Raw genomic sequence first — 114,300 nt, 5'->3', positions numbered from 1 at the left:
CGGTTTGATGGGGTGTCAACGGACACCCGGGCGGTTGTGTCGGGGCAGTTGTTTGTGGCACTTCGAGGCGAGCGTTTTGATGGTCACGAATTTGTCCGGCAGGCCATGGAGCAGGGGGCAGTTGCCGCGGTTGTGGATACCGCCGACGACTCACTGGCGATCCCGCAGCTGGTGGTCGTCGATACCGTGGATGCGCTGGCGCGGCTCGCGGCCGGTAATCGCGCTGAAAGCGGTGCTCGTTTGTTGGCGGTGACCGGTAGCAGTGGCAAAACTACGGTCCGGGAAATGACGTCGGCAATCCTTGCGGGCATGGGGCCGACGTTAACCACAGAAGGTAACCTGAATAATCACATTGGGGTGCCGCTGACGCTGTTCCGTCTGGCGCCAGAGCACCGGTTCGGAGCCATTGAACTGGGTGCCAGTGGCTTGGGAGAAATTGCCCACACGGTGGCGGTGGTCCGTCCCGAAGTGGCGATCCTGACCAACGCCGGCCAGGCACATCTGGAAGGCTTCGGGAGTTACCAGAACATTGTGCTGGCCAAAGGTGAAATTATTGATGGCGTACCCGCTGATGGCGTGGTTGTGCTGAATCGCGACGACCCCGCCTTTGAGCAATGGCGGGAGCGGGCTGGCCAGCGCAGGGTACTGAGCGTTTCCCGCCTGGGCGCTGAGGGTGCGGACTATCAGGCAATGGCCAGCACCCCGATGGCGGAGGGATTTGAAACCGAAGTAAGTGGCCCCGATGGCTGGCGCTGCAAGGTGCGCATTCCGTTAGCCGGGGAGCACAACATTACCAATGGTTTGCTGGCCCTGGCGGCGTGTCGCGCGTTGGGTGCTACAGATCAACAGGTCATGGATGGGCTGGCTGGAGTGCAAGCGGTGAAAGGACGTTTGCAGGTTCTGAACCCTGCGGCCGATCTGACCGTGATTGATGACAGCTACAACGCCAATCCGGCGTCCATGATGGCTGCCCTGGATGTATTGGCGGGTTACCCCGGTGTTCGGGTGGCGGTGCTGGGCGCCATGGCGGAGCTGGGGGCGGAGGCTGCCGAGCTACACCGGCAGGTGGGTGCCCATGCTCAGGCTAAAGGCATTGACCGCCTGTTGGTGGTAGGCCAGGGCGCAGAGGCGTACGAAGCCGGTTTTGGTGCCGGCACTGAAATTTTCCAGAGTCATGAGCAGGCTGTGGCGGCTATCGTGGACGGCCGTCAAGGCGCTACAACAGTTCTGGTGAAAGGTTCTCGCAGTTCTGCCATGGATCGCGTGGTGGAGGGAATTCAGAAAAAGGTGAAAAACACATGCTGCTCTGGCTGACAGAGATTCTATCGCAATACTTCTCCGCGCTGACGGTGTTTCAGTACCTGACTCTGCGCGCCATTCTGGGAGTGCTCACGGCGCTTTTGATATCGCTGCTGATCGGGCCGGTGATGATTCGCAAGCTGAGCCAGTACCAGATTGGCCAGGCGGTTCGTGATGATGGCCCGCAGACCCATCTGAGCAAAGCCGGAACACCAACCATGGGCGGTGCGCTGATTCTGGTCGCGATTGCGATTTCCACCCTGTTGTGGGCTGATCTGAGCAACCGCTACGTCTGGGTGGTGCTGTCGGTCACCCTGCTGTTTGGTGCGATTGGCTGGGTTGATGATTATCGGAAAGTGGTTGAGCGTAATCCCCGCGGATTGCCCGGTCGCTGGAAGTATTTCTGGCAATCGGTTATCGGTGCCGCAGCGGCGATTATCCTTTATACAACCGCATCGCTGCCCCAGGAAACCTCGCTGTATTTGCCGTTCCTGAAAAACGTATCGCTCACACTGGGCCCGGTGATGTTCATTTTGCTGACCTACTTCGTGATTGTCGGCAGCAGTAACGCGGTGAACCTGACCGACGGTCTGGATGGCCTGGCCATTATGCCGACGGTGATGGTGGCGAGTGCGCTGGCGATCTTTGCCTATGTGTCTGGTCACGCCCAGTTCGCCAACTATCTGCTGATTCCACACCTGCCCGGTGCCGGTGAGTTGATCATATTCTGCTGTGCGCTGGTCGGGGCGGGGCTGGGTTTCTTGTGGTTTAACACCTATCCGGCCCAGGTGTTCATGGGGGATGTCGGTGCGCTTGCACTGGGGGCGGCCCTTGGCGTGGTGGCGGTGATTGTTCGCCAGGAGATCGTGCTGTTCATCATGGGCGGTGTGTTTGTGATGGAAACCATCTCGGTGATCCTTCAGGTGGCTTCGTTCCGGTTGACCGGTCGCCGCATTTTCCGCATGGCGCCGTTGCACCATCATTTTGAATTGAAAGGCTGGCCCGAACCGCGCGTTATTGTGCGTTTCTGGGTTGTGACTGTGGTTCTGGTACTGATTGGCCTCGCCAGTCTGAAAATCCGATAGGTAGTGGTTACGGCTATGAGTGTCATTGTTTCGGATCGTCGCACATTGGTAGTAGGGCTCGGTAAAACCGGGCTCTCCTGCGTGCGTTATCTGTCCGGAGCGGGCCGCGACATTGCCGTGGCTGATAGCCGCGAGAATCCGCCGGGGCTGGAAGAGCTTCGTGCGGGCTGGCCGGATGTGCCGGTTTACCTCGGGGCGTTTGATCCCTCGTTGTTTGCCGGTTTTAACGAACTGGTAGTCAGCCCGGGTATTGCCATTGCGGAGCCGGCCATTGCCGCTGCCGCCAAGAATGGTGCTCGAATTCGCGGCGATATTGATGTGTTTGCCGAAGCGGCAGATGCGCCCATCATTGCGATCACGGGTTCCAACGGCAAGACAACAGTCACCACCCTGGTTGGCGAAATGGCCCGGGCGGCGGGGCGGAACGTCAAGGTGGGCGGCAATATCGGTACACCCGCCCTGGATCTCCTTGGTCAGGGCGCAGATCTGTACGTACTGGAACTCTCGAGTTTCCAACTGGAGACCACCGAGGAGCTGAACGCCGAGGCCGCCACGGTACTCAATGTCAGCGACGATCACATGGACCGTTATCCGGACAAAATGGCGTATTTTCAGGCAAAACAGCGGATATACCGGGGCTGTAAGAACGCCATAGTGAATCTCGACGACGCCCTGAGCACTCCCATGGCCCGGGATAACCTGCGGTTTATCTGTTTTGGTTTTAATCGGGTGAACCCGGAGACTTTCAGCACGCGGGACGACGATCAGGGTACCTGGATAACCTTCGGGTTCGACAACCTGTTGCTGGCCAGTGAGCTCAGGCTGATGGGGCGGCACAACATCAGCAATGTGATGGCCGCATTGGCCCTCGGCCAGGCAGCGGGCCTGCCAATGGAGGTCATGCTTGGGGTGGCACGTGAGTTCACCGGCTTGCCCCATCGCTGTGAATTTATCCGGCAACTGGACGGCGTTGATTACATCAACGATTCCAAAGGCACCAACGTGGGTGCCACCGTTGCCGCGATAGAAAGCCTGGCGCCGCAAGACGGCCAGGTAATCCTGATTGCCGGTGGCGACGGGAAAGGCGCTGATTTCTCGCCCCTGGCGGAGCCTGTGGCCCGTCATTGTCGTTCGGTGGTGTTGATAGGCCGTGATGCCGACACCATTGCCGGGGTAATGGCCGGCGGCGTAGACACTGCCAAGGCCGGTTCTATGGCGGAAGCCGTCGACCAGGCTCACCGTCTGGCGCAGCCAGGCGACCGGGTGGTGTTATCACCGGCTTGCGCCAGTTTTGACATGTTCCGGGATTATAACGACCGCGGAGACCAGTTCCGTGCGCTGGTGGAGGCCCTATGATGCAGATGGGTGCTGCCAGCTATCGGTCACAAGCCTGGTTAGGCGATCTCCAGCCCCTGCCAGTGCTGGTGGTGACCTCCGTCGCGCTCCTGGTGCTGGGCGTGGTGATGATTTCATCTGCCTCCATGGATATGGCCGCAGCCACCATGGGCAACAGTTATCACTACGTGATCCGGCAGGTGCTGTTTGCCGCGCTCGGTTGCCTCATGGCCCTCGTCGCCGTGAATGTGCCGGTGTCCTGGTGGGAGCGCAGCGGGTGGCTGTTGCTGGGTATCGGTATGCTGGTGCTGGTACTGGTATTGACACCCCTTGGGCGCACGGTAAACGGGTCTACCCGCTGGATCCCGCTGGGGCTCTTCAATGTGCAGGTGTCCGAGGTGGCGAAACTATGCCTGATCGCCTATCTGGCCGGATACGTGGTTCGGCGCCGTGAAGAGTTGCTGAACACCTGGTCCGGATTTCTGAAACCCCTGGTGGTGCTGGGGCTGGCGTCGGTGTTGCTGGTGATTCAGCCAGACTTCGGTGCCACCGTGGTGCTGGTTACCGCCGCAGCGGGCATGATCTTTTTGAGCGGTGTTCGTTTAACCCGCTTTGCTCCGTTGATCGGCATCCTCGCGTTACTGGGAACCGTTCTGGTGGTCACCCAGCCATACCGTCTCAAGCGGGTAGTGAGTTATCTGGACCCCTGGAAAGATCAGTTTGACACCGGCTACCAGCTTACCCAGTCACTTATTGCCTTCGGGCGGGGCGAGTGGGCCGGCGTTGGACTGGGTAACTCGATCCAGAAACTGTTTTATCTGCCGGAAGCGCATACCGATTTCATCTTCGCCATCATCGCCGAAGAGTTCGGTTTGCTGGGCTCGCTGATGGTGCTGGCATTGTTCACTGCGCTGGTGGTGAGCGGGTTCGTGATCGCTCGGCGGGCGGAGAAGGCTGGTATGCCATTCGGTGCGTGCTTCAGTTATGGCCTCACCCTGCTGATGGGCCTGCAGGCAGGCATCAATATGGCGGTCAGCACCGGCTTGTTGCCCACCAAAGGGCTGACGCTGCCGCTGGTGAGCTACGGTGGTTCCAGTCTGATGATGACCTGCATTGCCATCGGCGTGCTGGCCAGGGTCGAAATTGAGCGGCTTGATAAGGTGCGCATGAATTCGGAACAAACCAGCAAACGAACACGGGGAGGCGCAGTGTATGAGTGAACCCCGTCGTTTTCTGATGATGGCTGGTGGCACCGGTGGCCACGTCTTCCCCGCGCTGGCGACCGCCCGTGCGCTTCAGGAAAGAGGTCATGAGGTGTTCTGGCTGGGGGCCAGGGGCGGTATGGAAGAGCGGCTGATTGGCGAAACCGATATTCCGCTGTCACTGATCCATATCTCCGGGCTTCGTGGCAAAGGCAAGCTGGCCCTGGTGCTGGCACCGTTCCGGCTGATGCGTGCATTGGGTGAGGCGTTCACTCTGCTGCGGAAGATTAAGCCGGATTGCGTCGTGGGCATGGGTGGGTTTGTGACTGGCCCCGGTGGCGTGGCTGCCTTCCTGCAGCGCGTGCCCCTGGTGATCCATGAGCAGAACGCCATCGCCGGCATGACCAATCGTTGGTTGACCCGCGTTGCCGGAACGGTGCTCGAAGCCTTCCCCGGTAGCTTCGGTAGCCATGTGGTTACTCGTTGTACCGGCAACCCGGTGCGCAAGGGTGTGACAGAAATTGACGAGCCGGAACGTCGCCTCAATGGCCGAACCGGCGCGGTGCGCATTCTGGTGGTGGGTGGCAGTCTGGGAGCCCGGGTGTTCAACCAGCAGGTTCCGGCGGCACTGGCGTTGTTGCCAGAGGAGCTGCGCCCGGAGGTTCGGCACCAGTGCGGTGAAAAGAATGCACAAGAGGCCAGGGATGCCTATGAGTCAGCCGGTGTTGCGGCCAGTGTTGAACCGTTTATCCGGGACATGGCCGAGGCCTACGCCTGGGCCGATATCGTGGTGTGCCGGGCCGGCGCCCTGACGGTGTCAGAACTCTGTGCCGCTGGTGTCGGCGCAGTATTGGTGCCTTTCCCGCACGCGGTGGACGATCACCAGACCCGCAATGGCGAACATATGGTAAAGGCCGGGGCGGCCATTCTGATCCCCCAGCCAAAGATGACGCCGGATGTGCTGGCCGAGACCTTGAAAGATCTCGCTGGCGACCGGGAACGAATTTCGACAATGGCGAAGGCCGCCCGTTCACTGGCCCGCCCTGATGCAACGGAGAGAGTCGTGAATTACTGTCTGGAGGCCGCCAATGGCTGATGTAACCAATCCGCCGCTGGTCTATCAGGTGCCGGAAATGCGCCGGATTCGCCGCATCCACTTTGTGGGTATTGGCGGTGCCGGCATGAGTGGTATTGCAGAAGTCCTCAAGAACCAGGGCTACGAGGTGTCCGGGTCAGACCTGAAAGAAAGCCCGGTTACCGGCCGTCTCCGCGCCATGGGCGTAGAAGTCCAGATCGGTCATCGGGCGGAGAACAGTGAACAGGCAGACGTGGTTGTCGTTTCCTCAGCGGTTGCCGGCGACAACCCTGAGGTTACTGCTGCCCGCAGTCGCCGTGTGCCGATCGTGCCCCGGGCAGAAATGCTGGCGGAAATCATGCGTTATCGCCATGGCATTGCCATCGCTGGCACCCACGGCAAAACCACGACCACCAGTCTGATCGCCTCGATTCTCGGCGAAGCGGGCCTCGACCCAACCTTTGTGATTGGTGGCAAGCTCAACAGTGCCGGCACCAATGCCCAGCTCGGTGGCTCCCGTTATCTGGTGGCAGAAGCGGACGAAAGCGATGCTTCGTTCCTGCATCTGACACCGGTGATCTCGGTAGTAACCAACATCGAAGCCGACCACATGGATACTTACGGCGGTGATGTTGAAAAACTGAAACAGACGTTCGTGGACTTTCTGCACAACCTGCCATTTTACGGCATTGCCGTGATGTGCGTGGACGACGCCTATGTGCAGGAAATCATTCCGCGGATATCCCGGGCCATCATTACCTACGGCATCGACAATCCAGATGCGGATTATCGGGCCGAGCAGATCCATTCCGATGGCCTGAGAACCCATTTTGTGGTGCGCCGCCCCGGGAATCGCTCAGACCTGTCGGTCGAGCTGAAAATGCCGGGCCGTCACAACGTATTGAATGCTCTGGCTGCCATTGCCGTCGCCACCGATGAAGGCGTGGATGATCAGGCAATATGTCGGGGCCTGGCGGGCTTTGCCGGTGTCGGCCGGCGCTTCCAGGTGTATGGCGACTACCGGATTCCACAAGGGTCGGTAACACTGGTAGACGATTACGGTCACCATCCCACGGAAGTGGAAGCCGTTATCCGTGCCGCTCGCGATGCCTGGCCTGGCCGGCGCATTGTCATGCTGTACCAGCCCCATCGCTACACCCGTACCCGGGATTTGTACGAGGACTTTGTACGTGTGTTGTCGGAACTGGACGGCCTGTTGTTGATGGATGTGTATTCAGCCGGCGAGCCGGCAATACCCGGTGCCGATGGCCGTGCGCTGTGCCGTAGTATCCGGCAGCGTGGCAAGGTTGAGCCGGTGTTCGTCGAGGAAAACCGAGAAATCGAAAACCTGTTGGAAAGTGCCCTGAAAGACGGCGACCTGCTGATTACCCAGGGTGCCGGCGATATTGGTGGCGTTGCTGCACGACTGGCTGCGGCGGGAGTGAGCAAGTGAGTGATTTGAGTCATACCAACGCACAGCCCTATCAGGCTTCGCCGGAACTGGTGAAAGCCTTCGGGCGCGTGGCGGTTTTCATGGGCGGCGATTCCGCGGAGCGGGCGGTGTCCCTGAAGAGTGGCCAGGCTGTGTTGTCGGCGTTGCAGTCGGCCGGTGTGGATGCCTTTGGCATTGATGTGCGTGGCTGCCTGCTGAAAACCGTCGAAGCTCCGGAGTACGACCGGGTGTTTATTGCCCTGCACGGTCGTGGCGGCGAAGACGGCACCCTGCAGGCGATTCTGGGGCAGGCGGGCATTCCCTACACCGGCAGCGAGGTGTTGGCCTCGGCCCTGGCAATGGACAAGTTACGTACCAAGTATGTGTTCCAGGGCTGCGGTTTGCCTACGCCTGCGTTCAGGGCCATGACCTCCGCCGCGGAGGCGGATGAGATTATCCAGAGCCTAGGCACACCGTTGAGTGTCAAGGCGGCCCACGAAGGCTCCAGTATCGGGATCTTCAAGGTTCACAATGCCGAGGAGCTGGCGGAGGCCTATCGGAAGGCATCGGAAATCGATGACCTTGTGCTGGTGGAACAGTGGATTGAGGGGCCGGAATTTACCGTCAGCCTGCTTCAGGACAAAGCGTTGCCGGCCATTGGTCTGAGTACCGACCATACCTTTTACGACTACGACGCCAAGTATCTTGCCGACGATACCCGTTACCGGATCCCTTGTGGCCTGGCCCCGGACGATGAAGTCCGGTTGCAGCACCTGGCGCTGGACGCCTTTCGGGTGCTCGGGTGCAGAACCTGGGGGCGGGTCGACATCATGCAGGATGCTGACGGCGAATTCTGGTTGCTGGAGGCGAACACTGTCCCCGGCATGACTGACCATAGTCTGGTGCCGATGGCCGCGAAGGCAGCGGGCATCAGCTTTGAAGAACTGGTAGTGCGGATTCTCAAAGACACTCTGCCGGAGGCGACGAATGCTTGAAACATTACTGATCCGGAGCCGGGCGGTACCGCCCGAGCCGCCCCGGCGACGGGGGGCAACCTCAGTCGGACCGGAGCGGGACCGGTTTGGTGTGTTGAGAGGCGTACTGTCGGCGGTGCCCTGGCTGCAAGTGGGGCTGGGAGCAACCATCGTTTTGCTGGCAGCCATGGTGCCCTGGGCAACCGATCGGCTGCTGACGGCCATGGACCAGCAGATTATTGCTGTGGATGTGCGCGGCGAATTTGTGGGCGACAGTGCAACCGCGGTTGAGCGGGCGGCAAGCGCCTGGATTGGCAAGAGTTACTTCGCCACCGATCTGGCCGAAGTGAAAGCACAGCTGGAGCAGCGGCCCTGGATAGCGTCTGTGGCGGTGAGGAGGGTTTGGCCAGGGCGACTGGAGATCGATATCCGGGAGAAAAAGCCACTGGCGTACTGGACGGACGGGCGACTGGTGAGCCGGTCAGGCGAGCTGTTCCTGCCTTCCAACCCGGAAGTGGCGGGCAGATTGCCCAGGCTGGCGGGGCCGGATGAGCGGGTGCGAGAGGTGATTTCCATGGCCCGCACCATGAGTGACCAGTTGGCTGGTTACGGGCTCGGATTTGCTGGCTTGTCCCTGGAACAACGGGGTGCCTGGACACTCACGCTGTCAAACGGCATTGAGGTGGTTTTGGGGCGCGACAAGGTCGAGCAACGTTTTGAGCGTTTTATTACGGTTTATGAGAACCGCCTGGCTTCTCGAGTGGACGAAGTCAGTCGGGTTGATGCCCGCTACTCCAACGGCGTGGCGGTGCAGTGGAAGTCGGACGTGGCAACCGCCGCGCCGAAATCCTGATAACGATTATTACGAACCTGGGGTTTGGTGAAACACATGTCATCGGTTGAAACGGAAAACATGATTGTCGGCCTGGATATCGGAACTTCCAAGGTGGTTGCGATTGTCGGCAAGCGCAAGATGGATGGAACCATCGAAGTGGTTGGTATCGGCTCACACCCGTCCCGCGGCCTCAAGCGGGGGGTGGTGGTGAATATTGAAACCACGGTTCAGGCCATCCAGCGGGCGGTGGAAGAAGCCGAGCTGATGGCTGGCTGCCGTATTCACTCGGTCTACGCAGGCATTGCGGGCAGTCATATCAAGAGCCTGAATTCCCACGGCATTGTGGCCATCCGCGACCGGGAAGTGACTCAGGCGGATATTGACCGGGTGATCGACGCGGCCCAGGCGGTTGCCATACCGGCCGATCAGAAAATTCTGCACATCCTGCCGCAGGAGTTTGTGATTGATAACCAGGAAGGCATCAAGGAGCCCATGGGCATGTCCGGTGTGCGCCTGGAAGCCAAGGTGCACCTGGTGACCTGTGCGGTCAACGCGGCACAGAACATCGAGAAATGTGTAAAGCGCTGCGGCCTTGAGGTAGACGACATCATCCTTGAGCAGCTGGCATCGAGCCACGCGATTCTGACCGAGGACGAAAAGGAGCTGGGTGTCTGCGTGGTGGATATCGGTGGGGGAACCACTGACATCGCGGTGTTTACCGGCGGTGCGATCCGCCATACCGCGGTGATTCCCATTGCCGGTGATCAGGTCACCAATGACATTGCCATGGCGCTGCGCACGCCAACGCAAAATGCCGAAGAGATCAAGATCAAATACGCCTGTGCGCTGACTCAGCTCGCCGGTGCCGATGAAACCATCAAGGTGCCCAGCGTCGGGGACCGGGCGCCCAGAGACCTGTCGCGGCAGGCGCTGGCAGAAGTGGTGGAGCCCCGTTACGAGGAGCTGTTCACGCTGGTGCAGTCGGAGCTTCGCCGCTCGGGATTCGAAGACATGATTCCCGCAGGCATCGTGATTACGGGCGGTTCATCCACCATGGAAGGGGTGGTGGAGCTGGCCGAAGAAATCTTCCACATGCCGGTAAGGCTCGCTTGTCCGCAGGCGGTCTCCGGCATGACAGAAGTGGTCAATAACCCGATCTACGCCACTGGTGTGGGGTTATTGATTCATGGCTTCCGGCAAATGGATCTTGGCCGGGCGCCGGTGCTCAAGGGGGAGGATGCGCCTTCTCTGGTTGAGCGCATGAAAGCCTGGTTTACCGGTCACTTCTGACGGTGAATCAGCAGGTAGTGCACGAAGGTATCTCGAAAAACACAAAACGATCGAAATAAACCGGTCTGGAAAGACCGGACACAGCACGAAGGAGTAGGGGATATGTTTGAACTCGTTGATAGTGTTCAGCAAAACGCAGTAATCAAGGTTGTCGGTGTTGGCGGTGGTGGCGGTAATGCCGTTCGTCACATGCTTAACAGCGACATCGAAGGTGTGGAATTTATCTGCGCCAACACCGACGCCCAGGCATTGAAAGACCTGGACGCCCGCCAGATTATCCAGCTGGGTGGCAATATCACCAAGGGCCTGGGTGCTGGTGCCAACCCGGAAGTGGGGCGTCAGTCTGCCCTGGAAGATCGCGACCGCATTGCGGAGGCACTCAGTGGCTCGGATATGGTCTTTATCACCGCTGGCATGGGTGGTGGAACCGGCACCGGTGCCGCACCGGTCGTGGCAGAAGTAGCTCGGGAACTGGGTATCCTGACCGTCGCCGTTGTCACCAAGCCGTTCCAGTTTGAGGGTGGCAAGCGGATGAGCGTGGCCGAGTCCGGTCTGAAAGAGCTGGGCGAGAGCGTTGACTCCCTGATCACCATCCCGAACGAGAAGCTGCTGGCGGTGATGGGTAAGAAGACCAGCCTGCTGGACGCCTTTGCCTCCGCCAACGACGTGTTGCTGGGCGCGGTTCAGGGTATCGCTGACCTGATCACCCGTAACGGTATGATCAACGTTGACTTCGCCGATGTTAAAACCGTGATGTCCGAAATGGGCAACGCGATGATGGGTACCGGCCGTGCCACTGGCGAGAACCGCGCCCGTGAAGCCGCAGAGGCCGCCGTTCGCAGCCCGCTGCTGGAGGACATCAACCTTCAGGGCGCCAAGGGTATCCTGGTCAACATTACCGCCGGCATGGATCTCAACCTGGGCGAATTCTCCGAAGTTGGCGACATCGTTCGTGAGTTTGCCTCCGACGCCGCCACGGTAGTGGTGGGCACGGTTATCGATCCGGAAATGACCGACGAGCTCAAAGTTACCGTTGTGGCAACCGGTCTCGGCGGTGAGCGTGAAAAGCCCACCAAGGTGGTGGATAACTCACGCACACTGGATGGCAAAACCGATTACAACCAGCTGGACCGGCCTGCTGTGCTGCGTCGTCGTGCGGTTTCGCAGGGCAATGTGGCGCTGGACCAGAGCAAAGAAAGCGAAGAGCAGGGCGTGGACTATCTCGATATTCCCGCATTCCTTCGCCGGCAGGCTGATTGATAATCTGTCTCACCTGTGTTCGGGGGTATCGGTTTCAACGCAGTTAAATGGAACCTTTAGTCCAGAATAAACGTGAGCTGGTTGGCCATAGCGGATGACTATTGCAATTTTTAAGTAAAGTCATGTTGGCTAAATGGTACTCAGTCTTGAATTCTGATATTCTCCGGGCAGTTTTTTGCTCAGAATATCGACTTTTTGTGACGGAATGATGAACCGATGATCAGACAACGGACACTCAAAAATACCATCCGTGCGACCGGTATCGGCCTGCACTCAGGGGAAAAGGTTTACCTGACCCTGAAGCCGGCTCCGGTTGATACGGGCATCATCTTCCGCCGTACGGACCTCGACCCGATGGTAGAGATCCGGGCATGCGCGGAAAATGTAGGTGAGACCATGCTGTCCACGACGCTGGTAAATGACGGTGTCCGTGTGGCGACCGTAGAGCATTTGCTCTCAGCCATGGCTGGTCTTGGCATTGACAACTGCTACGTGGAACTAAGCGCGGCGGAAGTGCCGATTATGGATGGTTCAGCTGGGCCGTTCGTATTCCTGCTGCAGTCGGCCGGCATTTCCGAACAGGATGCCGCCAAGCGCTTTATCCGCATCAAGCGGGAAGTCACCATCGAAGAAGGTGACAAGAAAGCGACCTTCCTGCCGTTTGAAGGCTTCAAGGTCAGCTTTGGTATCGATTTTGACCATCCGGTGTTCAAGGGTCGCGCCCAGACCGCAACGGTGGATTTCTCCAGCACGTCATTCGTGAAGGAGGTCTCCCGTGCCCGTACTTTCGGGTTCATGCGCGATATCGAAAAGCTGCGTGCGATGAACCTGGCGTTGGGTGGCAGTGTTGATAACGCCATTGTGGTCGACGACTACAAGATTCTTAACGAAGATGGCCTTCGTTACGATGATGAGTTCGTCAAGCACAAGGTTCTGGACGCGATCGGAGATCTCTACCTGCTGGGCAACAGCCTGATTGGCGAGTTCCGCGGCATCAAATCCGGTCACGACCTGAATAATAAGCTGCTGCGCAAGCTCAGGGCAGAAGAAGACGCATGGGAAGTGGTGACTTTCGACGATGAAGCGACCGCCCCCATCTCTTACATGAAGCCCGTGCTGGCGGCCCAGGCTTAAGGCGGGAGGCCTTAATCCCGGACGTGGCTTGCGAGTTTTTCGAGAACCTCGCGTAGTGCTTTATCCTTCGTGTGCCCGGCTTCCTCTTTGAGGAGCCGGGCATTTTCTTTGCTCAGGGGCGTCATTTTGACCACCGGTTTGTCGCGGTACCTCAGGGGTGACACCTTGATGCGGACTTTCCAGACAAATCTGAACAGCTCCTGCTCCCGTAACGCTTCCATAATCTCGTGTTGCCGGAACCTTAGCCGGGTAGCCTTGCTGGCATTGTCTGTGGCCAGCACCAGTTCTCCGTCGATGCAGCTGACAAAACGAGTGCCATCTGCCAGTTCTTCCGGAATCGCGTCCAGCACCAGTTGCTCCGCCTGCTGGTGGAGTTCTGCTTTGGTCAGCAGGGCTTTCAGAGTGGAGCCGGTGCTGGAAGCCACTTTGCCAAAGATCATTTTTTGGTCATTTTTTTTGCTCATAACCGGCTTTTTTCTCGACGGGACTGTTTACGATTGGTTACACTTCGGCACGCTTTGTGCGTAGCGCTGATAACACACTCGTTTTACATTGTGGGTAATGAGTATGTCTACCGGGCGCTGCGATTTATCAGTACGTAGTTGTTGCCAAGGATAGCAGAACCGCTCGGATGTTTATTTCCGGGCCGCAGCACTACAGGGACAGGTATGCGGCTCTTCAATGAAATCGAATGACGATATGAACGTAATATTCGTTGGCAAACGCCACGGCCGTTCCCGGGCAATCGCGCTCAACGCCGGCGTTGTTACAGCTCTGGTGTTTACCGTGCTGGCGCTGCTGTTGGCGGCTGGCTGGGCGGGTTATCAGGTGGCCGTGGCAAAGGCGGAAGCTAAAAAGCCCACAGAGACCGAACTGGTCTCCACCTGGCAAGACAAGCTTCAGGAACAGCGGGCCGAGGTGACCCGGGTTCGGGAGAGCGTGCAGCAGCAGGTGGACGCGCTAACACTTCGGCTTGGTGACATCCAGGGGCGCCTTCTGCGACTGGATGCCCTTGGTCAGCGCTTCGTTGAGTCGGGGCTGGTGGCCAGCGATGAGTTCAATTTTGATCAGCCGGCGGCCGTTGGTGGGCCAGAAGATGGTATGGGGGGTGAGTCCTACAGCGCCCCTGAGCTGACCGATATGATCGAGCAATTGGAGCGCACGCTGGATGATCGCGAAAAGCAGCTGCGATTGCTTGATAAGGTGGCGTCCCGCAACAAGCTTGAAGACGAGCTGTATCTGCAGGGCCGTCCCATTACCTGGGGTTGGTTGTCGTCCCCTTATGGATATCGTACCGATCCCTTTACCGGCAAGCGCCGCTGGCATGCCGGAGTGGATCTGGCAGGGAAGGAAGGCAGTGACATCATCACTGTCGGTGCCGGCGTTGTGACCTATGCCGGTGATCGCTTTGGCTACGGCAATCTGGTTGAGGTGGATCACGGCGACGGGCTGGTTACCCGTTATGCCCACGCCAAGACCATTAAGGTTGAAACCGGTGATGTGGTCCAGAAGGGGCAGGTTGTCGCGCTGATGGGGAGCACCGGCCGGTCTACTGGCCCCCACGTGCATTTTGAAGTAATCCGCAATGGCAAGTCCGAAAATCCTGAGAAATATATCCAGCGCGCAAGCCGCTGATTCCATTCCCGTGAACCCCACCTTTTGTCCTGTCGCCAAATAAGGTTAGAATGCCGGCTTCCTCCGTTTAACTGAAGAAGCAGTGGTCTATGTTCACAAAGCTTGCAACGAAGATGTTCGGCAGTAAAAACGCCAGAGAAATCAAGCGGATGCGCAAAACCGTTACGCGCATCAATCAACTTGAAGAGGCGCTGGGCGGGTTGTCGGATTCCGAGTTGCAGGGCAAGACCGCAGAATTTCGCCGGCGCCTCGATGAGGGCGAAGCCCTGGATGCCCTGCTGCCTGAAGCCTTTGCCACCGTTCGTGAAGCCAGTCGCCGGGTGATGGGCATGCGTCATTACGACGTACAGCTGATTGGCGGTATGACCCTGCACGAAGGCCGCATTGCCGAGATGAAGACCGGTGAGGGTAAAACCCTGGTGGCGACCGCGGCGGTTTATCTCAACGCATTGCCCGGCAAGGGCGTTCATGTTGTAACCGTCAACGATTACCTGGCAAGCCGTGACGCCGAGTGGATGGGCAAGCTGTATCGCTTCCTTGGCCTGACCATTGGTGTGGTCGTTGCCGGCCAGCCACCGGAAGAGAAACGCGCCGCCTACCAGGCAGATATCACCTACGGTACCAACAACGAATTCGGCTTTGACTACCTGCGCGATAACATGGCCTTCAGTATTGATGACAAGGTCCAGCGCGGTCTCAACTTTGCCATCGTGGATGAGGTGGATTCTATCCTGATCGACGAGGCCCGTACCCCCCTGATCATTTCTGGTGCGGCGGAAGATTCCTCGAAACTCTATCAGGCCATTAATACCCTGATTCCGAACCTTGAAAAAGGTGAGGTCAGTGAATCCGGAGAAAGCTCCGGTGACTTTACCATCGACGAAAAGTCCCGCCAGGTGGAACTCACCGAGGCTGGTCATGAGAAGGTTGAAGAGTTGCTGCTGGAACGGGGCTTGCTGCAAGAGGGCGAAAGCCTGTACTCGGCCGCCAACCTGAGCCTGCTGCACCACGTTCACTCAGCTCTGAGGGCTCATCACCTGTTCCAGAAGGATGTCGATTACATCGTTCAGGGCGGTCAGGTTGTGATCGTTGATGAGCATACTGGCCGGACCATGCCGGGCCGTCGCTGGAGCGAAGGCCTGCACCAGGCCATCGAGGCGAAAGAGGGCCTGAAGATCCAGGCCGAGAGTCAGACCCTGGCATCGACCACCTTCCAGAACTATTTCCGTCTGTACGACAAGCTGGCCGGTATGACCGGTACCGCCGATACCGAAGCCTTCGAATTCCGCCAGATCTACGGTCTGGACGTGGTGGTGATTCCGCCCAACAAGCCGATTCAGCGGATTGATTACAACGATCTGGTGTACCTGACCCAGGAAGAAAAATTTCACGCCATCATTGATGAGATCAAGGATGTGACCGGTGAAGGCCGGCCAATCCTGGTGGGTACGGCATCCATCGAAGCCTCTGAGTTGCTGTCCATGCTGCTCAAGAAAGCCCGGATCGAGCACAAGATCCTTAACGCCAAGCAGCATGATTCAGAAGCGCTGATTATTGCCCAGGCGGGCCGCCCCGGAGCGGTGACCATCGCAACCAACATGGCCGGCCGTGGCACGGACATTGTGTTGGGTGGTAACTGGGAATACGAAGTGGCCGCTCTGGGTAACCCGTCAGAGGAAGAAGTTGCCCGTATGAAGGCCGAGTGGACTGAGCGCCACAATCAGGTGCTGGATGCTGGTGGTCTTCATATTATCGGCACCGAGCGCCACGAATCGCGGCGGATCGATAACCAGTTGCGGGGCCGTGCCGGCCGTCAGGGCGACCCGGGTTCCTCCCGTTTCTTCCTGTCGCTGGAAGATAACCTGATGCGGATTTTTGCCCCTGAGCGGGTGAAGAACCTGATGCAGGCCATGGGCATGAAGAAAGGCGAGGCCATCGAACACCGGATGGTCACCAATGCCATCGAGAAGTCCCAGCGCAAGGTGGAAGGTCGTAACTTCGACATGCGTAAAACCCTGCTGGAATATGATGACGTGGCCAACGATCAGCGTACGGTGATCTATGATCAGCGTAACGAGGTGATGGCGTCTGACGACATCTCCGAGATGGTGGATACCATTCGCAGTGATGTGGTTGACGCCATGGTCAGCGAGTTTATCCCGCCCCAGAGCATGCCGGAGCAGTGGGATGTGGCCGGGTTGGAATCGCAGTTGCAGTCTGAGATGGCCATTGATTTGCCGATTCAGCAGTGGTTGGACGAAGACAGCAAGCTCTACGAGGAAAACCTGCGCCAGAAGATTCTTGACGCTATCGTCACCGAATATAAGGCGAAAGAAGAGATTGCCGGCGCAGAGCCCATGCGCAAGTTCGAGAAGCAGGTGTTCCTGCAGGTGCTCGATACCCTCTGGAAAGAGCATTTGTCGAACATGGATCATCTGCGCCGCGGTATTCACCTGCGCGGTTATGCCCAGAAGAATCCTAAGCAGGAATACAAGCGCGAAGCTTTCAACCTGTTCGAGACCATGCTCGATACCATGAAGCGTGACGTCACCCGTGTGCTGTGCCATGTCCGGGTTCAGAGCCGCGAAGAGATGGAAGAAATCGAGCGCCGCCGCAAGGAAGAACTTGAGCGGGAAATGGCTCGGGCCAAGTTGCAACACGAACAGACCAGCGCCACTCAGGGTGAGGACGCTGGCCAGGGTAACCAGGCTCAGGGCACCCCGGAGACCTTTGTTCGCCAGGAGCGCAAGGTGGGGCGCAACGAACCTTGTCCCTGTGGGTCTGGCAAGAAGTACAAGCAGTGTTGCGGTAAGGTCAGCTAAAGCCTGAGCAACAACCTCAGCACCAGAACCCGCAATCGGCCAGTGTAAGGGCGGTTTGCGGGTTTTGTCGTTTACAGTTTCGGATGAATTCAGGAGGCAGGCATGGCGGTAGGTCCCGGAACCTTACCCGAGTTTTACCCGGTGGCGGGTATCAAGGTGGGCATTGCGAGTGCGGGTATCAAAAAGCCCGGCCGCAAAGACATCGTAGTGTTCGAGCTGGTACCGGACGCGCGAGTGGCGGGCATTTTCACCCGCAACCAGTTCTGTGCGGCGCCGGTGGTACTGAGCCGGAAACATCTGGCCCAGGGAGCACCCCGTTACTTGCTGATCAATACCGGGAACGCCAATGCCGGAACCGGCGAACGCGGCATGGCCGATGCACTGCGCTGTTGTGAGGCGCTTGCGGCCGAGGCCAGAGTGAGCGCGGACGCAGTGCTGCCATTCTCTACGGGTGTGATCGGCGAGCCCCTGCCCGTCGACAAGATTGTCAAAGCGCTGCCGGAAGCTCTGGCCAATACCCGGGAAGACCGCTGGGCAGAAGCGGCCAGTGGCATCATGACCACCGACACTCGTCCCAAGGGAGCTTCGGTCCGCGTGGACCTGGGCGGCCATACGGTGACCATTTCCGGTATCAGCAAAGGCGCCGGGATGATCCGGCCAAACATGGCCACCATGCTCGGGTTTATCGCTACCGATGCCCGTATTGCACCCGACGTTCTGCAGTCACTGGCGTCGGAGCTGGGCGAGAAGTCGTTCAACCGGATTACCATCGATGGCGATACTTCCACCAACGATGCCTGCATGTTGATGGCCAGTGGCCAGTACGACGGGCCGGAGATTACTGCAGACAGTCCGCAGCTGCCGAAACTGAGGGAGGCACTTCGTCAAGTGTACCTGGACCTGGCCCACGCCATTGTCCGGGACGGTGAGGGCGCCACCAAGTTCGTCACCATCGATGTCAGCGGCGCCGCCAACCAGCAGGAAGCCCTGGATGTGGCCTATACCGTCGCGCACTCGCCGCTGGTAAAGACTGCACTGTTTGCTTCGGACCCGAACTGGGGCCGGATTCTGGCAGCGGTGGGGCGCGCCGGCGTACCGGATCTGGATCTGAGTGCCCTGGAAATCCATCTGGGTGATGTTTGCCTGGTGCGCAATGGCGGTCGCGCTGACGACTATTCCGAAGACCGGGGCCAGCGGGTTATGAACCAGGAAGAAATCACCATTGCCATCGACCTCAAGCGCGGTAGCGTTCAGGAAACCGTGTGGACCTGTGATTTCTCCCACGACTACGTGACCATCAATGCTGAATACCGTACCTGAGTCATCGGCCACGGCCGGGAAGAAACAGATCCATGTCGCCGTGGCCGTTATTATCCGTGATGGCAGAGTACTGATTGCCCGCCGCCCCGAACACGTGCATCAGGGTGGTCTGCTGGAGTTTCCGGGTGGCAAGGTGGAGCCTGGGGAAACGGTGCAGCAGGCGCTGGTTCGGGAAATCGCCGAGGAAACCGGTCTGCAGGTGCCTCTGGGCAGTCTGGAACCGGTCATCGGTATCCGCCATGACTATGGCGACAAACAGGTGTTCCTGGATGTCTGGAAAACCTGCAAGGCTGAGGGGCAGCCAGAGGGTCGGGAAGGGCAGCCGGTAAACTGGCTGAGGCCTTGCGAGCTCGCCGATGCGGATTTCCCTGCCGCCAACCGCCCGATCATTCGGGCACTCAATCTACCGCAGCGCCTCGCCATCGTCGGCCCCATGGCATCCTGGCAGGACGGCATCAGCCGGCTGGAGCGGTCGATCGGCGGGATGGCGGGACAGCTGGCTGTGCTTCGGGCGCCGCAGTTGCCGGATAACGACTACCGGAGACTGGCGGCGGAGGCTTTGCCGATCTGTTCCGGTGCTGGTGTCGGGCTGATTTTGCACGGACATCCGGGGTTGCTGGAAGCGTTTCCAAAGGCTGCCGGCCTGCACATGCCCTGGCGTGAGGCTCAGGCTCTCTCAGGGCGCCCTGTGCCGGCCGATCGATGGTTGGGGGTGTCTTGCCATGATCAGGGCCAACTGCGCCATGCAGCGACTCTAGGGGCAGATTACGCGACGCTTGGGCCGGTGCTGGAAACGCCCACCCATCCGGGGCAACCGGGAATGGGCTGGGAGCAGTTCGAATCCCTGGTGGCCGATGCCACCCTTCCAGTCTACGGGCTGGGGGGGCTGGCACCCAGTCATGAAACACTGTGTCGTGAACGGGGCGGCCAGGGCATTGCCGGCATTGGTTTCTGGTGGTGAGCCGTTGGCGGAGATTACGGATTTCCGTCGGCATCAGGCTATGCGACAGTAGACAAACAGTGACAGATCAACAATGAGCGGGGAGTGCAGTGTGAGCAAGTTGACCCATCTGGATGATAAGGGTGAAGCCCGAATGGTGGATGTGACGAGCAAGGCCGTCACCGAGCGGGAAGCCCGGGCGGAAGCGACCATCCGCATGGCCCCGGAAACCCTGCGAATGATTATTGAAGGAGAGCATCCCAAGGGCGATGTACTGGCTACCGCCCGCATTGCCGGCATCATGGCTGCCAAGAAAACCCATGACCTCATTCCCCTGTGCCATGCCCTGAATCTGACGTCGGTGAAAGTGGAGTTGTCTCCGGGGGCGGACGGCGCCTCGGTGCATATCCTTACCCGCTGCAAACTGTCGGGGCAGACCGGTGTCGAGATGGAGGCGCTCACCGCTGCCAGTGTTGCCGCGCTGACCCTGTACGACATGTGCAAAGCCGTGGATAAGGCCATGGTGGTGGATGGTGTTCGGCTGCTGGAAAAGAAGGGCGGCCGCTCGGGGCATTGGCGCGCGCCGGAACAATGATCTGCTCTCCGGCCATGGCCGTACTCTTACGGACCGCCCAGTATTCGGAGAGTAAATGTGCCAACACTACGCCAGGCAAGCAGCCGCATGATAGAATGCCCGCCCAATTTGTCAGAACCACGAGGAAACACAGTGGCTGTTCGTTACATTGAGACCTGCCGTTTGCCCACCCCCTTCGGTGTGTTCGACATGCACGGCTTTGAAGAGCCGGACACCGGAAAGGAGCATGTGGCACTGACGCTGGGTGATATTGATAGCGATGAGCCGCTGTTGGCACGTACCCATTCCGAATGCCTGACCGGTGATGCCCTGTACAGTATGCGTTGTGATTGCGGCTATCAGTTGGAAGAGGCGTTGCGCAGCATTGCTCGCGAAGGCCGTGGCATTTTGATGTACCTGCGCCAGGAAGGTCGTGGTATCGGGTTGTTGAACAAGATTCGCGCCTATCGGTTGCAGGACCAGGGCGCAGATACCGTAGAAGCGAATGAGCGGTTGGGCTTTGGCGCGGACTTGCGGGACTACAGCATGTGCAAGGATATGCTCGAGCACCTGGGCATCCGTAGTCTGAAGTTGATGACCAATAACCCGCGCAAGGTCAAGGCGCTGGAGTCTTACGGTATCCAGATTTCTGAACGCGTGCCCCTGCACGTGGGTCGAAACCCGCACAACGAGCACTACCTCAACACCAAGCAGAGCAAGCTCGGCCACTGGCTTGAGACTCATCAGGACGACGACCCGGCCTGATCCATCGGCTGGCCCTGACTGCGCCGACTGGCAAGCTCGGCTGATTGCGCGACTGTGCCATCAGCCAACAGAGACTACTTAATGGCGGTCAGGGCGGTTTTGCCGACGCGGTCAAGCCGGCTGGCGATGGCGTTGCGGATACCCTCTGGGTCCAGCCCGCATTCCTTGAGTAATTCCCCGTGTTTGCCATGGTCGACAAAGCGGTCTGGCAAGCCCAGCTGCAGTATCGGCAGCATCACTTCCCGGTTATTCAGGCATTCGGTCACTGCACTGCCGGCGCCGCCAGCCACCACGTTCTCTTCCAGCGTCACCAGCAGGTCGTGTTTCTCGGCCAGTTCCAGCACCAGATCCTCATCCAGCGGTTTAACGAAGCGCATATCAGCCACTGTGGCATTCAGACTATCGGCTGCCTGCATGGCGGAATCCAGCAGGGTGCCAAAATTGAGAATGGCGACCCGTGCGCCCTCACGCATAATCCGGCCTTTGCCAATGGGCAAGGCTTTCAGCGCCTGCTGGATTTCGGCACCGGGGCCTGTACCCCGGGGGTAGCGCACAGCAGCCGGGCCGCGGTACTGAAGGCCGGTGTGCAGCAGCTGGCGGGTTTCGTTTTCATCTGAGGGGGTCATCACCACCATTTTCGGGATGCAGCGAAGATAGCTGATGTCGAATGCCCCGGCGTGGGTCGGGCCATCCTCGCCCACCAGCCCGGCACGGTCGATGGCAAACAGCACGTCCAGATCCTGGATGGCGACGTCATGAATCAGCTGGTCGTAGCCGCGCTGCAAGAAGGTCGAGTAGATTGCTACTACCGGTTTGGCACCGTCACAGGCCAGGCCGGCGGCCAGGGTGACTGCATGCTGCTCGGCGATGGCCACGTCAAAGTAGCGGTCCGGGAAACGCTCGCAGAACGCCAGCAGGTCTGAGCCCTCGCACATGGCGGGGGTGATGCCGACCACTCGCTCATCCTGCTCAGCGGCATCGCACAGCCACTGGCCGAAGACATTGGCGTATTTGGGTTTGGCCTGCTTTGGTTTCACCGGTTCCGGTTTGCTCGGAGGTACCGGCTCGATCTTGTTGATGGCGTGATAGCCAATGGGGTCTGCCTCGGCGGGCGCAAAACCTTTACCTTTGGTCGTCACCACGTGCAGGAACTGCGGGCCGTCCAGTTCACGGATATTCTCAAGGGTTTCAACCAGCAATGGCAGGTCGTGGCCGTCAATGGGTCCGATGTAGTTGAAGCCTAACTCTTCGAACAGTGTGCCTGGAGCAATCATGCCTTTGAAGTGCTCTTCGGTTTTCTTGGCCAGTGCCATCAGGTGCGGGGTGCTTTTCAGCACTTTTTTACTGCTGTCCCGAACCTGATTGTAGGTACGGCTGGCCAGCAGCTTGGCGAAATAGTTGGACAGCCCACCCACATTGCGGGAAATCGACATGTCGTTATCGTTCAGGATTACCAGCATGTCGGCGTGCAGGTGGCCGGCGTGGTTCAGTGCCTCAAAGGCCATGCCCGCGGTCATGGCGCCATCGCCGATCACGGCGATGCTCTTGCGCCCCGTGTTCTGCATGCGGGCGGCAATGGCCATGCCCAGGGCGGCACTGATGGAGGTGCTGGAGTGGCCAACGCCGAAGGTGTCGTATTCGCTTTCCGCACGCTTCGGGAACCCGGCCAGGCCGTCCTTGCGGCGGATACTGCCCATCTGTTCCCGGCGCCCGGTCAGGATCTTGTGGGGGTAGGCCTGGTGGCCGACATCCCAGACCAGGCGATCTTCAGGCGTGTTGAAGACATAGTGCAGGGCGACGGTCAGTTCCAGAACCCCGAGACCGGCACCGAAGTGCCCGCCGGTCTGGCCCACAGACCAGAGCAGGAAGGCCCGGAGTTCCCTGGCCAGTTGTGGTAAATCTTCTTCGGGCAGGGTACGCAGCTGGGCGGGCACGTCAATCCGGTCAAGAATGGGCGTGTTGGGCCGCTGCGACGGGATTTCCCTGAAAATGTATGTGTCCTGCATCAGCTCGGGTCTTTATCGGAATATGGATTCTGTGACTGGCATTATAAGGGAACAGGGAGGTCTGTTTCACACTTCCCGGGCCAGATGTTACAAAACGGTATCGTCAGGCTGGCGGATTTTTGGTTGCCAGCGCGGCTTAGTGGCTTCTGGCCACAACGAAATCGGCCATGGCCCTCAGCACTTCAGCCTCGTCGCCAAAGCTGTCCAGGGCGCTTTGGGCCTGGGCAAGCAGCTGTTCAAGGTGTTCCCGGGCCCCGGCAATACCCAGCAGGGCCGGATAGGTCGGCTTTTCCCTGGCGGCATCCGATCCTTGCCGCTTTCCGATCACTTCGGTATCGCCTTCAATATCCAACAGGTCGTCCTGCACCTGGAATGCCAGGCCCAGGGCGCTGGCGAACTCCGACAGGGCGGCCAGTTGTTTATCCGTGACGGAGGCGGATGTCAGTGCGCCCAGGCGAACGCTGGCTTCGATCAGGGCACCGGTTTTATGGCGGTGCATGGATTCAAGCTGTTCGATGGTCAGGCGGTGGCCGACGGATTCCAGATCAATCGCCTGGCCACCAACCATTCCCTGATGACCACTGGCAGACGCCAGCTCCCGGATCATCGCTATGCGTTGTTGGTCGGACAGCCCCGGGGCCTCCGCCAACAGAGCAAAGGCCAGGGTTTGCAGGGCATCGCCGGCCAGTATTGCGGTGGCTTCATCAAACGCGATATGAACGGTTGGCCTGCCGCGTCGGAGGTCGTCGTCATCCATGGCGGGCAGATCGTCATGCACCAGGGAATAGGCGTGAACCAGTTCCAGCGCACAGGCGGGAGTCAACGCTGTGGATGATTCGGCGCCGATGGCTCGGGCGGCAGCCAGGCACAGCGCCGGGCGAATGCGTTTGCCACCACCCAGAACGCTGTAGCGCATGGCGTCATCCAGCCTGGGGGAGGCGGCGCCATTGCGAATTGAGCGCTCCAGTGCCTGGTCAATTTGCCGGCGGCACTGTTCCAGGAACTCCTGAGCGAGAGAAAGGCGCTCACTCATCAGTTGGCATCATCCGCTGAAAAAGGACGCGTCTCCAGGGAGCCATCACTGTTCTGAACCAGCTGTTCTACACGTTGTTCGGCGGTTTTCAGGGCGGTCTGGCATTCGCGGGTGAGCTTTACGCCCCGCTCGAAGGCGGCGAGGGACTGTTCCAGCGAAAGCTCCCCCTGCTCAAGGTCACGAACCAGTTGCTCCAGCTCGTCCAGGGATTTTTCAAAGTCGGCAATGGATGTGCTGCTGTTATTCTCGCCGGCCATGGGCGACCTCCGGTCGGATGTTTCGGAAATTGCGCGGATTATATCAGAGTCCCTGAGCTATCGCTGCCAGGCGAATTGGCGTTTTTCGAGCGTTGTGGCATTCGGCCCCCAGGATTGCTCGGTGACTGAAATCTGGCCCAGTCGAGACACGGTCACAACCGTGGTAGCGCGGGTTCCGTAGTGATCGCCGACAATGAATGGCGATGACAGAAACCGCTCGGTTTCGATGCCAACACCAGTATCCGGCAGGCTCTGGTCTGGTGCTGGCGTGGTGTCCTGTAGCAGTGACAGCAGCTGGTCATGCAGTGGTTCCGGGTCTTTACTTGACTGTTCCACGCAATGGCCAACAGCCGTGCGCAGCCGTAGCAGTTTCGGCCAGGGAGTCTGCAGCAGATGGTTGCTCAGGCCGTAAACGCCACGGAAAACCCGCCGGCCCGGGTGAGCGTCCCGGTTGCTGTAATACCAGCCACCGAGCCCCGCGAGTTTCACCAGATTGAACCCTGCATAGCGCCCCGGCTCCTCGTCCAGTGAGGATCGCAGCTCTCTGATTGGGTGATTGAGTGCATCTAATGGCAGCTCGCCACGGCTTCGGCGCCCCGTCTCGGCACTTCCTTCCCGCACATTGGTGACGGCGGCGACCGCGCCGTCAGCGCTGACGGCTAACCAGGTGCCACCGGATTCCATGTCCCGCCCGGCCAGAATTCGGTGGCCGCTGTTGTCCTGCCACCAGTCCATGGCAGCGGTGGGGCGTCGGAAGAACTCGTCCCGGTTGGCCGCCACCACCAGCGGAAACTCCGGGTTCTGTCCGATGGCAAAAGCAATAAGGCACATGGTTGATGGCAATCCTTTTATTGAATTGGGAGGCTGCAGCGATTGGCAACAATGCGTATCATACCAGCCTTATTTCTACCCGGGATTAAGCAAAAAACATGACCCTGATCGGTATATTCGCTCTTTATCTGATACTCGGTGCACTGGCAGGCACCATGGCGGGCCTGTTTGGCATCGGCGGTGGCCTGGTCATTGTTCCCGTACTGATTTTCACTTTCGGGTTCCAGGGCTTCAGTTCTGAGGTTGCTGCCCATCTCGCCATTGGTACCTCCCTGGCCACTATCGTGTTTACGTCCATCAGTTCCATACGCACTCACCACGTTCACGGGGCCGTGCGATGGGAACTGGTGCGGCCCATGACGGTCGGAATCATCATTGGAGCTCTGGTCGGCGCCTGGACGGCGTCGCTGTTGAGTGGCCCGATGCTGAAAACCATCATTGGTGCGTTCGCTATTCTGGTGGCGCTGAAAATGCTGCTGGAAGCAAATCCGAAGCCTGGCCGGGATGTGCCGGGAAACGCCGGGCTTTGGGGAGCTGGCGGGCTTATTGGCTGGGCATCTGCCATCTTCGGAATTGGCGGTGGCACACTCTCGGTGCCTTACCTGATCTGGTGCAACGTTCGTATGCAGCAGGCCGTTGCCACGTCCGCTGCCATCGGTTTGCCAATTGCCCTGGCCGGCGCTGCCGGTAACATCTGGACCGGCTGGCAGAACCCGGAACTGCCGGATCTCAGTGTTGGGTTTATCTATTTACCGGCGTTGGTCGGTATCGTCGCCACCAGTGTCTTTTTTGCCCGGTTCGGTGCAAAGCTGGCGCACAAGCTGGATGGCCGCCTGTTGAAAAAGATATTTGCCATTGTGCTGATCATCGTCGGCCTCCGATTCCTGCTGAGTTGAGAGCGTATTCATGTTGCAACACCCGCAGATTGACCCGGTGGCTATCGCCATCGGCCCCCTGAAAATTCACTGGTATGGCCTGACCTACCTGGTCGGTTTTGCTGTCGGCTGGTGGCTTGGCCGCCTGCGTAGCCGCAAACCCTGGTCGCCCCTGAATGAAGAGCAAGTGGGTGACCTGCTGTTTTACATAGCGCTGGGTGTCATTCTCGGTGGACGTTTCGGTTATGTGGTGTTTTACAATTTCGATGCCTTCGTGGCCGACCCTCTGTGGCTATTGCGGGTATGGGAAGGCGGCATGTCCTTCCACGGAGGCTTGCTGGGGGTGATGCTGGCCATGTGGTGGTTCGGGCGTAAAAGTTCGGCGGGGTTCTGGCGCATTGCCGATTTCGTGGCACCACTGGTGCCTGTCGGCCTGGGCGCCGGCCGCCTGGGCAACTTTATCAACGGCGAGCTCTGGGGCAAGCCCACGGACGTGTCCTGGGGCATGGTGTTCCGCACCGCTCCCGACAGCCTGGCCCGGCACCCCTCGCAGCTCTATCAGTTTGCCCTGGAAGGTGTGGTGCTGTTTGCCATCCTGTGGTGGTTTTCCTCCAAGCCCCGGCCGAAAATGGCGGTCTCTGGCCTGTTCCTGGCCTGCTACGGCAGCTTCCGCTTCCTGACCGAATTTTTCCGCCAGCCTGACCCGCAACTGGGTTACCTGGCCTTCGACTGGCTGACGATGGGGCAGGTGCTGTCATTGCCCATGGTGATCGCCGGTGCTGCCCTGATTACGATTGCTTACCGGAGAAACGCTGCATGAAAGCCTACCTCGACCTGATGCAAGACGTTGTCGACAACGGATTCGACAAGGGCGACCGCACCGGCGTTGGCACCCGCTCCGTGTTTGGCCGGCAGATGCGCTTTAACCTGCAGGAAGGCTTCCCGCTGGTGACCACCAAAAAAGTTCACCTGCGTAGCATCATCTACGAGTTGCTATGGTTCCTGAAAGGTTCCACTGACAACACCTGGCTTGCGGAACGAAAGGTCAGTATCTGGAATGAATGGGCACTCGATAATGGCGACCTGGGGCCAATTTACGGCAAGCAGTGGCGCAGCTGGCAGTGCCATGACGGTCGGGTGATCGATCAGATCAGCGAGGTGATCGAGCAAATCCAAACCAAGCCCAACTCCCGACGCCTGATTGTCTCCGCCTGGAACCCGGCGGAGCTGCCGGATGAGTCGGTCAGTCCGCAGGAGAATGTGCGGGAAGGGCGCATGGCGCTGGCTCCCTGCCACTGTCTGTTCCAGTTCTATGTGGCGGACGGTAAGCTGTCTTGTCAGTTGTACCAGCGCAGTGCGGATCTGTTTCTGGGGGTGCCTTTCAATATTGCGTCGTATGCGTTGTTGACCCACATGATTGCCCAGCAGTGTGATCTGGATGTTGGTGAGTTTGTGCATACGTTTGGGGACTGTCATCTGTACAGCAATCACCTGACTGACGATATTGTCTTCGAGCAGCTAAAGCGCGAGCCCCGTGCGTTGCCGAAGCTGGTGATCAAGCGCAAGCCGGAATCGATTTTTGATTACGAGCTGGAAGACTTCGAATTTGAAGGTTATGACCCTTACCCGGTCATCAAGGCCCCTATTGCGATTTAATTGATAGCCTGGCGGTGTTTTCGTCAGACGGGCCCGCGAGTATGGGAGTCTGCTGCCAAGCGGGTGGGGCTTTCCGAAAAGCGCCTCAAGACGTCCCTGTGCGGCTTCGGCTCCGCCATCCCTGGCTCCGCAGATTTTCGGAAAGCCCCACCCGCTTGCCAGCGATCAGGCTGCGAGATAGATCGCAGTAAATGAAGTCATACAGTGAAGTTTGGGTGCGAGGGGCGGGAGCTGGTTTTCAAAACTGTGCGGAGCCAGGGATGGCGGAGCCCAAGCGTCACATGGATGTGCTTGAGCGTGTTTTGAAAACCAGCTCCCGCTCCTCGCTAACTCCAGGCTATGAGGACTAAATATGAGAAAGGCACTGATTGTTGCGATGTCCCGGAACCGCGTCATTGGGCGGGACAATAAGCTTCCCTGGTATCTGCCTGGCGATCTGCGTTACTTCAAGCAAGCCACTATGGGTAAGCCCATCATCATGGGGCGGAAAACCTGGGATTCTATCGGTAGGCCACTGCCGGGACGGATGAACGTCGTCATTTCACGGAATGCAGACTGGCAGGCGCCGGCCGGTACGGTTGCGTCGGCATCATTGGATGAGGCGCTGGTCAAGGCTCAGGCCCAGGCGGAGCTGGAGGGTGGTGATGAGGTAATGATTATCGGCGGTGGCCAGATCTACGCCGAGGCACTGCCCATGGTCGACCGGATGTACATCACACAAGTACACGCCGAAGTAGATGGCGACGCTTACTTTCCGGAAGTGAACTGGGATGACTGGGAAGAGATCGGACGCGAAGATTTCTCCGCGTCTGACAATAATCCCTACAACTACAGCTTTGTCGTCTACCAGCGTAGCCGGTCAGCCTGACCGGCTAGCGGTTCTGGCCCTTAGCGCGGGGCGCGCTTTGGGTTATTGGCAGAGGGCTTGCCGCCTTTGCCAGCAGGCTTGCCCTTGGGCGGTCCCTTGCGGAAGCCGGGCTTGCCATCTTTGCTGAATTTCTTGCCGGGGCCACCCTTGCGAAAACCGCCTTTGCCCGGAGGCGGGCCTTTGCGGTCGCGACGGGGCGCTGCCGACACTTCCGGCAGGGCTTCGGGCTGCTCCAGTGGCAGTGAATCCGGCTGGGAGGCTTCCAGCAAGCAGGCCAGGGCGCCAGCAACGGCGGCCATGTCCATGTCATTGCGCTCGGCAATGTCGTCCAGCAGGGCAATGGCCTTGGCAGATCGGGGATCGTTGGTGAAGCCCAGCAGTTGCTCTTCAAACTGCTCTACCCGCATTTTCTGCAGCGCAGCCGGTGACGGCAGCTGGTACGGTTCCATCGGCGAGTTGGTGGCCCGCTCCAGGGTGCGCAGCCAGCTGCGCTCGCGCGGGGTTACCAGCAAAATCGCCTTACCGGTGCGTCCGGCACGGCCGGTGCGGCCAACCCGGTGGATGTACGCCTCGGTGTCGTAGGGTACGTCGTAGTTGATCACGTGGGTGATTCGGGGCACGTCCAGGCCTCGGGCCGCAACGTCGGTGGCAATAATGATGTCTTTTTTGCCGCGCTTCAGATCTTCTACGGTCTGTTCACGCTGGCGCTGGTTCAGGTCGCCGCTCAGAGGCGCAACCGCATGGCCGCGAGCCGACAGCTTTTCAGCCAGCAGGGTAGTCTCAGCCTTGGTGCGCACAAAAATAATGGAGGCGTCGAACGGCTCCACTTCCAGGATGCGGGTCAGGGCGTCCAGTTTACGCTCGGCATAGACCGGTAATACGAATTGAGAAATACGCTCAACGGTGCGGGTTTCGCTCTCGATGCGCACTTCAGTGGCGTTTTTCAGATAGGTCTGCGCAACCTTCTTGATCTGTGGCGGCATGGTGGCCGAGAACAGGGCGCGCTGACAGGTGTCCGGAGTTTTGGCCAGAATCGCCTCTACGTCGTCAATAAAGCCCATGCGCAGCATTTCGTCGGCTTCATCAAGTACCAGGGCGCGCAGGTTGTCCAGCTTCAGGGTGCCCTTGCGCAGGTGGTCCAGCAAGCGGCCGGGGGTACCTACAATGACCTGGGCACCGCGTTTCAGGCCGCGAATCTGGGGAGAAAAATCCTGGCCACCGTAAATCGGCAGTACGTGAAAATGCCGGAACTTGCTGGCGTAGGTGGTGAACGCCTCGGCCACCTGAATGGCCAGCTCCCGGGTAGGCGCCAGCACCAGAATCTGCGGCTCGGCGATGCTGGCGTCAATGCGGCTCAACAGTGGAAGCGCAAAGGCGGCCGTTTTGCCTGTGCCGGTCTGGGCAACACCCAGCAGGTGATTGCCGGCCAGCAGGGCTGGAATGGATTGCGCCTGGATGGGCGACGGAGTTTCATAGCCAACAGCGGCAACGGCTTCCAGTACTGCTGGATCCAGCCCCAGTTCGGCAAAAGACAATTCTGACATGAATGTACTCGGTATTCGGAGGGTATCGCATTACAAATGCAATGCATGATTTTGAAGTATTATAGTCGGTTTGGGCAGCCTTTAACATGACTATTGCCGGTAATAGGGTAGGTAGTTGCCGGGGAAGCCGCTTGCCTGACCGATAAATCTGCGGCAGTCTTTGTTGTTTGCAGGCTAATTAACAGGAATGGAAGAGTATGACGTTTGATGAGCTTCTGAGTTCGGTGCGCGAGAGCCGGGAAGTGGTCATTCCGGCCAGTTGGGGGCAGGGGCGAGCCACCTTCGGAGGGCTGGTAGCGGCACTGGCATTCGATGTGATGGCGTCGAAAGTTGCTCCGGGCAGGGCCATGCGGGCTTTGCAGGTGTCTTTTGTCGGGCCGGTGGAACCGGATGCACCTGCGATAATCGAGGCAGAGTTGTTGCGTGAGGGTAAGGCGGTTTCCCAGGTGCAGGGAAGAATCCTGCAGAACGGTGAGACCAGGCTGGCGTGCCTGGCCAGTTTTGGTGGTGACCGGGAGTCGTCGGTTCAACTGGCGCCATCGCCTGCCCCGGAGGCTGTTCCTGTAGACCAGTGTCAGGAGTTGTCATACATTCCCGGGGTTACCCCGGAATTTACACAACATATTGAAATGCGCTGGGCGTTCGGCCACATGCCTTTTTCCGGAAAGGGTGGTCGTGAGATGGGAGGCTGGATGCAGTTCCGGGAGACGCCCTCTGTCCTGACCGACGCGCATATCGTGGCGTTGGTGGATGCCTGGCCGCCTGCTTTATTGCCACATCTGAAAGGCCCGGCACCGGCCAGTTCCCTGAGCTGGGCGTTGGAGATTGTGCATCCGCGGCCGGCAATGAAGCCTGGGGAGTGGCTGCTCTACAGGGCCACGATTGATCAGGCAGGAGCCGGTTACGGCCATACCCATGCCGGTATCTGGACCGAGCGGGGCGAATTGGTGGCGCTGAGTCGCCAGACGGTGACCGTCTTTGGTTGAGATGGGTGGCGCTCAGGCCGCCATTTCCGCTTTAAGGGCGTCCAGTATGACCCTGGCAAACTCCCGGGGGGAGTCTTCCTGCAGGAAGTGGCCGCCACGCAGTGTGATATGGGGCTGGCCCAGTGCACCGGGAATGCGTCTTTGCATATGACGATCACCACCCCGGGTGATCGGATCGCCATTGCTGAAGCAGGTAATAAAGGGCTTGCGCCATTTCTCCAGAATCCTCCAGGCCTCACGGTTGGCGGCGCTGGCCGGATCATCCGGTGAAACCGGAACCAGGGTTGGAAAGGCGCGGGCGCCCGCTTTGAACTCTGCGCTGGGGAACGGCGCCTCGTAAGCGGCCATTTCGCCGGGGCTCAGGGCTCGTTCGGTACCCAGTTGGATGATGCGCGCTACCGGAAACCATGGGCTGTGGCTGGCAAATGCCTTCCAGGCCCGGAATACTGCCGGTACCGGCGAGTCGCCGGTGGGCAGCATGCCGTTGCCGACGATGATCCGGCTGAAACGCCTGTGGTGTTCCGCCGCCAGTCGCAGCCCGAGTAGTGATCCCCAGTTCTGGCACACCAGAGTGACATTGGTAAGGTTGAGCTCTTCCAGCCAGCGGGCCAGCCAGCTCATATGTCGGCTGTAGCTGTAATCGGTCACATTGGCCGGTTTGTCGGATTTCCCGAAGCCAATCAGGTCCGGTGCCAACACCCGATACCCCGCCTCTGCCACCATTGGAATCATGTGTCGATAGAGATAGGACCAGGACGGCTCCCCATGAAGCATCACGACCGGAGACCCGTTGGCTGGACCGTGATCGACGAAGTGCATGCGCAGGCCGGGCTCAACGTCCAGATAATTTGCTTTGAAGGGATAATCCGGAAGGCCTGCGAAGCGGGCTTCGTCGGTTCTCAGAATACGCATGCCATCGACTGTCCTGACTGATTGGTTGCGTGATTGTCTTTACGGCAATCGTCGAAAATCAGGATAAATCAGATGGAAATTTTGTGTGTTTGAGTTGCGTAACAGTGCGTTGCCAGTTTGAATCAGGACGCGATATCAAACAGGCGTTCGGGGTTGTCGATTCGGGCCAACGCGTCGTCGCAACAATTAACGGCGCCGCAGTCGTCCGCCGAGCAAAGACCGATGGTGTTGCAGTGGATGTCCTGATGGTCGTCGCCCTGGTTCTTGAAAATCCTGGTTCTGGAAAGTATGGAGCGGCAATGGCCACACAACAGCGTCGGTACGGCGCTGCCTTCAGCCAGAATAGCGGTGTAATGGGTTGTATTTGTCATAAAAAGCCTCCTGATCCATAGAACATAAGGACAGAATGTGACAGTTCAAAGTCGTCACAGTAATCCTGAGTTAATTTAGGTTCAGCAGTTATACGTATCAGGCGTCAGGATCGACCACGGGGCGACGGTTTGACCGTTTGTCCTCCCAATCCAGCTCTTTTGGGTTGTACCATCCGAGCTTGTCCAGAACGCGATGCCGGGTGAATCTGGACAGCGTCGGCCAAAGCTCCTGGAAGTCTTCGAGCCCTTTCTCCCGTTGTTTCTGTTGTTTGCTTTGAAGGCGGTTGATGGTGCGTGGAAGCTGAAGGGCTTCGCCCAGTTGTCCTGGCACCAGAACCTCCTGCCCCATCACTTTTCGGCGGTGCATGCGCGAGGCCAGAACCTTCTGGAGTTCTGTCGCGGCCTCAAGGGCTGTTTCAACGGTAAAGGCGTCTGAATCCAACAACATGACCTGTTAATTGGCTAATCGATAACCTGATACTATATCGCGAAGTTGGCTTTAGTGGCCACGCTATCGTGTTAGTCTGTTTTTTCTCGAAACGTTCCATCGGGGATGGGCGCTGTTCGCTTCCAGGGTATAGGGATTATGTACGCAAAACTTGAGACACGGACTTTTCTGGCGATGCTGGTGGGCGTTTCCATTGCCTTCGCGTTGTTGATGAAGCCATTTTTCGGGCCGATATTCTGGGCCATCGCCATTGCACTGATTTTTTACCCGGTAAAACAGTGGCTGACCCGCCGGATGGGCGACAGGCCTAACATCAATGCCATCGTCACCCTGCTGGTCTGCATCATCATAGTAGTGATTCCGGTTCTGGGTCTGGGGGCGGCCCTGATTACCGAAGGCATGGGAATTTATCAGAAGATCCAGAGCGGAGAGATTCGCCCTGGTGAGTACATTGATCAGGTTAACCAGTCGTTCCCGGCAATTCAGGCATTTCTGGCGCAGTTTGACATCAGTTTCGGCGAATTAAGGGATCGCGCGGTGAGCGTGTTTGTCGGCGGAAGCCAGTTTCTCGCCAAACAGGCCCTGGGTATTGGCCAGAATACCTTCCAGTTTTTCCTTGGCCTGGCGCTTATGGTCTATCTGGCATTTTTCCTGATTCGGGATGGTCAGCAACTGGTGGAACTGCTGATCAAGGCATTGCCACTGGGCGACGAGCGGGAACGCCTGCTGTTTGCCAAGTTTGCGGAGGTTACCCGGGCAACGGTCAAAGGCAATTTGCTGATCGCCATCATCCAGGGTGCCCTGGGTGGTGTGATTTTCTGGATTCTGGGGATCTCCGGCGCGCTCCTGTGGGGGGTGGTGATGGCCATTTTCTCCCTGCTGCCGGCCGTCGGTGCTGCCATTGTGTGGATTCCGGCTGCGGTTTACCTGGCGGCCATCGGTGACGTGGTGCCGGCGGTTATCCTGGCAGTCTACGGGATGGTAGTGATCGGCCTGGCCGATAACCTGTTACGGCCAATCCTGGTGGGACGAGACACCAAGATGCCGGATTATCTGGTTTTGCTGTCGACTCTGGGTGGCCTTGTCATGTTCGGCATTAACGGGTTTGTGATGGGCCCGCTGGTGGCGGCATTGTTCATGGCGTTCTGGGGTATCTTCATCCGTGAGTTTGGCAATGAAAGCACTGAGAATGTGCCGAACCGTGCGACAGGTTCGGCAGAGGATGACTGATCTGTGTTAAGGTCTGTGTGTCGCCCGGGCTTGTGGAGATGGGCGCCACATAATAATAAATAGACCGATATCCCTGAGGTATCAGGAGCAGATCAGGTGTCAATGACGAACCCTTTCAGTCATCGTGTACGAATGGCGGCCCTGTCCGCCGGAATCCTCGCACTTCTGGGGTTGACTTCCCCAGCCTATGCCAACGACATAGTCGCCCTCAAGCATGCCTTGTACGGCGCCGGCTACGACATCGAGAATGTTACTCCGGAGCTGGGCAGTCATACCCGTGCTGAGCTGGAAAAGTTTCAGCGGGATCAGGGGCTTGAGGTAACCGGATCCCTGGATGAGGCTACCAAGCGTGCCTTGGGTATGAGCGGTGTGCAGTCTGTGGCCAGCGCGACAGGCCAGGCCGGCGCTGCGCCTTCGGCAGACGAGAGTGTGCCCGCCGCGGCTGAACCGGAGCCCGAAGAGGAAGAAGAGAAAAGCGGCTGGTCGCTCTGGTGATCGGTTTGCCGTAACAAAAAAGCCCGCCAGATATTAGTCAGGCGGGCTTTTTTATTGGAGCGAGTTTGCTCAATCCAGTTTGGACAGATCCCGCACAGCACCTTTGTCGGCACTGGTTGCCAGCAGCGCGTAGGCTTTGAGCGCCGCAGATACTTTGCGGTCTCTGGCTAGCTCGGGCTTCCAGCCTCTGGCGTCACGGTCTGTGCGGCGTTTGTCCAGTTCTTCGTTGCTGACCTGGAGATTAATGGTGCGCTCGGGGATGTTGATCAGGATGGTATCACCATTCTCGATCAGACCGATGGCACCGCCGGCAGCGGCTTCTGGTGAGGCGTGCCCGATGGACAACCCGGATGTGCCTCCTGAGAAACGGCCATCGGTCAGCAGGGCGCATTCCTTGCCTAGCCCCTTGGATTTCAGGTAACTGGTGGGGTACAGCATTTCCTGCATGCCGGGTCCGCCACGGGGGCCTTCGTAACGGATAATGACGACTTCGCCGGGTTTCACTTCATCGCTCAGAATGCCGGCAACCGCCGCATCCTGGCTTTCAAAAACCCTGGCTTTTCCTTCGAATACGTAAATGCTCTCATCCACGCCGGCGGTTTTCACCACACAGCCATCCTGGGCAATGTTGCCATACAGCACAGCCAGTCCGCCCTCAGACGAGTAGGCGTTCTCGACGGAACGGATGCAGCCGTTCTCGCGATCCCCGTCCAGGCTTGGCCAGCGGGTACTCTGGCTGAAGGCGGTCTGGGTGGGAATACCTGCGGGGCCAGCCTTGTAGAACTCTACTACTTCGGCGGTGGGCGAGCGCATGATGTCCCACACCTCAAGGGCATCTCTCATGGTTTTGCTGTGGACCGTTGGCAAATCAGCGTTGATCAGCCCGCCACGCTCCAGTTCGCCCATGATGCCCATGATGCCGCCGGCCCGGTGCACATCTTCCATGTGGTATTTCGGGGAGTTGGGGGCCACTTTGCACAGCTGGGGTACTTTTCGCGACAGCTGGTCAATTTCGGCCAGCGTAAATTCAACACCCCCCTCCTGGGCCGCTGCCAGCAGGTGCAGAATCGTGTTGGTGGAACCGCCCATGGCAATGTCCATAACCATCGCATTCTCGAATGCCGAGAACGATGCAATGCTGCGGGGCAATACGCTGGCGTCGTTTTGCTCGTAATAGCGCTTGGCATTCTCCACAATCTGACGACCGGCTTTCAGGAACAGCTGCTCGCGGTCGGCGTGGGTGGCCAGCAGGGAGCCGTTACCGGGCAGCGCCAGGCCGATTGCCTCGGTCAGGCAGTTCATGGAGTTGGCAGTAAACATGCCGGAGCAGGAGCCACAGGTGGGGCAGGCACTGCGCTCGTACTCTTCGACCATTTCATCGGTAGCAGTCGGGTCGGCCGCGATCACCATGGCATCCACCAGGTCCAGTTTGTGCTCGGACAGCTTGGTTTTACCGGCCTCCATGGGGCCTCCGGAGACGAAGATAGTCGGGATGTTCAGGCGCATGGCCGCCATCAGCATGCCCGGGGTGATCTTGTCGCAGTTGGAGATGCACACCAGCGCGTCAGCGCAATGGGCGTTGACCATGTACTCGACAGAATCGGCGATGATTTCCCGGGAGGGCAGTGAGTAAAGCATGCCATCGTGACCCATGGCGATACCGTCGTCCACGGCGATGGTGTTGAACTCTTTGGCGACACCGCCGGCGGCTTCGATCTCACGGCAGACCAGTTGGCCCAGATCCTTCAGGTGAACGTGGCCGGGTACAAACTGGGTGAATGAGTTGGCAACGGCGATGATCGGTTTGCCAAAGTCTTCATTCTTCATGCCGGTGGCGCGCCACAGCGCCCGGGCACCGGCCATATTACGGCCAGCGGTTGATGTATGGGAACGGTACTGGGGCATGGTGTGCTGCTCTCTCCCTGGTTATCGGGTTGTACTTGAGCGCAAAGGATACCAGATTAAACGCTGGTCGCATGGCTGTTTTGCCAGTGCGTGTTTACAATACGTAACAAGTAGCGGGATATTTCGAACGGAATTATGAGGGAGTCTGTCTATGGGTGGCCAGGAAAGCCTGCAGCTGCGTCGTCTAAAGGATTTTCAGCCGCTGGGGCGGCTCACGGATGATCAGCTGGTGTTACTTGCCAGCCGGGCTGAGCGCCGGACTCATGGGCCCGGCCAGCGGGTAATGGAGCGGGGCGTTCGCGACGGCCTGGATTTTTTCCTGATATCCGGCAAGGTAGAGCTTGAGTCTGTTGACGGCCGCAAAACGGTGATTGAGGCGGAAACGGAGAAGGCACTCAACCCCATCGCCCGTTTGCAGCCAAGGATGTACGACGTTACCGCGGTCAGGCCCTGCGAGTTTCTGGTGATTGAACAGGAGATTCTGAACCAGATGCTGAGGTCGGCGCCGGTCGCCCAGGTAGAGATGGATTCAGGTGATGGCGGCACCGATGAAAGTGAAGAGCATCACTTGCTGATGGAATTCTACGCCGAGCTCCGCTCCAACCAGCTCAAGTTGCCCAGCGTGCCGGATGTGGCCTGGAAAGTGCGCCGGGTAGTGGATCGGGAGGATACAACCGCCCTTGATGTTGCCAATGCGGTGGCGGCTGACCCGGCCATGGCTGCCAAGCTGGTGCGCTCCTGCAATAGCCCTTTGTATCGGGGGTTCAGTGATGTCCGCAATGTGCGCGAGGCTGTCGTCCGCCTGGGTATGAGAACCACTCGCCAGCTAGTGACCGTATTTGCCATGCGCGAGGTGTTCAAAACCCGGCGGGCCTCATTGCAGAAAGAAATGGAGCGGCTGTGGCGGCATTCCCGGGAAGTGGCCGCGCTGAGCTGGGTGCTGGCAGATCATGCCACCCGGATAGACCCGGAGGAAGCGCTGCTGGCAGGGTTGCTGCACGACATTGGCATTGTGCCGGTGCTGGTTCAGGCTGAGCATCATGTAAACCTGTTTGCCGACGAAAAGAACCTCCATCATGCCATGGCTGAGTTGCGGGCCGACGTGGGATGCGCGGTTCTGGAGAACTGGGAGTTTCCAAAAGCGTTTGTCGAGGCCGCCCGCCATGCCGAAGACTGGCATTACGAATGCAGCGAATCCGCGCCACAATTGGCGGATGTGGTGATTGTCGCCCAGTTGCATTCGATGATCGGCTCCAGTCAGAATTCGGGGCTGCCGGCCTTTGACCAGGTTCCCGCATGGCGCCGGCTCGGGGAGCTGGATCTGAACGCCTCCCGCAGCCTGCAGTTGTTGAGTGAGGCCCGCGAGCGGGTAGACGAGGTGCAAAGGCTCCTGTCCATCCGATAACTACTGCCTGATGATGGAGTCTGCCCTGCAGTGAACGACAACCTTATGAATGTACCCCTGTTTCCATTGAATTCCCTTGTGCTGCCGAAAGGTCGCATCCCGCTTCAACTGTTCGAGCCACGGTACATTGACATGTTGTCCCGTTGCATGAGGGAAGATCGCGGTTTTGTGGTGGTATTGCTTCGGGATGGGGGAGAAACCGCTCGGCAGGCCGAGTTCTATGACATCGGGACCTATGTCCGGATCATCGATTTTCAGCAGCTCGACAGTGGTTTATTGGGTATTACGGTGGAGGGTGAGTCCAAGGTCTCAGTGATAAGGAGCTGGCAGCAGGAGGATGGCCTGAATCTGGGAGACGTTGAGTGCCTGATGGATGAGGCGCAGAGTCTGGTGCCTGAGCGTTATCATGAATTGCCATCGGTTCTGCGGGCTTTGTTCCAGCATCCGGTGGTGAGAGACCTGGGCATGGAGGTGGACTACGATGATGCTCGGGATGTGGGTTGGCGGTTAACGGAGTTGCTGCCCCTGGACAAGCATGAAAAGCAGCAGCTGGCTGAGTTGCAGGACCCGCTTGAACGCCTGCACCGGCTTCAGGAATTGCTGGAGGCCCTCGAACAGGGCTAGTGTGCCAGTGTGCCGTAGGCAAGCACAGCAGCGTCCCATTGAGTGACCAGATAACCGATGGCAAACATGATCCAGATAAACACGGCTCCCCAGGTAAAGGCATCTGGCCAGAGTGGAATCCGGTCATACCGGCTGTAGCTGGCCCGCACGGCACCGGTTATCGCCAGGCCCAGCAAAAGACCGCCCAGCACGTCAGTGAACCAGTGAACGCCCAGATACAGCCTGCTCAGCGCAATGGGCACCAGCGGCAGCGAGAGCAAAACGTAGGTTTGCCAGCGCTGGCGCATTCGGTTTTCCCCGGCAACGAAGCTCGCCGCCATGGTCGCCAGCACGGTTGCGCCGGTGGTATGCCCGCTTGGAAAGGCCCCGGACGATGGTGGCTGTAATACCCGGTCCGGTCGGTCCACCGGTAACCCGGCCTTGAGCAGTGCCACACTGACCAGGGCAAGCAACGCCGCTGCGGCGATGTGGACGGCGGCTGCGTAATAACCGCGCAGCGCCAGGACGACAATGGCCAGCAGGGCGGCACTCAGCAGTACCGGCGGATCACCCAGCAGGGTTGCCGCAATCACCGGCGGGTCCAGCAGTGGTTGCCGTAGTAGCTCGAACCATGTGAGAACCAACTGGTTCAACTCGTAAATTCGGCGGCTGTAGGTGACCAGTTGCGTCAGGATGAGGAACAGCGCCAGGGCGCCGGCTGCCAGGACAAAGGAAGGTAGCGGAAATTCGCCTTTGCTTGTGGGCCGTTCGTTGGTGTACAGGCGCCAGAACCGGTGGGTTGTGCCATAGCGCGCCATTTTTGACTCGAGCCACTGGTACAGCCTGCTACCCTCGCCAACGCCGAGTCTGAACTGCAGAACCACAACATACAGGACTACCAGTACCGCTGCGCTGACGCCAATCACGGGGTAAAAATGGGGGGGAGGCTTGATTTCGCTGGCCAGGTGGCTGCCTACTGCGAAGCCCGGGAGAACATAAACCATCGCCCAGCCAACGGCAGAAACCAGGTTAAAAAACAGAAACCGGTGCCAGGGCATGAACATGGCACCAGCCACCAGCGGAATGATCGGTCGGATGGGGCCCACAAACCGGCCGGCGATCACACTTTTGCCGCCATGGGCGTTAAAAAAGTTCTCGCCCCGCGTCACCAGTCCCGGGTAGCGCGTGAAAGGCCAGACAGAATGCAGGCGGTCTTTGAAATATCGGCCGATGGCAAAGCTCAGCTGGTCTCCAACCACCGCTCCGAATCCAGCCCAGAGCAGTGCTTCCGACATCGACATTCCGGATTTGCCCGCAAGGGCTGCGAACCCAAACAGCATGGCAACGCCTGGCACGACAATGCCGGCAATTGCCAGTGACTCCACCATCGCGGTTGCAAAGAGCGCCAGTATCAGCCAGCCGGGGTTATCGGCTACCCAGGCGGCCGCTTCAGCCAGCCAGGTTTCAATCATGCTTCAACAGACTCTCCCGGGCTGAACCAGGCGGAATCCATTCCTCGTTTTCGCGCTTGATGCATAGCCTGGTTGGCCCGGTTACGAAGGGAGACGGTACTGGTGTCGCCGTTGCCGCGAGTGGTGCAGCCCAGGCTGACAGACAGCCTGCCGATACCGGTCCACTCCCGCTCGCCAATGGTCCTTCGAATCCGCTCGGCGATTACGCGCACGCCTTCCTCCGGAGTGAAGGGGAGGATCAGGAAAAACTCGGAGTCGTTCAGGGTATACAGGCTGTCGCCTGCCCGAATAACACCAAAAAGGTGCTCCGTGACCGATTTAAACAGAGTCTGCAGCCCGGCTTTGCCATGCAGGTCCCTGATTTCGTCCGTGTAATCAAAGCTCAAGTTGATCACCGACAGGGGGTGGCCGGTCGCAATGGCCCGGCTGATTTCCTTTTGCAGAGTCTCGTCAAGAAATCGCGAGTTGTGTGCGCCGGTGACCGGATCGGTAATGGCAAGGTCCTCTGCCGATTGGGCGATGTGATCGTAGTGCCAGATGTACAGGGCGGCGACGGCGAGTGTCAGAACCAGGCCTGCGGAGGTCATCAGGGCATCGGCGGCGGGATTGCGGAACCACACAGCGCCAATTACCGGTAGCAGGAGCAGTGCCGACAGGCCCAGCCCCTGGCGCAGTGGCAGAATCAGCAGGTTCAGAATTAGCAGCGGCATTGCCCAATGAGAAACTCCCGGGCTGTTCATGGCCAGGTTGGCAGCCACCAGACCTGCGTTGAGGCCGGCCAGAATCAGTAGGTGCCCAGGGGCTGAAAGCTGCTGTCGCCGACACACGAAGGTGTAGATTAGCCCGGCCAGTAGCAGGCAGGTCATCGCCAGGGCGAGATAGAACAGCTCATAGAAGCCGTAGCGCAGGTTCTGTAATGCCAGCGAGAAAATGAACAGGGCTGCCAGTCCGTAACCAAAGCTGTGAGTCCAGGTTCTGAGCCTTGTCTCTGTCATCGCGCGTCACCCTCGATTTCGGTGGGGCTTTTGGCGTCCGGGTGCCGCCAGTTGCTGTAGGCCTGGGTGCGGTTACCACCCTGCTGCTGGGCACGGCGCAGCGCATTGGCAACGCTCTGTTGCAGGCTGTCGGCGTCGTCACCAATATTCAGGCCGGCGACGCCGGTGCTGACAGTCAGCTTCATACCGTGGGACGCGAACAGCTTGCAAAGGCCATTGCGGATTTTCTCGGCGCTGGCGGCAGCGCCCGAAGTGTTGATGCCGGGCAGAATAACCAGAAACTGCAGATCGGCCACCCGGTAGTAGGTGTCAAAATCCCGAAGCTGCGAATGCAGATAACGTCCAATTCTGGGCAGGATGGCCCGGATGTCTTCATCCGGTTCATTATCGCTCAGGTGAGTGTCCAGCCCGATCATCATCACAGACATGTCGGTACCTTCGCGCTCGCTGCGCTGGATTTCCTTGTGAAGGTCGGCCGACAGATACTCCCGGCTGGCGGCCTGGGTGAGCTCGTCGGTGCGCCTCAGAGGCGCCAGCTGTCTGGCCTTGTATTCACGCAAAAAAATAAGCAGTGTGGAGAGGAGCGTGGTCAGAACAAAGGCGCTGATCATCTGATGGCGGTCAGGAAGTGTCACGGCCCATTGGGTAGACACCAGTATCGCAAAGGTCAGTAGCGCGGTGATCAGGGCGGCAATATAGGTTGGCGCCAGGGCAAATGTCACCAGTGGCAGAGCATAAAGCCAGTGGCTGAGCGCCCAGGGCCCCCGCCAGAGCGCGACAAGCAACAGCATTGCCAGGGCTGAGTAGCAGGCTGTTTTGCCAAGCTTCCAGGGCCGGGCATGCTGGCTGGTGAAACGCGGGCTGCTCGCCAGGCTGATCCCCGCCGCTGCGGCAGCGCAGGCCGCAAGCAGAAATTCACCCAGCATCATGCCGGCCGCGCTAATGAGCGCAAGGGCAACAAAACCGGCTCTTGAGAGCCGGCCCGGAAGGAATTTTTCAGCCGACTGGGGCATCTTGTCTGTCCTTTGCTGGCGCATCCATTTGAAACTGTGCAGCGCTATAATAGTCGTTTGGGGTGCGGACTTGAAACGGGAAAGGTAAAGTAACGCTCCAGATCTGTAATCAGTATGCAAAATATAAAGGTAATCCGATGGATGTAGCAGCCTATATGGCAGAGCTCGGTCAGCAGGCGCGGGCCGCTGCAAGGGAGGTGGCCCGTTCAACCACCGCCGTTCGCAATCAGGCCCTGCTGGCGACGGCCAGGGCGTTGAGTGCCGCCCGCACCGAGCTGGTTCAGGCTAACCAGAAGGATCTCGAAAGTGGTCGGGCGAATGGTCTGGATGCTGCCATGCTTGACCGGCTTGAGCTTACCGAGGCCCGGATTGATACCATGATTGAAGGGCTGCAGCAGGTGGCGGGCCTGCCGGATCCTGTAGGCGAGATTACCGACATGACCTATCGGCCATCGGGTATTCAGGTTGGCAAGATGCGGGTGCCGCTGGGTGTCATTGGCATTATTTATGAATCGCGCCCAAACGTAACGGTTGAAGCGGCCAGTCTGTGCCTGAAGTCCGGCAATGCCACGATTCTGCGAGGTGGTTCCGAGGCCATTCATTCCAATCAGGCCATCGCCGCCTGCCTGGCGACCGGGCTGGCAGAAGCTGGTTTGCCCGAATCGGCGGTACAGGTTGTGGCGACTACGGATCGGGCCGCGGTGGGTGAGCTTATTACCATGCCTCAGTATGTGGACGTCATTGTCCCCCGGGGAGGCAAGGGGCTGATTGAGCGGATCAGCCGTGACGCACGGGTGCCGGTCATCAAGCATCTGGACGGTGTTTGCCACGTCTACATTGACAGCCACGCGGACCCGGAAAAGGCGCTGAAGGTCGCTGTCAATGCCAAGACCCACCGCTATGGAACCTGTAATACCATGGAAACCCTGTTGGTGGATGAAGAAATCGCCGACGACATGCTGCCCTTATTGGCCCAGGCGTTTGTGGGGAAGGGGGTTGAGCTGCGTGGCTGTGAACGTACCCGGTCAGTACTGCCCGACGTGATAGCCGCCACGGAAGAAGATTGGCACGCGGAGTACCTTGCGCCAATACTTGCGGTGCGGGTTGTGGACGGGCTGGACGCTGCCATAGACCACATCAATCGCTACAGTTCCCAGCACACAGAGAGTATCATTACCGAAAACTACACCCGTGCCCGCCGGTTCCTGACTGAGGTCGACTCCAGTTCGGTGATGGTAAATGCCTCAACGCGTTTCGCGGACGGATTCGAGTATGGCCTGGGCGCTGAAATCGGTATCTCGACCGACAAACTCCATGCCCGAGGACCGGTTGGTCTGGAAGGGTTGACGTCACAGAAGTACGTGGTGTTCGGCGACGGCCATATCCGGGCATGATGTCATGCATGTGATCTACGGCGGCACCTTTGACCCGATCCATCATGGTCACCTGCGCCTTGCTTTGGAAATTTCCGATGCCCTGAAGGTGGCTCAGGTGCATCTGGTGCCTTGCCACATTCCACCGCATCGGGGAAGTACCGGTGCCAGCCCCGAACAGCGGTTGGAGTTGATCCGGCTCGCCATCAAAGACGAGCCCGGGTTGAGGGTGGACGACCGCGAACTGCGCCGGGCCGGCGCGTCCTATACCGCAGACACCCTGCTGCAGTTGCGCCAGGAACTGGGGCCGGATGAGCCTCTGGTGATGGTGGTAGGCACCGATGCCTTCGCCGCTTTTCATCGTTGGCGTGAATGGGCCGATATTCCGGATCTGGCGCATATTGTGGTTGTGAAGCGACCAGGTGCGGATTTGCCTGTTGGAAGTGAGGCTGCTCGCCTGGTGCGCGAACGACGGGCTGATGGTGCTGAGTCATTAAGGTCAGCCCCTTGTGGGATGGTGCTGGAGCTTGACCCGCCCCTGCTGGATATTTCCGCAACGGGTATCCGGCAACGCATCGCAGATGGCCGCTCTCCCCGCTACCTGACCCCGGATCCTGTCTGGCAGAGCATACGGGCGCTCGGCCTGTATGGTGCGTGCCCCGCCGGGAACTTTTAATGGTACAATTGCGGTTGAATATCACTTATCGGGCGGTCATCCTGACCAGAGCCCGGAAAACAGGGTAATTATGCAGGCAGAACAACTGAAAGATCTGGTCGTAACCGCACTCGAAGATATCAAGGCACAGGACGTCAGTGTGATTGATGTCCGTGATCGTACCAGTGTCACTGATTTTATGGTTCTTGCATCCGGCACCTCCAGCCGTCACGTAAAATCCCTGGCCGACTCCGTCGTATCCGAAGCCAAAGACCAGGGTGTAAGGGCAAATAACGTTGAAGGTGATGGTGGCAGCGACTGGATTCTGGTGGATCTTGGCGACGTTGTGGTGCATGTGATGATGCCTGCGACCCGCGAATTCTACGACCTTGAGCGTTTCTGGCGTGACGCGCCCGACCTGGGTGCGGCGGGCCACGAGTAACCATGAAACTGCGTCTGATCTGTGTGGGGCAGAAAATGCCCGACTGGGTCAGTGCGGGGTATAACGATTATGCTCGCCGGATGCCTCCGGAGCTGCCCCTGGAACTGACCGAAATTGCCATGGCTCACCGGGGTAAGAACCCGGATATTCCCCGGCTGATGCAGCGGGAGAGTGATGCGATCCTGGCGTCGGTCGGCCCCCGTGACCGGGTGATCGCCCTGGAAGTCGGCGGCAGGCCCTGGTCCACGGAAAAACTGGCCAGCCAACTGGAGGGCTGGCAGCAAGACGGTCAGGATGTCTGTTTTCTGGTGGGCGGTCCCGATGGCCTAGCGGATGCCTGTCGGCAGCGAGCTGATCAGCAGTGGTCCCTGTCTCCGCTTACCTTGCCTCACCCCTTGGTGCGCATTGTTCTTGCCGAGCAACTCTATCGCGCCTGGTCTATCACCCGTAACCACCCGTACCACCGGGCCTAGGAGTTTCTATGGCCTGGGGAGAGTTCAAAGACACTGCAGCCGAGCGCCGGCTGTTCCAGCGCCGTGCCCTGGTCATGCTGGTGTTCGTGGTGTTGATGATGATCGGCTTACTGGCGCGGATGTACCAGTTGCAGATTGTTGAACACGAGACCTATACCACACTGTCAGACAAAAACCGGGTTCAGGTCCAGTCTGTGCCGCCTCCGCGGGGCCTGGTTTATGACCGGAACAACCTGCTGCTGGCAGAGAATCGCCCGGTATTCAGTCTTACCCTGGTGCCAGAGCGCGTGGCGGGTATGGAGGCCACCCTGGCCCGGTTGTCCGAGATTCTGGATATCGCCGAGGAAGATATCGAACGCTTTAAACGGCGGCTCCGTGAACCCCGCCGGCCATTTCAGGAAATGCCTCTGAGCTACGATCTGGGTGAAGAGGAAATTGCCCGCATGGCGGTGCACCGGCATGAATTTCCCGGCGTGGAGGTGCGGGCGGAACTGGTCCGATATTACCCGCACAGTGAACTGACGGCTCATGCCCTGGGCTTCGTGGGCAGGATCAATCGGGAAGAGCTTCAGCGAATTGACCCGGTGAACTACGCCGGTACCAACTACATCGGAAAATCCGGTATCGAGCGATTCTACGAACAGGTTTTGCACGGCACCGTGGGCTACCAGCATGTCGAAACCAATGCTCGGGGCCGGATTCTGCGGGTGCTGGAGCGGGTAAACCCGGTGCCCGGAGAAGACCTTCAGCTGCACCTTGATCTGCGGCTCCAACGCAAGGCATACCAACTGCTCGAAGGGCGTCGTGGTGCTATTGTTGCCATTGAACCCGAGACTGGAGGCATCCTGGCGCTGGCCAGTGTGCCGGGCTTTGACGCCAACAAATTCGTAACCGGTATCAGTGTCGAAGATTACCGCAATCTCAGTACCGATATCGACAAGCCCCTGTTCAACCGGGCGCTGCGCGGCCAGTATCCGCCGGGTTCCACCATCAAGCCAATGATGGCGATTGCGGCGCTGGACAGCGGCGTAACCAACAGGGAAAGGCGAATATGGGATCCGGGATACTTCCAGTTGCGCGAAGGCGGTCGACGTTTCCGGAACTGGAACAGGTCTGGCGACGGTTGGGTTGATCTCAAGTATTCCATGGCACGTTCCAACGACGTTTACTTCTACGAGGTGGGCGTTGAAATGGGCGTGAGCGTAATGGCGGAATACCTGGCGCACTTTGGCTTTGGCGAAGATGCCACATTGGATGTGTCAGGGGCGTTGAGTGGCTTGCTGCCCACGGCAGACTGGAAGCGGGCGGCCCGGAACGAACCCTGGTACCCAGGCGATTCGGTAAACATGAGTATCGGCCAGGGTTTTATGCTGGCGACGCCCCTGCAGTTGGCAACGGCAACCACCCTGATTGCCAATCGTGGTATTTGGGTTGAGCCCAGACTGCTGAAGGATATTCGCGGTGACCGTTCAGTAAACGAGTTTCTGCCGACGGAAACCCATGAGCCGTTGATATTGAAGAATCCGGACGATTGGGAGTTCGTGGTGGAAACCATGGAAGAGGTGATGCATGGTGCCCGAGGCACGGCGCGTTCCTCAGGGAAGGGTGCCAGTTACCGGATGGCGGGAAAAACCGGAACCGCGCAGGTGTTCAGTCTTGCAGAGGATGAAGAATACGACGAAGAGCAGGTGCGAGAGCGTCTGAGGGACCATGCGCTGTTTGTTGGCTTTGCGCCCTCGCATAACCCCAAGATTGCTGTCGCTGTCATCGTTGAGAATGGCGGGGGCGGCAGTTCCACGGCGGCACCAGTTGCTCGAGCCCTGTTTGATGCGTGGCTTGAGGAGCTACCTGCAACGGAGCAGTCATCGGTGGTCAGTCAGGTTAACCAGGAGGGGAGTCGCTGATGGCATTGGGGAGCTTGCTCAATAACCCTGCCGATCACAATCTTGGCCGTTCGCGGGGTTTCTGGTCGGCCATTCACCTGGACCCATTGCTGCTTGTGCTGCTTTTACTGCTCATGGGGGCCGGGCTTTTTGTGCTTTACAGCGGGGCTGACCGGAACATCGAGGTGGTCAAGGCCCAGGGTATCCGGTTTGGCGTGGCGCTGGTGGTGATGTTTGTCTTTGCGCAGCTGGACCCGGCGGTATTCCGGCGCTGGGCGCCCTGGCTTTATGCTGTGGGTATGGTGGGGCTGGTTGCTGTCCTGCTGGTGGGTGTGGGTGCCAAGGGCGCCCAGCGCTGGCTGGCGATTCCCGGTCTGCCGAGGTTCCAGCCCTCGGAGTTCATGAAACTGGTGGTGCCCATGATGGCGGCCTGGTATCTGTCGCGGCATTTCTTGCCGCCGCGCCTGCGACATGTGGCCGTCGGGTTGATCCTGGTGTTAGTGCCCATGGCCCTGATTGTTCAGCAGCCGGACCTTGGTACCTCGCTGCTGGTGGGTATGGCCGGGATATTTGTGGTGTTCTTTGCCGGAATGAGCTGGAAGCTGATTTCGGCGTTCTTTGCACTGGTCTCGATATCTGCGCCGATGATGTGGTTCTTTGTCATGAGGGACTACCAGAAACAACGCGTGCTGACTTTACTCGACCCACAAAGTGATCCTTTGGGGGCTGGCTGGAACATCATCCAGTCCAAAACCGCCATTGGTTCCGGAGGCATGGATGGCAAGGGTTGGTTGCAGGGCACCCAGTCCCACCTGGAGTTCCTGCCCGAGAGCCACACCGATTTTATCGTGGCAGTACTGGCCGAGGAATTCGGTTTTATTGGCATGCTGCTGCTGATGACATTGTATTTCCTGATCATTCTGCGTTGCCTGTACATTGCGGTCACCGCCCAGGATTCATTCTGTCGTTTGCTGGCAGGTGCCTTGACCATGACCTTCTTTATCTATGTTTTTGTGAATGTGGGTATGGTCAGCGGTTTGCTGCCTGTGGTGGGTGTGCCTTTACCACTGGTCAGCTACGGGGGCACGTCTGGGGTAACGCTGATGGCTGCTTTCGGGGTGCTGATGTCGATCCACACCCATCGCCGGATGATCACGGCGTAAAGGGTAGTACGATGATGGCTTGCCGGTAATGGTGAATCCTGCCGGGAACCCGTTACAATATTGCAGGTCACTAAGGCTGGGTGCCGGATGAAGATGCATGGGTTGCCAAACATAATGAGCAAGGAACAACGAACAATTTGGTTGGGGCTGCTGGCGATTGTACTCCTTGCGGGTTGTTCCAGTGCACCCAAGTCGACATCCTCAGGGCCAGATCACTCCTCTCGTTATTCCATAAAGCAGGATAGGGCTCCCTCCGGGAACTTTGACGTATCCGGCCTGCAAGATGCGGTGCCCCGCTACGAACAGCCTCGAAATGCCGGCAATATGGCGCAGTACAAAGTGTGGGGAAAAACCTACCGGGTAATGGACAGTAACGATGGCTACGTCGCCCGGGGTGTTGCCAGCTGGTACGGCGAGAAGTTCCACGGTCACAAAACCTCCAACGGTGAGATATTCGACATGTATTCCATGTCTGCCGCCCATAAGTCACTGCGTATACCCAGTTACGCGCGGGTGACCAACCTCGAGAACGGCCGGTCGGTGATTGTTCGGGTGAACGACCGTGGGCCATTTCACGATGACCGACTGATTGATCTGTCGTACGCCGCGGCCAAGAAACTTGGTTACAAATCGAGAGGCACCGCGAGGGTTGAAGTGGCGGCCATCACCGTTCGGGAGGACGGCTCCATGACACTGGCTGGCAAACCATTCGAACCCGGTGCCGGGGCACCTGCCTTCGCCGCTGCTCCGGTGCCGGGCCCGTCGGCGGGCGGGAACAGTGCGCTTTTTGTTCAGTTGGGGTCCTTTAGCCAGCGCGACCCGGCAGAGGCACTGCTGGCCAGGGCGCGTAATGTCATCGAAACCCCGATGCGGGTGCGCGAAGTGACAACTGGCTCTGGCCGGTTTCACCGCGCCCAGATAGGGCCTTTCATTGATGAGTTCGAGGCCCGTCAGGCACAGAATTTACTGGAATCCCGTGGCTTTGGTGAGTCTATTGTGCTGACTGACAGTCACTGATTCCTGAAACCCCAGAAGAAAATACACCTTACGACGAATGAACCTATCCATGGCTTTTAATTCAGTAATTCGCAGCTTTGTCTTTGTCCTGTCCCTGACCACTATGCTGGTGGGGCAGGCGGTTGCCCAATCGGCTTTGATTCCATCTCCGCCCCAGATCGCAGGTAGTTCCTGGGTGTTGAAGGACCCCCTCAGTGGTCGGGTCATCATGGAGCACAACAGCCATGAACGAGTGCCCCCGGCGAGTCTGACCAAGATGATGACGGCCTATATTGTTGAGCGCGAGCTGGACGAAGGCCGGATTGCCATGACCGATATGGTGCCGATCAGCGTCAAGGCCTGGCGTACCGGCGGCTCCCGAACCTTTGTCAGGGAAGGTACCCAGGTGTCTGTGGAGGACCTTCTGAAAGGGGTGATTATTCAGTCTGGCAACGACGCTTCCGTTGCGCTGGCAGAGTTTGTGGCTGGCAGTGAAGATGCCTTTGTGGACATCATGAATCAGCAGGCGCGCCAACTGGGCATGAACAATACCAATTTTGAGAATGCCACCGGGTTGCCTCATCCCAATCAGTATTCCACTGCCTATGACCTGGCTCTGCTGGCCAAGGCCATTATTGAGGACTACCCGGAGAACTACCCGTTGTACGCGGTGAAAAGCTTTACCTACAACAACATCCGTCAACCGAACCGGAACAGTCTGTTGTGGCGGGATGAAAGTGTGGACGGGCTGAAAACCGGCCATACTGAAGAGGCCGGCTACTGCCTGGTGGCCTCTGCCAAGCGGGACAACACCCGGCTGATTGCCGCCGTCATGGGAACCAGCAGCGCTGAGGTCCGGGCTCGGGAAGTTCAGAAAATGCTTAACTACGGCTTCCGGTACTATGAGACTGAGCGCCTGTTCCGTGCCGGTCAGGAGCTGGTGGATGCCAAGGTCTGGGGTGGCAAGAGCGATCAGATTTCTGTGGGCCTGGCAGAGGATGTGTTTGTAACGATTCCCCGTGGTGCCCGGGACAAGCTGGAATCAACGGTAGACCTTGATTCTGTCATCAAGGCACCCATCAAGGTTGGGGATGAGCTGGGCCGGATTCAGGTTATGCTTGATGGTGAGGTGTTGGTGGATGAGCCGGCATTGGCACTGACCGAGGTGCAGCAGGGTGGCGTTTTCAAACGGCTTTGGGATGCTATCAAACTGTTTTTCGTACAACTGTTCAATTGAGGTGGTCGGCGAGAGCCAGCCGGCCATCGGGGAGTATCTGGCATGAGTGAGCCAAAAGCGCCGAAGATCGAGTTTCCCTGTGACTACGTCATCAAGGTGATCGGCAATTCCGCTCCGGATTTCACAGAGTTTGTGGTGGAAGTGGTGGAGCAGCACGCTCCCGGTATCAGCGAAACCGATATTTCGGTGACGGACAGTAGCAAAGGTCGATTTTCCTCGGTGCAGCTCAAGATTGTGGCCACTGGCGAAGCGCAGCTCAAGGCCTTGTTTGAAGACCTGAAAGCGAGCGGTCGCGTGCACATGGTGCTCTGACGCCATGGCTGATCTGATTGTCCGTTCCCTGGGCCAGCAGCCCTACATGGAAGCCTGGGAAGCGATGAAGGCCTTCACCGCCAACCGGGACGAAACCACCGTGGATGAGCTGTGGTGCCTTGAGCACCCTCGGGTGTTTACCCAGGGCCAGGCGGGCAAGGCAGAGCATATTCTGTTGCCGGGCGATATCCCGGTGATTCAGGTGGACCGGGGCGGGCAGGTGACCTATCACGGACCGGGGCAACTGGTAATCTACCTGATGATCGATCTGCCCCGTTGCAAGCTGGGTGTTCGGGAACTGGTGGACCATATTGAGCGGGCTATCGTCCGGGCCCTGGCACAGTCGGGTATAGAGTCAGCACCCAGGCAGGATGCGCCCGGTGTCTATGTCAACGGTGCCAAGATCGCCTCCCTGGGGTTGCGGGTACGCCGGGGTTGCTCGTTCCATGGTCTGGCGCTGAACGTCAATATGGACATGGAGCCGTTCAGCCGCATTAATCCCTGTGGATACGCTGGTATGTCCATGTGTCAGGTCAGTGACTTCGAACCGGATGCCAGCGTGTACAGCCTGGAGCACAGGCTTGTCCAAGAGCTGGTCAGTGGTCTTGGCCGCCAGCAGGTGGAGCTTCGCCAGGGCTGGCGATGACGCTCAGGCAGCGACGCTGGCCTGGCAGGTGCGATTCCGCCCCTCAGTCTTGGCTTGATAAAGTGCCTCGTCTGATCGCTGCAGCAGGCGGTCAATCGACTCTGATCCCTGTATCGTTGCCACGCCAATACTGATGGTAGCCCGTATAACCTTGCCATCGACGGTAATGGTCTGGTCAGAGACCGCCTTTCGTATCCGCTCTGCGGAAGCATAGGCATCCGCTAACGACGTCTCCGGCAGCAGAATCAGAAACTCCTCGCCGCCCCAGCGGGCAATGGTGTCCACCTTCCGGCTTTGGTTCGCAAGCGTTTTTGCCACCAGAACAATCATCTCGTCACCGGCCTGGTGGCCGTGGGTGTCGTTCACACTCTTGAACAGGTCGATATCCATCAGCAGAACTGAAAAACCACGACCGCTGCGCAGATAGCGTTGATATTCGTTATCCAGTTGCTCCAGGCCCTCGCGCCGGTTGGCCAGACCGGTCAGGGCATCGTGTTTCGCTGCGTATTCAAACTCCTTTGCCAGCTTGATCAGACCGAGTTTGCTGCGTCTGCGGCTCTGGTCAAGGATGTAACAGGTCACCATGACGAACGCCAGAACGATGACCATGACAAGGCGGAAGGTGGCGCTGTAGGGGGTCGCAAACAGCACATCGCCAATCGGGCTGAACAACACCAGGACGGCCAGCCAGCCACCCAGGCAGGCGTAAATACCGACTCGGGCCTCACTGATATAGAAAATAATCGGTGGGTAGGCAAACAGCCAGATAATGGCTGAACCGTCTTCTACCGCTTGCGTCGCCAGATAGGTGAACAGCGCGGTGATCAGGGTAATAAAAACCCGGCGATGAAAGGTCTTATGGCCCACGAACAGAAAAATCAGGCTGTTGATCGCCAGCAACACAGCGAAGCCAATTAAAAAGGGAGCCGTGATCGAATCCCCCTGCTGCATTGACCGCCAGGAAAAAAACAGCAGCAACGGCAGTGCCGCCGCCGTCAACCCGTTGATCAGGGCTGGCACCGGGATCTCCCCTTTCACCCGGAATTGGGAAAGTTCAGAATCTGGTGTTCTGGTTGTTGAAGGCTTCATGTCTTGGCTTTTATTGTAATTGACGAAAGTCACTTTGTTCCTGTGAGCCAATTCTAGAACGCATCGTGACTTGAGATTGTGTTAAATCGTAACCATCGATCTGAATATCTTTACGTTGAACAATATTTATCCACATTGGCTGCGGAAACGTCGGATTTGCGGCATAGGGGTTAGGTTGTCACCGCTTGCGATCCGTATAATGCAGTAATGGCGCCGGGCAAACTGTTCCTGGCAAAGCCGAAACGCCAAAATTTTCTGAACATACAGGTTATCCATGTCTTCCAGACGCCCCGGAAAATCCGTGTCCCGCATTAAAACCGGCAGCTTCGAGCGCAGGCTTTCCCTGACCAAGGCCGGGCTGTTTGCTGGCACCCGTATGGCATCACACATGGCCACCAACTGGTTCAGCAACAAGGAAACACGGGAGCAACGCCATCGAGCGATGCTGTCGAGCCAGGCGCGCTTTCTGGTGGACGAATTAGGCCGGCTGAAAGGCAGTGTGGTAAAGATCGGCCAGGTGATGGCGCTCTATGGCGAGCATTTTTTGCCAGAAGAGGTGACCGAAGCCCTGCATACGCTGGAGGATCAGACGACATCGCTGGAGTGGCCGGCGATTGAACGGGTATTGAAGGCTGAAATTGGCACTGAAAGGCTGGCAGAGCTGGATGTCGATCCGGAACCAATTGGTGCGGCTTCCCTTGGCCAGGTGCATCGTGCTGTACGCCGCAGTGACGGCCTGGAGTTGGTGCTCAAGGTGCAATATCCCGGCGTTGCCGATGCGGTGGACAGTGACCTGAATGCCGTGGCGCAGCTGCTGAAGGTGGCCCGACTAGTGAGCTTCGGCCCCGAATTCAACGACTGGCTCGAAGAAGTCCGACAGATGATGCACCGGGAAGTGGATTATCGCCTGGAGGCTAGAACCACCGAGAAATTCCGCAACATGCTGGGCGCCGACCCAAGGTTTGTTGTGCCCAGAGTATTACAGGAGTATTCGACCGACCATATCATCGCCTCCACCTACGAGCACGGCCATTCCGTAGGCTCCCCGGCGGTACGGGATCTGCCGCTGGAGCGCCGCAGTGCCCTGGGCGAGGCGGCGCTGGAGTTGTTCTTCCGGGAGCTGTTTGACTGGGGCGAAATCCAGACCGACCCCAACTTCGGGAACTACCGCATCCGGATTGCCGGTGAGGAAGGTGGTGACGAAGACTATGACCGCATCGTACTTCTGGACTTTGGTGCCGTACAAAGCTATTCGCCGGCCTTTCTTGATCCGGTTATCCAGATGATTCGTGCGTCTTACGAGCAGGATCTTGAGCAGGTGATTGAGGGCGGCGTTACCCTCCGGTTCATGAGCCGGGACTGGCCAGAGGACGTGCTGGAGAAGTTTGGTTCGGTATGTATGTCGGTGCTGGAACCCCTGGCCCGGGACCGCAGCCAGTGGCCGGACTATGCCGTGAACGCCAGCGGCCAGTACCGCTGGAAACAAAGCGACCTGCCTTCGCGGGTAGCCAAAAACGCGGCCCGTTCAGCGATCAGTCGTTACTTTCGGGTACCCCCCAAGGAATTCGTGTTCCTCAACCGCAAGTTGATCGGAGTGTACACCTTCATTGCGGTGATGCACGCGGAGTTCAATGGTGAGGACCTTTTGTGCAAATACCTTTACGGTGAGGGTGCCGATGAGGCAAAGCCGGTGGCCTCCAGCACTACCCAGATCACAAAGGCGTAGCGCAGGCCCTTTCCGATACCCACCAGAATCACAAAATTCAGCCAGGGCACGCGCATGATGCCTCCCACCAGGGTCAGCGGGTCTCCAACAATCGGCAGCCAGCCCAGCAACAGTGACCATTGCCCGTAGCGGTTAAACCGGTTTCGGGCTTTGTGCAGTTGCAGTTCGCTGACCGGAAACCATCGTTTATGCTTAAAGCGATCCACTTGCCTGCCGATAAGACCATTAACCACTGACCCCAGCGTGTTGCCCAGTGTGGCCCAGAACCACAGCCAGAAAAGCGGCAGGCCCTGGTTGGCGAGCGTGCCCAGCAATAATTCGGAATAGGCTGGCAGCAGTGTGGCCGCGGCGAACGCGGTCAGAAACAGGGTCAGATACGCCAAGGGCGCCTCCATGCTCTAGTATTGTCAGTAAAGGTTCATTCAAAAAGGTTTCGCCGTTTATGAAACACCTGTCGCTTCGCTTCAAACTCTACGGCCTGGTTGTCTCACTGCTGCTGGTGATGGGGGTCAGTATTGTGGTGACTGCCCAGTTGTCACTTGGCTCCATGGAAGAACGGTTGTCCCGGGAAACCCGTGATACCGTGCAGAATATTGTCATGGACCAGTTGAGCGCAACGGCCGGGCAGTATGGTGAGCTGGTGACCGGCCTGTTCGAAACCGCTTACCAGACGCCTGAGGTGGTGCGCAGCCTGATCACCCGCAACATTGAGTCGGACAGTTCTGGCCGCATCAGCCGCCGGGACCTCCAGGAAACCATCGGAACCATTCTGTCCGAACAGCAGCATTTAAGTTCCATCTATGCGCAGTTTGAACCTGACGGATACGATGGCATGGATATTTACTTCACCGATGGGGTAGAGGAGCACAGCAGTGATGACGGCACCCTGGAGATCTACTATTACCGGGATCCACAGGGCAATGTGATCTTCAGCCGCACCGAAGACCCATCCACCAAGTATCTCGACAACCGGAACGAATTCGGCATTCGTGAGGCAGAGTGGTATCTGTGTTCCAGGGATTCCCTCAAACCCTGCCTGATGGAGCCCTACGAGTACGAAATCGAGGAGGGCTACTCTGAGCTGATGACCAGTCTGGTGGTGCCGATTCTGAACAACGGTGAGTTTGTTGGTGTGTCCGGTGTGGATATTAACCTGTCGACACTGCAAGCCACGATTGCCGGTGTCAGCCAGGCGTTGTTTGATGGTAAGTCCAGAGTTTCACTGGTAAGCGAAGGGGGGCTGCTTGCGGCATCCAGCCATTACCAGTCCCATCTCGGCCGGCCATTACAGGAAGCCGTACCGGATCTCGCCGGCGAATTTGTCCGTCTGCACCAACGTGGCGGCCGTTTTGATGATGGTCAGACTCTGGCCGTGGCCTATCCGGTGGAAGTGCAGTTACCTGGCGCCGAATGGTCGCTTTTGATTGAGTTACCGCGTTCAGTGGCCCTGGCCAGTGTTGAGGAAATCACCGGTCTGTTGTCTTCCGAAGTGGCCGATACGGCGACGCGGCAGACCATAGTGGGTGTGGTGGTGGTACTGGTTGCCATTGCTGTGTTGATTCTGCTGGTGCGTTCAGTAACCCGGCCATTGGATGAAATTCGAGACCGGATGCGGAATCTGGCCAGCGCTGAAGGCGATCTTACCCGGGAGCTCGACATAGATACCCATGCTGAGTTGATCGACCTGGCCGGTGGCTTCAACGCTTTCCTGGCTCGCCTGCGAGAAATGATCAATGACCTGAAAGAGGTCAACGCCCAGGTGCGAGGCCAGGCTGCAGACGTGGGCGCCATCGCCCGTGATACTGACGATCAGACGTCGCGACAGCATCAGGACATCGACAGCGTCGTCACCGCCATGAACGAGATGTCTGCTGCCGCCGGTGAAGTGGCGGGCTTTGCCGGCGAAGCTGCCGACAATGCCCGGGCCGCAAGGGATGGCATCCGGTTTACCCAGGACACCCTGGGCGCGGCGCTCAAGGGCGTCGATGCGCTGGCGGGGGATATGGAACAGGCCAGCTCGGCCATCGGGCATGTGGCTCAGCGCAGTGAAGAGATTAACCGAATCCTGGAAGTGATTCGTGGCATTGCCGAACAGACTAACCTTTTGGCGCTGAATGCGGCCATTGAGGCGGCAAGGGCCGGCGAACAGGGCCGAGGCTTCGCGGTGGTGGCCGACGAAGTGCGAACCCTGGCGTCGAAAACCCGGGAATCCACCGACGAAATCAGCGATATGATCGAACGCCTCAAAGGCGATGTAGACGGCGCGGTAACGGTCATCCAGGGTGGTGTTGAGCGGGCAACCACCGCCGTAGACGGCACCCGCGAAGCGGACCATTCACTGGCCACGGTGGTTGAGCGAATTGGCACCATTGTCGAGCATGTCACCCAGGTGGCCACCGCCGCCGAAGAGCAGAGTTCGGTGAGTGAGGAAATCAATCGTAACCTGACCCAGATTGGCGATGCCGCCAACGATCTTCGGGAGCTGGCGCAGCGTGTCCGCCAGAGTGGCGAAGCCCTGGACGGACAGGTGCAGGTTCTGGACCGGGAGCTGGGGCGACTGAAGACCTGACAGGGGCAGTATCGCTCCTTACTATCACACCCATGAGAAGCATCAATTTTCAATTGTTGCTTCTCATGTCATCATTTACGCCAGTTATCAAGCCATTGAGTTCACCCTGGGGTTCTCCCGGATTCAGGAGGTTGTTATGGAGCAGGTCACTATTTATGGCCGTTCAAGCTGTGGTTTTTGTGTTCGGGCAAGGGACCTGTGTGAATCCAGAAACATCCCGTATATCTGGGTTGATATGATTCAGCGGGGAATGAGCAAGCAGGATATTGCCGACCAGATCGGCCGCCCTGTGTATACCGTCCCCCAGATTCTTGTCGGTTCCGAATATGTTGGCGGTTTCGATGACTTTTATGGCTACGTTCGCGACCATGAGGCCGCAACAGCACGCTAATCGCTACCCGTTTTCAGGTACAAAAAAGCCCGGGCACCGTGAGGTGACCGGGCTTTTTCATGACGACCAGATCAGAGCTTGAACTCTGTCCTGAGCTTCTTCTCGACCAGCTGGTTTTTCAGGTGCGCAACCTGCGGCAGACCATTCTCGAATGGCGGGAAGCTCTCGCCCTCGATCAACGGCTGCAGGTAGTCCCGGCAGTCCTGGGTGATGCCAAAGCCATCATCTGTAATGTAGTGGATCGGCATTTTCTTTTCCTGGTTGGCCACTTCGCTCAGGTTAGCCTCACCAATGCTCCAGCGGTAGGGCTTGGCCTGCTCGCGAACGATGGTTGGCATCAGCGCCTGCTTGCCCGCTATCGCCATTTCCACTGCCGCCTGACCTACGGTATAGGCCTGCTCCACATCGGTGGCCGAGGCAATGTGCCGGGCGGCCCGCTGCAGATAGTCAGCAACGGCCCAGTGGTACTTGTGTCCCAGGGCCTGTTTGACCATGTTGGCCAGGGCCGGAGCAACACCGCCCAGTTGGGTGTGGCCAAAGGCATCCTTGGCACCGGCATCTGCCACAAAGCGGCCGTCTTCGTACTGGGCTCCCTCAGAGGCGACCACCACGCAATAACCGTAATCTTTCACGCATTGGTCGACCCGCTCCAGAAACTTCTCGCGATTGAACGGAATTTCCGGGAACAGGATGATGTGTGGCGGCTGGCCTTCGCCCTGGCCCGCCAGGCCTCCGGAGGCTGCAATCCAGCCCGCATGCCGGCCCATTACCTCCAGAATGAATACCTTGGTGGAGGTTTCACACATGGATTTGATGTCCAGACTGGCTTCGAGCGTAGAGGTGGCAATGTATTTGGCCACCGAACCGAACCCCGGGCAGCAGTCGGTAAACGGCAGGTCGTTATCGACCGTCTTGGGCACACCGATGCAGGTGATCGGATAACCCATTTTTTCACCAATCTGTGAGACCTTGTATGCCGTATCCTGAGAGTCGCCGCCACCGTTGTAAAAGAAGTAGCCGATGTCGTGGGCGCGGAAGACTTCGATCAGGCGCTCGTATTCGCGCTGGTTCTCGGATATGTTTTTGAGCTTGTAGCGGCAGGAGCCAAAGGCGCCGCCCGGCGTGTGAAGCAGCGCCGCTATGGCGTCGTCTGACTCCAGGCTGGTGTCGATCAGCTCTTCTTTCAGGGCACCGATAATGCCGTTACGGCCGGCATACACCTTGCCGATTTTATCCGTGTGCTTGCGTGCGGTCTGGATAACGCCACAGGCGCTGGCATTGATAACGGCGGTAACCCCGCCAGACTGGGCATAAAATGCGTTCTTGATAGCCATCTCGGGCTAAGGCCTCCTGCTGGTTCAACGATGGCGCAGATGATACGCCAAACACGGCGGTTTTTCATGAGCACATACCGGCTCTTGACCCCGCAGAAAGTATGGTAGAGGCTTGGCAGGTTTCAAACCGGAGGCAACACCTTAATGCACATACACATTCTGGGCATTTGCGGCACGTTTATGGGTAGCCTGGCGGTTATCGCCAGAGAGCTTGGCCATACGGTGACCGGCTCCGATCAGGGTGTTTACCCGCCCATGAGTACCCAGCTAGAGGCCCAGGGCATCGAGTTGATGCAAGGCTATCGGGTTGACAATCTTGAGCCCCGGCCAGATCTGGTGTTGATCGGCAATGCCATGTCCCGGGGTAATCCGGAAGTGGAGGCGGTGCTCAACCGAGGCATTGATTACATGTCTGGGCCCGAGTGGCTGGCCCGGGAAGTGTTGCGTCATCGCTGGGTGATGGCGGTCGCCGGCACCCATGGTAAAACCACCACCACCGCCATGCTGCTGTGGATTCTGGATCAGGCTGGCTTTGATGCCGGTTACCTGGTGGGCGGCGTGCCCCAGGATTTTCCGGTTTCGGCACGCCTGGGCAGCAGCGATTTCTTCGTCATCGAGGCGGATGAATACGACAGTGCGTTTTTCGACAAGCGCTCCAAGTTCATTCACTACCGCCCGAACACCCTGATTCTGAACAATCTGGAATACGACCACGCCGATATCTTCGAAAACGTGGAAGCTATCGAGCGCCAGTTCCACCACCTGGTGCGCACCGTGCCATCCCAGGGGCTGATCATCCGCCCTGCGCTGGACGTGCACCTGGACAATGCCCTGGCCATGGGTTGCTGGAGCCCGGTGCAGGATACCGCTGTCGGAAGTGAGATCAGCCGCACTGCCGACTGGCGCGCCGAGCTGCTGTCAGAGGATGGCAGTCGGTTCATGGTGATTCACCACGAGCAACCGGTCGCCACCCTGAAGTGGAATCTCACCGGCATGCACAATGTGCGCAATGCGCTTTCGGCCATCGCCGCTGCCCGCCATGTGGGCGTCACCCCGGACCACGCAGTGGCGGCCCTGTGCCGGTTTTCCGGCGTGAAACGGCGCATGGAACTGGTGGGCGAGATTGGCGGCGTGCGCGTCTATGACGACTTTGCCCATCACCCCACCGCCATTGCGTTGACCCTGGAGGGCCTGCGCAGCCAGGTGGGTGATGAGCCCATTCTTGCCATTATCGAGCCCCGGTCCAACACCATGAAACAGGGCGTACACCGGCAGACCCTGATTCCCAGCGCCGCCGCCGCAGACCGGGTGCTTTGGGGTAACCTCAGCGAAATGAGCTGGCTGCCCGAGCTTGTCGAGGGCTGGAGGGCTGAACACGGTGAGCTGGACCACCATGGTGTGGAAGGTTCGGTCGAGGCACTGGTTGCCAGGGCGTTGGAACAGCTGCCTGAAACCTGCCACATTGTGGTTATGAGTAATGGCGGTTTTGGTGGCATTCATCGCAAACTGGTTGCCGAACTGGAGAAGCGTCGTGGGTGATAACTCGCCGGTCATCAATCTGGCCTTTACCGGTGCCTCTGGTGCCCAGTACGGACTGCGACTGCTGCAATGCCTGGTGGCCAATGGCTGTCGGGTGAATGTGATGGTCAGCAAGGCCGCCCAGGTGGTAATCGCCACCGAGACAGAGTTCCGGCTGCCGGGTTCCAAGCCGGCCATGGTCGAGGCGTTCACGGACTATGCCAAGGCAAAGCCGGGGCAGGTGCAGGTGTTTGGCCGGGAAGAGTGGTTCTCGCCGCCGGCTTCCGGCTCCGGAGAAAAGGCCCCGCTGGTGATCTGCCCCTGCAGTACCGGCACCCTGTCGGCGCTGGCGACCGGCGCCAGTAACAATCTGATTGAACGGGCCGGCGATGTAGCGCTGAAAGAGCGCCGCAAGCTGATCCTGGTGTTGCGGGAAACCCCGTACTCCGAGGTGCACCTGGAGAATATGCTTAAACTCACCCGCATGGGGGCGGTAATCATGCCCGCCAGCCCCGGGTTCTACCACAACCCCCAATCATTGGATGACCTGGTGGACTTCATGGTGGCGCGGATCCTGGACCACCTGGACCTGCCGCAAACCCTGGTACCCCGTTGGGGCGAGAGCGCGGACTGACGATCCGCGCCCGTCCGGGACGATGGTTTTGGCCAAAGCGATTGATGGTTTTCACCATTGAGCGAAAACCCGCCCCGCCACAGACTTGCTGAACACAACGATAAACCAACCCGTTTACCGAGGTTCAGCATGATTCCACGTACTCTTTTCGACGCCGATCTGGAAGGCTTTCGGGATTCCGTCCGCAAATTCCTGGAGCAGGAAGCCGCGCCTTATCACGAACAATGGGAAAAAGATGGCCAGGTCAGCCGCGAGCTTTGGCGGAAGGCGGGCGAGCTGGGCTTCCTGTGCCCGATGCTGCCGGAAGAGTATGGTGGTGTTGGCGCCGATTTCCGATATTCCGCGGTGATTATGGAAGAAATCTCCCGGGCCGGTTTGTCTGGCATCGGTTGGGGCCTGCACTCCGATATCGTGGCGCCTTACATCCTGAACTACGGCTCAGAAGAGCAGAAGCAGAAGTACCTGCCAAAAATGGCCTCCGGTGAAATGATTACCGCCATCGCCATGACCGAGCCGGGCGCGGGTTCCGACCTCCAGGGCGTAAAAACCACCGCGATTCGCCAGGGCGACCACTACATTCTGAACGGCTCCAAAACCTTTATCACCAACGGCCAGTTGGCGGACCTGGTGATCGTTGTTGCCAAGACCGACCCCAAAGAAGGTGCCAAGGGTACCAGCCTGTTGCTGGTGGAAACCGCCTGGGAAGGCTTCGAGAAAGGTCAGAACCTGAACAAGGTGGGTATGAAGGCCCAGGACACCTCCGAGCTGTTCTTCCAGGATGTAAAAGTACCGGCAGACAACCTGCTGGGCGCCATGGAAGGGCAGGGCTTCTTCCAGTTGATGCAGGAACTGCCGGCAGAGCGCTTGCAGGTGGCCCTGACCGCCGTAGCCGCCGCAGAAGCCGCCTGGCAATGGACCCTGGATTACGTGAAAGAGCGTAAAGCCTTCGGCAAGCCGGTTATCGCGTTCCAGAACACCCGCTTCAAGCTGGCGGAACTGAAAGCCGAAATCACCGCCGCCCGCGTGTTTACCGACCGCTGCCTGGAGCTGCACCTGGACAAGAAGCTGGACATTCCCACCGCCGCGATGCTCAAGCAGCACACCACCGACCTGCAGTGCAAGGTAATGGACGAATGCGTGCAGTTGCACGGCGGTTACGGCTACATGTGGGAATACCCGATCGCCCGGGCCTGGGCAGACTCGCGGGTTCAGCGCATCTACGCCGGCACCAACGAAATCATGAAGGAAATCGTGGCCCGTTCGTTCTGATCGACGGGACACTAGATGCAAGCCCCGGCACATTCCGGGGCTTGCCTGTTACCAAACTTTACAATTTGCCAAGCCTGTCAAGGTCTGTACCGATCACATCTCCTAAAGTAGCGGCACTAATAAAGATAAATGGTTGCCGCGATGAAACGCCTGATCACCCTTACTGTTCCTTTGCTGTCCCTTGTTATCGCCGGCTGCGGCGAAGAATCCGATCGCTTGCCGGTTGACGGGCGAGATTTCGATGGGGTTGATTACAGCGAGCCTGCGCCATATCAGGGGCGCGTGATTGACGGTTACCTCAACAATGCCCGAGTCTGGCTGGATATTGATGGTGATGGCCAATTTACCCCGGGGCCGCTGGAAGTGGAGTTGGCCAACGGCGCAGTGGTGACTCTCGACGAAGGCGAGCCCACGGCCATGAGCGGACCGGGCGGCAGGTTCGCCATCGATATCTCGGCACTCAGCGTGGACTCATCCGTTGGGCGCAATCTGGACCCCAGGCATTACCCGCTATACGCCCTGGCCATTCCCGGCAAAACCCTGGAGGAAACCTCCCGTGGCGACGTGGTTGTTGAACAGGCTTACCTGATGTCGGCCAGCCCCGGCATCCGTAACGTGACACCTCTGAGCACCCTGGCCCGGTTCCGCGCCGACGCCGCCCGCCGCAACAGCCTGAGCCCGGTCAATGAAAGTCAGTTAGCGGATCTGGATGGCCTGAATCTCTGGCAGAACTATATCGTTGCCGGTGATCATCGCGCCCACGCATACGCCAGAGCCTTGGCTCGCTTCATGGCCAGCCAGATTCCGGATAGCTATAACGAGGTGCTGTCGCGCCCTGACAGTGACGGTACCGAACGGCAATTGAGTAAAGATGCGGTGTTTCTGTTGGGCTATTCCCTGGTGCAGAACGCGGGCGATGTTATTGCCATCGTTGATGCCGCAGCGGCAGGCAATTATGAGAACCTGGACACCGATGCACTGGCGTTGCCCAACGTGCCATTGGAGTTGGCCAATCCGGTGCTCCTGACCCGCCTGCAGGTGTCTGCGGATTCCAGACGGGGACAGGATCTGCCCACGGGTACCTCCGATCTCGATGTCTCCGCGGAACTGTTTTTTGATTACGCCGAAGACGGGCAACTGCTTTCCGTGTCCAGTCGTGGGTGCCTGGCGCCCTCCATGCCTGAGTTCGCCCGCCTGATTCAGGTGAATGGTTATATGGCGCAGTTGCAAACCCAATGGCTGCCCTCAGCCTCTCTCTCCCGCCAAAGTCGACAGCGTTATGAGGAAGAGGGCGAGGTCATCCACGAGCGAATAGTCTTCGATTGGGACAATCAGCAAGCGTTTTTCGATACCGTAACCAGCTGTCATGAACAGACCCTGGCAGTGTATCCGGAAAGCTCAGAGCTGGATGGAACGCCGGAACTGACCTGGAGCTGGACCCGGGATGATGCCGGGGTGGAGTTGGTTGAGCGCCTTGGGAGTGCGGGAGGTGAGCGGCGGACCTTCACCACACTGGCGGCCAACTCGCCATCGGAAAAACTGGAGGCAGACGCGCCGGATTGGGTGACCGGTTACCGGGTACTGGCGGAGGAGGCGACGGAAGCAGAGCTCAGTTTCACCGCGCCCGATGAGGCCTGCGAGCCCGAAGGTACCGACCGAACACCGGTTGATGAAGCGGCACCCTATGTCACCCGACTCTTCCCGTTTGATTACGCCGGCAATACAGAGGCCGCCAACAACTTCGGGCCCCGCGCCTACGAGTACGACGCCCGTGACGTGGACGGACTGGCCATAGAGCGATTGCTGAAACTGCCGTTCCTGGACACGGCAACGGCTAATCTCGATGGGGTCAGCCCCGGTGATGGCGCCTTCCAGTGGTCGCTCTATTACCCCCGGCTGGATGCCGACAGCCTGAACCCCGATCTGCCCAACCTGATCCAGACGGCGTACCTGCTGGATGTGACAACCGTGGCCGGCTGTGGTGCCCGGTTCCAGGATGCGCCGAGAAATGCCTATGCCAGGGTGGATTATCAGTATCAGACCTTGTCGGATTACCTGGTGGGTTTGCTGGCGGAGTGATTTGAGCTCGTCGGGTTGTGGCTCCCGGGGTTAGGCGCGGGGCCACGGCTCAGGGGGCGTTTCAGAAACGCCAAAACAACACCAATAGCTTCGATGCTGGTGTGATTCTTAATGCTTGGGAGTTCTTTCTGACCATTCCTGGGGAAGGAATGGTGCCGAGGAGAGGACTTGAACCTCCACGGGGTTGCCCCCACTAGCACCTGAAGCTAGCGTGTCTACCAATTTCACCACCTCGGCAGGTGATTTGCAAAATCGCTGTTAGTTTGTTGAAAACTTAGCGTTTTGCCCGTGTTGAGGCGTTGCCCCTCAACCGATGGCGCGTACTTTAATAATTCCCCCGAACGCTGTCAAATATTTTTTCAAAAATCTTTCTGCCGTATTTATGCCTATAAATCAGCCCGCGGTTAGGCAGGTACGGCCTACCGACGTTATACTGCTGGAAACATGAATTCCGCCGCAGTGGTTGCGGCCAGATAACAAGGATCCGAATGGTTTCCAGGAAGAAAGAAGGACGGGATCCTCACGCTGAACGTGAGGCCCAGAAGTATGAAAACCCTATCCAGAGCCGGGAGTTTATTCTCAAGCACCTGAAAGATCGCGGTGCGCCGGCCACTCATGAGACGTTGTGCCAGGAACTGGGGCAAACGTCCGAGGAAGGTATCGAGGCGTTGCGGCGACGGCTGATTGCCATGTGCCGTGATGGCCAGTTGATCTGTAACCGCCGGGATGCGTTCCTGCCCATTGAAGAGGCGGATCTGGTCACCGGTAAGGTGACAGGACACAAAGATGGCTTCGGGTTCCTGATCCCCGATGACGGCGGCTCCGACCTGTTCCTCACCGCGCGCCAGATGCGCCAAGTGTTTCATGGTGACCGGGTGGCTGCCCGGGTAGACCGCGTGGATGATCGTGGTCGCCGTGAAGGGGTAATTGTCGAGGTTCTGGAGCATCGCACCAGTCAGACGGTTGGTCGCTTCTTCAAGGAAAGTGGCATTGCGTTTGTGGTGCCCGAGAATGCGCGTATCAATCACGAAATTCTGGTGCCGGATGAGCATGCCGGCAAGGCGGTGCATGGTCAGTACGTGGTGGTGGAAATTCTGCGCCAACCCACTGTGCGCACCCAGCCGACAGGGCGTATTGTCGAGGTTCTCGGAGAGCACATGGCTCCGGGTATGGAAATCGATGTGGCAATTCGCTCCTACGAGATCCCCCATAGCTGGCCAAGTGCCGTGGGTGAGCAGGCAGCGGGGATTCCAGAAGAGGTTGCTGAGAAAGACAAAGCCAACCGGGTGGATATCCGCAACATGCGGCTGGTCACCATTGATGATGAAACTGCCCGTGATTTTGATGATGCCATCTACTGTGAGCCCCGGCCCCGTGGCGGTTACCGGTTGGTCGTGGCCATTGCGGATGTGTCGCATTATGTACGCCCTGGCTCGCCGCTTGATGAGGAGGCGATTCGCCGGGGTAACTCGGTGTACTTCCCGGACCATGTGGTGCCTATGTTGCCGGAGAAGCTCTCCAATGGCTTGTGTTCACTGAATCCGGGTGTTGATCGATTGTGTATGGTGGCGGATATGACCATCAGCGCAGCCGGTAATATCAGTGGCTACACCTTCTACCAGGCGGTTATGCGCAGCCATGCCCGGCTGACCTATAACAAGGTCAGTGCCATGCTGGAGCACCCGGACTCGGAGCAGGGCTACAAGCTTTCGGCCCATTACGCCGATTTGCTGCCGCATCTGCATAACCTCTATGAGCTCTATAAGCTGCTGCGCCGTGCCCGGACTGAGCGTGGTGCGATTGATTTCGAGACCACCGAGACCAAAATCGTTTTTGATGCCGAGCGCAAGATTGAGGAAATCGTGCCGGTGCACCGCAACGATGCCCACAAGATCGTAGAGGAGTGCATGCTCTGCGCCAACGTGGCTACGGCCCGACTGTTGAAAAAGCATCAGGTGCCGGCACTTTACCGGGTGCATGATGGGCCCTCCGAGGAGCGCCTGAATAACCTGCGCCTGTTCCTCGGTGAGCTGGGCTTGCAGTTGGGGGGTGGTGACAAGCCTACCTCCGGCGATTACCAGCAGCTGCTGGCCCAGGTGGCCGACCGTCCGGATGCCAATGTGATTCAGATGGTGATGCTGCGCTCCCTCAGTCAGGCGGTATACAGCCCGGAAGAATCCGGCCATTTTGGTCTGGGCTTTCCCAGCTATACCCACTTTACCTCGCCCATTCGCCGGTACCCGGACCTGATCGTGCACCGGGCCATCAAGTCCCGGATTCACAATCCGGAAGTTCAGAAGGATGTGGTGTCGCCGAAAAGCCACGATCCGGAGTTGGCGGTGTATCCCTACGACTATGCCCGTATGGAGCAGCTGGGTGAGCACTGTTCGATGACCGAGCGCCGCGCCGACGATGCCACCCGTGACGTGATGGCCTGGCTCAAGTGCGAGTTCCTGCGCGATCACGTGGGCGAGGAGCACGACGGTGTGATTGCGGCCGTCACACCCTTCGGTTTCTTCGTCGAGCTGTCGGATATCTATATTGAGGGGCTGGTGCACGTGTCCACCCTCAGCGGCGATTACTTTCACCACGATTCCGCCAAGCACCGCCTGATCGGTGAGCGCACCGCGGTGAGCTTCCGGTTAGGGGATGAAGTTCGCGTTCGGGTTGTTCGGGTGGGCCTGGAAGATCGCAAGATCGATCTGGAGCTGGTCAGTACGCCCAGAAAGCGGACGGCAGATCGTGACGCCCTGGACATGTCCAAACGCGAGCCCCGCGGTAAAGGTGATCGTGCCGGTAAGGGCGGAAAGGGTGGAAAACGCGGTAAATCTGGCAAGCCCGAGAGTGCCAAGGAGAAGCTGGCAGCCGAGGCGGCCAGGGCGGCGTCCCGAAAAGGTGGCAGGGGCAAGCCCTCTGCCGGCGGTAAAGCCCGTAAGGCCCGAAAGTAAACCGTTGCACAGGAAATAATCGTCAGTGTCACAGGAATATGTATTTGGCTGGCATGCCGTCGATGCCGTTCTCAAGCGGGAGCCGGAGCGCCTGCAGCAAGTCTGGATTCAGACCGGGCGGCAGGATAAGCGGGTTAAATCGGTGACCGACACCCTGGATAGCCTGGGTGTGCGTTGGAAGGTGGTGCATCGTCGTGAGCTGGATGAGCGGGTCGCCGGTGTTCACCAGGGTATTGTTGCCGCCGTGGCGGAAAGCCGTGAGTGGACCGAAGCGGACCTGCTGGCCCAACTGGCTACCAGTGGCAAGCCACCATTCCTGCTGGTACTGGATGGGGTGACCGATCCTCACAACCTCGGGGCCTGCATGCGCACGGCGGATGCGGTAGGAGTACAGGCGGTGATTGTGCCCAAGGACAAGTCCGCGTCGCTGACGCCCGTGGCGAGGAAGGTCGCCTGTGGTGCTGCGGAGACGGTGCCGTTTGTTCGGGTAACCAATCTGGCTCGTTTTCTGCGCGAGCTCAAGGACATGGGTGTGTGGTTGATTGGCACAGCCGGCGAGGCCAGTGCAAACCTGTATCAGGCAGACTTCAAGGGGCCAGTGGCCCTGGTGATGGGAGCCGAGGGTAAGGGTATGCGCCGTTTAACCCGGGAACACTGCGACCAGTTGATCAACATTCCCATGCAGGGCCATGTCGATAGCCTGAACGTGTCGGTGGCGACCGGGGTTTGTCTGTACGAAGCCCTGCGCCAGCGGCTCGGTTAAGTCTTGCACAATACCGCCCATACGCCTAGAATACGTGACCCCTTTTCCAAGGGGTGGTTTTGTATTGCCTGAATGCAGGCAGGCAGAACCTGGCTTTTGATCGGGTCTTTGTATTTAAGGCCTTGTTGATAAAAGCAAAAAGAAGCCGGCAGCTTTGCTGTCACCTCCTTGCTTTCATGCTCGGGAACGGGGCTTAACCGAGCCCGCCGCAGAAGAAAGCTGTTTAAACCGTAGGGAGAACTCATGCGTCACTACGAAATCGTTTTTATGGTACATCCGGATCAGAGCGAGCAGGTGCCCGCAATGATCGAGCGTTATACCAGCGTCATCACTGAAGATGGCGGCAAGGTACATCGCCTGGAAGATTGGGGCCGTCGTCACCTGGCTTACCCGATCAACAAGATCCACAAGGCTCACTACGTGCTGATGAACGCTGAGTGTTCACAGGCCGCTATGGACGAGCTGACTCATAACTTCCGGTTCAACGATGCCATCATCCGTGACCTGATTCTGCGTCGCGATGAGGCTGTTACCGACATGTCTCCGATGAAAGCTGCCGAGTCCCGTGAGGACCGTCGTTCCGGCGGAGACGATCGTCCGCGTCGTTCAGCTGACTCTGAAGATCGTCAGAGCGCATCCCAGGACGAAGAAGAGTAATTAACCGGAGTTAGGAGTTACGTTATGGCTCGTTTTTTCAGACGTCGTAAGTTCTGTCGTTTCACGGCAGAAGGTGTGAAAGAGATCGATTACAAAGATCTGGACACCCTGAAAGGCTACATCACTGAAACCGGCAAAATCGTGCCCAGCCGTATCACCGGCACCAAAGCACGTTATCAGCGTCAGCTGGCTACCGCTATCAAGCGTGCCCGCTACCTGGCACTGCTGCCGTATACGGACAGCCACGACCACTAAGCACAGATAGACAGGATCCGGGACCATGCGTGCACTGGCACAATATGTAATGCGCGGTCCCCTGCAGGCTGGCGGGGTTGCGGCAGTTACCACTGTAGTTCCCCTGCTGTTCTGGATTGGCGCAGCGGTTGTTGGCCTGGTCATTCTCAGGCTTGGCATCCGGCAGGGGCTCAATATTGGCCTCTGGGCATTAATGCCGGCGTTGGGTTGGGCCGTTTACGGACAGGACCCTACGTCACTGGTGGTGCTGCTGCAGGTGATGCTGATGGCATCCATTCTGCGGACAACCCTGGCCTGGGAAAAAGCACTGTTGTCCGGTGCCTTCCTGGCGATACTGAGCGGGCTGATGTTGCCCGTTATGTATCCGGCACTGCTGAACGATCTGGTTCAGACTGGTGTCAGTTTTTACGAGCAGTACAACGCCGAAGTGGCCCGGTCATTGGGCAGCGATCTTGAGCTGATCATCCGGGACACCATGAACGCCAGTATGGCGGGCACTTACTTCGCGACAGCGGTTGCTATGACCATGCTGGCGAGGGCCTGGCAGGCGGGGCTCTATAACCCCGGCGGATTCCGAAAGGAATTTCATGCCCTGAGGTTGTCGCCGGCCATTGCGGTGGTTTGTGCACTCACCATGGTGATTGGCCCGGTGTTGGGGCTCAATTCCATGCTGTTGGTCTGGGCAGCGGGTACGCCCCTGTTCATCGCTGCGCTGGGATTGGTTCACGGTGTTGTTGGTCGTAAGCAGTTGAGCGGTAACTGGCTGGCCATGTTTTATCTGGCGCTGGTGTTGCTGGGTCCGAGTCTGATGTTGCTGTTGTTGGTTCTGGCTTTTGTGGATAGCTGGCTGGATATCCGGGGGCGTATACAACCCGCCGGGCCAGCTGAATAAAGCACGAAGAGGTTAACGAGATGGAAGTTATTCTGCTCGAGAAAGTAGCAAACCTTGGCTCTCTGGGTGACAAGGTAAAGGTTAAGGCCGGTTACGGTCGTAATTTCCTGCTGCCGTACGGCAAAGCTGTTCCTGCCACGGCCGCAAACGTACAGGCGTTCGAAGAGCGTCGCGCTGAGCTGGAAAAAGCGGCTGCTGAGAAGCTGGCTGCTGCCCAGGCCCGTGCCGAAGCTCTGGAAGGTGCATCCTTCACCATTACCTCCAAGGCTGGTGAAGAAGGCAAGCTGTTCGGTTCTATCGGTGTTCGTGACATCGCAGACGTGGTTTCTGCCGGTGGTACTGAAGTCGAGAAGAGCGAAGTTCGTCTGCCGGAAGGTCCTATCCGGACCACTGGCGAGTTCGAGATCGAACTGCAGCTGCACACAGACGTAGAAGTAACCATCAAGCTGGCGGTTGTTGCCGAGTAATCGGTCATCGTTGATTGATGTAAGCATGGAGTGTTGAAGCCAACGGCTTGAGCATTCTGAGACGGGCCCGAGCCGGAAACGGTTTCGGGCCCGTTGCTTTCTGGTATTCTTGTTTCCTGTTATTCAATTCAACGTTGTCTGGTGTTTATGGCCAATCCCACTCTGAAACCTGCATCCATTGATCCGGAAACCAGCCGTATCAAGGTTCCGCCCCATTCTGTTGAAGCGGAGCAGGCGGTGCTCGGTGGTTTGATGCTGGATAACCGGCGTTTTGATGAAGTCTCCGAGATCATTTCTGCTGCTGACTTTTACCGCCAGGACCATCGGTTGATTTTTGGTGCTGTGGAGCGCCTCGCCAGTGAAAGTGAACCCCTGGATGTGGTTACCCTGGCCGAGTTTCTGGAGCGTGCCGGTGACATTGAAGACGCCGGTGGCTTGTCGTATCTGGCCGAGCTGGCAGAGAAAACGCCGGGTGCGGCGAACATCCGTGCCTATGCCGAGATTGTCCGTGAGCGTTCGGTGCTTCGAAAACTGGTGGAGGTTTCCGGCCAGATTTCAGACTCTGCGTTCAATCCCCAGGGGCGAAAGAGCAGCGAGATTCTGGACGAGGCCGAGCGCAGCGTATTCCAGATCGCCGAATCCCGGTCGAAGGAAGGCTCTGGTCCCAAGGCGATCAATCCGATTCTGGCGACAACGCTGAGCCGTATTGAAGAGCTGTTTGAATCCGGTGAACAGACCACGGGTTTGACTACGGGCTTCCGGGACCTGGATGACCAGACCTCCGGTATGCAGCCGGCGGACTTGATCATCGTTGCAGGCCGTCCCTCCATGGGTAAAACCACCTTCGCCATGAACATTGTCGAGAATGCTCTTATCAGCACCGGCACGCCGATTCTGGTGTTCAGTATGGAGATGCCGGCAGACGCGCTGGCGATGCGTATGTTGTCTTCACTGGGGCGAATAGACCAGACCAAGGTCCGCAGCGGTAAGCTGGAGGAGGACGACTGGCCTAGGCTGACCTCTGCGGTGAGCCTGCTCAAAGACAAACCCCTCTATATTGACGATACGCCGGGCCTGAGCCCGACGGAAATGCGGTCACGGGCACGGCGGATTGCCAGGGAGAATGGCGGTAAAATCGGCCTGATCATGGTCGACTACCTTCAGTTGATGCGGGTGCCGGGCAATACCGAGGGCCGGACGGCGGAGATCTCGGAAATCTCGCGATCTCTGAAGGGTATTGCCAAGGAGCTGAGTTGCCCGGTCGTGGCGCTGTCACAGCTTAACCGCAGCCTGGAGCAGCGGCCCAACAAGCGGCCGGTGAACTCGGATCTGCGGGAATCCGGTGCAATCGAGCAGGATGCCGACGTCATCATGTTCGTATACCGGGATGAGGTCTACAACGAAGACACCCAGGATAAGGGCATCGCGGAAATTATTATCGGTAAGCAGCGGAATGGCCCTATCGGCACCATTCGCCTGGCATTCATCGGCAAATACACCAAATTTGAAGACCTGGCCCACGGTGACTACAGCGATTACGGTGGTGACTATTAATGCCCCGCAGTACCGTTGCCCGCATTGATCTGGATGCTTTAAGGCGTAACTATCGGTTGGCCCAGGCCAGGGCCGGCGGCGCGCGTGCCATGGCAGTGGTCAAGGCGGATGGCTATGGCCACGGGATTGTTAACGTTGCCCGGGCTCTGGCCGGTGAGGTCGAAAAATTTGCCGTGGCCTGTATTGAGGAAGCGCTGGCAATCCGGAGCGCCGGCCTCGGGCAGCCTGTCGTGTTGCTTCAAGGTGTGCATGCCCCCGAAGATTTGCGTGACTGCGCGCAGCATGGTTTTGAACCTGTTATCCATTGCCAGGGTCAACTTGACTGGCTGGCGGCGGGCCCTCAACCCCGGTTCTGGCTGAAGGTTAACTCCGGAATGAACCGTCTTGGGTTTCGCCCGGAAGCACTGGATTCTGTGGTTGCCGGCTTGGGGCAGGCGGTTACCACTGCCCCGTTGCTGGGGTTTGTGACCCATTTTGCCTGCGCTGATGATCTCGCCAGCGATATGACCAGCCGCCAAACCCGTTTGTTTGAGAGCGCCACGGCTGCCTGGCCAGCGTTAATGCGCAGTGTGGGCAACTCCGCCGCTCATTTTCGCCCGGACCAGCCGCTTTACGATTGGAGCCGGCCCGGCATCATGCTGTACGGGGCCTCGCCCATGATTGGCAAGACCGGTCCGGAACTGGGGCTGCAGCCTGTGATGACTCTTGAGGCGCCATTGATCAGCACGCGGATTGTCCGCGCCGGAGAATCCGTGGGTTACGGTGCAAGTTGGGTGGCTCAGGAGGATACCCGAATGGGTATGGTGGCCATCGGGTATGGTGATGGTTATCCTCGCCATGCGGGTACCGGAACGCCGGCTGCCATTCGCGGTGAACGCATTCGCCTGTTGGGCCGGGTATCCATGGATATGCTGGCAGTCGATCTGACCGGTGCACCAGAGGCCCGTGAGGGTGATCCCGTGGAGCTGTGGGGTACGACGGTCAGCGTCGACGAAGTCGCAAGCTGTGCCGGTACCATAGGCTACGAGCTGCTGACCGGGGTCACTGCCAGAGTGCCCAGGGTCTGCGAGTAAAAGGCAGACCCACAGGGCGCTTGGTCGAGTTTAGTGGGCTTCAGGTTCGTGAATGATTTCTTCGATAAAGTCGAGAATCGCCGCCAGGCTGCGGTCATCCAGCTTTTTCAGCACCTTGTGAACCACCATCTTGCTGCCTTTAAGCATGCTGCTGATGCCCATTTTGGCCATGCCCATCATCATACTGCTGGCATTCAGGCGCCGCAGGGGCTCCAGAAAGAAGAAATCCAGCCCCTGTTCTGTCAGCTCGACAATCAGGTTGTACAGCTTTTCGATGGCTTCCTTATCGGCTTTACCGCGCCCCTTGAGCTCGCTTACGGTATACAGGGCCCGGGTGCGCAGTTCGTCCGGGATGGGGGCCACGATATGGCTTTGTTGTTTCAGCATAGAGGTTCCTGTTGTTGTATGCTCGTCAGTGAGAATGGGTTTTACACCGGCGCTTGAAGTTGCATGATAGTGCAGCAAATGGATTGCCCGGGCCATTGGCCTGAGTGATTGCCAGCGCCCGTCATATCAGTGATATTCCGGAGGCAGTGATTCAACGTGCATGTACTTGTGGTTCACGACTATGGCCCTCTTGGCAGGGTGTTGCTGGAGCGGCTGCGACGAACCCACCTTCAGGTCAATCCGCTACTGGTGAGTGACCCGGCTAACGCCGACTTGCACGCACTGGAAAACTGGATTCCTGAAGACACTGACCTGATTGTAAATGCCCTGTGGTTGGTAGATCCGGAGAAAGCTGAGCATAATCGTGAGGCGACTCACCAGGCTGCGTTCTCGTTGCCTGTGGCGCTGGCTGAGTTTGCCCGTGACCGGAAGATGGCTTTGTTACAGTTGTCGTCCTGCTATGTCTTTGATGGCCGTAAGCAGGCGGCTTACATTGCCTCCAATCCCGGGCAACCAGTCAACGAATTGGGCCGCTGGCAATGGGAGTGTGAACAGGCGCTTCGAACCGTATTGCCCAGGCATATTCTGCTGCGAACAGGCTGGAGTCTTGCCCGGTTTATAGAGAAAGTTCAGAAAAGCACCGCCGGTAATGAAGGGCTGCATTTGCCCGGGCGTTGCAAAGGTCAACCGGTGGCTGTGCAGGATCTGGCACGGGTGATTACCGCGGTGGTTCTGCAGGTAGATTGTGGCGCTGAGGTATGGGGCACCTATCAGTACGCCGGGGCTGAAGAAATCAACCTCTACGAGCTGGGGCTGGCGATTGCCGGAATGCCCGGCATTCCGGAAGATATAAGGATTGTGGATGAAGTGCCCGGGTGGGGGCACCTGGAGCCGGTGAATACCACGATGGTGTGCAGCAAGATTCGCAATACCTTTGGCATCAAGCAGCTGCCCTGGCGAACGTGGTTGTCGGAAGAGGTGGCGATGCTGAAAACGACGCCAGAAGTAGAGCCAGACAAGGCGCCGGCGAGCTCCTGAAGCCGCCGGTCTTGTTGGTCCCCGGGCTTACTGTTGACAGCCCTGGCGAGCGAAATCCCGAGTGACCATCTGCAGGGCTTCAACATCAAGAAGTTCCACTTCCCGGCCCTTGGCCCGGATGATGCCCTGATTCTGGAAGCGGGTGAACACCCGGCTCACGGTTTCCACGGCCAGCCCCAGGAAATTGGCGATATCGTTTCTCGCCATGGGCAAGCTGAAGTTGGTGGGCGACATTCTGCGACGGCGGAACCGGCTGGACAATGACAGCAAAAGGGCGGCGATGCGCTCTTCGGCGGTATTCTTGCTCAGCAGCATGGCCAGCTGATGGCTGTTCTGAATTTCCTGGCTCATCAGGTGGTACATGTGGTGCTGCAGTTCCGGTAGCTTGCCGGTCAGCTCTTCCAGCTTGTCCACCGGGAACTCACATACACTGGTCCGCTCCAGGGCCTTGGCGGTGCAGGCGTAATGTTCGCTGCTCATGCTGTCGAGGCCCACGAGTTCGCCGGGCATATAAAACCCGGTGACCTGCTCGTCACCGCCTTCGGTGATGATGGATGTCTTGATGGAACCGCTTTTAACTGCAAAACAGGAGCGGAAAGGCGTGCTCTGATCAAAGATGTGTTCACCACGGTTGAAAATCCGCCCCTGCTGGACGATGTCTTCCAATCGCTCCAGATCGTTTTCTTCCACGGCCAGAGGAAGACACAGGTTGCTCAGGCTGCACTGCTGGCAGGAGGCCTTGAGGGGAGACATTTGGTGAAGTCGAATTGCCTGGGCCATATTGACGAACCATCCGGGTTGATCCATATCAGGCTGCTGTTATGTGCAGCCGTCCTCATTCCTGACTGGCAGGGATTGCACCTGCTCAGGAAGTAAGACCATGGACAATCCGGATGCGCTCAAAGTTCAGCGGATCGCCATGGCTGCCAATGCTGAAACATCTGGAATCTCACACATTGATCGAAATCAAGTATAGCAAAAGAGTCTGATCTTATGCGTGGATTTTAAGACGGCTTTGGTCTAACTGATCCGATAGCCGAGTGCTTGCATCCGCTCAGCGCGACCTCTTCTTGCGCTCCTCGGTTCGGGACTGCTTTTCGGCTTCCCGGGCTGCCTCATCCGCCCGCGCCTGCTGCAATTCTTGCTCAACCATCTCAGGCGTTTCCAGGGAAATCCGGCCGATGGTTCCGGCCCTGAATTCGTTCAGCAGGATCTCGGATACCTTGTGGAGGTCTGGTACGCCACCCCGGCGGAAAAACTTCCGCTTCTCGGCAATGGCGTCCATCAGGGCGAGGCCATCGCCCGGTTGCTGTTCCAGGCCGTAGCGGGCCATCACCAGTTCCGGGTAGGCCTTGACCAGGTAATCCGCTTCAAACATCGCCACATCTTCGAAGTCCAGCACGGCGCTGCGAATGGCGCCAGAGATAGCCAGCCGGTAACCGCACTGTTCCGGGGACAGTTTGGGCCAGAGAAACCCGGGCGTGTCATACAACAATACGTTGTCTGGGAGTTTGATGGCCTGCTGGGCCCGGGTAACCGCTGGTTCGTTTCCGGTTTTGGCGGCTGGCCGGCCGGCGAGGGTGTTGATCAGAGTGGATTTGCCAACGTTCGGAATGCCCAGGATCATCACCCGAAGCGCGCTTTTCTGGCGATCGTGGCCCGGGGTAAGCTCCTCTGCCAATTTCAGGATGCCCAGTGCTTCCTTTCGCTCATTGTGGGTCAGGGTAATGGCGCGAACGCCCCGTTCCTGTTCCAGCCATTGCAGCCATTGCTCGGTTACCGCCGGGTCTGCCAGGTCACGTTTGTTCAGGACTTTGATCAGTGGGGTGTCCCCACGCAGCGACGGCACCAGTGGGTTCTCACTGCTGAAGGGAATGCGGGCGTCTACTACCTCGATGATCAGGTCCATCTGGGGCATGACTTTTTTGATCTCCTTTCGGGCCTTGTGCATGTGCCCTGGAAACCAGTTAATCGCCATGGTATACGCTCCGCTTGCTATTGAAAGGCGCCATTATGCAGGGGAATGACCAAATTTTCATAGTCGCTGCGCCCCCCGTGTGCCGGGAGCCGACAGACTTTTTTCCGGAAGTATGTACAAAAAGAAGGGTGATCGGGGTGAAAAGTGGGGCCGGAATGTTTTAGTGTGTACAGCCTTGAACAGTGAAAGCAACGAAATCCGGTGGTTAGAGCGTGGCCACCGGCCATGTGGAGAAATGTATGAAATTAGCAAAGATTATCGGTTCTGCCCTGGTTGCCATCAGCCTTTCCATGCCCGCGTTTGCCCAGCAGGCAGCCCCGGGCCAGCCAGACCAGGTAGATCAGCTTGCCCAGATGGTGGGCCTTTCTGATGACCAGCAAACTGAAATTCGTGGCATTATTGATGAAATGCAGGGCGAAATTGGCGCGTTGCGTCAGAATGCCCAGTCTCTGCAGCAGGCACTGCAGGCTGAAATCAAATCGGACTACAGCGAATCTGCCATTCGTGACAACGCCGAGAAACTGGGCGACGTGACTGGCGAGATTGCCGCACTGTCTGCACTGATGCAGGCGCGGGTGGATGCGGTATTCACCGAAGAACAACGTGATGAGCTGGATCGCCGCATGCGGGAGATGCAACAGCAGATGCGGCAGCAACAGCAGATGATGCAGCCCGGCCAGTAAAACCGGCTGAACCAAACCCCGCCCGAGCGATGCTCCGGCGGGGTTTTTTATTTATGGGGCGGGGAATGGCTTGAACAGAATGATCAGCCTTGGCAGCAGGGTCAGGGCGCCCACCAGGGCCATGAACATGGCAAAGCCGGTGAACAGCCCAAAGTAGATGGTGGGGATGAAGTTGGACAGTACCAGAATCGAGAACCCGGAGATGATGGTCAGCGAGGTGAAAAACATGGCCTGGCCGATGCTTCGGTGGCATCGGTGCATGGTGGCCAGGTAATCACCGTCTTTGGCAAATTCGGTTTTGAACCGGTGGATGTAGTGGATGGTGTCATCCACGGCAATACCCACGGTAATGGCAGCCACGGTGATGGTCATCATATCCAGTGGAATCCCCAGCCAGCCCATCAGTCCCAATACCGACCCCGCGGCAATCAGGTTGGGCGCCATGCCAATCAACGCAAGCTTGATTGACCGGAACAGAATCAGAAACATCACCATGATGGCAGCAAAGACCACGCCGATGGTTTTGATCTGTGAATCAAACAGGCTCTGCAGCATGTTGTTGTACATTACTGTCATGCCCGAGAGCTGGACTCGTTCAGGGTCATAGCCCAGCTCGGTTGTGAGATGGTTGTGGATGCGGTCCAGCAGATCCTGCCGGCGCAGATCCGGCATGGTTTCCAGTATCCGGATGCTGAACCGGGCCTGGCTCTCCTCTTCGGAAATGTAGGGTGTCAGCAGGATATCCTGCAAATCGTCAGGAACTGCGGCCGGTACAAACGCCAGTTCCACGGCGTTCAGCGGCGTGCCGCCGTTGATTTGGGCCAGCAGGTCCAGGGTGGTGCTGATCGACAGCACCTTGCCGGTCTCTGGCAGGCTGTTGAGGTAGTCGTGCACGTCACCAAGCTGACGCATTTTCTGGTAGGTATACCAGGTGTCCCGGTAGTCTTCTTCGTCACAGTCTTCCACGAACGGATCGCAATCGCTGGCGAAGGGGTCGTCGCTATAGTTCTCAGGTGGCGGCTCATCCGTGATCACCACGTCCAGCGGCGTGGTGCCGCCAAGACGGTCGTCGATGGTGATCATGCCCTGATGGATCTCGGTGGAGGACTTGAAGTAGTCAATAAAGCTGTTCTCTACGGTCAGCCGGTTCAGGCCTATCACGCACAGCACGGCAATCACCCCGGAACCCACCAGCACGGTGCTGCCAAACCGCTCGGTGACGCGGGCAAAGGCATCGGTGAACGGAATCCTGTCCGAGGTTACCCGGCTGTCCAAAGGTGGCGGCAGCAGGCTGAGCAGGGCCGGGAATATCAGGAAGGTGATGATAAAGGCCACTGATAACCCCAAAGTCATCATCCAGCCAAAATCAATCACCGGTCGAATCCCGCTGAAGGTCAGGGAGCCGAAGGCGACAATGGTGGTGATGGCCATGTAGAAGCAGGGTTTGATCATGGCCATGACAGTGCGCCGCAGGATATCCCGGGGCGGGGCCTCAGGCTCGTCGTGCTGAAACTCCCGGTAGCGCACAATCAGGTGGATGGTGAGCGACAGGGTCATGATCAGCAGCAGGGAGATAAAGTTGGATGATATGACGGTGACCGGCCACTGCGCCCAACCAAGGAAGCCGATCATCAGCCACACGGTAAAGCCGCAACACAACAGGGGCACCAGAACCCAGCGCCATTGCCGGAAGATAACCGCCAGGGTCAGCAGCAGGAACGCCAGCACCCCCAGGCCAAAGGTGGACAAATCGTTTTTAATGAAGCGGATCATATCGGCGACGATCATCGGCACACCGCCCAGGTGAATCTCGGCGTGCTCCCGGTGGTTGTCAAGGATCGCACGGACCTTGCCGATGGTGGCGTCCCTCTCTTTACCGAGGGATTCGGTGTAGCGAATGAATTCCTGGCTAACCTGGTCCAGCTGCCGTTGTTCGTCGGCGCTGGCGTTGCCGGAGTTCACCCGGTCCCGCAGCTCGTCGCGCCGGTTCAGCAACTCAAAATAGCGCTCGGGTGTGGGCAGGTTCACCTGAATGGCGGTGGTGCCCGAGTCTATACTGAGCAGCAGGTTGGGGTACATGGGGTTGTCCAGCAGTGCCTGGCGGGCGGTGTCCGGAGCAATCTCATGTTCGTCCAGGGTCTTGATTTCAGTGTCGACAGTATCCAGCGTCAGGTCCGGGCTGTGCAGCAACGGTACGTTCAGGATGCTATTGGTCGAGCTGACGGCTTCCAGCGCCTGCAGTTCGTCCCGCAGGGCTCTGAGGCGGCTCAGGCCTTCCTGGGTGAAGAGTGGCCCGTGGGGCGTGTAGGTCACCACCAGGAAGTCGTCTGAGGTGGTGAAGGTGCGGTTTACCTGCCGGTACTCTTCCAGTGAGCGATCGTTTTCAAGCACCAGCGATTCCGCCGAGGCGTCCAGCCGGAACTGGTCAAAGCGCAAGGCCGCCAGGGCCAGGATGGCTCCGAACAGGACCAGGACAATCCAGGGGTGGGGAAGGATAAAACGATCGTAAAAGGCACCGATGCGGTTCATGTATCAGGACTCTGCAGCGAAAAACGACTGCAGAGTGTGCCACAAACCTCAGTGAACTTTGACCTTTGATGCAGCGTCTTCGAGCGATTCGATCAGGTGTTTCAGTCGGCGGGTCATCTCGGCGCTGTCGGAAAGCTGGGTGACCATGCTTTGGGTGGTCTCCCGAATACCCTGAACATTGGCCAGTACGTCATCGGTGCCAGCGGTCTGTTCGGCGGACATGTCCGCGATTTCCTGATTGGTCCGGTCAATGCGGGTAACCACTTCGTTGATGGCTTCCAGGGCCTGGCGCCCCTGTTCCGACTCCTCCACGCAACGAGCTGCGCTCTCTGAGCTGCCGGTCATCTGCTGCACCGATGTGTTCATCGCTGCCAGCAGCTTGTCCAGTCTGGTCTGAATCTGGTCGGTGGAGTCCTGCACCCGTTGGGCCAGTTTGCGTACTTCGTCCGCGACCACAGCAAAGCCCCGGCCCTGCTCGCCGGCCCGGGCGGCTTCAATGGCAGCATTCAGTGCCAGCAGGTTGGTTTGTTCAGCAATGCCTTTGATCTCTGTGATGGTCTGGCCAATGGCCTGGCTGTTTTCGGCGAGGGATTCGACGCTGCTGGCCGAGTTGCGGATAACCTGTTCCAGTTGGCGAATGCTGTCGGCGCTCCTGCTCACGCGTTCCTGGCCCGCAAGGGCGGTGTCGCGGGCCTCATGGGACAGGGTCTTGGCGATGCCAGACTGCTCGGCAATACCGATGAAACTCTGCAGCATGGTTTCAATGACTTCGGCTGACCGGTCGGCACCCGCCTGCTGGCGTGCCAGGTTATCCCGCCGGGATTCTGCTGCCAGGGTCAGCTCCTGCACCTCCCGGTTGAGCCGTTCGATAGCCTCCTTCATGCTGCGAACAACGTTGACGGTGCGATCCTGCATGGCATTGAAGGCGGTAGCCATCTCGCCGATCTCATCGGTGGAATCCACCGGGGCCCGCTCGCTGAGATTGCCGCTGGCCTGAACCGACACCATGGTGTCTTTGAGGCGGTGTATGTGCCGCTCTATAAAAGAAATCAGCAATTGGGAGCCGGCCATCTCAAGCGCCATAAGCACGGCAACCACCAGGGCAAAGCCTGGTGCGGTGTCGGCAAACACCTGTGAGAAGCTCGCACCAGACTTTTCAGCGATCAGCTGCATGGCGTAAAGCACCAGCAGGCAGAGCACAGCAAACACCACAATATTCAGCAACCAGAACTTGTACTTCAGCCGGGCATTGCGCAGCAGTGTCAGCATGGGCGCCTCAGTCGATGGCTTTAACGGGAATCTGCATGGCGTTGTTCGCCTGCGGAACGTCGGGCACGGCCAGCCCCAGATTATTCTTGTCGAACACTCGGTCAGCCCGGTAGCTTGAGCGCACCATGGGGCCTGATGGCACTTCCATGAAGCCCTTCTCCAGGCCGATGTCGCGGTAGCGGTTGAACTCTTCCGGGGTCACGTAGCGTTCCACCGGCAGGTGGTTGGGGGTTGGGCGCAGGTACTGGCCAAGGGTAAGAATGTCGACGCCAATGGCCCGCAGGTCATCCATGGTTGCCAGGATTTCTTCTTCGGTTTCACCCAGGCCGAGCATCAGGCTGGTCTTGGTGAGTACGTCTGGCCGGTGCTTCTTGGCGTGGGCCAGCACGCTCAGGGTTTTTTCGTAACCGGCACGGGGGTCGCGCACGCGGTGCGTCAGGCGTTTGACCGTTTCCACATTCTGGGCAAACACATCCAGCCCGGAATCCACCACTTTTTCCACGTCGCTCATTACTGCGTCAAAATCCGGGGTCAGGGCTTCTACAGCCACTTCCGGTGTGCGCTGTTTGATGGCGGAGACACAGGCGGCGTAGTGCGCGGCACCACCGTCGTCCAGATCGTCCCGGTCTACCGAGGTCAGAACGATGTAGCGCAGGCCCATCAGCTCCACAGACTTGGCGGTGTTCTCTGGCTCTTCCGGGTCCAGCCAGCCTTTTGGGTTGCCGGTGTCGACCGCGCAGAATTTACAGGCTCGGGTACACACCGAGCCCATCACCATGATGGTGGCGGTGCCGTTGGTCCAGCATTCGCCGATGTTGGGGCAGTGGGATTCCTGGCATACGGTGCTCAGGCGGTGTTCCGAGACGTTGCGGCGCACGGCATCGTAGCGTTCGCCACCGGGCATTCGCGCTCTCAGCCATTTTGGCTTGCGCTCCAGGGGTTTGTCTTCCGTGCTGGAGGCTGTTCTTTTCACGCCGTCCTTGATGGCGGAAAAGCCGTGTTCGTTACGGAATTTGGAACCACTGGTAATGCGGGGCTTTGCGCTTTCGCTCATTGGGCCGGAGACTCTCGCAGAAAAGGTATGGAGAACCTTAAAGGTTAATCGGCGGGGCGAGCAGTTACAAGGCAGATACGGGCAATCACGAGGTAACCGGGCACGACTTTGGTCGTACCCGGTTGATGGTTATCAAGCCTGGGATTTGTCCAGGGCCTGGGTGATGTCGGCAATGATGTCGTCTACGTGCTCAATGCCAATAGACAGCCGCACCAGGTCTTCGCTGACACCGGCACTCTTCAGCTCGTCTGCGTTGAGCTGGCGGTGGGTGGTGGTGGCCGGGTGGCACGCCAGGGACTTGGCATCACCAATGTTTACCAGGCGCAGGATCATGTCCAGCGCATCGATAAACCTGGCGCCGGCCTCGCGGCCGCCCTTGATGCCAAAGCTCAGAATACCGGAGGCCTTGCCGCCGCAGATCTTGTCACAGGTGGCCTTGTAGGGGCTGTTGGTCAGGCCGGCGTAGTTCACCCACTCCACGGCGGGGTGATCCTGCAGGAACTGGGCAACCTTCTGGGCGTTGTCGCAATGGCGCTCCATTCGCAGGGCCAGGGTTTCCAGGCCCTGCATGATCAGGAAGGCGTTGAATGGCGATAGGGCAGAGCCGGTGTTGCGCAGTGGCACCACGCGGCAGCGGCCGATAAAGGCGGCTTCGCCAAGGGCTTCGGTGTAAACCACGCCATGGTAGGACGGGTCCGGCTGGTTCATCATCGGGAACTTGTCGGCGCTGGCTTTCCAGTCAAATTTACCGGAATCCACCACAATACCCGCTACGGTGGTGCCGTGGCCGCCGATGTATTTGGTCAGGGAGTGGATCACGATATCGGCGCCATGCTCGAATGGGCGACACAGGAACGGCGTGGCCACAGTGTTATCAACAATCAGCGGAATGCCGTGCTTGTGGGCAATTTCCGCCCACTTCTGGATATCCACCACGTTGCCGGCCGGGTTGCCGATCGACTCGCAGAACAGGGCGCGGGTCTGGTCGTCGATGGCGTTCTCTACCGCCGCGAAATCATCGTGGGGCACCATCTTGCACTCGATGCCCTGGTTGGGCAGGGAGTGGGCGAACAGGTTGTAGGTGCCGCCATAGAGTTGGCTGGTGCTGACGATGTTATTGCCAACCTTGCAGATGGTTTGCAGGGCATAGGTGATGGCCGCCATACCGGAGGCCACAGCCAAGGCGCCGATACCGCCTTCCAGCGCTGCCATACGCTCTTCCAGAACCGCGTTGGTGGGGTTCATGATGCGGGTATAGATGTTGCCTTGCACCTTAAGATCAAACAGATCGGCACCATGCTGGGTGTCGTCGAAGGTGTAGGAGGTGGTCTGGTAAATGGGGGTGGTGGCGGCCTTGGTAGTCGGGTCGCTCTTGAAGCCGGCGTGCAGTGCTAGGGTTTCCGCTTTCATCACAACGTTCCTTGCTGGTGGTTTGTTCGTTACTGGTTCGAGGCCCTGAAGTATGGCACAGAGCTTTCCTGAAGAGGATGACGCCTGTCAATCGCTACAGATCAGTCCAGGGCTCCATACACCAGAGCTCGGAGTTCCTGACGGATCGGATAAGAGGAAGAGGGCATTAGCTGAGTCATGAAGATCACTACCATGTCCTCCACCGGATCGACAAAGAAACTGGTGCTGGCCAGCCCACCCCAGCCGAACTCGTTTTGTGAGCCGATGGTGGCGGATTTGGCGACATCGGTTTTCACCGAGAAGCCCAGTCCGAAGCCGCTGCCCGCGTAGGGCGTTTCGCTGAAGCCACCAATTGAGAGCGCCGGCAGATCCTTGCCCTCGGGCAAATGGTTCAGGCGCATGAACTCAAGGGTCTTTCGCCCGATAATCCGCTGGCCCTGATACTCGCCACCCTGGCACAAGGCCTGGGCAAACCGGTAATAGTCGTCAATGGTGGAGACCAACCCGCCACCGCCAGAGAGGAAGCGGGGCTGCTTGAGATATTTCGAGCGCCGCGGGTCATCCTGCAGTTTCATGGTGTCGCCGGGTTGATGCAGGTAACAGGCGGCGAACCTGTCTTGCTGGTCCGGGCGCACCTGGAAGCCCGTCTCGGTCATACCCAGTGGTTTAAATATATGCTCCTGGAAATAGTCATCCAGCGGTTGACCGGAGAGCAGCTGGACCAGATAGCCGATCACATCCGTAGATACCGAGTAGTTCCAGGCGGTCCCTGGCGAAAACTCCAGTGGCAGGTCAGCCAGCCGATCCACTAGCTTGTCCAGGGTCAGAATGGAGCTGCCATCCAGCTTCAGCTGGCGGTAGGCGGCGTCCACTTCGGTTCGCTCGGTGAAACCGTAGGTCAGCCCCGAAGTGTGGGTCATCAGATCCCTGACGGTCATGGTGGTCGCTGCCGGCTCGGTTTTGAAATCCGGGTAGCTGCCACCCTTGTACACCCGCAGGTTGCGCCAGGCCGGAATGTATTTGTGCACTGGGTCATTGAGCAGAAACCTGCCCTGCTCGTACAGCTGCATCATCGCGATGCTGGTGATGGGTTTGGTCATCGAATAGATGCGGAACACCGTATCCCGTTCCATGGGCAGGTTGCGCTCTGCTTCTCTCAGCCCTCTGGCCTCACTCCAGACAACCTTGCCGTGTCGCGCAACCAGTGCCGCAAAACCGGGTAGCTTGCCGGGCTGGATATAGTTCTTTTCAAAGTGCCGGCTGATGCGCTCGAGGCGATCCAGCGACAGTCCTGACACGAGGGATTCCGGCATGGCTGCTATCCTGTGCTGTAAAACACGCAATCGGGCTCTCAACGGGGTTGGGCCAGAACGAAAAAAGCCCGGATCTTTCGAACCGGGCTTTTAAGAATACTGGTAGCAAGGGGCGGAGTCGAACCGCCGACCCCAGCATTATGAGTGCTGTGCTCTAACCAACTGAGCTACCTTGCCATTTCGATTGAGGCGTGCCCCAAACGAGGCGCGTATTTTCGGTATTTGGGCCCAAGGTGTCAAGGCTTTGGGACCAAAAATCCGGAAAAATTACACGTTAAACCGGAAGTGAATTACGTCGCCATCCTTAACGATGTATTCCTTGCCTTCCAGGCGCCATTTGCCGGCATCCTTGGCGCCGGCTTCACCGTTGTACTGCACGAAATCGTCGTAGCTGATCACTTCGGCGCGGATGAAGCCGCGTTCGAAGTCGGTGTGGATAACGCCCGCTGCCTGGGGGGCGGTGGCGCCGATCTTGACGGTCCAGGCGCGTACTTCCTTTACCCCTGCGGTGAAATAGGTTTGCAGCCCCAGCAGGCCGTAGCCGGCGCGGATCACGCGGTCCAGGCCGGGCTCTTCCATGCCCATTTCGTCCAGGAACATGGCTTTCTCTTCGTCTTCCAGCTCGGAGATTTCGGCTTCCATCTTGTTGCAGATGGGCACCACCACGGCATTCTCTGAGGCGGCAATTTCGCGAACCTTGTCCAGGTGCGGATTGTTCTCGAAGCCGTCTTCATTCACGTTGGCGATGTACATGGTGGGCTTGACGGTGAGCAGGCACAGTTCCCGCACCAGGGCCATCTGGTCTTTGTCCAGGCCCATACTGCGCACCGGTTTGCCTTCATTCAGTACCGGCAGCAGCTTCTCGAACATCTCCAGCTGGGCTTTGGCTTCTTTGTCGCCGCTCTTGGCGACTCGCTGCACACGCTTGATGGCTTTCTCGACGGTGTCCAGGTCGGCCAGGGCCAACTCAGTGTTGATCACTTCAATATCAGATGCCGGGTCAACCTTGTTGGCCACGTGGATGACGTTGCCGTCTTCGAAGCAGCGCACTACATGGGCAATGGCGTCGGTCTGGCGGATGTTGGCCAGGAACTGGTTGCCCAGGCCCTCGCCTTTGGAGGCGCCGGCGACCAGGCCGGCGATGTCGACAAATTCCATGGTGGTGGGCACGACTCGCTCGGGCTTGACGATTTCGGCCAGTTTGGTCAGGCGCGGGTCGGGCATGGCCACCACCCCGGCGTTGGGTTCGATGGTGCAGAACGGGAAGTTCTCTGCGCCGATGCCGGCTTTGGTCAGTGCGTTGAACAGGGTAGATTTGCCGACGTTGGGAAGGCCGACGATGCCGCAGTTAAATCCCATGGAATGCCTCTGCTGGAACTGAAAAATTTGGGCGGATTATACCGGGGTATCGGTACGGGTGCGAGTAAGGGGATGTGCCTTGCTCAGGGGGTCGGTTTGAAACTGTGTAACCGGTTCATGGCGGCCGCCAGTTTGCCGTTGGCGGCGTCTGGCAAAACCCGCATGACTTCGTCGAACACGGCGCTCAGCTGCTCGGTTTCCTGTTTGCCGAGTCGGCCCAGTACAAAACCGGTGACCTTACGGCTGTCGCCGGGATGGCCGATGCCAAGGCGTAGTCGCTGGAAGTCGTTGGTGCCGAGGTGGGCAATGGTGTCCCTCAGGCCGTTATGGCCGCCGTGGCCGCCGCCTTTCTTCAGCTTGGCCGTGCCGGGGGGCAGGTCGAGCTCGTCGTGGGCAACCAGAATCTGTTCAGGAGAAATCTTGAAGAAGTCCGCCAGGGCCTTGATGGCAATGCCGCTGCGGTTCATGAAAGTGCTGGGGTTCAGAAGGTGCAGGTCGAGGCCCTGCCACTGAATGCGGGCGTAAAGCCCGTGGTACTTCTTTTCGGGGCGTAGCGTCTGGCCCGCATGGCGGGCCAGCGCTTCGACGAACAGGGCGCCGGCGTTGTGGCGGGTATTCTCGTAGTCGGCGCCGGGATTTCCCAGGCCAACCACCATGACAATATCCTGTGCCATTCGCCTTTGCCCCCGGAGTGATTACTCCTCGCCGCCTTCCTCGCCTTCGGCGTCTTCAGCGTCGTCCGCCTTGGCACCTTTCGGCTTGTGGATAGAGGCAACCGGCTGGTCGTGGTCTTCACCCTGCAGCAGGGCAGCAACACGAACGCCTTTCGGCAGTTTCAGGTCGCTCAGGTGGACAACCTGGTCCATGGCGACGTCAGTCAGGTCGACTTCGATGAACTCAGGCAGGTTCTGCGGCAGACAGATAACTTCCACTTCGGTCATGGTGTGGGAAACAATACCACCCTGGAGTTTAACGGCCGGCGCAGTGTCTTCGTTGATGAAGTGCAGCGGTACGTTAACGTGGATCTCGTGATCCTTGTCTACGCGCAGGAAGTCGGCGTGGGTCAGCAGCAGCTTGTACGGATGGCGCTGCAGATCCTTCAGGATCACGCTTTCTTTTTTGCCCTGAATGTCGATGGTCAGGATGTGAGAGAAGAAGGCTTCGTTTTCGAGGGCCTTTTTCAGCTCGTTGTGCCAGATGGAGACCGGCGTTGCGTCTTTTCCGCCACCGTAGATGATGGCTGGGATTTTACGCTCTTCGCGACGCAGGCGGCGGCTCGCACCTTTCCCCTGATCGTCACGAGGAAATGCTTCAATAAGGAATTCCTGAGACATGGTATGTACCTCGTTGTTCATCTGAGCGGCCCGCGACCAGGCTCGGAACAGATGAGTTCTTTGAATGACCGGATTTTTCCGATCGACTAAAAGAGTCGGGAGCCCTGTTGGACTCCCGACCCGAAAACTGCCTTTAAGTCTGAGTGTTGCGGAGCTTTGCCCGTTCAGACGTTCTCAAACATGGCGCTGATGGACTCTTCGTTACTCACCCGACGAATCGATTCGGCAAGCAGTCCTGCCATGCTGAGGGGGCGGATTCTAGCACAATTTTTGGCTTTGTCACCCAATGGAATGGTGTCGCACACCACCAGTTCGTCCAGCTCCGAGTTGTTGATGTTCTCGACGGCCGGGCCAGACAGCACCGGGTGGGTAATATAGGCGACTACGCGGGAGGCGCCGTGCTCTTTCAGGGCGTTGGCTGCCTTGCACAGGGTGCCGGCGGTATCGACGATGTCGTCAACCAGGATGCAGGTTTTGTCTTTGACGTCACCGATGATGTGCATAACCTGGGAAACGTTGGCCTTCGGGCGGCGTTTGTCGATGATGGCCAGGTCGGCATCATCCAGGCGCTTGGCAACGGCGCGGGCGCGTACAACCCCGCCTACATCCGGGGATACCACGACAAAGTTTTCGAACCGCTGCTTTTCGATGTCTTCAAGCAGCACCGGGGTGGCGTAGATGTTGTCCACCGGGATGTCGAAGAAGCCCTGAATCTGGTCAGCGTGGAGGTCTACGGTCAGCACACGGTCGACGCCAATGCTGGAAATCATGTCAGCAACCACTTTGGCGCTGATGGCTACCCGGGTAGAGCGAACCCGACGATCCTGGCGGGCGTATCCGTAATAAGGGATAACGGCGGTGATCCGTGTGGCGGAAGCGCGGCGCAGGGCGTCGGCCATCACGATCAGTTCCATCAGGTTGTCGTTGGTGGGGTAGCAGGTGGGCTGGATAATGAAAACGTCGTGACCACGAACATTTTCATTGATCTCAACGGTGGTCTCACCATCGCTGAAACGGCCAACGGTGGCCTGGCCCATGGGAATATGCAGTTTCCTGGCAATATCGCGCGCCAGTTCAGGGTTGGCATTGCCAGCGAAGATCATCAATTTGGACACGACAGCATCCTTCTCAGTATCGGCGTTTGATTCAGAAGAAGCGGGAGAAAGGTGGCTGGGGTGGCAGGATTCGAACCTGCGCATGACGGGATCAAAACCCGTTGCCTTACCACTTGGCGACACCCCAATATCATCGTGCTTTCTTGGCATCATTTCAGCTCTGTCAGCTTTTTGTGCAGAGGTGAATGGTTCACCCCTTTAGCTACGAACCCCGTGATGCCGGAGGGTTTGCTTTCCCAGATAATCCGGGCTGCGGATTCTGTCGGGAAACGTCCAAAAATGCAAGCCCCGGTTCCGGTTAATCTTGCAGGTCCGAATTGTGAAAGCCATTCCAGGCTCTTGTTAACCTCCGGATACAGTTTTCGAACTACATCCTCACAGTCGTTTCGGTACCTCGAGGCGTCTCCCTCAAAAGCGGGCGCTATTTTCATTTTTGGGGTGTCCCTTGTCAACCCTTCTTCCGAAAAAATCTTCCCGGTGTTTATTTCGCAGTCAGGCTTGAGGACCACAAACCAGTCTTCCGGTGGATTGGCGGGCGTGAGCTTTTCACCCACCCCTTCGCCAATGGCGGAGCGGCCGCGAACGAACACCGGTACATCGGCGCCCAGATCCAGGCCCAGCTCGGCAAGCTCGTCTTCATCAAGATGCAGTTCCCAGAGGTGGTTTAGTGCTACCAGGGTGGTCGCGGCGTTGGAGCTGCCGCCCCCGAGGCCGCCGCCCATGGGAAGTCGTTTTTGAATGCGGATCGTCACGCCGGGTAATGCGTGGCTGGCGCGTTCGGCCAGGGCACGGGCTGCGCGAATAATGAGGTTGTCGTTGTCAGGTACCCCGGGAACCGGTTCCTCAAGGCGTATGCGGGCATCCCCCGGGGTCAGGGTGAAGGTGATCTCGTCGCCGTAATCGAGAAACTGAAACAGGGTTTGTAGTTCGTGATAGCCATCGGGTCGTCTGCCCACGATGTGCAGGAACAGGTTGAGCTTGGCCGGCGAGGGCAGGGTAATGCTGTTGCTCACGTGCTCAATCCTTTCTCTGCCAGTCACTGATCACCACTCGAACGCGCTTGTCGTCCTTCAGGGCGGTGATTCGGGCGGGGAGCTGAGGCAGATCATCAATGAACGCCTGCCAGCGATCGTAGCGTATTTCCCAGCCGTCCTGGCGAATGATGGCTAGCCGTTGCTGGTCATCGAACAATAGCCGGAAATTGCCGTCCGGTGCTGGTAGCCCTCGAATCCACCAGGTCAGGCTGTCGATCGGCAGTTGCCAGCCGGTTGCAGCCTGTACCAGCTGTTCCGGGTTCGATGATTGGTAGGTGTCGCCGTTAGCCAGTTGCAGTTCGAGAAATCCCGGTGTTCCGCGCAGGTTGGTGCTGCCCATCCCCAGAAAGGACGATGACAGCGCAAGGTCATAGTATTCGCCTTGCTGCTCCCAGTGGTTAATCACAGCGGTGCCACTGTCTGAAGGTTGGCGCACCGCCAGTTTCCCGGAAAGCTGCCAGTGCTGGAATTGACCAAGCGTGCGGGACCGTTCAGCCCAGTTGGCTGGGGGCTGGTCGGTCATGCCCTCCGGGAGTGGTTCCAGTTGAATGGTGGTGCAGCCGCCCAGCAGGGTGAGTAGCATCAGGGCGGCGCACAGATTCCTCAACATCAGGAATTTCCGTTGCCGGTCAGGCGTTGGATGGTTTCAATCAGGATGTCGTGGTCCGGGTCCTGCTCCAGGCCTTCTTCCCAGATAACGCGGGCCTGTTCTTCATTTCCGGTGACCCACAGGGCTTCCCCGTAGTGGGCGGCCACTTCCGGGTCCGGGTAGGCAGCCCAGGCGTCGGCCAGGTATTCAAGGGCGGCTTCGGTGTTGCCCTGGCGAAACAGTACCCAGCCCATGCTGTCGAGAATGGCGGGATTATTTGGGTCCAGCGCCAGCGCCCGCTCAATGTAACTGCGGGCTTCGTCCAGTCGCTCCGTGCGAATGGTCAGAATGTACCCGAGTGCGTTCAGTGCCACTGCATTGTCTGGTTGTTGTGACAGGATTGCCCTCAGATCTTCCTCAGCCTGTCCAGTGTTGCCCAGCGTGTCGTGCAACATGGCTCGGGCATAGCGGATCTGAATGTTTTCAGGGAATGCCTCCAGGGCCTGGTCCGCGGCTGCCATGGCGTCCTGTTCGCGCTGCTGGTCGAGCAGCAGGTTGACTTCCAGCAGCCAGAAATTTTCGGCCTGCCCCGGGTTTGAATCCCTCAGCGTGTCAATTCTGGCAAGTGCGCCGGCCAGATCCCCGGTTTCGGCCTGCAGCTCGCTTGCCCGGGACAGGGCGGGGAAGAAGTAGTTTCCGCCCTCTACGCTCATGTAAAAGCCGATAGCGTTGGCGATGTTACCTTCTTCCTCCTCGATGCGGCCGAGGTAGTAGCTGGCTTCATCGGTATGGTGGCCCTGTTCGATCAACTCAGTCAGCTCTTCTTTGGCCAGCTCTGGCTGACGGTTTTCCAGGGCGACCAGGGCAAATGACAGCCTGAGCCCCGGGGTTTGGGGGTAGCGTTGGACCAGCCGTTCGAATTCGTCCTGGGCGGCTTGGAGCTCCCCTTCGTTAATCAGGATTCGGCCATACAGTGTGCCCAGTTGCCGGTTGGCCGGAAATCGCCGAGTGTTTGTGGTCAGGTAATTCAGTGCTTCTCTTGTTTGGCCTGTCTGGTACAGCAGGTCACCTTTGAGTGCGATGGCGGGCTGGAAGTTGGGCTCCCGGTTAGTAAGCCGTTCGATACGCTCCAGGGCTTGCTCCGGCGCGCCGGTGATTTTCAGAAGCAGGGCAATGCTGTACTCAAGCTCGAGATTGTCCGGGTGCCGTTCGGCCAGTTGCTCATAGAGCTGAAGCAGTTCCCGTTGCTGGGCCGGAGGCAGGTTGGCAGACATGGCTGCCAGGCTGTCAAAGTCGGCATCCTCTCCCTGCTCCATAATGCGTTCCATATGGACCAGAGCGGTTTCAAGATCCTGGCGTTTGACTGCCTGTATGGCAGAAACCCGGTGTGCCAGCAGGTTGTCGGGCTCCAGTTGCAGCCATAGGTCTGCCAGTTGTTGCTGCGCGTTATCGGCATTCAGGGACTGGGCAATGCGCATGGCACGAGTGATGACGCCGCGATCTTTTGAGGTTTTGGCTGCCTGCAGGTAGTTGACCAGGGTTACATCATAGCGCCCACGCTGGGCAGCAATCTCCGCCGCCAGGAGTTGGTAAAGCACTTCTGGCTCGAAATCCGCATAACGAATCTCTTCCTGTGGCGTCGGGGTGACCGCTATGGGAGTAGGTTCATCAGCCTTTGGTTCTGTCGTTCCGGAAAAGCTGGCGCAGCCGGGCAGGGCGGCAATGGTGAAGGCCAGCAGGCTGGTAACCAGATACGGTGCGGATTTTTGCATGCAACTTCCCGTGTGCTGTCGGCAGTACGTCAGAGTATGTTCTGTTCTGCCGTAGAATTGAGGCAGATCGGGTTTAGGCCGTGGCCGAGCCTCTATAATGGCATAAGCATTTGAACTTGCCCAACCTGTCCGCAGTTCCCGAAGGCGACGTGTTTTCGGGTGGCAGGCGGTGGCCCTCACCGGTAGAATGGCACAATATGTTCGTCGACTGGCATAAGGTTTTTTAACCTCGAAATGGCATTGCTGACACTGGGAATCAATCACCGAACCGCACCCGTGGAAATCCGCGAACGTGTGGCGTTTACCCCGGAGCGGATGGCGGAAGCCTTCTCGGAACTCCGGGCGGCGTCCGGTGCCAGCGAAGCGGCCATTCTGTCTACCTGCAACCGCACCGAACTTTACCTGGCCGGAGACGACGACTGCGCGCCCACGGTACTGCGTTGGCTGGCCGGTTTTCATGAGCTGGATGTAGCCGACCTTGAGGAGGTGCTCTACGTTCACCGGGATTCCGAAGCCGTTCGCCATATGATGCGCGTAGCGGCGGGGCTGGATTCCATGGTGCTGGGCGAACCGCAAATCTTCGGTCAGTTGAAGGATGCCTACTCCCTGGCTCGCGAGCATGGGGCCACCGGTTCTTTTCTGTCCCGCCTGTTTGAGCAGACCTTCTCGGTAGCCAAGCGAGTTCGCACCCAGACCGCGATTGGGGAAAACCCGGTGTCGGTGGCCTATGCCTCTGTCAGCATGGCGCATCATATCTTTGCCGATATGTCCCGCAACAAGGCGTTGCTGATTGGCGCCGGCAAAACCATTGAACTGGTCTCCCGCCACCTGGCCGATGCCGGCGTGAAAGACTTCCTGGTGGCCAATCGCACCCTGGAACGTGCCCAGGCGCTGGCCGAACTGCACGGTGGCAAGGGCATTGTTCTGTCGGAAATTCCCGATCACCTGGCGGACGTCGACATCATCATTTCCTCTACGGCCAGCCCGTTGCCAATACTTGGCAAGGGAGCGGTGGAGCGCGCGCTGAAGAAGCGCAAACACCGTCCGTTCTTCATGGTCGACATTGCGGTTCCCCGGGATATTGAGCCGGAGGTGGGGTCGCTGGCCGATGTGTATCTCTATACCGTTGACGATCTGCGGCAGGTAATCGAAGAAAACATCCGTTCCCGTGAAGGTGCTGCCCGCGAAGCCGAGAACCTGATCAGCAGTGGCGTACAGGAATTCCTGGACCAGCTCCGGGCCCTGGATGCGGTCTCTACCCTGAAAGTGTTTCGCCAGCGTGCCGAACTGCTGCGGGATATTGAATCTGAAAAGGCCCTGCGTGCCTTACGCAACGGCGTTGACCCGGAGACGGTGCTGCGCAGCCTGGCACGTGGCCTCACCAACAAACTGCTTCACCAGCCCTCTGTACAAGTGCGTAAAGCCATGGCCGAGGGCCGCACCGAAGTCACCGAATGCCTGCGGGAGCTGTATCAGCTTGATGCCCTGGAAGCTGACGAGCCCACCACCACGGAAAAATTATGAAGCCATCGATCCAGTCCCGCCTCGAACAGCTTGTTGAACGGTTCGAGGAGGTCAACGCGTTGCTGAGCGATGCCTCGGTGATTGCCAACCAGGACAAATTCCGGGAACTGTCCCGGGAATTTTCTGAGATTGAGCCGGTGGTAAAGTGTTTCCAGGCCTGGCGCCAATCCCATGAGGATATCGCGGAAGCGAAAGAACTGGCCAAAGACGGCGACGCCGAGATGAGGGCCATGGCGGAAGAAGAACTGGCCGCCGCCGAAGCGCGTAGCGAAGAGCTTGACGAAGAGCTGCAGCGCTTGATGCTGCCGAAAGACCCGAACGACACCAAGAACGTGTTCCTGGAAGTGCGCGCCGGTACCGGCGGTGACGAAGCCGCGATTTTTGCCGGCGACCTGTTCCGCATGTATTCCCGTTATGCGGAAAAACACCGTTGGCAGGTGGAAGTGCTGAGCGAGAACGAGGGTGAGCACGGCGGCTATAAAGAAGTCATCGCCCGGGTGTCAGGAGATGGCGTCTACGGAACGCTCAAGTTTGAGTCTGGAGCCCACCGGGTGCAGCGGGTACCGGAAACCGAGTCCCAGGGCCGCATTCACACCTCCGCCTGCACCGTGGCCGTGATTCCGGAGGCCGATGAATCAGAAGCCATCGAGATAAATAAGGCTGATTTGCGCGTCGACACCTTCCGCTCCTCCGGTGCCGGTGGCCAGCATGTCAACAAAACCGACTCCGCCATCCGTATCACCCACCTGCCCACCGGCATTGTGGTGGAGTGCCAGGAAGAGCGTTCCCAGCACAAAAACCGCGCCAAGGCTCTGAGCCTGCTGGCGTCCCGGCTGCAGAACGCCGAGCTGGAGAAACAGCAGAAGAGCATGGCGGAAACCCGCAAAAGTTTGGTGGGCAGTGGCGACCGCTCGGAACGTATTCGCACCTACAATTTCCCCCAGGGCCGGGTGACTGACCACCGCATCAACCTTACCTTGTACAAGCTGGACGAGGTGATTGCCGGCGATCTCGACGCGGTGGTGGTACCCCTGCAACAGGAACACCAGGCCGAATTACTGGCAGAACTGGCCAATGAGCAGTGAGTCCTCGCTGACCTGTGAAACCCTTCTGAATAACGCCATTGAACAGATTGGTGGTGATTCCCCGCGGCTGGACGCCGAATTAGTGTTGAGCCACGTAACCGGCCTGGGCCGCACCAGCTTCCGGGCCTGGCCCGAGCGGGAAGTAGCCCCTGATCAGGCGCAAGCGTTTCGCGAATTGGTGGCTGAACGAGTTAAGGGAGTACCCATCGCCTACCTGCTGGGCCAGCAGGAATTCTGGTCATTGCCCCTGAAAGTCAGCCCTTCCACCCTGATTCCCCGGCCAGACACCGAGTGCCTGGTGGAAACCGCGTTGGAACTACCGCTGCCTGAAATCGCCCGCGTGCTGGATCTTGGCACCGGTACCGGCGCCATTGCGCTCGCGCTGGCCAGCGAGAAAGCTAAGTGGCAGATTATGGCCAGCGATCGTATTGAAGAGGCCGTCGAACTGGCCCGGGAAAACAGTCGGTCCCTGCAGCTGCCGATTACCGTGGTGCAGAGCCACTGGTTCGACCAGATCCCCGCGGGTGGATTTGACCTGCTGATCTCCAATCCTCCTTATATACCCGCCAGTGACCGTCACCTGAACGAAGGCGACGTGCGATTTGAACCATCATCAGCTTTGGTGGCAGGTGATGATGGCCTGGACGACATCCGGTTGCTGGTCACCGAAGGCCTTAAACGCCTGAACCCCGAAGGCTGGATGCTGCTGGAACACGGTTACGACCAGGGCGAGGCCGTTCGGGATTTGTTTGCCGCAGCCGGATGGCGCAACATAGAAACCCGCAAAGACTACGGCAGAAACGACCGAATGACCTTGGCCCGAAAACCAGCCAGCGACCAGTAGCGAGACTGATCATGCTCAGCGATGAAGAACTGCTCCGATACAGCCGCCAGATCCTGATGCCCCGGTTCGACATCGCCGGTCAGGAAAAACTCAAGGCCGCCCATGTGCTGGTGATCGGCGCCGGTGGTTTGGGTTGCCCGGTAGCCTTGTATCTGGGCGCAGCCGGCGTTGGCCATCTGACTCTGGTAGACGATGACCAGATCGAACTGGCCAACCTGCAACGGCAGATTGCGTTTAAACAGAGCTGGCTGGGTGATTCAAAAGCGGAGCGCCTGGCCCAGCGGGTAAGGGCGATCAACCCGGAGATCGCCGTTAGTGCGGTGAATCGGCGGGTGGATGGCGACGACCTCAAACAGCTGGTTGCTGAATCCACGCTGGTGCTGGACTGTACTGATAACTTCAATACCCGTTTTGCGTTGAACCGGGCCTCGGTCGCCAACAAGGTTCCGTTGGTATCCGGTGCTGCCATTCGTGGTGAAGGGCAGTTGTCTGTTTACGATCCCCGGCGGCCAGAAAGTCCCTGTTACCACTGCCTGTATCCCGAACAGGGTAATGAAGATCTGACGTGTTCTGAGGCGGGCGTTATCGCTCCGTTAGTCGGCATGATCGGCTCCGCTCAGGCCATGGAAGCAATAAAAGTGATCTCAGAGGTAGGCAAGCCCCTGGTCGGTCGCTTGCTCATCCTGGATGCCTGGCAGATGGAGTGGCGGGAAATGAAACTGGCTAAGGATCCTGATTGTCCGGTGTGTTCCTCGTGATTTCGGAGTAAGGCAGGGTTGGGGGAGGCCTCCCCCAACCCCGCCTGCCAACTTCTGAGTTAGTCCTTTAGCGCCTGAAACTTTGCGATGGCTTCTTTTCGGGATTCTTTCAGATCCACTATGGGTCTGGGGTAACCCCGAGGAATAACACCTCCCATTGACGGGTCGTGGATTCGTTTATTATCCAGTTTCGCTAATTCCGGAATCCACTGCCGGATGAACTCTCCCTTCGGGTCAAACCGCTCACTCTGTGTTACCGGATTAAACACCCGGAAATAGGGCGCTGCATCGGTACCGGTTGACGCACTCCACTGCCAGCCCCCGTTGTTCGATGCCAGAAAACCATCCACCAGATTCTGCATGAACCAGGCTTCGCCCAGCCGCCAGTCGATAAACAGGTTCTTGGTCAGGAACATGGCGGTGATCATCCGCAGGCGGTTATGCATCCAGCCGGTTTGCTTCAGCTGGCGCATGGCGGCGTCCACAATGGGAATGCCGGTTCGGCCCTCCTTCCAGGCCTCAAAGTGCTCGCCCGGCTCGTTCCATACCAGCGCCTCCGTCTCGCGTTTGAAGGCTCGGTGCATGCTGACGCGCGGATAGTGGTAAAGAATGTGAACGTAAAAATCCCGCCAGGCGATTTCATTGATCCACGTCTCGATGCCGTCGCCGGAGAGCCCAGACTGCCTGGCTGCGATAAGGCACTGGCGCCCGGACAGAACTCCGTTGGCCAGGTAAGGCGAGAGCTGGCTAGTGCCGTCCACGGTCGGGAAGTCCCGGTTATCTTTGTAACCTTTTGCCCGTGCCTCCAGGAAATTATCCAGTTGCTGATGGGCGGCGTCTTCGCCGATGGCCACCAAGGGTTTCGGCGCATCGTTGAATGGTGCTGGCAGGGTATCGGTTTGCTCCGGCTCTACCTCTGGCCCCATGGACGATGGCGTTGGGTACAGCGTGGGCTGGATTTCCTCTATCCAGCTACGCCAGCGTCGGGAGAAGGGAGTGAATACGGAATAGGGCTCGTTCTGCTGGGTCAGAATCTGGCCGACGGGGGCCACGGTCTGATCCCGGTACTTAGCCACCCGGATGCCGAGCGCGGTCAGCCGGTCGTGGGCCTGCTTGTCCCGTTTCCGCTCGTTAATGCCGTATTCTTCGTTGAAGTGCAGGCCTGCAATCTGGTGTTGTTTGCAGAATGCTTCCAGCTTGTCGAGGCTTTCAGCAAAGGTATCCGCATACAGAAATGATAGTGCAATGCCCAGCTTGGCCAGCTGGCGGGCCAGGACATTGGCGTGCTCAAGCACGAACTGCACCCGCGCGGCAGACCAGTCGTGCTCCTGCCATTGCCCTGGCGTTACCAGGAAACAGGCCGTCACGGGTTTGCTGCGGGCGCAGGCTGCGGTGAGGGCCGCGTTGTCTGCCAGGCGGAGGTCGTTGCGGAACCAGACCAGTTCTGTCATCGGAATACCGTCTCTTACGTCGAGCGTAGTGGAAATTACAGCCAGTAAATCATTGGCTTGTATATTCGCTGTAACTACCGGATTGGATTATAGTGAAGCAGAATAGCCGGCCACCCCCAAAGGAGTTCTTTCCGCGGCATGACTGAAGCTACCGAAAGCCAGCGCGATGGTATCTGGGCGCATTCCTATCAGTTGGCCTCCGGCCAGACCCAGCAGCACCAGCTTGGCCACACCCGGCTGTGGGTTACCTTGCTGGATCTTGAGTGGCAGATCCGGCAGCAGAAGGTTGAGGTTGATTCTGATCCCGATTTCTGGACCGAGTCGGTGGGCCATACCCTGCCTTCTGCTGAGATTGATGTTCAGCGGTTTGTACGATCAGGAGACAACGGTTCAGTCAGCTTTTATCCCGCCATGGCCAGCCTGCCAACGGTTATTCGGCCCTACCAGCCGTTGACCGTTCCGCCCGGTGCACGCTGTGTTCTGTATGTGGGTACTTCGCTATGGATGAAAATCTGTGTTGGCGAAGACAAGGTGGAGCTGGCAGAAATACCTCTGGCGCCTCCTTCCTTGACCTGGTTGGGTCGAAATACCCGGGAAGGTGAGCTGTGTTACGCCTCGTCCACCTACGGACGCTTGTCGCTGGAAGCCGTGCCCAAACGGCCCTGGCGCGCTGTTACTCCGGTAACCATAATCAACAGCCGAGAGAAGTCTCTGCTTCTGGAGCGCTTCAGCATACCGACGCCCCTGCTGCCGCTGTTCAGAAACGACAAAGGTCAGCTCTGGACGCCCGGCATCACCGTTGAATGTGAAACAGACATGAACTCGGCGAGCCTGCAGATCGCCACCTCGGTCATTCCCGAGGCGGGCCAGTGTGAAGCAATTGCACCGGCCCGGGAAAAATTGGCCAGAGGCAGAAGGCTGGTTCGGGCCTTCGATCACATGTTCGGCTGAAAGCCAAAACAGGAGCGCTCAAGTGTTGGATGCAATTCTCGCAACCATGACTCAGGTCATCAATGGGATTGCCTGGGGGCAGTGGTTGTCTGCCGGTTTCTTGCTGGTTCTGGGTATGGTTCTCGGGTCACTGGTGGCCCGCAGTATTGGGCGCATGGTAGAAAACCGTGTGTCGCGCCACCACATGGTGATGATTCGCCGGTTGTTCTTCTACGCCATTTTCATGTTATTCGCCATGGCAGCTCTGCGGGAGGCGGGTTTCTCGCTCGAAGTTGTCCTGGGTGCAGCCGGTATCCTGACCGTGGCCATCGGCTTTGCCTCGCAAACGTCGGCGTCTAATATCATAAGCGGGTTGTTCCTGGTGATGGAAAAGCCCTTCGAAATAGGTGATTTTATTGAGGTCGATGCCACCATTGGAGAAATCGTCACCATCGATTTGCTCAGCGTGAAGCTGCGCACCCCGGATAACCTTTATGTCCGAATTCCTAATGAGACCCTGATCAAAACCCGTGTGGTGAACCGGTCCCGTTTTCCTATTCGCCGGATCGATCTGGCGGTGGGTATCGCCTATGCCGAGGATGTCGAGCGCGTGAGTGAGATTTTGCTGGACCTGGCCGAAAAGAATCCGACAAGCCTGGAGGAGCCCAAACCGTTTGTGCTGGTTACCGGCTTCGGTGCTTCCTCCGTAGACTTGCAGTTCTCCTTCTGGGTACCGAAAGATAAGTTCTTCGAAGGCCGCGGCAGCATGATGGTATCGATCAAGAAAACCCTGGACGCGCAAGGCATCGAGATTCCCTTTCCCCATACCAGCATCTATGCCGGTAGCCACTCTGCGCCATTCCGTGTGCAACTGATGCGCCCGGAACAACAAAAAGATAAGGATTCCCCGGATGTCGACAGAGACAGCTGACTTAATTAAAACCGTTCCCCCAACCAAGGCCGAAGGCAAGATCGCCTTGGGTTGGCGTGAATGGGTGGGGTTGCCGGATCTGGACATTGGCCGGATCAAGGCGAAGGTGGATACGGGGGCTCGAACCTCCTGCCTGCACACATTCCGTACTGAACCCTATACGGAGAACGGAGAACGCAGAGTAAAATTCTGGGTACATCCCATTCAGAACGATATGCACCAGGTGGTGGAGTGCGATGCCAAAGTGCTTGATGAGCGAACGGTATCGGACTCCGGAGGCCACAAGGAAATGCGCCTGGTGATTGAGACCACACTGGTGGTTGGCGACCAAAGCTGGCCGATTGAAATGACACTGACCAACCGGGATTCCATGCGGTTCCGGATGTTACTGGGGCGCACCGCCATGGCAGGCCGGTCCCTGATCTACCCTGAAGCTTCCTACCTGGCCGGTAAGCCGGCATTAAGGACCTGAATATGAAAATTGCGGTACTGTCGCGAAACCGTCACCTTTACTCAACCCGGCGTCTGGTGGAGGAGGGCGTTAACCGTGGCCACGAAGTGAAGGTGATTGATGCCCTGCATTGCTCCATGAACATCACCTCCGCGAACCCGCTGATCCACTATCACGAAGAAGTGCTGGAAGACTTCGACGTGGTGATCCCCCGGATTGGCGCTTCTGTAACCTTCTACGGTACCGCTGTACTGCGCCAGTTTGAAATGATGGGCGTATTTCCTCTGAACGAATCCGTGGCCATTACCCGTTCCAGAGACAAATTGCGTTCCCTGCAGCTGCTGGCCCGAAAGGGTGTTGGAATGCCGGTGACCGGTTTCGCCAACAAACCGGACAACGTGCCGGAGTTGCTTAAAATGGTGGGCGGCGCGCCGGTGGTCATCAAGCTGCTGCAGGGTACCCAGGGCATTGGCGTGGTGCTGGCAGAAACCCGCAAGGCGGCAGAATCTGTAATTGAAGCGTTTATGGGCCTGAAGGCAGACATCCTGGTGCAGGAGTTCATCAAGGAAGCCGGCGGTGCCGACATCCGCTGTTTCGTGATTGGTGACAAGGTGATTGCCGCCATGAAACGTCAGGGCGCCGAGGGTGAATTTCGCTCCAACCTGCACCGGGGCGGTACCGCCTCGCTGGTGCGGATTACCCCGGAAGAACGCCGCACGGCCATTACCGCCGCCAAGGCCATGGGCCTGAACGTGGCCGGTGTGGATCTGTTGCGCTCCAGCCGTGGCCCGCTGGTGATGGAAGTGAACTCGTCGCCGGGCCTGGAAGGCATCGAGAATGCCACTGGCAAGAACGTGGCAGGCATGATCATTAACTGGACTGAAAAGAACTACAAACCCTGGAAAACAAAGACGAGGGGCAGGGGTTGAGCAAAGTGGCCAGAGCACCGTTCGAAATAGCCGGCGTCCAGGTGAAAGCCGGTACCCGGGAGACTGTGGAAGTTCCCGTTGCCAAGCTTTATACCCACACACCACTGCACATACCGGTCGAAGTGGTGCACGGCCGCCGCGATGGCCCGGTACTCATGGTGTGTGGCGCCATTCATGGTGATGAAATAAATGGTGTGGAGATCATCCGTCGGGTACTGAAGAACTCTGCCTTACGGCACCTGCGGGGCACGCTGGTGGCCGTTCCTATCGTTAACATCTTCGGGTTTGTGCAGCGCACCCGTTACCTGCCGGACCGCCGGGACCTGAACCGTTGCTTCCCGGGCTCGGAAACCGGTTCGCTGGGCGGCCGCATTGCCTACCTGTTGCGCACCCAAATTATGGAAAAGGTCACCCACATTATCGACCTGCACACCGGCGCCATTCACCGCTTCAACCTGCCGCAAATCCGGGCCGAGCTGAAGAACCCGGAAACCTCCCGAATGGCGGATGCCTTTGGCGCCCCCATCATCATTAATGCAGGTCTTCGGGAAGGCAGCCTGCGGGCCTACGCCGATTCCCTGGATATTCCGGTCATCACCTTCGAGGGCGGTGAGGCCCTGCGCTTTGATGATGTGGTTATCGCCAGCGGTGTGAAGGGTATTATCCGGGTGATGCGGGAGCTGGAAATGGTGCCTGCCAAGAAAGGCCCGAGGGCGCCCAGAAAGCGCTCTGAAACGGCGGCTAATTCACAGTGGGTGCGGGCGGATATGGACGGCATCATGCGCCCCGTGGCCAGCCTCGGCCAGAAGGTGCGTAAAGGCCAGAGACTGGCCATGGTGGCGGACCCCTTTGGTGAGTCGGAGGTGGCGATCACCTCCCCCTGTTCCGGTATTGTGATCTGCGTGAACAATCTGCCGCTGGTGAACGAGGGCGAGGCCATTTATCACATTGCCCGCTTCGACGAGCTGGGCGAAGCCGAAAAGGCCATGGACTACTTCCGCAGTTCCTTCGAGAGTGAAGTGTCGGAAGACGCGGTAGTGCCCGTACACCCCTGGGACGAACTGCAAAAGTAACCGGAGGCAGCATCATGATCTGGCATCAGAACACCATCGAACTGGCACCATTACCGAGGGGCTTTCACCTGGTCACCAATGAAATTCTGGCCCAGGCGCCGGAACTGACCAACTGCGAAGTGGGGCTGCTGCACCTGTTCATCCAGCATACCTCCGCTTCCCTGGCGGTCAACGAGAATGCCGATCCCGATGTCCGGGGCGACCTGGAGCGCCATTTCAACGTTATGGTGCCCCAGAATGCTCCGCATTATGAGCACACCATGGAAGGCCCGGACGACATGCCGGCCCACATCAAGAGTGTGATGATCGGCCCGTCACTGACGCTGCCCATCAGTCACGGCCATCTGGCCCTGGGTACCTGGCAGGGTATCTATGTGTGTGAACACCGGGATAACGCGGGTAGCCGGAGAATTGTGGCTACCTTGCAGGGGCGGTGGTGAGCGTTTGTAACTTAAAGTGGCAACCGAATGTATATGTAGCTAACCTTGCTTAAGGAGGGATGTTCAGCAAGGAGAGCAAGTGAGCCGTTTTTACCGCATTTACCGAATCCACGAATTACTTCGCAGTGCTAAAAAGCCAGTCTCCATGCGCAGGTTCATGGAAGAACTGGAGGCCAGCCGGAATACCATAACCCGAGACTTCGAATACCTGCGAGATTCCCTGGGCGCTCCAATCGAATACTGCCGGGAAGAGAACGGCCACCACTATGCACCGAAAGCACCTGTATTCGAGCTGCCGGGGTTTTGGATGAATCCAGCAGAACTGTATGCCCTGCTAGCCTGCGAGTACCTGCTGGAGAACGTTCAGCCAGGTCTAATCACCAATCGCCTGGCTCCGCTCAGGACAAGAATTCGGGAATTGCTGGGTGAATCCGGCCACGATGCCGAGACCATCAGTGAGCGGATTCGAATCCAACCAATCCAGACCCGCGCAGCGGAACACCATATTTTTGATCCGGTTGCAGAAGCAACGCTCTCGGGCAAATGCCTGACCTTCCATTACCTCTCAAGAAGCACGGGCACAGACAAGTTTCGAACCGTGCACCCACAGCGGTTAGTACATTACCGCTCTAATTGGTATTTGCTGGCTATTTGTAACGAAGCAAAGGCCCTTCGGCTGTTTTCACTGGACCGAATGTCTGCCCCCTCCGTTTCTGATGATCCATCTAAAAAAGTATCGAAAGCTGATTTGGATGCCTTTGTAGGCTCCGGCTTCGGAATATTTGCGGGCGCAGCCACACAAACAGCTCACCTGAAGTTCACCGAGCATGCGGCCCGCTGGGTGGCCGAAGAGATCTGGCATGAGGAGCAAAAAAGTGAGTGGCGTGAAAAAAGCTACCACCTTCATGTTCCCTACTCCGATGAGCGCGAGTTGATTATGGAGGTATTGCGTTATGGGCCGGATGTTGAGGTTTTAGCGCCGGAAAGCCTGAGGCGCGAAGTGGTGGCCAGGGTTCGCAGAATGGCAGAAATCTACTGAGGATTTTTTCAGTGGTGCAGTGGTTGGGGCATCGGTTGACTTAAGCTGGTATCCATAAAACAAGTAAAGGTTTCGAGGATTGGAATGAATAACCACGGCTATGTTGCCCACGTGAAGCAAGATGACTCTTCCGGCGATTGGCATGAACCGCATCGCCTAGAGGAGCATTTGCAGAAAGTGGCAAAGCTCAGTGCATCTAAAGCGGGAACATTTCAGTCTTCGGGTTGGGGCCTGGCTGCTGGACTTTGGCACGATCTCGGCAAGTATCGTTGTGCCTTTCAGAAATACATTCGCGATGCCTCCGGATATGAACGGGAAAACGCTCACGTAGAAAGTCCGCAACGGGTGACCCATTCCACGGCAGGTGCGGTTCATGCGATTAATCAATGGCCATCCGTGCCGGGTTACATCATTGCCTATCTGATTGCCGGGCACCACGCAGGGCTGCCGGACTGGTCTGGTGGTCGTGGCTCATTGCAGTTTCGCTTGAAAGAGGCAGGGCCGGAATACTCTGAAGCCATGGAGGCGAAGATCCCTGAAAACCTGTTAACTGCGGAACGGCCGGATATTCCGGAACCGGCCAGGAACACGGATTCTATCAGTCTATGGATGCGGCTGTTGTTTTCGGGCCTGGTGGATGCCGATTTTCTGGATACCGAAAGCTACATGGCTCCTGAACGGGTCAATCAGAGAGGTCGATTACCGGAACTATCTGAACTTCATTCAGCGTTCTCTGCACGCATGAATCAGTTACAGAAAGCGGCCGATGATACCCCGTTAAATCGAACTCGAAAGGCGATCTTCGATGCTTGCCAACGGAGTGCTCACGAGTCACCAGGGATATTCAGTCTGACGGTTCCCACGGGTGGAGGAAAGACACTCGCCAGTCTGGGGTTTGCGTTGGAGCATGCCAGAACGCATGGTAAGTCGCGAGTTGTGTACGCCATCCCCTTCACCAGCATCATTGAGCAGAACGCGGACGTGTTTCGGGAGTTTCTCGGCGAGGAGGCTGTGCTGGAACACCACAGCAGCCTGGATGTTGATCCCGGGATGGAGAATGCAGGATCTAGGCTAGCTGCAGAAAATTGGGATGCGCCGTTGATTGTCACGACGAACGTCCAGTTATTTGAATCCCTGTTTGCCAGCAGAACCAGTCGCTGTCGGAAATTGCATAATCTGGTGAACAGCATTGTGATTCTGGATGAGGCTCAACAGATTCCGCGTGACTACCACGAGCCGATCACCCGGGTAATGCAGCAGATGAGCGAACACTTTGGGGTGACCTGGGTACTTTGCACGGCGACGCAACCGGATCTTGGAAAGCAGGTCGATGCCTTTGGCAGCGTTCTCCATACCGGTCTCGATAATGTTCGGGAAATAATCCAGAAGCCAGCCGCTCTAGCTAGCGATTTGAAGCGCGTAAATATCGAGATGCCGTCCGATCCGGATGAAAAAATATCCTGGGAGGAATTGTCTCAACAACTGGTTCAAGAAGAATGCGTACTGGTCGTGGTTAATAAGCGGCAGGATGCGAGAGCGCTTTATGAACTTCTGCCAGACAATGGCGACTTGTACCACCTATCCGCCAATATGTGCGCAGAGCACCGGTCCCAGATCTTGGCGGAGATCCGTCGCAAACTGTCTGATCGAAAGGCTGGATCTGACATGCCGCTGCGGGTCGTCAGCACCCAACTGATTGAAGCCGGTGTGGATGTTGATTTCCCGGTTGTCTACCGGGCCATGGCTGGCTTGGATTCCATCGCGCAGGCGGCCGGCCGCTGCAATCGTGAAGGGCGCCTACCGAATAACGGCCGCGTTGTTGTTTTTCAGCCCGAGCAATTGCCACCTCCCGGTTTCCTACGGCAAGCCGCTCAGGTAACCCTCAAGCTGCTTATAAGTGGTCAGTTGAGCGAGCCGCTCGGCCCGGATGCGATGCAGGCATTCTTCAGTGATCTCAATACACAAGGGGATCGTGACAAACATGGGGTTTGCAGTTTATTGAAGGCCGAGAGTTCGCCGGATGCCCCCCTGGCAATCCAGTTCCGGGAGGCAGCGGACAAGTTCCGACTGATCGATGACAAGGGTATTGGTGTGGTGGTTCCTTTCCGTCCGGAAGGGTATGAAGAGACACCTGTTGATCAGTGGCTTGCGATGCTGGAGCAGGATGGTTCCCGGAAATGGGTTCACCGGAAGTTACAGAGATACAGCGTTACATTGCCGGAGTCACTCGCCAAGCAGCTGTACGGCATCGGAGCGATTTATGAGCGAGCCGGTAAATTTGTTGTTGAATCCAGTCATTATCACCCGGTTTGGGGTGTTCAGGCACCGGATAGCCTGATCCCAGCCGAATCAACCGTCATATAGGAGGGCTCATGGGCTTTTGCCTGGATGTCAGTGGAGAGTTTGCCTGTTTCACCAGGCCCGAAATGAAGGTAGAGCGGGTGAGCTATGACGTGATTACCCCGTCTTCGGCCAGAGCCATTTTTGAGGCGATTCTGTGGAAACCCGCGATTCAGTGGCAGGTTACGAAGATCGAGGTGTTGAATCCGATCAAATGGATGAATCTGAGACGCAACGAAGTGGAATCTATCGTATCCACCCGCACGGCCAAGTCGGCAATGAGCAGCGGTGAGGGGCATCTGGGTATTTATGTCGACGAACAGCGCCAGCAGCGTGCAAGCCTGTTATTGAAGGATGTGCGGTACCGGCTCCATGCCGAGTTTCAAATGACGGATAAGGCCGGCCCGGGGGATTCGGCTGGCAAGTTTGCTGATATGTTCCGTCGCCGCGCCGAGAAGGGGCAGTGTTTCAATCAGCCTTACCTGGGATGCCGTGAGTTCAGTTGTGATTTCACGTTGGTAGATGCAGCCGATGGCCCCGAGCCAATTGAACAGTCGTCGGATCTTGGATTCATGTTGTACGACCTCGATTACGGTGATCCAGCCTCCCCCCAGCCCCTATTTTTTCGAGCCCAGATGCAGGATGGCGTAGTGACTGTACCCGATCGAAATAGCCCGGAGGTGAGGGGATGATTCTCCAGGCACTATGTGAGTACTACGACCGGAAGAAAACGGCGGGAAGCCCGCTGCCGCCCGTGGGATTTGAAGAGAAAGAAATCCCGTTTGTCGTCGTTCTCAGTCCAGAAGGGCGATTTGTTCAACTGAAGGACACTCGCGAGTTTCAGGAGAAAGGCAAGCCTGTAGCGAAAGCCTTCACGGTACCGCAGGGGCCAAAGCGTAGTGGTGCCAAAGCCTGTGATACAGCCTACTGTCTTTGGGACCACTTCGGATATGTGCTGGAGCAGTCCAAGGTTTCCAAACCAGGTACAGAGCCCAGTCCTAAAGAAGTCGACATGGCCGGGAAGCAGCACCAGGCCTTCGTTGATCTGGTAGACCGTCTTCGAACAGAGATACCGGATGACGAGGGCGTTCAGGCCGTTCATGCATTCCTTAACGACGAAGCCGAGAAGGCAAAAGTCCGGCAGGCACCAGAATTTCAGGAGTGCCTGAAGATTTCCGGATGCAATCTCACCTTCCAATTGAGTACAGACAATAATCTGGTCTGCCAGTCCCCGGCTGTTCGCCAGTGGATCGCGGAGCAACCCCTGGACAGTGAGAATCAGGATGGCATTTGCCTGGTCACTGGCGAAGAAACCAAGATTGCTCGCCTGCACCCTGCTGTAAAAGGTGTATGGGGAGCTCAGATGGCCGGGGCGAACATTGTTTCTTTCAATATCGACTCGTTCAGTTCTTGGGGCAAGGATAAGGGCAATAATGCGCCAGTGGGTGAGGAAGCGGCGTTCAAGTACACCACGGCCCTTAATCAACTGCTGCGTACCAGTAGTCCTCAGCGGCTGCAGTTGAATGAGATATCTGTGGTCTGGTGGTCAACCGGGGAGAACTTTCTCGAAAACAACCTTCAGTCATTCTTCAATGATACGCCCAAAGATGACCCTGATCGCGGCACTAGGGCGGTCAGGCAGCTTTTTGAAACTCTCCACTCTGGTGCTTTTATGGACAGTGCGGGTAAGGAGCGTTTCTATCTTCTCGGACTTTCCCCGAACGCAGCCCGAATTGCTGTGCGGTTCTGGCAGGTAGGTACCGTGGCAGAATTCAGCAAACAACTGGCCGAGTGGTTCCGGGACATCGAAATTGTTAGCAGGAACGCGGACTACCCGCCTTTGAAACCACTGCTTCGCTCAACGGCATTGTTGGGAAAAGATGAAAATTTGCCGCCCCATTTGGTAGGGGAAACGGTGCGGGCCATCATGATGGGATTGCCTCTGCCTGCAAGTCTGATGCAGGGAGTCATCAAACGTATCAAAGCCGAACAGGGAGAGGTGACACCCTATCGGGCGCGCTTGATTAAAGCTTATCTGAACCGGTCTTACCGTTACCAGAATCTAACTACTAAGGAAGTGACTATGGCCTATAACCCTGAAGAAAAGCGGATTGGTTATCGTCTGGGCTGTCTGTTTGCCGTATTGGAAAAACTGCAATCGGATGCCAATCCGGGATTGAACGCAGGTATCCGGGATCGTTATTACAGCAGTGCCAGCTGTAATCCAAAATCTGTTTTCGGAACGCTGATGCGGTTGCACGCGCATCACCTTAAGAAACTGCCTCACCGTGGACAACAAGTGGTCGCCGAGAAGCGTATTGCGGAGATTATGGCGGATATCAGCGACTTTCCGGCCCACCTCAATCTGGAGGATCAGGGGTTATTCGCCATTGGTTACTACCACCAGCGCCAGGCGTTATTTGCCAAGCATTCAAAAGAACCAGCGCATGATGAATCAGAAGGAGTCGAAGCATGAGCCTGAACAACCGTTATGAATTTGTATACCTGTTTGACGTAAAAGATGGCAACCCCAATGGAGATCCAGATGCTGGCAACTTGCCGCGCGTGGATGCTGAAACAGGACAAGGACTGGTGACCGATGTATGCCTCAAGCGCAAGGTCAGGAACTACGTTGGCATGGTGAAGGAGGAAACTCCTCCTTTCGAGATCTACATCAAAGAGAAGGCGGTGCTGAACAAGAACAACCTTCGGGCTTACGAGGCGCTGGAACTGAAACACGAGTCAAAAAAGCTGCCCAAAAAAGAAGAGGATGCTAGGAAGGTGACGCAGTGGATGTGCCAGAACTTCTTTGATATCAGGACATTCGGCGCGGTCATGTCGACGGACGTGAACACGGGCCAGGTTCGAGGCCCGGTCCAAATGAATTTTGCCCGAAGTGTTGAGCCGGTTGTCAGCGCCGAACACAGTATCACCAGGATGGCCGTAACGACTGAGAAAGAAGCTGAGGCTCAAAGCGGAGATAACCGCACGATGGGGCGGAAGTTTACAATCCCTTATGGCTTGTACCGTTGTCATGGATTTATCTCGGCAAATCTCGCGAAGCAAACCGGTTTCGGTGAAGAGGATCTGGAGTTGTTCTGGGATTCACTGGTGAACATGCTTGATCATGACCGCTCTGCCAGTCGGGGCGAAATGTCACCTTGTGCATTGCTGGTATTCAAACACGATTCGGCGCTTGGTAACGCGCCAGCCAGAAAGCTGTTTGAGTTGGTTGACGTTAAGCGGAAATCCGAGGGACCGGCCAGGGATTTCAGTGACTATGAAGTAACAGTCAGTGAGGAGCAGTTGCCCACGGGTGTGCAGCTGATCAAGTACCTGGACTAGCAGGGAGCTGGTTGCCTCATTCAGTCTCGAAATTAAGGAGAGCGCTTCAGGGATGAAACAATGTGCATCAGTCAAGTTCAGCGGCCATGCGCTCAGGCGGATGTTCGAGAGATCGCTGTCTTCGGAAGAGGTTATATTCACCATACAAACCGGAGAAACGATAACAGGCTATCCTGACGATAAACCCCACCCCAGTGAATTGCGGCTGGGGTGGATAGACAATAAGCCTGTTCATGTTGTCGTCGCACAGAATCAGGAGAACAATGAGTGTTACGTGATAACTGCTTATGTGCCATCACCGGACATCTGGAATGATGACTTTAAAACCAGGAGAAGCTGAATGAAATGCGTAATCTGTAAAAACGGGGAAACCCATCCTGGCACTACTACCGTCACCGTGACACGAGGGGAGGCAACCATTGTTGTTAAAAATGTGCCCGCAGAGGTTTGTGATAACTGTGGTGAGTATTACCTCGATGACGCGATTTCAGCAAAGATTCTGAGCATGGCGGAAGAAGCCATCAAGCAGAACCATGAGGTAGAGGTGATTCAGTTCGCTGCGTGAATAAAGGGTTGCCTGATTATGCAGGATGAAAAGCTCGTTCCGCTGTCTGCATTGCAGCACTATGCCTTTTGCCCCCGTCAGTGCGCTCTGATACACAACGAACAGGTGTGGGCAGAGAACTGGCTAACGGCACAAGGGCAAGTGTTGCATCAGCGGGTAGACCGGGGCGAGCCGGAAACCCGCAAAGGCATTCGTTATGAACGGGGTGTGTTGGTAAGTGCTGAGTCGCTCGGGATTACCGGAAAGCTGGACCTCGTAGAAATCGAGCTTTCAACCGGAACCATGAAGCCGGTCGAGTATAAAAGAGGCAAACCCAAGCGGGATAGCTGGGACCGAATTCAGTTGTGTGCCCAAGGGCTTTGTCTCGAGGAGATGCAGGGCCGGTCGGTTCATTCAGGCGCACTATGGTATTGGCAGACTCGCCACCGGGATGAAGTGGCATTTACAGAAGACCTTAGGGAAGAGACGCGCGCTGTCATTACTGAAGTACGCAAATTGCTCCTTAGCGGCCAGACCCCGAAAGCCGCTTATGAAAAAAAGTGTGACTCTTGCTCGTTATACGATCTGTGCAATCCGAAATTACTTGGAAAGGACGGAAGCACCCGATATGTCGACGAGTTGTTCGATGAGGTCGATCGGTAGTGAAAAAACTCCAGAACAGTCTCTATGTCACCCGACAAGGTGCCTATGTGCACAAAGAGCGTGAAACTGTCGTCATAGAGCATGAGCGCACGAAACTCATGCAGGTGCCCATTCACTCGGTCTCCGGCGTGTTTTGCTTTGGAAACGTCCTGGTCTCACCGGCCTTGATGGGGTTCTGCGGGGAGAAAGGCGTTAACCTGGCATTCTTTACTGAATATGGTCGCTTTTATGGTCGACTACAGGGTAAGAAATCAGGCAATGTGCTCCTCAGACGGGCTCAGTACAATGCGGATCAATTAACGAGCCTCGAAATCGCTCGCTCGGTGGTCGCTGCGAAGTTGGTTGGTTGCCGGAATGTGCTACTCAGACAACAGCGCAATCATGGAGAAACAGAATCGCTGACCAGGGTGGTGAAGCATCTTGCCGCCTCAATCCGGCTGGCAAAGTATGTCGATAACCTCGATTCCTTGAGAGGCATTGAAGGGGATGCCGCCGCACAATATTTTGCTGTCTTTGGAGAATTAATAAACAAGGGGGCCCGCGAGGAATTCACTTTTGCCGGACGAAATCGAAGGCCTCCACGTGACCCGGTTAATGCATTATTGTCGTTTGTTTACTCGATCCTGGGCCAGGATATCAGTGCCGCACTTAACGGTGTGGGTCTGGATCCTCAAGTAGGTTATTTGCATACCGATCGGCCAGGTAGGGACAGCCTCGCTCAGGACTTGCTTGAAGAATTCAGACCTTGGTTGGCGGACAGGCTCGTACTCAGCCTGATAAACAGGAAGCAACTGAGAGCAACGGATTTCATCACTGAGTCCTCCGGGGCAGTGAGGATGTCAGACGAGGCCCGCAAAACGCTGCTGGTGAGTTATCAGGAACGCAAACAGCAGGAAGTGATGCATCCGTTCCTTAAAGAGAAGGTGCCGATAGGAATCATCCCGCATATACAGGCCATGTTGCTAGCCCGTCATCTCAGGAATGATCTGGAAAGATACCCGCCCTGTGTCATTCGATAGGAGAGTCCGCCATGATGGTGTTGGTTACCTATGATATTTCGATGGAAGACCCGGATGGGCCGGCGCGATTGAGGCGGGTAGCTAAAGCATGTCTTGATTACGGTGTGCGTGTTCAGTATTCAGTGTTTGAGTGCGAAATTGATCCGGCTCAGTGGACCTTTTTCAGGGACGAATTGCTGGGCCTCTATGATGAAGAGAAGGATAGCCTGAGATTCTACAAACTCGGCAAGAACTGGAAAAATCGAATTGAACATCATGGAGCGAAGCCTGCTCCCGATATTTTCCGGGATGCGATGATTTTGTAATCGCTAACCGGTAGTGCTCATTAAAAAGCCGGAATGTTAGCGAAAGGCCAGGGCCCTTGTGGCGCCTGGCCTTTCTGTATTTGGTCATTCAATGTACATCCGTAAATATATGTTGTGCGCTTATGTTAGCGGAATCAGAGGAGTGGTTGCTTTGGATTCAGTGGGTTAGGATAGAGCGGTCGCGCCCCTCGCGGGCGCGTGGATTGAAACTGGACGTTGAAGTCCATGCCGATGTGCAGGTGTGTCGCGCCCCTCGCGGGCGCGTGGATTGAAACCAAGTGGCAAAGACGGTCATACCGGCGTCATCAGCGTCGCGCCCCTCGCGGGCGCGTGGATTGAAACTGCGCATCACTGGCGAAGTTGTCGATAAAGCCGCGTCGCGCCCCTCGCGGGCGCGTGGATTGAAACAGAGGCGCCCACAACGGCCAGTTGATGTTGCAGTGTCGCGCCCCTCGCGGGCGCGTGGATTGAAACACACGGAACGTGGCGTATGCCTCAACCAGCGTCTGTCGCGCCCCTCGCGGGCGCGTGGATTGAAACCTGGGGGCCTGGTCTGCCTATCGGCAACCTCACGTCGCGCCCCTCGCGGGCGCGTGGATTGAAACTTGCCTTCAGGGGTGACGGTGCCGATGACGTTGGCGTCGCGCCCCTCGCGGGCGCGTGGATTGAAACGAAAGAAGGGGTAGTGCCCTTCGAGTAAGACGTGAAAGTCGCGCCCCTCGCGGGCGCGTGGATTGAAACCAGAACGGCCTGGCCATGGTTGAGCCGAGCTGGAAGTCGCGCCCCTCGCGGGCGCGTGGATTGAAACGGCACCAGCAAGGACAAAGACCCTGCCGCTACGGCGTCGCGCCCCTCGCGGGCGCGTGGATTGAAACACTGCCCAACCCAGGGCATCAATATCAGCACCGAGGTCGCGCCCCTCGCGGGCGCGTGGATTGAAACAAGTACCTTGTAAGCGTTGGCACACTGACAACCGTCGCGCCCCTCGCGGGCGCGTGGATTGAAACAACTTCACACTGAGTGAGGTGATGAGCTCTATCGGTCGCGCCCCTCGCGGGCGCGTGGATTGAAACAGGAAGCCCTGGCGGATACCACTGTGAAAGGCATGTCGCGCCCCTCGCGGGCGCGTGGATTGAAACTGTTGGTTGGCCTGGATGTCACCCATGGTTTTCTGGTCGCGCCCCTCGCGGGCGCGTGGATTGAAAATCAGAAACCGCTGCGGTGGCTGTTCTAAATGCTGTATTCAGCAAAATACTGGTAATTTTTCGGTAGACGCATCACCCCAATGGTCCACTGACTCGCCTGCGACCTGTTCAGTGGTATGTTCCAAAGCGGAACATGCCACTTCCTATTCTAGCTCACCCCTCTCAAAAGGTTCTTCAGGTGCTTGGTGATTGCCGACGATGCAAACCAAACATCACCGCCATGCGCTTCAGGGGCAGCCACATGGTCTCATTACTGACAACTAAAGCCTTTGTGATCAGTTTCCGATTGCGTAGAAACTTCCTTCAGGCCGAGGGGTGCTGATAAACTCTGCTTCGCTGCATAAGGAACACATGCGGTCTGAACAAAGTTGGCATGAGGGCAGGATTGCCCGTCAAGGAACCCCCGGGATTATTCGGGTATCACGGAAGAAGCAAGGAGCAAAGCCATGAGCGGCAAGAAAGTTGTGCTGTTGGGGGATCTAGGTACCGACCATGAGGGTTTCCCGCCCACGCCGGTAATCAACGGTTCCCCGGATGTACTCATCGACGGCAAGCCCGTCGCCCGGGTAGGCGATCAGCTTGCCCAGCACTCCAAACCCAAGCATTCCCCTCATCCGCGTACTATCGCTTCCGGTTCAAGCACGGTTCTCATTAACGGGTTACCCGTTGCCACAACCGGTGGTGCGATTTCCTGTGGTGGAGTCACTATTGGCAGCAGTAGCGTGGTGGTTGGCGATACCCATGCGCCATTGCCATTCTCTGGTGTTTCGGGGGCAAATTCTCACTCCGCGCCTTTGAGCTCAGAATCCGGTACAGCAAAAATACACACAAACGGCACACACGCCTCCTCCGGCGCGCAGCTGCGCAGTAGCGCCTCCAGCCACGCCGGTGGAGGAGGTGGCTCAGCCGCAACCCCTTCTCAGGCCACCAAGGATATTGATGAGTCTGGCAAAACCCTTCGCCTGGGGGTGTTTTTTGATGGCACTGGCAACCATCGGGGCAATGACCAGATCCTGGCGAACCGCGATGTGACGAATGTGGCGAAGTTGTATGACCTGTATCGTGACGATGGCCTTGGCAGCAACTATCGAAGAATCTACGTGAATGGACCAGGCACCATTGACGGCCAGCACACTCCGAATGGATTCGAGGCCTCGGAGGACCTCATGGGGTTGGGTTTGGGCATTGGGCCCGAAGGTGGGCATGACAGGATAGAGTTTGCGATTAGACGGATGCGAAGAGATATCTTTGCTGGGGACTATGAAGAAGTAGTCTTCGATGTATTCGGCTTCAGCCGTGGCGCGGCCCTGGCCCGGCATTTTGTCAATCTGAGCAATGGACAACCGGAAACGGTCCTGCTGCCCCAGTTTAAGGGTGCCTCTTTGCTCGCCCCGATGGTTGGCGTCACACCCGTAGCTGCATTCCCGCCTGGTGTGAAGGTGCGGGTCAATTTTGTTGGCCTGTTCGATACGGTGGGTAGTTTTTATCTGCCCGGAGACAACGCCAACCTGGACTTTAACCTGAATCTTTCGCCCAGCAGTGCTGAGCGGGTTGTGCACCTCACGGCCCATCATGAGATCCGCAAGAATTTTCCATTGAGCAGTATTATGGATGCCAACGGTAGTGGGCCATCACACTTTACGGAGATAGCCGTACCTGGTGCCCATTCCGATGTGGGCGGCGGTTATGAAAACCCGGACAAGGGCTTCGAGAATATTGAGAAGATCGTTCTGGGCATACACTCGGGCCTTGCGGACGGCGGCCATACTCAGCGCACAGCGATTCCACAGCTTGAGGCGAAGTATGCACGCCCAGGCCGGACTGTGGTGGCGGTGCCCCAGCCAAACGGCGATATCCACGTGCAGGAGCGTAGGCGTACACGTAAGGAACTGGCGATATACAACCTACACAGTATGCATGGATTAGCTTTGCAGGCGGGGGTTCCATTGGGAGGACTGGATCCGACTGATATCGATCATGCATTACCTTCCGTCCTCCGGTCAGCAATCGCGTCTTGGCAGTCGGCAGGAGGCTCGCTGGAAACGTCCAGGGATTACCTGCATGGGTTTATCCATACTTCCCATAGTATCTATAAATTTGGGTTAGACCCAGAGTCCTCGGGCAAACGCACGGTTTTCTCTAACAAGCCGGGCAAAGCCATAAAACCATCTTCGGTAGGAGTTGCAAGTGCACAGTGAAAGCGTCCTCAGGGCAACCTTTACCATCCTGTTTTCGTTCCTCGCTGTAGCTTGTTCCTCGGAGCCCCGCGAATACGACTTT

107 protein-coding genes, 3 tRNA genes and 1 CRISPR repeat array (2 of these 111 running past the window's edge) are annotated in these 114,300 nt (G+C 57.9%); of the genes, 75 read left to right on the top strand and 35 right to left on the bottom strand.

Translation table 11 applies throughout. The features are described 5' to 3' along the window. From ABIE59_RS04225 to lpxC, 11 genes are all read left to right on the top strand, one after another. A protein-coding gene (locus tag ABIE59_RS04225) for a UDP-N-acetylmuramoyl-tripeptide--D-alanyl-D-alanine ligase (RefSeq protein ID WP_354444532.1) crosses the window boundary here: on the top strand, positions 1-1,314 show its 3' portion. It extends 84 nt beyond the left edge of the window; only the last 1,314 of its 1,398 coding nucleotides appear in the window; its start codon lies beyond the left edge, outside the window; its stop codon occupies positions 1,312-1,314. Beyond that, a complete protein-coding gene (gene mraY, locus ABIE59_RS04220; protein WP_354444530.1) occupies positions 1,299-2,384 on the top strand; it encodes a phospho-N-acetylmuramoyl-pentapeptide-transferase in 1,086 nt (361 codons plus the stop codon). The genes ABIE59_RS04225 and mraY overlap by 16 nt, the downstream gene beginning before the upstream one ends. Positions 2,385-2,399: 15 nt before the next feature. Next, positions 2,400-3,740 carry a UDP-N-acetylmuramoyl-L-alanine--D-glutamate ligase gene (gene murD, locus ABIE59_RS04215; RefSeq protein ID WP_354444528.1) on the top strand — a complete coding sequence of 447 codons (1,341 nt, stop codon included), beginning with the start codon at positions 2,400-2,402 and terminating at the stop codon, positions 3,738-3,740. Continuing rightward, entirely contained in the window at positions 3,740-4,939 is a 1,200-nt protein-coding gene (gene ftsW / locus ABIE59_RS04210) for a putative lipid II flippase FtsW (protein ID WP_354444584.1), read from the top strand. Before murD ends, ftsW begins: the two co-directional genes overlap by 1 nt. After that, entirely contained in the window at positions 4,932-6,017 is a 1,086-nt protein-coding gene (gene murG, locus ABIE59_RS04205) for an undecaprenyldiphospho-muramoylpentapeptide beta-N-acetylglucosaminyltransferase (RefSeq protein WP_354444526.1), read from the top strand. Before ftsW ends, murG begins: the two co-directional genes overlap by 8 nt. Next, positions 6,010-7,449, top strand: coding sequence for a UDP-N-acetylmuramate--L-alanine ligase (gene murC, locus ABIE59_RS04200; RefSeq protein ID WP_354444524.1), 1,440 nt, complete (start codon positions 6,010-6,012; stop codon positions 7,447-7,449). The genes murG and murC overlap by 8 nt, the downstream gene beginning before the upstream one ends. Further along, positions 7,446-8,423, top strand: a complete 978-nt coding sequence (locus ABIE59_RS04195) for a D-alanine--D-alanine ligase (RefSeq protein ID WP_354444522.1) — start codon at positions 7,446-7,448, stop codon at positions 8,421-8,423. Before murC ends, ABIE59_RS04195 begins: the two co-directional genes overlap by 4 nt. Then, positions 8,416-9,255: a cell division protein FtsQ/DivIB gene (locus ABIE59_RS04190; RefSeq protein WP_354444520.1), complete on the top strand. Its 840-nt coding sequence runs from the start codon at positions 8,416-8,418 to the stop codon at positions 9,253-9,255. The genes ABIE59_RS04195 and ABIE59_RS04190 overlap by 8 nt, the downstream gene beginning before the upstream one ends. Before the next feature lie 36 nt (positions 9,256-9,291). Beyond that, complete coding sequence (ftsA, locus tag ABIE59_RS04185) at positions 9,292-10,527, top strand: cell division protein FtsA (RefSeq protein ID WP_291828255.1); 1,236 nt, start codon at positions 9,292-9,294, stop codon at positions 10,525-10,527. Between the two features lie 102 nt (positions 10,528-10,629). Next, a complete protein-coding gene (gene ftsZ / locus ABIE59_RS04180) occupies positions 10,630-11,787 on the top strand; it encodes a cell division protein FtsZ (RefSeq protein WP_058091003.1) in 1,158 nt (385 codons plus the stop codon). Between the two features lie 216 nt (positions 11,788-12,003). Beyond that, positions 12,004-12,921 carry a UDP-3-O-acyl-N-acetylglucosamine deacetylase gene (gene lpxC, locus ABIE59_RS04175; RefSeq protein WP_354444517.1) on the top strand — a complete coding sequence of 306 codons (918 nt, stop codon included), beginning with the start codon at positions 12,004-12,006 and terminating at the stop codon, positions 12,919-12,921. Positions 12,922-12,932: 11 nt separating this feature from the next. On the opposite strand, the gene ABIE59_RS04170 is transcribed toward lpxC, so the two are convergent. Continuing rightward, positions 12,933-13,385 carry a DUF721 domain-containing protein gene (locus ABIE59_RS04170; RefSeq protein ID WP_354444515.1) on the bottom strand — a complete coding sequence of 151 codons (453 nt, stop codon included), beginning with the start codon at positions 13,383-13,385 and terminating at the stop codon, positions 12,933-12,935. A 235-nt stretch (positions 13,386-13,620) separates the two neighbouring features. Between ABIE59_RS04170 and ABIE59_RS04165 the strand changes: the two genes are divergently transcribed. From ABIE59_RS04165 to ribA, 6 genes are all read left to right on the top strand, one after another. Continuing rightward, positions 13,621-14,556, top strand: a complete 936-nt coding sequence (locus ABIE59_RS04165; protein WP_354444513.1) for a M23 family metallopeptidase — start codon at positions 13,621-13,623, stop codon at positions 14,554-14,556. 89 nt (positions 14,557-14,645) lie between these two features. Further along, positions 14,646-17,378, top strand: coding sequence for a preprotein translocase subunit SecA (gene secA, locus ABIE59_RS04160; RefSeq protein WP_354444511.1), 2,733 nt, complete (start codon positions 14,646-14,648; stop codon positions 17,376-17,378). A 102-nt stretch (positions 17,379-17,480) separates the two neighbouring features. Further along, positions 17,481-18,698 (top strand): bifunctional glutamate N-acetyltransferase/amino-acid acetyltransferase ArgJ, encoded by a 1,218-nt coding sequence (gene argJ, locus ABIE59_RS04155; protein WP_354444509.1) that lies wholly within the window; start codon positions 17,481-17,483, stop codon positions 18,696-18,698. Further along, on the top strand, positions 18,679-19,659 hold the full coding sequence (locus ABIE59_RS04150) for a Nudix family hydrolase (protein WP_354444507.1): 981 nt from the start codon (positions 18,679-18,681) through the stop codon (positions 19,657-19,659). Before argJ ends, ABIE59_RS04150 begins: the two co-directional genes overlap by 20 nt. A gap of 91 nt (positions 19,660-19,750) precedes the next feature. Further along, positions 19,751-20,233 (top strand): cyclic pyranopterin monophosphate synthase MoaC, encoded by a 483-nt coding sequence (moaC, locus tag ABIE59_RS04145; protein WP_354444505.1) that lies wholly within the window; start codon positions 19,751-19,753, stop codon positions 20,231-20,233. Positions 20,234-20,365: 132 nt separating this feature from the next. After that, positions 20,366-20,977, top strand: coding sequence for a GTP cyclohydrolase II (gene ribA / locus ABIE59_RS04140; RefSeq protein WP_058090995.1), 612 nt, complete (start codon positions 20,366-20,368; stop codon positions 20,975-20,977). 74 nt (positions 20,978-21,051) lie between these two features. Here ribA and dxs read toward each other — a convergent pair whose 3' ends face one another. The 4 genes from dxs to ABIE59_RS04120 form a co-directional block, all read right to left on the bottom strand. Next, positions 21,052-22,983, bottom strand: coding sequence for a 1-deoxy-D-xylulose-5-phosphate synthase (gene dxs / locus ABIE59_RS04135; RefSeq protein WP_354444502.1), 1,932 nt, complete (start codon positions 22,981-22,983; stop codon positions 21,052-21,054). A gap of 136 nt (positions 22,984-23,119) precedes the next feature. After that, positions 23,120-24,016, bottom strand: a complete 897-nt coding sequence (gene ispA / locus ABIE59_RS04130) for a (2E,6E)-farnesyl diphosphate synthase (protein ID WP_354444500.1) — start codon at positions 24,014-24,016, stop codon at positions 23,120-23,122. Beyond that, the gene (locus ABIE59_RS04125) at positions 24,016-24,273 is read right to left on the bottom strand and encodes an exodeoxyribonuclease VII small subunit (protein WP_354444498.1); all 258 of its coding nucleotides are present in this window, start codon (positions 24,271-24,273) and stop codon (positions 24,016-24,018) included. Before ABIE59_RS04125 ends, ispA begins: the two co-directional genes overlap by 1 nt. Positions 24,274-24,330: 57 nt before the next feature. Continuing rightward, entirely contained in the window at positions 24,331-25,104 is a 774-nt protein-coding gene (locus ABIE59_RS04120) for an NRDE family protein (protein WP_354444496.1), read from the bottom strand. 98 nt (positions 25,105-25,202) lie between these two features. Here ABIE59_RS04120 and ABIE59_RS04115 point away from each other — a divergent pair, with 98 nt between their 5' ends. From ABIE59_RS04115 to ABIE59_RS04100, 4 genes are all read left to right on the top strand, one after another. Further along, positions 25,203-26,000, top strand: coding sequence for a sulfite exporter TauE/SafE family protein (locus ABIE59_RS04115; protein WP_354444494.1), 798 nt, complete (start codon positions 25,203-25,205; stop codon positions 25,998-26,000). Between the two features lie 10 nt (positions 26,001-26,010). Continuing rightward, positions 26,011-26,799, top strand: a complete 789-nt coding sequence (gene lgt / locus ABIE59_RS04110; protein ID WP_354444492.1) for a prolipoprotein diacylglyceryl transferase — start codon at positions 26,011-26,013, stop codon at positions 26,797-26,799. After that, complete coding sequence (locus tag ABIE59_RS04105; protein WP_354444490.1) at positions 26,796-27,635, top strand: thymidylate synthase; 840 nt, start codon at positions 26,796-26,798, stop codon at positions 27,633-27,635. Before lgt ends, ABIE59_RS04105 begins: the two co-directional genes overlap by 4 nt. A 352-nt stretch (positions 27,636-27,987) precedes the next feature. Then, positions 27,988-28,503 (top strand): dihydrofolate reductase, encoded by a 516-nt coding sequence (locus tag ABIE59_RS04100; RefSeq protein WP_354444488.1) that lies wholly within the window; start codon positions 27,988-27,990, stop codon positions 28,501-28,503. A 20-nt stretch (positions 28,504-28,523) separates the two neighbouring features. Here the strand turns inward: ABIE59_RS04100 and ABIE59_RS04095 are convergent, their stop codons facing one another. Further along, positions 28,524-30,047 carry a DEAD/DEAH box helicase gene (locus ABIE59_RS04095; protein WP_354444486.1) on the bottom strand — a complete coding sequence of 508 codons (1,524 nt, stop codon included), beginning with the start codon at positions 30,045-30,047 and terminating at the stop codon, positions 28,524-28,526. Positions 30,048-30,244: 197 nt separating this feature from the next. Here ABIE59_RS04095 and ABIE59_RS04090 point away from each other — a divergent pair, with 197 nt between their 5' ends. Continuing rightward, positions 30,245-31,033, top strand: coding sequence for an acyl-CoA thioesterase (locus tag ABIE59_RS04090; protein WP_354444484.1), 789 nt, complete (start codon positions 30,245-30,247; stop codon positions 31,031-31,033). Between the two features lie 12 nt (positions 31,034-31,045). Here ABIE59_RS04090 and ABIE59_RS04085 read toward each other — a convergent pair whose 3' ends face one another. The 3 genes from ABIE59_RS04085 to ABIE59_RS04075 form a co-directional block, all read right to left on the bottom strand. Beyond that, positions 31,046-31,945 (bottom strand): haloalkane dehalogenase, encoded by a 900-nt coding sequence (locus ABIE59_RS04085; protein ID WP_354444482.1) that lies wholly within the window; start codon positions 31,943-31,945, stop codon positions 31,046-31,048. Positions 31,946-32,067: 122 nt separating this feature from the next. Beyond that, a complete protein-coding gene (locus tag ABIE59_RS04080) occupies positions 32,068-32,316 on the bottom strand; it encodes a hypothetical protein (protein WP_354444480.1) in 249 nt (82 codons plus the stop codon). 97 nt (positions 32,317-32,413) lie between these two features. Further along, positions 32,414-32,764 (bottom strand): hypothetical protein, encoded by a 351-nt coding sequence (locus ABIE59_RS04075; RefSeq protein ID WP_354444478.1) that lies wholly within the window; start codon positions 32,762-32,764, stop codon positions 32,414-32,416. 138 nt (positions 32,765-32,902) lie between these two features. Here ABIE59_RS04075 and ABIE59_RS04070 point away from each other — a divergent pair, with 138 nt between their 5' ends. Continuing rightward, positions 32,903-33,994 (top strand): AI-2E family transporter, encoded by a 1,092-nt coding sequence (locus ABIE59_RS04070; RefSeq protein WP_354444476.1) that lies wholly within the window; start codon positions 32,903-32,905, stop codon positions 33,992-33,994. Positions 33,995-34,096: 102 nt separating this feature from the next. Then, complete coding sequence (locus tag ABIE59_RS04065) at positions 34,097-34,489, top strand: peptidoglycan-binding domain-containing protein (protein WP_354444582.1); 393 nt, start codon at positions 34,097-34,099, stop codon at positions 34,487-34,489. Positions 34,490-34,558: 69 nt separating this feature from the next. On the opposite strand, the gene ilvD is transcribed toward ABIE59_RS04065, so the two are convergent. Further along, the gene (gene ilvD, locus ABIE59_RS04060; RefSeq protein WP_354444474.1) at positions 34,559-36,394 is read right to left on the bottom strand and encodes a dihydroxy-acid dehydratase; all 1,836 of its coding nucleotides are present in this window, start codon (positions 36,392-36,394) and stop codon (positions 34,559-34,561) included. Between the two features lie 151 nt (positions 36,395-36,545). On the opposite strand from ilvD, the gene ABIE59_RS04055 reads away from it, so the two are divergent. After that, a complete protein-coding gene (locus ABIE59_RS04055; RefSeq protein WP_354444472.1) occupies positions 36,546-37,799 on the top strand; it encodes an HDOD domain-containing protein in 1,254 nt (417 codons plus the stop codon). 45 nt (positions 37,800-37,844) lie between these two features. Next, on the top strand, positions 37,845-38,423 hold the full coding sequence (locus ABIE59_RS04050) for an LON peptidase substrate-binding domain-containing protein (RefSeq protein ID WP_354444580.1): 579 nt from the start codon (positions 37,845-37,847) through the stop codon (positions 38,421-38,423). Here the strand turns inward: ABIE59_RS04050 and ABIE59_RS04045 are convergent. From ABIE59_RS04045 to ABIE59_RS04035, 3 genes are read right to left on the bottom strand one after another with little or no spacing between them, the layout of a single operon-like run. Continuing rightward, positions 38,420-39,874 carry a phosphatase PAP2 family protein gene (locus tag ABIE59_RS04045; RefSeq protein WP_354444470.1) on the bottom strand — a complete coding sequence of 485 codons (1,455 nt, stop codon included), beginning with the start codon at positions 39,872-39,874 and terminating at the stop codon, positions 38,420-38,422. The two genes, ABIE59_RS04050 and ABIE59_RS04045, sit on opposite strands and share 4 nt — an antisense overlap. Then, on the bottom strand, positions 39,871-40,869 hold the full coding sequence (locus ABIE59_RS04040; RefSeq protein ID WP_354444468.1) for a GGDEF domain-containing protein: 999 nt from the start codon (positions 40,867-40,869) through the stop codon (positions 39,871-39,873). The genes ABIE59_RS04045 and ABIE59_RS04040 overlap by 4 nt, the downstream gene beginning before the upstream one ends. Further along, positions 40,866-41,882 (bottom strand): GGDEF domain-containing protein, encoded by a 1,017-nt coding sequence (locus ABIE59_RS04035; protein WP_354444466.1) that lies wholly within the window; start codon positions 41,880-41,882, stop codon positions 40,866-40,868. The genes ABIE59_RS04040 and ABIE59_RS04035 overlap by 4 nt, the downstream gene beginning before the upstream one ends. A 137-nt stretch (positions 41,883-42,019) precedes the next feature. On the opposite strand from ABIE59_RS04035, the gene ABIE59_RS04030 reads away from it, so the two are divergent. The 10 genes from ABIE59_RS04030 to lipB all read left to right on the top strand — a co-directional run bounded on the left by ABIE59_RS04030 (position 42,020) and on the right by lipB (position 51,062). Next, positions 42,020-43,276 carry a glutamate-5-semialdehyde dehydrogenase gene (locus tag ABIE59_RS04030; RefSeq protein ID WP_354444464.1) on the top strand — a complete coding sequence of 419 codons (1,257 nt, stop codon included), beginning with the start codon at positions 42,020-42,022 and terminating at the stop codon, positions 43,274-43,276. 4 nt (positions 43,277-43,280) lie between these two features. After that, positions 43,281-43,931: a nicotinate-nucleotide adenylyltransferase gene (gene nadD, locus ABIE59_RS04025; RefSeq protein ID WP_354444462.1), complete on the top strand. Its 651-nt coding sequence runs from the start codon at positions 43,281-43,283 to the stop codon at positions 43,929-43,931. 70 nt (positions 43,932-44,001) lie between these two features. Beyond that, positions 44,002-44,352 carry a ribosome silencing factor gene (gene rsfS, locus ABIE59_RS04020; protein WP_354444460.1) on the top strand — a complete coding sequence of 117 codons (351 nt, stop codon included), beginning with the start codon at positions 44,002-44,004 and terminating at the stop codon, positions 44,350-44,352. A gap of 2 nt (positions 44,353-44,354) precedes the next feature. Continuing rightward, positions 44,355-44,825: a 23S rRNA (pseudouridine(1915)-N(3))-methyltransferase RlmH gene (gene rlmH, locus ABIE59_RS04015; protein WP_354444458.1), complete on the top strand. Its 471-nt coding sequence runs from the start codon at positions 44,355-44,357 to the stop codon at positions 44,823-44,825. 8 nt (positions 44,826-44,833) lie between these two features. Beyond that, positions 44,834-46,729, top strand: coding sequence for a penicillin-binding protein 2 (gene mrdA / locus ABIE59_RS04010; protein WP_354444456.1), 1,896 nt, complete (start codon positions 44,834-44,836; stop codon positions 46,727-46,729). Then, the gene (rodA, locus tag ABIE59_RS04005; RefSeq protein WP_354444454.1) at positions 46,729-47,871 is read left to right on the top strand and encodes a rod shape-determining protein RodA; all 1,143 of its coding nucleotides are present in this window, start codon (positions 46,729-46,731) and stop codon (positions 47,869-47,871) included. The genes mrdA and rodA overlap by 1 nt, the downstream gene beginning before the upstream one ends. Before the next feature lie 114 nt (positions 47,872-47,985). After that, positions 47,986-48,888 carry a septal ring lytic transglycosylase RlpA family protein gene (locus tag ABIE59_RS04000; RefSeq protein WP_354444452.1) on the top strand — a complete coding sequence of 301 codons (903 nt, stop codon included), beginning with the start codon at positions 47,986-47,988 and terminating at the stop codon, positions 48,886-48,888. 49 nt (positions 48,889-48,937) lie between these two features. Continuing rightward, a complete protein-coding gene (locus tag ABIE59_RS03995) occupies positions 48,938-50,104 on the top strand; it encodes a D-alanyl-D-alanine carboxypeptidase family protein (protein WP_354444450.1) in 1,167 nt (388 codons plus the stop codon). A 42-nt stretch (positions 50,105-50,146) separates the two neighbouring features. Then, a complete protein-coding gene (locus ABIE59_RS03990; RefSeq protein WP_058090966.1) occupies positions 50,147-50,416 on the top strand; it encodes an HP0495 family protein in 270 nt (89 codons plus the stop codon). A 4-nt stretch (positions 50,417-50,420) separates the two neighbouring features. Beyond that, the gene (gene lipB / locus ABIE59_RS03985) at positions 50,421-51,062 is read left to right on the top strand and encodes a lipoyl(octanoyl) transferase LipB (RefSeq protein WP_354444448.1); all 642 of its coding nucleotides are present in this window, start codon (positions 50,421-50,423) and stop codon (positions 51,060-51,062) included. A 3-nt stretch (positions 51,063-51,065) separates the two neighbouring features. Here lipB and ABIE59_RS03980 read toward each other — a convergent pair whose 3' ends face one another. Further along, positions 51,066-52,082 carry a GGDEF domain-containing protein gene (locus ABIE59_RS03980; protein ID WP_354444446.1) on the bottom strand — a complete coding sequence of 339 codons (1,017 nt, stop codon included), beginning with the start codon at positions 52,080-52,082 and terminating at the stop codon, positions 51,066-51,068. Positions 52,083-52,425: 343 nt separating this feature from the next. Between ABIE59_RS03980 and ABIE59_RS03975 the strand changes: the two genes are divergently transcribed. Further along, positions 52,426-53,877, top strand: a complete 1,452-nt coding sequence (locus ABIE59_RS03975; protein WP_354444444.1) for an ABC1 kinase family protein — start codon at positions 52,426-52,428, stop codon at positions 53,875-53,877. On the opposite strand, the gene ABIE59_RS03970 is transcribed toward ABIE59_RS03975, so the two are convergent. Next, the gene (locus tag ABIE59_RS03970; RefSeq protein ID WP_354444442.1) at positions 53,811-54,260 is read right to left on the bottom strand and encodes a YqaA family protein; all 450 of its coding nucleotides are present in this window, start codon (positions 54,258-54,260) and stop codon (positions 53,811-53,813) included. The genes ABIE59_RS03975 and ABIE59_RS03970 overlap by 67 nt on opposite strands. Positions 54,261-54,319: 59 nt before the next feature. Here ABIE59_RS03970 and ABIE59_RS03965 point away from each other — a divergent pair, with 59 nt between their 5' ends. Both ABIE59_RS03965 and ABIE59_RS03960 read left to right on the top strand, forming a co-directional pair. Beyond that, positions 54,320-56,446 carry a methyl-accepting chemotaxis protein gene (locus ABIE59_RS03965; RefSeq protein WP_354444440.1) on the top strand — a complete coding sequence of 709 codons (2,127 nt, stop codon included), beginning with the start codon at positions 54,320-54,322 and terminating at the stop codon, positions 56,444-56,446. Between the two features lie 136 nt (positions 56,447-56,582). Continuing rightward, on the top strand, positions 56,583-56,837 hold the full coding sequence (locus tag ABIE59_RS03960) for a GrxA family glutaredoxin (RefSeq protein WP_354444438.1): 255 nt from the start codon (positions 56,583-56,585) through the stop codon (positions 56,835-56,837). Positions 56,838-56,908: 71 nt separating this feature from the next. Here ABIE59_RS03960 and ABIE59_RS03955 read toward each other — a convergent pair whose 3' ends face one another. Next, positions 56,909-58,171: a 6-phosphofructokinase gene (locus ABIE59_RS03955; protein ID WP_354444436.1), complete on the bottom strand. Its 1,263-nt coding sequence runs from the start codon at positions 58,169-58,171 to the stop codon at positions 56,909-56,911. Between the two features lie 144 nt (positions 58,172-58,315). Here ABIE59_RS03955 and mpl point away from each other — a divergent pair, with 144 nt between their 5' ends. The 4 genes from mpl to ABIE59_RS03935 all read left to right on the top strand — a co-directional run bounded on the left by mpl (position 58,316) and on the right by ABIE59_RS03935 (position 63,671). Then, a complete protein-coding gene (gene mpl, locus ABIE59_RS03950) occupies positions 58,316-59,710 on the top strand; it encodes a UDP-N-acetylmuramate:L-alanyl-gamma-D-glutamyl-meso-diaminopimelate ligase (protein WP_354444434.1) in 1,395 nt (464 codons plus the stop codon). Then, positions 59,703-60,323 (top strand): flavin prenyltransferase UbiX, encoded by a 621-nt coding sequence (locus ABIE59_RS03945; protein ID WP_354444432.1) that lies wholly within the window; start codon positions 59,703-59,705, stop codon positions 60,321-60,323. Before mpl ends, ABIE59_RS03945 begins: the two co-directional genes overlap by 8 nt. A gap of 129 nt (positions 60,324-60,452) precedes the next feature. After that, on the top strand, positions 60,453-61,592 hold the full coding sequence (locus tag ABIE59_RS03940) for an acyl-CoA dehydrogenase family protein (protein WP_354444430.1): 1,140 nt from the start codon (positions 60,453-60,455) through the stop codon (positions 61,590-61,592). Between the two features lie 141 nt (positions 61,593-61,733). After that, a complete protein-coding gene (locus tag ABIE59_RS03935) occupies positions 61,734-63,671 on the top strand; it encodes a hypothetical protein (RefSeq protein WP_354444428.1) in 1,938 nt (645 codons plus the stop codon). Between the two features lie 150 nt (positions 63,672-63,821). Here the strand turns inward: ABIE59_RS03935 and ABIE59_RS03930 are convergent. Continuing rightward, positions 63,822-63,908 (bottom strand) — tRNA-Leu (locus ABIE59_RS03930). A 251-nt stretch (positions 63,909-64,159) separates the two neighbouring features. Between ABIE59_RS03930 and rnr the strand changes: the two genes are divergently transcribed. The 8 genes from rnr (at position 64,160) to alr (ending at position 72,280) form a co-directional block, all read left to right on the top strand. Further along, positions 64,160-66,619, top strand: a complete 2,460-nt coding sequence (gene rnr, locus ABIE59_RS03925; protein WP_354444426.1) for a ribonuclease R — start codon at positions 64,160-64,162, stop codon at positions 66,617-66,619. 25 nt (positions 66,620-66,644) lie between these two features. Further along, positions 66,645-67,382: a 23S rRNA (guanosine(2251)-2'-O)-methyltransferase RlmB gene (gene rlmB, locus ABIE59_RS03920; protein ID WP_354444424.1), complete on the top strand. Its 738-nt coding sequence runs from the start codon at positions 66,645-66,647 to the stop codon at positions 67,380-67,382. A gap of 243 nt (positions 67,383-67,625) precedes the next feature. Then, entirely contained in the window at positions 67,626-68,039 is a 414-nt protein-coding gene (rpsF, locus tag ABIE59_RS03915; RefSeq protein ID WP_061333280.1) for a 30S ribosomal protein S6, read from the top strand. Between the two features lie 24 nt (positions 68,040-68,063). Beyond that, positions 68,064-68,294 (top strand): 30S ribosomal protein S18, encoded by a 231-nt coding sequence (rpsR, locus tag ABIE59_RS03910; RefSeq protein ID WP_008937282.1) that lies wholly within the window; start codon positions 68,064-68,066, stop codon positions 68,292-68,294. A 25-nt stretch (positions 68,295-68,319) separates the two neighbouring features. Next, positions 68,320-69,186, top strand: coding sequence for a hypothetical protein (locus tag ABIE59_RS03905; protein WP_354444421.1), 867 nt, complete (start codon positions 68,320-68,322; stop codon positions 69,184-69,186). 20 nt (positions 69,187-69,206) lie between these two features. Then, a complete protein-coding gene (gene rplI / locus ABIE59_RS03900) occupies positions 69,207-69,653 on the top strand; it encodes a 50S ribosomal protein L9 (protein WP_354444419.1) in 447 nt (148 codons plus the stop codon). Positions 69,654-69,800: 147 nt separating this feature from the next. After that, positions 69,801-71,207, top strand: coding sequence for a replicative DNA helicase (dnaB, locus tag ABIE59_RS03895; RefSeq protein ID WP_058092235.1), 1,407 nt, complete (start codon positions 69,801-69,803; stop codon positions 71,205-71,207). Continuing rightward, entirely contained in the window at positions 71,207-72,280 is a 1,074-nt protein-coding gene (alr, locus tag ABIE59_RS03890) for an alanine racemase (RefSeq protein ID WP_354444417.1), read from the top strand. The genes dnaB and alr overlap by 1 nt, the downstream gene beginning before the upstream one ends. 30 nt (positions 72,281-72,310) lie before the next feature. On the opposite strand, the gene ABIE59_RS03885 is transcribed toward alr, so the two are convergent. Continuing rightward, entirely contained in the window at positions 72,311-72,667 is a 357-nt protein-coding gene (locus ABIE59_RS03885; protein WP_058092233.1) for a hypothetical protein, read from the bottom strand. Between the two features lie 156 nt (positions 72,668-72,823). On the opposite strand from ABIE59_RS03885, the gene ABIE59_RS03880 reads away from it, so the two are divergent. After that, complete coding sequence (locus ABIE59_RS03880; protein ID WP_354444415.1) at positions 72,824-73,705, top strand: SDR family oxidoreductase; 882 nt, start codon at positions 72,824-72,826, stop codon at positions 73,703-73,705. Positions 73,706-73,732: 27 nt separating this feature from the next. On the opposite strand, the gene fnr is transcribed toward ABIE59_RS03880, so the two are convergent. Then, positions 73,733-74,485: a fumarate/nitrate reduction transcriptional regulator Fnr gene (gene fnr / locus ABIE59_RS03875; RefSeq protein WP_354444578.1), complete on the bottom strand. Its 753-nt coding sequence runs from the start codon at positions 74,483-74,485 to the stop codon at positions 73,733-73,735. A gap of 274 nt (positions 74,486-74,759) precedes the next feature. Then, complete coding sequence (gene ylqF / locus ABIE59_RS03870) at positions 74,760-75,683, bottom strand: ribosome biogenesis GTPase YlqF (protein ID WP_354444413.1); 924 nt, start codon at positions 75,681-75,683, stop codon at positions 74,760-74,762. Positions 75,684-75,922: 239 nt separating this feature from the next. Here ylqF and ABIE59_RS03865 point away from each other — a divergent pair, with 239 nt between their 5' ends. Next, complete coding sequence (locus tag ABIE59_RS03865; protein WP_354444411.1) at positions 75,923-76,366, top strand: Spy/CpxP family protein refolding chaperone; 444 nt, start codon at positions 75,923-75,925, stop codon at positions 76,364-76,366. 51 nt (positions 76,367-76,417) lie between these two features. On the opposite strand, the gene ABIE59_RS03860 is transcribed toward ABIE59_RS03865, so the two are convergent. From ABIE59_RS03860 to ABIE59_RS03795, 14 genes are all read right to left on the bottom strand, one after another. Continuing rightward, on the bottom strand, positions 76,418-78,895 hold the full coding sequence (locus ABIE59_RS03860) for an efflux RND transporter permease subunit (protein ID WP_354444409.1): 2,478 nt from the start codon (positions 78,893-78,895) through the stop codon (positions 76,418-76,420). A gap of 48 nt (positions 78,896-78,943) precedes the next feature. Further along, positions 78,944-80,164, bottom strand: a complete 1,221-nt coding sequence (locus ABIE59_RS03855; protein WP_354444407.1) for a methyl-accepting chemotaxis protein — start codon at positions 80,162-80,164, stop codon at positions 78,944-78,946. 7 nt (positions 80,165-80,171) lie between these two features. Then, complete coding sequence (gene lipA / locus ABIE59_RS03850; RefSeq protein WP_354444405.1) at positions 80,172-81,218, bottom strand: lipoyl synthase; 1,047 nt, start codon at positions 81,216-81,218, stop codon at positions 80,172-80,174. A gap of 132 nt (positions 81,219-81,350) precedes the next feature. Next, on the bottom strand, positions 81,351-82,628 hold the full coding sequence (locus ABIE59_RS03845; protein WP_354444403.1) for an O-acetylhomoserine aminocarboxypropyltransferase/cysteine synthase family protein: 1,278 nt from the start codon (positions 82,626-82,628) through the stop codon (positions 81,351-81,353). A gap of 101 nt (positions 82,629-82,729) precedes the next feature. Continuing rightward, on the bottom strand, positions 82,730-83,941 hold the full coding sequence (locus ABIE59_RS03840) for a serine hydrolase domain-containing protein (protein ID WP_354444401.1): 1,212 nt from the start codon (positions 83,939-83,941) through the stop codon (positions 82,730-82,732). Between the two features lie 100 nt (positions 83,942-84,041). Continuing rightward, positions 84,042-84,118 (bottom strand) — tRNA-Met (locus tag ABIE59_RS03835). 90 nt (positions 84,119-84,208) lie between these two features. Continuing rightward, positions 84,209-85,300, bottom strand: a complete 1,092-nt coding sequence (ychF, locus tag ABIE59_RS03830; RefSeq protein ID WP_061333290.1) for a redox-regulated ATPase YchF — start codon at positions 85,298-85,300, stop codon at positions 84,209-84,211. 83 nt (positions 85,301-85,383) lie between these two features. Continuing rightward, positions 85,384-85,974: an aminoacyl-tRNA hydrolase gene (pth, locus tag ABIE59_RS03825; RefSeq protein WP_152437427.1), complete on the bottom strand. Its 591-nt coding sequence runs from the start codon at positions 85,972-85,974 to the stop codon at positions 85,384-85,386. A gap of 21 nt (positions 85,975-85,995) precedes the next feature. Continuing rightward, complete coding sequence (locus tag ABIE59_RS03820; protein ID WP_354444398.1) at positions 85,996-86,634, bottom strand: 50S ribosomal protein L25/general stress protein Ctc; 639 nt, start codon at positions 86,632-86,634, stop codon at positions 85,996-85,998. 164 nt (positions 86,635-86,798) lie between these two features. Then, complete coding sequence (locus ABIE59_RS03815; RefSeq protein WP_061333292.1) at positions 86,799-87,749, bottom strand: ribose-phosphate diphosphokinase; 951 nt, start codon at positions 87,747-87,749, stop codon at positions 86,799-86,801. A gap of 52 nt (positions 87,750-87,801) precedes the next feature. Continuing rightward, a tRNA-Gln gene (locus tag ABIE59_RS03810) sits at positions 87,802-87,876 on the bottom strand. Positions 87,877-87,898: 22 nt separating this feature from the next. Continuing rightward, positions 87,899-88,762 (bottom strand): 4-(cytidine 5'-diphospho)-2-C-methyl-D-erythritol kinase, encoded by an 864-nt coding sequence (gene ispE / locus ABIE59_RS03805; protein WP_354444396.1) that lies wholly within the window; start codon positions 88,760-88,762, stop codon positions 87,899-87,901. Between the two features lie 4 nt (positions 88,763-88,766). Continuing rightward, complete coding sequence (gene lolB, locus ABIE59_RS03800; RefSeq protein WP_354444394.1) at positions 88,767-89,393, bottom strand: lipoprotein insertase outer membrane protein LolB; 627 nt, start codon at positions 89,391-89,393, stop codon at positions 88,767-88,769. Then, on the bottom strand, positions 89,393-91,144 hold the full coding sequence (locus ABIE59_RS03795; protein ID WP_354444392.1) for a tetratricopeptide repeat protein: 1,752 nt from the start codon (positions 91,142-91,144) through the stop codon (positions 89,393-89,395). The genes lolB and ABIE59_RS03795 overlap by 1 nt, the downstream gene beginning before the upstream one ends. Positions 91,145-91,378: 234 nt before the next feature. Between ABIE59_RS03795 and hemA the strand changes: the two genes are divergently transcribed. From hemA to ABIE59_RS03775, 4 genes are read left to right on the top strand one after another with little or no spacing between them, the layout of a single operon-like run. Continuing rightward, positions 91,379-92,668, top strand: coding sequence for a glutamyl-tRNA reductase (hemA, locus tag ABIE59_RS03790; protein ID WP_354444390.1), 1,290 nt, complete (start codon positions 91,379-91,381; stop codon positions 92,666-92,668). Further along, on the top strand, positions 92,665-93,753 hold the full coding sequence (gene prfA, locus ABIE59_RS03785; RefSeq protein WP_152437432.1) for a peptide chain release factor 1: 1,089 nt from the start codon (positions 92,665-92,667) through the stop codon (positions 93,751-93,753). Before hemA ends, prfA begins: the two co-directional genes overlap by 4 nt. Further along, positions 93,743-94,597, top strand: coding sequence for a peptide chain release factor N(5)-glutamine methyltransferase (gene prmC, locus ABIE59_RS03780; RefSeq protein ID WP_354444388.1), 855 nt, complete (start codon positions 93,743-93,745; stop codon positions 94,595-94,597). Before prfA ends, prmC begins: the two co-directional genes overlap by 11 nt. Before the next feature lie 11 nt (positions 94,598-94,608). Further along, a complete protein-coding gene (locus ABIE59_RS03775; RefSeq protein ID WP_354444386.1) occupies positions 94,609-95,355 on the top strand; it encodes a HesA/MoeB/ThiF family protein in 747 nt (248 codons plus the stop codon). 59 nt (positions 95,356-95,414) lie between these two features. On the opposite strand, the gene phrB is transcribed toward ABIE59_RS03775, so the two are convergent. Then, the gene (gene phrB / locus ABIE59_RS03770) at positions 95,415-96,806 is read right to left on the bottom strand and encodes a deoxyribodipyrimidine photo-lyase (protein WP_354444384.1); all 1,392 of its coding nucleotides are present in this window, start codon (positions 96,804-96,806) and stop codon (positions 95,415-95,417) included. 138 nt (positions 96,807-96,944) lie between these two features. Between phrB and ABIE59_RS03765 the strand changes: the two genes are divergently transcribed. The 18 genes from ABIE59_RS03765 to ABIE59_RS03680 form a co-directional block, all read left to right on the top strand. Further along, positions 96,945-97,757, top strand: coding sequence for a DUF432 domain-containing protein (locus ABIE59_RS03765; protein ID WP_354444382.1), 813 nt, complete (start codon positions 96,945-96,947; stop codon positions 97,755-97,757). A 22-nt stretch (positions 97,758-97,779) separates the two neighbouring features. After that, on the top strand, positions 97,780-98,667 hold the full coding sequence (locus ABIE59_RS03760; protein ID WP_502915329.1) for a mechanosensitive ion channel family protein: 888 nt from the start codon (positions 97,780-97,782) through the stop codon (positions 98,665-98,667). Beyond that, entirely contained in the window at positions 98,648-99,139 is a 492-nt protein-coding gene (locus ABIE59_RS03755) for an ATP-dependent zinc protease family protein (RefSeq protein ID WP_354444380.1), read from the top strand. Before ABIE59_RS03760 ends, ABIE59_RS03755 begins: the two co-directional genes overlap by 20 nt. 2 nt (positions 99,140-99,141) lie before the next feature. Beyond that, positions 99,142-100,047, top strand: coding sequence for a 30S ribosomal protein S6--L-glutamate ligase (gene rimK, locus ABIE59_RS03750; RefSeq protein ID WP_354444378.1), 906 nt, complete (start codon positions 99,142-99,144; stop codon positions 100,045-100,047). Between the two features lie 5 nt (positions 100,048-100,052). After that, positions 100,053-101,120 carry a succinylglutamate desuccinylase/aspartoacylase family protein gene (locus ABIE59_RS03745; protein WP_354444376.1) on the top strand — a complete coding sequence of 356 codons (1,068 nt, stop codon included), beginning with the start codon at positions 100,053-100,055 and terminating at the stop codon, positions 101,118-101,120. A gap of 14 nt (positions 101,121-101,134) precedes the next feature. Continuing rightward, entirely contained in the window at positions 101,135-101,560 is a 426-nt protein-coding gene (locus ABIE59_RS03740; RefSeq protein WP_354444374.1) for a secondary thiamine-phosphate synthase enzyme YjbQ, read from the top strand. A gap of 79 nt (positions 101,561-101,639) precedes the next feature. Continuing rightward, the gene (locus ABIE59_RS03735; RefSeq protein WP_354444372.1) at positions 101,640-102,599 is read left to right on the top strand and encodes a helix-turn-helix transcriptional regulator; all 960 of its coding nucleotides are present in this window, start codon (positions 101,640-101,642) and stop codon (positions 102,597-102,599) included. An 84-nt stretch (positions 102,600-102,683) separates the two neighbouring features. Then, entirely contained in the window at positions 102,684-104,963 is a 2,280-nt protein-coding gene (gene cas3, locus ABIE59_RS03730; RefSeq protein WP_354444370.1) for a CRISPR-associated helicase Cas3', read from the top strand. 8 nt (positions 104,964-104,971) lie between these two features. Beyond that, the gene (gene cas5c / locus ABIE59_RS03725; RefSeq protein ID WP_354444368.1) at positions 104,972-105,631 is read left to right on the top strand and encodes a type I-C CRISPR-associated protein Cas5c; all 660 of its coding nucleotides are present in this window, start codon (positions 104,972-104,974) and stop codon (positions 105,629-105,631) included. After that, entirely contained in the window at positions 105,628-107,415 is a 1,788-nt protein-coding gene (gene cas8c / locus ABIE59_RS03720) for a type I-C CRISPR-associated protein Cas8c/Csd1 (RefSeq protein ID WP_354444366.1), read from the top strand. Before cas5c ends, cas8c begins: the two co-directional genes overlap by 4 nt. Further along, entirely contained in the window at positions 107,412-108,284 is an 873-nt protein-coding gene (cas7c, locus tag ABIE59_RS03715) for a type I-C CRISPR-associated protein Cas7/Csd2 (protein ID WP_354444364.1), read from the top strand. The genes cas8c and cas7c overlap by 4 nt, the downstream gene beginning before the upstream one ends. Before the next feature lie 52 nt (positions 108,285-108,336). Beyond that, the gene (locus ABIE59_RS03710) at positions 108,337-108,624 is read left to right on the top strand and encodes a DUF4258 domain-containing protein (RefSeq protein ID WP_354444362.1); all 288 of its coding nucleotides are present in this window, start codon (positions 108,337-108,339) and stop codon (positions 108,622-108,624) included. Beyond that, complete coding sequence (locus tag ABIE59_RS03705) at positions 108,625-108,849, top strand: type II toxin-antitoxin system MqsA family antitoxin (RefSeq protein ID WP_354444360.1); 225 nt, start codon at positions 108,625-108,627, stop codon at positions 108,847-108,849. An 18-nt stretch (positions 108,850-108,867) separates the two neighbouring features. Beyond that, positions 108,868-109,491, top strand: coding sequence for a CRISPR-associated protein Cas4 (cas4, locus tag ABIE59_RS03700; RefSeq protein ID WP_354444358.1), 624 nt, complete (start codon positions 108,868-108,870; stop codon positions 109,489-109,491). Next, on the top strand, positions 109,491-110,510 hold the full coding sequence (gene cas1c, locus ABIE59_RS03695; RefSeq protein ID WP_354444356.1) for a type I-C CRISPR-associated endonuclease Cas1c: 1,020 nt from the start codon (positions 109,491-109,493) through the stop codon (positions 110,508-110,510). The genes cas4 and cas1c overlap by 1 nt, the downstream gene beginning before the upstream one ends. 11 nt (positions 110,511-110,521) lie before the next feature. Continuing rightward, positions 110,522-110,815, top strand: coding sequence for a CRISPR-associated endonuclease Cas2 (gene cas2, locus ABIE59_RS03690; RefSeq protein ID WP_354444354.1), 294 nt, complete (start codon positions 110,522-110,524; stop codon positions 110,813-110,815). A 178-nt stretch (positions 110,816-110,993) separates the two neighbouring features. After that, positions 110,994-112,021: a CRISPR direct-repeat array (repeat unit 32 nt; unit sequence GTCGCGCCCCTCGCGGGCGCGTGGATTGAAAC). A gap of 445 nt (positions 112,022-112,466) precedes the next feature. Next, positions 112,467-114,218: a type VI secretion system PAAR protein gene (locus ABIE59_RS03685; protein ID WP_354444352.1), complete on the top strand. Its 1,752-nt coding sequence runs from the start codon at positions 112,467-112,469 to the stop codon at positions 114,216-114,218. Further along, a protein-coding gene (locus ABIE59_RS03680) for a DUF2931 family protein (protein ID WP_354444350.1) crosses the window boundary here: on the top strand, positions 114,208-114,300 show its 5' portion. 537 nt of this gene lie beyond the right edge of the window; only the first 93 of its 630 coding nucleotides appear in the window; it begins with the start codon at positions 114,208-114,210; the stop codon falls past the right edge of the window. Before ABIE59_RS03685 ends, ABIE59_RS03680 begins: the two co-directional genes overlap by 11 nt.

The sequence above is a fragment of the Marinobacter sp. MBR-99 genome, assembly GCF_040547575.1.
GTDB lineage: Bacteria > Pseudomonadota > Gammaproteobacteria > Pseudomonadales > Oleiphilaceae > Marinobacter.
Note: the sequence above shows the minus strand (reverse complement) of the source record. Positions and strands in the feature narration are given on the sequence as shown.

Bases quoted from the DNA above. Each gene is read 5' to 3' on its own strand.
- ABIE59_RS04170 (WP_354444515.1), bottom strand. From the start codon at position 13,385: ATGAGCAAAAAAAATGACCAAAAAATGATCTTTGGCAAAGTGGCTTCC.
- lolB (WP_354444394.1), bottom strand. From the start codon at position 89,393: ATGTTGAGGAATCTGTGCGCCGCCCTGATGCTACTCACCCTGCTGGGC.
- rnr (WP_354444426.1), top strand. From the start codon at position 64,160: ATGGTTTCCAGGAAGAAAGAAGGACGGGATCCTCACGCTGAACGTGAG.
- mrdA (WP_354444456.1), top strand. From the start codon at position 44,834: ATGGCCTGGGGAGAGTTCAAAGACACTGCAGCCGAGCGCCGGCTGTTC.
- ABIE59_RS03705 (WP_354444360.1), top strand. From the start codon at position 108,625: ATGAAATGCGTAATCTGTAAAAACGGGGAAACCCATCCTGGCACTACT.
- mraY (WP_354444530.1), top strand. From the start codon at position 1,299: ATGCTGCTCTGGCTGACAGAGATTCTATCGCAATACTTCTCCGCGCTG.
- dnaB (WP_058092235.1), top strand. From the start codon at position 69,801: ATGGCCAATCCCACTCTGAAACCTGCATCCATTGATCCGGAAACCAGC.
- ABIE59_RS04165 (WP_354444513.1), top strand. From the start codon at position 13,621: ATGAACGTAATATTCGTTGGCAAACGCCACGGCCGTTCCCGGGCAATC.
- murG (WP_354444526.1), top strand. From the start codon at position 4,932: ATGAGTGAACCCCGTCGTTTTCTGATGATGGCTGGTGGCACCGGTGGC.
- alr (WP_354444417.1), top strand. From the start codon at position 71,207: ATGCCCCGCAGTACCGTTGCCCGCATTGATCTGGATGCTTTAAGGCGT.
- ABIE59_RS04085 (WP_354444482.1), bottom strand. From the start codon at position 31,945: ATGCGTATTCTGAGAACCGACGAAGCCCGCTTCGCAGGCCTTCCGGAT.
- ftsW (WP_354444584.1), top strand. From the start codon at position 3,740: ATGCAGATGGGTGCTGCCAGCTATCGGTCACAAGCCTGGTTAGGCGAT.
- ychF (WP_061333290.1), bottom strand. From the start codon at position 85,300: ATGGGATTTAACTGCGGCATCGTCGGCCTTCCCAACGTCGGCAAATCT.
- ABIE59_RS03860 (WP_354444409.1), bottom strand. From the start codon at position 78,895: ATGAACCGCATCGGTGCCTTTTACGATCGTTTTATCCTTCCCCACCCC.
- mpl (WP_354444434.1), top strand. From the start codon at position 58,316: ATGCACATACACATTCTGGGCATTTGCGGCACGTTTATGGGTAGCCTG.
- fnr (WP_354444578.1), bottom strand. From the start codon at position 74,485: ATGGCCCAGGCAATTCGACTTCACCAAATGTCTCCCCTCAAGGCCTCC.
- ABIE59_RS03865 (WP_354444411.1), top strand. From the start codon at position 75,923: ATGAAATTAGCAAAGATTATCGGTTCTGCCCTGGTTGCCATCAGCCTT.
- cas5c (WP_354444368.1), top strand. From the start codon at position 104,972: ATGGGCTTTTGCCTGGATGTCAGTGGAGAGTTTGCCTGTTTCACCAGG.
- hemA (WP_354444390.1), top strand. From the start codon at position 91,379: ATGGCATTGCTGACACTGGGAATCAATCACCGAACCGCACCCGTGGAA.
- lipB (WP_354444448.1), top strand. From the start codon at position 50,421: ATGGCTGATCTGATTGTCCGTTCCCTGGGCCAGCAGCCCTACATGGAA.
- ilvD (WP_354444474.1), bottom strand. From the start codon at position 36,394: ATGCCCCAGTACCGTTCCCATACATCAACCGCTGGCCGTAATATGGCC.
- cas2 (WP_354444354.1), top strand. From the start codon at position 110,522: ATGATGGTGTTGGTTACCTATGATATTTCGATGGAAGACCCGGATGGG.
- ABIE59_RS04125 (WP_354444498.1), bottom strand. From the start codon at position 24,273: ATGGCCGGCGAGAATAACAGCAGCACATCCATTGCCGACTTTGAAAAA.
- ABIE59_RS03740 (WP_354444374.1), top strand. From the start codon at position 101,135: ATGATCTGGCATCAGAACACCATCGAACTGGCACCATTACCGAGGGGC.
- ABIE59_RS03820 (WP_354444398.1), bottom strand. From the start codon at position 86,634: ATGTCTCAGGAATTCCTTATTGAAGCATTTCCTCGTGACGATCAGGGG.
- ABIE59_RS04070 (WP_354444476.1), top strand. From the start codon at position 32,903: ATGTACGCAAAACTTGAGACACGGACTTTTCTGGCGATGCTGGTGGGC.
- ABIE59_RS04040 (WP_354444468.1), bottom strand. From the start codon at position 40,869: ATGACAGAGACAAGGCTCAGAACCTGGACTCACAGCTTTGGTTACGGA.
- ABIE59_RS03855 (WP_354444407.1), bottom strand. From the start codon at position 80,164: ATGCTGACACTGCTGCGCAATGCCCGGCTGAAGTACAAGTTCTGGTTG.
- phrB (WP_354444384.1), bottom strand. From the start codon at position 96,806: ATGACAGAACTGGTCTGGTTCCGCAACGACCTCCGCCTGGCAGACAAC.
- ABIE59_RS04045 (WP_354444470.1), bottom strand. From the start codon at position 39,874: ATGATTGAAACCTGGCTGGCTGAAGCGGCCGCCTGGGTAGCCGATAAC.
- rpsF (WP_061333280.1), top strand. From the start codon at position 67,626: ATGCGTCACTACGAAATCGTTTTTATGGTACATCCGGATCAGAGCGAG.
- ABIE59_RS04190 (WP_354444520.1), top strand. From the start codon at position 8,416: ATGCTTGAAACATTACTGATCCGGAGCCGGGCGGTACCGCCCGAGCCG.
- secA (WP_354444511.1), top strand. From the start codon at position 14,646: ATGTTCACAAAGCTTGCAACGAAGATGTTCGGCAGTAAAAACGCCAGA.
- murD (WP_354444528.1), top strand. From the start codon at position 2,400: ATGAGTGTCATTGTTTCGGATCGTCGCACATTGGTAGTAGGGCTCGGT.
- ABIE59_RS03685 (WP_354444352.1), top strand. From the start codon at position 112,467: ATGAGCGGCAAGAAAGTTGTGCTGTTGGGGGATCTAGGTACCGACCAT.
- ABIE59_RS04105 (WP_354444490.1), top strand. From the start codon at position 26,796: ATGAAAGCCTACCTCGACCTGATGCAAGACGTTGTCGACAACGGATTC.
- ABIE59_RS03965 (WP_354444440.1), top strand. From the start codon at position 54,320: ATGAAACACCTGTCGCTTCGCTTCAAACTCTACGGCCTGGTTGTCTCA.
- rsfS (WP_354444460.1), top strand. From the start codon at position 44,002: ATGCAGGCAGAACAACTGAAAGATCTGGTCGTAACCGCACTCGAAGAT.
- ABIE59_RS03990 (WP_058090966.1), top strand. From the start codon at position 50,147: ATGAGTGAGCCAAAAGCGCCGAAGATCGAGTTTCCCTGTGACTACGTC.
- ABIE59_RS03995 (WP_354444450.1), top strand. From the start codon at position 48,938: ATGGCTTTTAATTCAGTAATTCGCAGCTTTGTCTTTGTCCTGTCCCTG.
- rlmH (WP_354444458.1), top strand. From the start codon at position 44,355: ATGAAACTGCGTCTGATCTGTGTGGGGCAGAAAATGCCCGACTGGGTC.
- ABIE59_RS03905 (WP_354444421.1), top strand. From the start codon at position 68,320: ATGCGTGCACTGGCACAATATGTAATGCGCGGTCCCCTGCAGGCTGGC.
- ABIE59_RS04055 (WP_354444472.1), top strand. From the start codon at position 36,546: ATGGGTGGCCAGGAAAGCCTGCAGCTGCGTCGTCTAAAGGATTTTCAG.
- cas7c (WP_354444364.1), top strand. From the start codon at position 107,412: ATGAGCCTGAACAACCGTTATGAATTTGTATACCTGTTTGACGTAAAA.
- ABIE59_RS04065 (WP_354444582.1), top strand. From the start codon at position 34,097: ATGACGAACCCTTTCAGTCATCGTGTACGAATGGCGGCCCTGTCCGCC.
- ABIE59_RS04075 (WP_354444478.1), bottom strand. From the start codon at position 32,764: ATGTTGTTGGATTCAGACGCCTTTACCGTTGAAACAGCCCTTGAGGCC.
- ABIE59_RS03710 (WP_354444362.1), top strand. From the start codon at position 108,337: ATGAAACAATGTGCATCAGTCAAGTTCAGCGGCCATGCGCTCAGGCGG.
- ABIE59_RS03940 (WP_354444430.1), top strand. From the start codon at position 60,453: ATGATTCCACGTACTCTTTTCGACGCCGATCTGGAAGGCTTTCGGGAT.
- rodA (WP_354444454.1), top strand. From the start codon at position 46,729: ATGGCATTGGGGAGCTTGCTCAATAACCCTGCCGATCACAATCTTGGC.
- ABIE59_RS03755 (WP_354444380.1), top strand. From the start codon at position 98,648: ATGTCGACAGAGACAGCTGACTTAATTAAAACCGTTCCCCCAACCAAG.
- ABIE59_RS03765 (WP_354444382.1), top strand. From the start codon at position 96,945: ATGACTGAAGCTACCGAAAGCCAGCGCGATGGTATCTGGGCGCATTCC.
- ABIE59_RS03885 (WP_058092233.1), bottom strand. From the start codon at position 72,667: ATGCTGAAACAACAAAGCCATATCGTGGCCCCCATCCCGGACGAACTG.
- cas8c (WP_354444366.1), top strand. From the start codon at position 105,628: ATGATTCTCCAGGCACTATGTGAGTACTACGACCGGAAGAAAACGGCG.
- ABIE59_RS03775 (WP_354444386.1), top strand. From the start codon at position 94,609: ATGCTCAGCGATGAAGAACTGCTCCGATACAGCCGCCAGATCCTGATG.
- ftsZ (WP_058091003.1), top strand. From the start codon at position 10,630: ATGTTTGAACTCGTTGATAGTGTTCAGCAAAACGCAGTAATCAAGGTT.
- ABIE59_RS04095 (WP_354444486.1), bottom strand. From the start codon at position 30,047: ATGTCAGAATTGTCTTTTGCCGAACTGGGGCTGGATCCAGCAGTACTG.
- lgt (WP_354444492.1), top strand. From the start codon at position 26,011: ATGTTGCAACACCCGCAGATTGACCCGGTGGCTATCGCCATCGGCCCC.
- ispA (WP_354444500.1), bottom strand. From the start codon at position 24,016: ATGAGTGAGCGCCTTTCTCTCGCTCAGGAGTTCCTGGAACAGTGCCGC.
- cas4 (WP_354444358.1), top strand. From the start codon at position 108,868: ATGCAGGATGAAAAGCTCGTTCCGCTGTCTGCATTGCAGCACTATGCC.
- ABIE59_RS03935 (WP_354444428.1), top strand. From the start codon at position 61,734: ATGAAACGCCTGATCACCCTTACTGTTCCTTTGCTGTCCCTTGTTATC.
- ftsA (WP_291828255.1), top strand. From the start codon at position 9,292: ATGTCATCGGTTGAAACGGAAAACATGATTGTCGGCCTGGATATCGGA.
- prmC (WP_354444388.1), top strand. From the start codon at position 93,743: ATGAGCAGTGAGTCCTCGCTGACCTGTGAAACCCTTCTGAATAACGCC.
- nadD (WP_354444462.1), top strand. From the start codon at position 43,281: ATGCATGTGATCTACGGCGGCACCTTTGACCCGATCCATCATGGTCAC.
- rimK (WP_354444378.1), top strand. From the start codon at position 99,142: ATGAAAATTGCGGTACTGTCGCGAAACCGTCACCTTTACTCAACCCGG.
- cas3 (WP_354444370.1), top strand. From the start codon at position 102,684: ATGAATAACCACGGCTATGTTGCCCACGTGAAGCAAGATGACTCTTCC.
- rpsR (WP_008937282.1), top strand. From the start codon at position 68,064: ATGGCTCGTTTTTTCAGACGTCGTAAGTTCTGTCGTTTCACGGCAGAA.
- ABIE59_RS04000 (WP_354444452.1), top strand. From the start codon at position 47,986: ATGAGCAAGGAACAACGAACAATTTGGTTGGGGCTGCTGGCGATTGTA.
- prfA (WP_152437432.1), top strand. From the start codon at position 92,665: ATGAAGCCATCGATCCAGTCCCGCCTCGAACAGCTTGTTGAACGGTTC.
- ABIE59_RS04115 (WP_354444494.1), top strand. From the start codon at position 25,203: ATGACCCTGATCGGTATATTCGCTCTTTATCTGATACTCGGTGCACTG.
- ABIE59_RS03795 (WP_354444392.1), bottom strand. From the start codon at position 91,144: ATGCAAAAATCCGCACCGTATCTGGTTACCAGCCTGCTGGCCTTCACC.
- ABIE59_RS03840 (WP_354444401.1), bottom strand. From the start codon at position 83,941: ATGCCGGAATCCCTCGTGTCAGGACTGTCGCTGGATCGCCTCGAGCGC.
- ABIE59_RS03845 (WP_354444403.1), bottom strand. From the start codon at position 82,628: ATGAAAGCGGAAACCCTAGCACTGCACGCCGGCTTCAAGAGCGACCCG.
- ABIE59_RS03955 (WP_354444436.1), bottom strand. From the start codon at position 58,171: ATGGCTATCAAGAACGCATTTTATGCCCAGTCTGGCGGGGTTACCGCC.
- ABIE59_RS04100 (WP_354444488.1), top strand. From the start codon at position 27,988: ATGAGAAAGGCACTGATTGTTGCGATGTCCCGGAACCGCGTCATTGGG.
- murC (WP_354444524.1), top strand. From the start codon at position 6,010: ATGGCTGATGTAACCAATCCGCCGCTGGTCTATCAGGTGCCGGAAATG.
- ylqF (WP_354444413.1), bottom strand. From the start codon at position 75,683: ATGGCGATTAACTGGTTTCCAGGGCACATGCACAAGGCCCGAAAGGAG.
- lipA (WP_354444405.1), bottom strand. From the start codon at position 81,218: ATGAGCGAAAGCGCAAAGCCCCGCATTACCAGTGGTTCCAAATTCCGT.
- dxs (WP_354444502.1), bottom strand. From the start codon at position 22,983: ATGCAGGACACATACATTTTCAGGGAAATCCCGTCGCAGCGGCCCAAC.
- ABIE59_RS04030 (WP_354444464.1), top strand. From the start codon at position 42,020: ATGGATGTAGCAGCCTATATGGCAGAGCTCGGTCAGCAGGCGCGGGCC.
- ABIE59_RS04050 (WP_354444580.1), top strand. From the start codon at position 37,845: ATGAATGTACCCCTGTTTCCATTGAATTCCCTTGTGCTGCCGAAAGGT.
- argJ (WP_354444509.1), top strand. From the start codon at position 17,481: ATGGCGGTAGGTCCCGGAACCTTACCCGAGTTTTACCCGGTGGCGGGT.
- ABIE59_RS04120 (WP_354444496.1), bottom strand. From the start codon at position 25,104: ATGTGCCTTATTGCTTTTGCCATCGGACAGAACCCGGAGTTTCCGCTG.
- pth (WP_152437427.1), bottom strand. From the start codon at position 85,974: ATGGCACAGGATATTGTCATGGTGGTTGGCCTGGGAAATCCCGGCGCC.
- ABIE59_RS04090 (WP_354444484.1), top strand. From the start codon at position 30,245: ATGACGTTTGATGAGCTTCTGAGTTCGGTGCGCGAGAGCCGGGAAGTG.
- ABIE59_RS03975 (WP_354444444.1), top strand. From the start codon at position 52,426: ATGTCTTCCAGACGCCCCGGAAAATCCGTGTCCCGCATTAAAACCGGC.
- lpxC (WP_354444517.1), top strand. From the start codon at position 12,004: ATGATCAGACAACGGACACTCAAAAATACCATCCGTGCGACCGGTATC.
- ABIE59_RS03960 (WP_354444438.1), top strand. From the start codon at position 56,583: ATGGAGCAGGTCACTATTTATGGCCGTTCAAGCTGTGGTTTTTGTGTT.
- rplI (WP_354444419.1), top strand. From the start codon at position 69,207: ATGGAAGTTATTCTGCTCGAGAAAGTAGCAAACCTTGGCTCTCTGGGT.
- ABIE59_RS04150 (WP_354444507.1), top strand. From the start codon at position 18,679: ATGCTGAATACCGTACCTGAGTCATCGGCCACGGCCGGGAAGAAACAG.
- ABIE59_RS04035 (WP_354444466.1), bottom strand. From the start codon at position 41,882: ATGCCCCAGTCGGCTGAAAAATTCCTTCCGGGCCGGCTCTCAAGAGCC.
- ABIE59_RS04080 (WP_354444480.1), bottom strand. From the start codon at position 32,316: ATGACAAATACAACCCATTACACCGCTATTCTGGCTGAAGGCAGCGCC.